This window comes from Pedobacter psychrotolerans, from assembly GCF_004340665.1.
GTDB classification, from domain to species: Bacteria; Bacteroidota; Bacteroidia; order Sphingobacteriales; family Sphingobacteriaceae; genus Pedobacter; species Pedobacter psychrotolerans.
The window spans coordinates 716,149-831,491 of the sequence record NZ_SLWO01000001.1 but is presented as its reverse complement, the minus strand read 5'-3'; the positions used below and the strand labels follow the sequence as shown (position 1 = coordinate 831,491).

Sequence of the window (115,343 nt, the reverse complement as noted above, 5' to 3'; positions counted from 1 at the left end):
TTTGATCACTTTTTCAAAGAGCCTTTCTTCACCTGTTTCCTGCAATTGAAAATCTGCATGACCAGAATTAGATGTTAAGGCCAATAAAATGACCCATTTATTTTTAAAGGTTAAAAATGGCAACACCGAGTCACTTCCCATATAGGGCGCAACCGTAACCGAATCAAAACTCATCTCTGAAGATTTTTCATTAAAGAAAGTTTCAGCATACATGGATGAAGTATTGCCGATATCACCACGTTTAGCATCAGCAATGCTGAAAATATCCTTGGGTATATATTTCCAGGTTTCTATTAAAGTTTCCCAACCTTTTTTACCATAACACTCATAAAAAGCAGTATTAGGTTTATAAGCTACACACAAATCTTTTGTTGCATCAATAATTTGTTTATTAAATTCCAAAATCGGATTTTCGTACTTTAATAAGTGCTGAGGAATTTTATCCAGAGAAGAATCCAGCCCAACACATAAAAAAGAACGTTTTTTCTGTATCTGCTCGAAAAGTTGTTGCTTGGTCATATATGTGCTTATTTGCTGCAAATATGATGTTTTTCAGGGTTTTTGAACGATTAAAAAATCTTCACATTTATTATTTTTATAAACATTTTAAACTTTTTCTTGTGGTTTACGTTTCAAATACATACAATTGCATCATAATTTCTCAACCGTTTATCTGAATATCCCAGAAAAATTTATCAAAACTTGATTTTTGTTACCATTTTTTGAAAACGATTTATCGTTTTTATTCAGCACGTAAACAATTATGAAACCATTTGAGGCTTCCACGTAATCACTCATTTTTGGTTTTATAGCCTAAAGAATTTATAAACAATGAAACAGTCTGGCTTTTAAACTAACATAAACTTTAGTCATGACAGATTTATAACCGGAAACATCCGTTATAAAAAAATGAAAAATTTCTTGAAACATATATATTCAGAATGTTTAGCAAAACAGAATTAAATGATAAGCTCACCCCCGAATTACGTGAGCTGGCAAAAACTTATGGCATCGAGGGTGCCGACTCTTTAAGAAAAATTGATCTTGTTGAGGTACTCCTACACCAACAAGAAATTATAAATGCGGCAAAAACAGGCGCAGATCCCTACAGCGAAACTGAAGTTGCAGAGGCTGTTGTAGCACCTGCACCTGCAACCAAAGCTAAAACGGCAAAAGCTGAAAAAGCACCAAAGGTTGCAGCAGCGGCTACCACAACTGATAAGCCAGTTAAAAAAAGAGCGAGATTAAGTAAAGATGAACCAGCTGCTCCTATCGAAAGAAAAAGAGATTCGGTTACTTTATTTGATGAACCACAACATCAGCAACAGCAATCAGAAAAACAACCCGATAGAATTGTAGAAACGGAAGAAAGTGTAAAACCCATTTCTGCTTTAATTGAGGAAAGTGCTGAAGTGTTACCAGCTCAAAAACAAAAGCAAGAGCCCCGGGAGAAACAAGAGAAACCACAGCGCGAAGATAACCGTCAGCAGAAACAACCTGGAGGCGGTAACCACCATAAAAATGAAAACAGTTATTCTAATTTAGATTTCGATAACGTCATCACAAATGAAGGTGTTTTAGAAATTATGCCTGATGGCTATGGTTTCCTTCGCTCTGCAGATTATAACTATTTAACCTCTCCTGATGATATTTATGTATCACAGTCACAAATCAAACTCTTCGGTTTAAAAACTGGCGATACGGTTAAAGGCAGTATCCGTCCGCCAAAAGAAGGCGAAAAATATTTCCCTTTGGTTCGTGTAGAAACCATCAATGGCAGAATTCCTGCTGAAGTACGAGATCGTGTACCTTTCGATTATTTAACACCATTATTTCCAACAGAAAAATTAAATTTATTTACGGACAACAGTAATTACTCTACCCGTATTATGGATTTATTTACACCTATTGGTAAAGGACAACGTGGTTTGATTGTAGCCCAACCTAAAACCGGTAAAACCAATTTACTGAAAGAAGTTGCAAATGCCATCGCTAAAAATCACCCAGAGGTTTATTTAATTATTCTTTTGATTGACGAACGTCCGGAAGAGGTAACTGATATGGCCCGCAGTGTGCGTGCTGAAGTAATTGCTTCTACTTTCGATGAGCCAGCTGAGCGCCATGTGAAAATTGCCAATATCGTATTAGAGAAATCTAAGCGTTTGGTAGAGAGTGGACATGATGTGGTAATTTTACTAGATTCCATTACCCGTTTGGCCAGAGCTTACAATACCACAGCTCCGGCTTCAGGTAAAATTTTATCTGGTGGTGTAGATGCCAATGCGTTACACAAACCAAAGCGTTTCTTTGGTGCGGCACGTAATATTGAAAATGGTGGCTCATTAACGATTTTAGCAACTGCATTAACAGATACTGGTTCTAAAATGGATGAAGTAATCTTCGAAGAATTTAAAGGTACAGGTAACATGGAGTTACAGTTAGACCGTAAATTATCGAACAAACGAATCTTCCCGGCAATTGATATTACGGCATCAAGTACCCGTCGTGATGATTTATTATTGGATAGAGATGTTCTACAACGTGTTTGGATTTTACGTAACCACCTGGCAGACATGAATAGCCAGGAAGCAATGGAATTTGTACAGGCACAAATAAAAGGCACAAAAAGCAACGAAGAATTTTTAATTTCGATGAACAGCTAAATAAGGCTGAAAGGTAAAAGGTGTAAGGCTTAAAGTTTCCTGCTTGGTTACTTTAAGTCTTACACCTTTATAGGATTTACAATTACATTTGTATCAACCTTACTACCTTAAAACCCTATACCTTAAACCTCATGAAAAGGCATATCCCTAATGCGATTACCTGTGCAAACCTTTTTTCTGGTTGTATTGGAATCGTTTTTGCATTTAAAGGTGATTTACAAATTGCTGCTTATTTCGTTATTCTTTCCGGAATTTTTGATTTTTTTGATGGAATGGTAGCCCGCTTGCTAAATGTAAAATCGGCTATTGGTAAAGATTTAGATTCCTTAGCAGATATGGTAAGCTTTGGCTTTTTACCAGGTGTAATCATGTTCAGCCTTTTAAAAGTTAGTGATTATACTTCAGCATACCTTCCCTATCTGGGCTTTTTGATCACTATTTTTTCTGCCTTAAGATTAGCAAAATTCAACAATGATCAAAGACAAACAGAGGATTTCATCGGACTGAATACTCCGATGAATACATTATTTATCTGCTCGTTGCCTTACATTTACAATGATTACCCTGCAATAATTGGCTCAACTATTCTTTTGGTAGCCATAACAGCAATTACCAGTTTCTTGTTAATTAGCGAGATCAAAATTTTCTCTTTAAAATTTAGTGATTTAAGTTGGGCAAAAAATAAAATCAAATTTATCTTCCTGATTTTGTCTGCGGCTTTAATAGCAGTTTTACAATTTGTAGCAATCCCATTTATATTGGTTCTGTATATTGCTTTATCAGTCTTGCACTTTAAACAGAGCGCACATCATACCACATCAGAATTAAATAGCTAAGGTTAATTTTTCTATTGATTGGTATCTTATCAACAGAAATAATAAATAAATAAACTCAATTGGTTTACGACCAATTAAGACGTGAATTGAATATCTTTTTTAGCCGAATCTAGCTGAATATAAATCTTTTGTACAATTACGTTAAGACGTGCAATATCTGCAGGTATTTGATCGATAACAAGATTGCGTGCATTCATCTCAATTTCCATCACCAATTCTTTTACATCATCACGACCGACATAACTAAAGGTTGGTTTCAGCTTATGCGCACAGTTGCCTACATCCTCCCAGTTTTTAAGTGCTAAAGCATTATCCAATTCTGCCAGGTAGATAGGTGTCTGTTCGATGAACGTATCAAAAATTTCAATTATAAAGTATGGATTATGACCAACCATGCTAATAAGGTATGATAAATCTAAGGGATGATTATCATTTATTTCTTGCATATCACAAAACTAACTATTTACAATTTCTTAATTTCTAAAACATCAGAAATATTTTCATAAATATTAAGAACAGTCTGACCTAATATAGGGTGTATAACATTTGGTGCAATTTCTGCCAGTGGTGCCATAACAAACTTGCGCACCTGCATGTGCGGATGGGGCACATGAAGTAAATTTTCCATATCGATAACTTCGTCACCAAAAAGAATCAGGTCGATATCAATCAGCCGCTCTCCCCATTTTTCCTTACGTACTCTTCCGAGAGATTGTTCAATGTCCAAAGCTTTTCTCAATACTTCAAGTGCTGTAAAATGAGTCTTAACCGAAACGGCCTGATTTAAAAAAGACGGCTGATCTTCTTTACCCCATGCTGCCGTTTCATAAATGGAAGAAACAGCTTCTATTTCTCCAATTTGAACCGCAATTAAGGAAATGGCCCGACTTAAATTATCTTCTCGATTTCCTAAATTTCCACCGAGTAACAAATAAGCAGTCGTATACTCTAAAGCCTTATTAAGCATCATCTATTTTTATATCTTTACGCCACAAAACTAACATTTAAATGAAAGATTTTTTCAAGTATCTCTTTGCCTCCATGCTGGGTTTTTTCCTTTCCGTGGTAATTATATTCATTATCGTAATTGTTATTATTTTCGGTGCCATTTCATCATTGGACGATGATAAATCTGTTACGGTATCTAATAATTCAGTCCTGTTTTTAAACCTAGATCAACCCATCACTGAGCGGACACCTAAAAATCCATTTGGTAATCTCCCAATAGTGGGTGGTAATGAGAAAGATGGAATTGGATTGAATGATCTGTTGAAATCAATAAAAAAGGCCAAAACAGACGATAACATTAAATGTATTTACCTGAATGTGAGCAGCCCCAATGCTGGTTTTGCTACGATGCGTGAGGTAAGGAATGCATTGATCGATTTTAAAAAATCGCATAAAAAAATCATATCATACAGTGAAGTATACACTCAAGGTGCTTATTACCTTGCATCGGCAGCGGATAAAATTTATTTAAATCCTGAAGGTGCATTAGAATTTAAAGGATTCAGCTCTGAACTTACCTTTTTTAAAGGGACTTTGGAAAAGGCTGGTGTAGAGATGCAGGTAATCAGAGTGGGGAACTATAAAAGTGCTGTTGAACCTTTTATTTTAGATAAAATGAGTGATTATAACCGTAAGCAGGTTACGGCTTATGTTGGTGGGTTATACAATACTTTTTTAACTGATATTGCTAAAAGCAGAAATATTGAACGGGATAGCTTGTTTTCTATCGCTGATCAATACAGAATTCAGCAACCTCAAGACGCCTTAAATTATAAGATGATTGATGGGCTGAAATATAAAGATCAGATTTTAGAAGAACTTAAAGGCATTTCTGGCAGAACCAAAGGCGAAAATATCCGCTCGGTTGAAATCAATGATTATGCAAAGAATAACAGCGATACGAATAGCAGCAAAAACAAAGTGGCCGTAATTTATGCCAATGGAGAAATCAGCGGTGGCGAAGGAAATGATAATCAAATTGGTTCTGAACGTATTTCCAGAGCGATTAGAAAGGCACGTTTAGATGATGATATCAAAGCTGTGGTCATCCGTGTAAATTCTCCCGGAGGAAGTGCTTTGGCTTCTGATGTAATCTGGAGAGAAATTGTACTGACTAAAAAAGAAAAACCTGTAATTGCCTCTTTTGGTGATGTGGCTGCTTCTGGAGGATACTATATTGGTTGTGCGGCTGACAGTATATTTGTTCAGCCCAATACCATAACTGGCTCAATTGGTGTTTTTGGAATCATTCCAAATTTTCAAAACCTGATGACCAACAAATTGGGGATAACTTTCGATGGCGTGAAAACCGGCCAATATGCAGACATCATGGCAACCAACAGGCCGATGACTGATGGTGAAAGATTTATTATTCAGAATGAATTAAACCGTGTTTATAGTGGCTTTGTAAGCAGGGTGGCAGATGGAAGAAAGAAAAGTAAGGCTTACATAGACAGCATTGGAGGTGGCCATGTTTGGATTGGCACAGATGCTGTTCAGATTGGTTTAGCAGATCGCATTGGAAGCTTTAATGATGCCATTAATGCTGCTGCGAAGAAAGCAAAAATAAAAGATTTTAAAGTGGTAGAATATCCTGATGTGATTGATCCGTTAAAATCCTTAATGGATGAAAGCACTGATAAAATCAAAACATATTATACTAAACAAGAGCTGGGTGATCATTATATGCTTTATCAGCAAATGAAAAAAGTAATGGCAAGTTCTGGTATTCAAGCCCGGATGCCATTTGAAGCGGTTATAAAATAATTTTTTAATACACTGATTGTTGAGTCTTCTTATTTGTTCGGAAGATCATGATTTATTAACTAAATGACTAACCTCCCCCTCCTAAATTAGGAGGGGAGTTCTCCTCACGGCGGTATAATGTACATTACTAATTAATATTCCGAACAAAAGTTGAATGATACAATCAGTATGATGTATTCCAAGCTAACGAAGTGAAGCAAAATTTAATTAGTTAGCTTACCCTCTTCCCTTTAGACAGCATGTTTAATGCATCTTTCAATGTTCCAGCTTGCTGTACTTCCCCTTCATTTACAAAGTAAATTTCATCTGCATTTTCAATGGTATTCAATCGGTGGGCAATAATGACTAAAGTCGTTTCTTTTGATAATTTATTTAAAATGCTGCTTAATAACTGTTCAGTAATGGTATCAATATTTGCAGTTGCCTCGTCTAAAATCAGTAATTCCGGATTTCGCAATACTGCCCGCATAAATGCAATCAACTGCTTCTGACCTAAACTAATGCTGTCTGACCCTGAAGTAATTTTAGTGCTGATGCCTTCATCAAAAATTGCCAGCAATGCGTTCAAATTCGCTTGTTCGATAATCTTTGTTAATTCATCGTCACTTACATCTTTATACTGGCTGTTTCCATAAAGGATATTATCTTTAACCGTCCCGGTAAACAAAAATGGTTCCTGTAAAATGAAGCCAATTTTCTGCGTACGCTCTTCCGCACTGAAAGACCGGATATCTTTCCCATTTAATAAAACAGTGCCTTTTGTAGCGTCATATAAACGGGAAATTAATGATGCTGTAGTCGTTTTTCCCCCACCAGTAGGCCCGATGAGTGCATAGGTTTTTCCCTTTTCGAACTTCAGGTTAATGTGATGCAGAATTTCTTTTGAATCATCATAAGAAAAGTGAACGTCTTTAAATTCAATCAGTGCATCAGAAGTAATGGTTTCATCATTTTTGATCACCTGAAGATTGGTCTCCAGTAATAAAATTTTAGAAATACGATCCCAGCTGGCCATTGCCACCTGAAAACTGGTCCATAATGCAGCCAATTGCCTCAATGGATTATAAAAATTGGTGCAATAGGATAGATAACTTACAAGAAAACCTAAAGAAAATTGACCTATAGAAATGAGGTGTATACCAAAAAGCAAAACGATTAATTGCGCAATACTGGAAAGCAAACCATAAACCGGAACAAAAATATTATTGGCTAAGCCTGCACCAATTGCCGTTCTATAGTTTTCTTGATTTGCCTCATCAAAACGTTTTCGGAAATAATCCCGACGGTTAAAAGCAATAATCACCTTAAAATTATTCAGGCTTTCCTGCACTTCAGCACTTAAGCCACCCACACTTTTCAGGTTTTTAGCATTTTTTCTTTTTATCCAGGGCGATAAGGCAATGGTAAAAATTACAATGGCAATTGCCGGTGAAAGGGCAGCAGCACCAAGTTCTATATTAATCGATAACAAGAATATACCGGCACCTATCATCGTTACGATACTTCCGATAAATTGCATCAGCGATTGAGAGAAAAACTGATTTAGCTTGTCCGTATCACTGTTTACCCTTGAAATTAAATCACCTGCTTTATTCTGATTGAAAAAGGAAACCGGTAATTCCTGCAGCTTATTAAAAATGGCATTTCTAAGGGTGTATAACATTCTCTGGCCCACACCTCCCATCAGTTTGGTTTGGATATATCCCGTAACCATCGCGATCAGGTACATTACTAAAAGAATTCCACCAAAAACCAACACACCATGAAACTGCTTGGTTCTGATATAAGTATCAATAGTATGTCCAACCAAAAGTGGCCCTAATAAAAGTAAGCCCGAGTTAACAAGAATAGCGATTAACGCCAGTATAAGATTCTTTCGCTCGGCAGAAATGAATTTCAGCAATCTTTTAAGCGCCTGGTAGGTAGATTGCTTTTCCTGCTCTTCATTGAGCTGGTTAAGATTGTAATTCATAATTGCTTGTGCTCTGTTGTGAATTGTAAATTTGAACATATTCAGGGCTATGCTGAATCAATTCCTGGTGTGTTCCCGTAGCAATCACCTCACCCTGCATCAGCAGAATGACCTGATCATAATTTTCAACGGCAGCAATTTTTTGCGTTACGGAGATTAAGGTTATACCAGGATAATGCTGTTGAATATTTTCAAGAATCCGCTTTTCCGTGTTGGAATCTACCCGTGCAGTAAAATCATCCAGCAATAAAATTTTAGGATTTATGGCCAATGCCCTGGCCAGCATAATGCGTTGTTTCTGCCCACCCGAAAGGCTGTTTCCTCTTTCCGAAACAATCGTATCTAGTTTTTCAGGTAATGCCTCAATAAAATCTTTCAATTCTGCTGTTTGAATGGCTTTCGCTAAAGATTCATCAGTTACCGTATTGCTGAAAGCGATATTTTCCCGGATGCTCATGTTAAAAATAATACTATCCTGAAAAACAAAGCCCACTTGCTGGTGAAAATTCTCCTGTTTATAGCTTTTAATTTCCTGGTGATCGAAAAGAATTTCACCTTCCCGGGGCTCGATCAATCCGGTCAGAATATATAGCAATTGTGTTTTTCCTGCTGCTGTCGGACCAATAATTGCTGTTCTTGATCCTGCCTTTGCAGTAAAAGAAACTTTCTTTAAAATGGGTTTCTGCCCGAAATTTAGTTCAATATTTCTGGCTTCAACATCACCAGTTAGTGCATCGGTCAAGGTGCCCGGGTGCTTAACTTCAGGTGCATTTAATACACTTTCAATTCTTTGGTAAGATGCAGTAGCCTGAGCAATGACATTACTCATAAATCCGATTACCAGAATTGGAAATATAATGAGCGCCAGATAACTGTTAAATGCGGCAAACTCACCCAGCGTCATCGTATCTGTGATCACAAAATGACCTCCCAGCACCAAAATGGTAAGGCCGGAAAGATTCGAAACAAAAACAATGATGGGAATTAGGCCCGCAAATAACCGGAGAATAGATAGACCAAGATCTCGGGCCTTGGAATTAGCATCCAGAAATTTCTGGTATTCGAGTTGTTGAGAATTGATTACCCTAATCAAGGCTGAACCTAAAATACTTTCGCTAATCACTTTATTTAACCAATCAATTACTTCGCGGCTTTTAATAAAGAGCACCCTTACTTTTTTCAACACCAGGAAAAAGGCAATGCCTATGATAGGCACAATGGCAATTACGCAAAGCGCAAGTTTCCAATTGATCATGAGGAGCAAAATGCTTGCCCCTACAATTAAAAAGATGGATGATGCAAGTGAAACGATAGCCTGAGACACAAACATTTTTATGGAATCGGCATCAGAAGTTAAGTTGGTGAGTAATTTAGACGGATTGGCATCAATGATATAAGCATGACTCTGACGAGATATCTGACTAGAAAGTTTTGATCTCAAATCTCTGGCTACCCGTTCTGAAGCATAAGTTTGAACAATACTCTGCAAATACGTGAAAATAAAAACCAATACGATGGCAATGGCAAACTGAAACAAAACCGAATCAAGATTAAACGTTTTGTTGGTATATGAATCGATACCATGGGCAATAATTTTTGGCAGCAATAAGTTAATGCCATTACTGAGCAAGGCAAATAGGATAAGCAGAAAAATTAAGCCTTTATATGATGCCAGTAAACTAAAAACGCTTGGTTTTTTAGCCTCTTTGGGTTTTGCCATGTGGTAAATTAAAATTGTGGATAGATCAAATTTAACCCATTTATTTGATAGTGCTGGCAATAAAAATATTAAAATAAAGATAAGCGAATGATTAATGACATGCTTAAGAAAATCTTAATTCCACCATTAATCATTCACTTCTCAAAATTTGTTAGCTTTCTTTTAGAACCATATCAATGGTAATCGCTGTAGCTACTATGGCTACTTTCTGATCGCTTTCTGCATAGCTTGGATCTATTGAAACATTGTATTTATCGGCTGTGGTAAAAACCTCTTTTAATGCGCCTGCCCATTTCTTACTGATTTTACCTACTTCCGCACCTGCTTTATTGGTAATATTGAAATTCCATGCTTTCCAATCGCCGGTTATTTTAGCAATCTCTTCTCCTGAAACAGGATTTGATATCGTAAATGTTGGTTTAAATAGTTTGAACTTTTGCTTGATAATGCCCACTTCAACACCCATTGGATCAGTTACGATAATTTTCGACATCCAAAATGTCCATCCCCTGGTAATAGTTGCCTGTAACTGGTCGTTCACATCAGTAATCTCTAATTTAAAAGGCATCATTCTTTTATCAACCAACAAACTTAGTGCCTTTTGCCAACCGCTGATACGTTGTTTGATGATACCGATCTGGTTACCCTGATCATTATAAACTTTATACTCATTCGCAAACTTTAGGAAGTTCACTTTTTCATCAATAAAATATACGTCGCTTAAAAAAAATGTAGGAATCTGCTTATTCATATGGTAGCTATTTTTAGATAATCGGCTAAATTATATAAAAAAATTAAAATCGGCTGTTGCTTTTAAAGATTACTATCTTTGCGCAAACCATTGAAGAAAATGGTTAACCCATTATGATTGAAATAGGAAAATATAACGAATTAAGAGTATTAAGCAAAACTGAAGCTGGTTTAAACTTAACTGATGGTGATAAGCTGGTTCTTTTACCCTACCAATATGTTACCAAAGGACTGGAAATTGGTGATAATGCCAACGTTTTTGTTTACATCCAAAAAGACGGTCGCTTAACCGGAACTACTCAAAAAGCTTATGCTGAAGTGGGTGATTTTGCTTTCTTAAAAGTTGTTTCTGATGGTGACGATGGTATTTTTATGGATTTGGGCATTGATAAAGATGTTTACGTACCTACAAAAGAACAGAAAAGGCCAATGCAAAAAGGCTATAAATATGTAGTGTATGTTTATCTGGATGAAAATAGCGATCGCTTACTGGCTTCATCTAAACTTTATGATTTTGTTGAAGATGAAAACTTCGATTTCGAAGAAGGTGACGAAGTGAGTTTATTAATTACAGAAGAAACAGATTTAGGCTTTAACGCCATCATCAATAATACTTATATTGGTTTACTTTATCATAACGAAGTTTTTGATAACATTCAAATTGGAGATCATCGTAAAGGCTGGATCAAAAAAATTCGTGTAGAAGGTAAAATAGATTTGACTTTACAACCCAGTGGTTATGGCCATATTTTAGATTCAAAAGACGTCATATTAAATGCGTTGAAAAAGAATGGTGGCGTAATTGAACTTGGTGATAAAAGCTCCCCGGAAGAAATTTACCATCAGTTCCAAATCAGCAAAAGTGCCTTTAAAAAGACTATTGGTTCCCTTTATAAAGAACGTTTAATCGTACTTTCTGATGATTCGATTCGGTTATTAACTGATGAAGAGGCAGAATAATAAGCAGATTTTGCCGCAGATTATGAATATTAGATAGATGCTGAAATGAATTCAAATTCAGCATGACGAATTGAGATAATAATCTGTGGCTAACCTTAATTCAAATTGAACTTCTCGTTTTGAATTTTAACCATATTGGAAGCAGAAATAATCGAAACAATCATCACTCCGATAAGAACAGCCAATATTCCTTGCAAAGTAGAATATATTTTAGTTCCGGAGACGAAGATTTTTGAATCCTTAATTAAGTCATTGCCAACATTTGATTGAATTTTAATCAGCGCAGAAAGTTTTACGAGTGTTTGGTTGGATACATTTTTTCCTACAGACTGATAAATTCTGAGTCCATCTTCTTCAGTCATTTTTAATACTTTTAATTCCAGTTGCTGTTGCTTACTTAAAGCCTTTTTTAGATCGTTCAGAAATACCTCTTCCTGCTTAACCAATAAGGTTAGTTCGTATTTTTTGATAACAGAATCAATTTTGAAGTTATACTGATCAATTTCTGCCTTACCAGCTAATGGCAAAGAATTGTTGATCAACGCATCGTTAAAAATCATATTTTTTTGATATAGATTTTCCGCAATGAAATACAAATCAGTCGCCGGAACCAACCGATCATTGTACATAGAGATAAATGATTCATTAATCTTTGCTACACTTTTATCTTCTAAAAACCGGATTAACAGCGTGCAGCACATGATGCAAAAGAGCAAAAAAGCAATCTTCAACTTATTTTTGAGGCTAAAAGCGAATTTCATAGTGTATTTTGATTAACTATTCAAGTTAAGGATTTAGGATGGTTTGGCCACAGATATTGCGGTAATATTTAAACTACCTAAAACATATCATAATATTTTAGCCTTTATCTCTTACATTTCTTATCTGGTAAATTTTAATCTGCTAATCTGAGGCTAAAATTACTTTAGGCTTTGTCACTAAATAAATTCCATGTTTCCGTGAGAAAGTTTATCTTTTTAAAAATAATCCTCCTGCGCGGTTTTTGCGAAAAGTTGAGGCGCAAAATTAACAAGATATAACTCCTTCTTAGCCCGCGTTACAGCCGTATACAACCAGCGTAGAAAATCAAGATCAATCATATCTTCAGTCAGGTAGCCTTGGTCGGCAAAAATCGCATCCCATTGACCACCTTGTGCTTTATGACAAGTTACCGCATAAGCAAATTTAATTTGCAGGGCATTGTAAAAAGGATCAGCTTTAATCGCTAGCATGCGCTGCCGCTTATTTGCAATGTGCCCATAATCTTCATTTAAACCATCAAAAAGCTTTTTATTTTGCTCGTAAGGCAAGTTTGCTGATTCGATATTTAAGGTATCCAGCATCACTTTACAGCTAATTTGTCCTGCTGCCTGAAAATCCATAAATTCTAAGGTGGCATCGGCAAATCGGAAACCATAGCGTTCTTCCTCTCCCCTCACCCGGATCACTTTAGCCATATCTCCATTGGCGATAAAAGCCGTTTCCTCGTTTTCCGGGAGCCAAAAATAGTTATTGCGAACCACCATAATCTGATCGCCACCTGTTAACTCCTCTTCTCGGTATAACAACCTCGCCCGGATTTGCTGGTTGTAAATATTTGCAGATTTGTTAGATCGGCAAACCACCAGCGTATTCTCCATTCCAAACTTGCGGTAGGCATATTCCAATCCCTCTACCAGCCTGGCACCCGCCATATTGTAAATATCCGTGTAATTTTTAGTAAGAAATTTTGGAAGGGGATTTTTGGGATTTTTTGAAATTTGGTTCCGCAGCATGGTCGCATTGGCCAAAATACCCGATTTCTTTCCCTGTCTTACAACTTCTTTTAATTCTACTCCAGTGATGGTTAATGCAAATTTATCCTTTAAATACTGTTCATTTAAGGCTGGGCTGTCTAAACTTCCCACCGGTGGCAATTGTGCTGTGTCACCAACAAAAAGCAATAAACAATTTTTAGTGTTATAGACAAATTCTAACAAATCCCTCAAAATAGAAGAACCTGTTTCATTAAATTCATCGGCAATCATGGATGCCTCATCAATAATAAAGAGGGTATTTTCGGAAAGGTTTGGAGCAATCTGAAACTGCATTTCCGGCGATGCCGCCGAGCGTTTCCGATAAATTCGTTTATGAATGGTTAAAGCCTTTCGTGAAGAATACTGGCTCATTACCTTTGCCGCACGACCTGTTGGTGCCAGCAATTCACTTTTTAAATTAAATTTAGCCAGCACCTTTACCAAAGCCGCAACCGATGTGGTTTTACCGGTACCGGCATAGCCTTTTAAAACGAAGCAACGATATTCATCTTCTTCCTGCAGAAACTTCGACATCCGTTCGCAAAAAAGCAATTGCTCTTTAGTGGGTACGTGTTCATAAGCTTGTGCAATGAGTTGACTTTTATCTAGGTACATTATTGTTGAATCGTTTTATTGGTAAATTGTTTTGAAAAGCGCTTGCTTTAATGATTTAGAAAGCAATTGTGCTGATCGGGTTCTATGGTCCGTCTTTCAGCTATATCCCCCATAAAACGGGGTATGCCACTACAATACGGTTTAAAAGGCAAAGATACTAGCTCTTTTTAATGTTAACCCTTACAAAATACATAAACGATTTAAATTTCCAGTGAGTCCTTCCAACACTAAAACCATCCAACAATTAAGCAATTTATTTTACAATAATAATGTTTCAATCCGGTGTGCCATGACCATTTTCTGCTGTTTGCTCCAGCTAAAAATCGTAAAATGACCATCCTGCGATGCTACCAATCCAATGGCATCGGGTTGATCATTCACAAACTGAGCCACCGAAAAATGTCTTGTACCACCAAGCTGACCTGGATACAGCAGTTTATCTTCTCCACCAACGATAGGCTCAGAAAAGGCAATTTGCTCTACTGTAGGTTTACCTTTTGCACGACCGATTTTAGCGCCAAAAGCAATTAGATCAAATTGATCATTAATAATGGTGGCGCCATCAACAGCGGTTAAGCCTGCTAAATGTTCTACTTCTCGCCTTAACGCACCCTGTGAGAAAATTTCAGTCTGGTTACCGCTTTGTTTAGCCAAATTTGACAGGCCACAGAAAGGAGGTTCAATTAAGTATTGAATAGGTTGAATGATTGAATCTTTCCATTTGGTATTTTCTTTTGGCACAATCAATAAAGCACCACCACGCCCGTGCCCACGCATGGAAACCGAAAACTGGATCAGGATGTTAATCGGATCATTCCAACTGGCCAATACAGTTAAATCCAATAAAGCTTTTAAAATCGGCGGACAATCACGATTTGTACAGGAAGTATCATCCACAATTCTGATTTGTTCCCCCTTTAAAACCGCCACATTGGTATATTTTCCAATGCCATAAATCCGACGGTGTTTAATTACAATTAATCCGGGTTCAGAAACATCCACTACGAAACAAAAGTTGGGAATATTTAAGGTTGTACCCCAGATGTATAACTCACCATTCTCTTCCCATACCCCTAAGTGAATACCAGAGCGTTCTATACCCGGTGCTATTTTAGTAAGTGTATTGGCGTTTAATGGTAATGGTTTTGCAAATTTTAAAGGTTTTGAAGTTTGAGAAGGCGGTAAAAAAGCAACGGATATACGAGGTGAGTGTCCTTCTTCTTTCCGCAGGCTGCTCCAAAAAGCCACGTCTATCAATGCCTCTATTGTTTTCCTGTCAGGCTGAGAAGCCAGATCAACCTCTCCCTGCGATGCGGCATTTTGATGCAAGCGAATAAAATGTTGCTCAATTTTAGCAGCAACCGTATTCGCGGCTTTATAAGTAGACGTATAACTCATGTTCCGAATTTAAGCCGAATATTTGAAATTTCTAATAAATGAAAGTTTGATTTTGGTCAAAAGATTTCTTGCTTTTTTTAGACGATGAATACTAAGTAATAAAAGTAAATGTAAGGGGTAAAATTGAAGTATCATTTTCAATTAATGAGGAGCATTTCATAAATTAAATAATTAACGGTTGTCGTTCGTTCCGCTCAACTGTTAGCACTTCGTGAAAAAACGCTCTGCACTTTGTAGTTAATCTTTAAAAAACACTATTTTTGCGATAATGAGGAATAACAGCCTATTATTGGTAGACCCGGATTTTAAAGCTGATGCATCAGTAAACTATCAGTTATTATTAAAAATAACAAACGATAGTTTTTCATATGCAGTGGTTGATCAGGACTCCAAGCAAGTTAAGGTAATATTTGATCAGCAAGGTTGTGAAGATTTGCCACATGTTTTAAAGGATGCTTTTAAAGCAGATCGTTATTTATCTCAATCGTATGAATCTGTAAAAGCTGCCATACATACCTCAAATTTTGTCTTTATTCCTAATGAATGGTTTAATGCTGATGATTTATCTATTTATACCAATTTTTTAAGTTCTGATGGAAAGATTTACAGCAAACACCATGAGCATCTTGGTTTTAATACTGTTTTCTCTTTTGAAGAAAAGATAGAACAAGAACTTCCAGAAAACGCTGTTGTTTATCCACATTCTTCACCTTTGCTTGCTTTGTTTAGACAATTGTCTGGTGATGCTTTATTAATCGACTTTACAGCATCTTCATTTAATGTTTTATTTGCAAAGGATAAGAAAATCAATTTCCAGAATCATTATTCAGCGGAAACTGCCGAAGAATTTAATTATTTCCTATTATTAATCATGGAACAGTTGGGCCTCACTGAATCTGTGCCAGTATATCTTCAGGGGATTATTAATGAAGATGATGACTATTACAATACACTGCTAAAATATTTTAATAACCTATACTTCTTCCTTCCTGCTGAAAAACAAAATTGTGAATTGCTGGCCGATATGCCTAAACACTATTTTAGCGGCTTACTTGCTCTAAGTTTATGCGAATAATTGGAGGTAAACTGAAAGGTATCCGTTTGCAGCCACCTGCAAATCTACCTGTCCGCCCCACTACGGATATGGCCAAAGAGGCACTTTTTAATATTTTAAATAACAGATTTGATTTTGATACCTGCACCGTGCTTGATTTATTCTGCGGAACAGGAAACCTGACTTTTGAATTTGCATCCCGAAATGCAGAAAAAATTTTAGCGGTAGATATGGACTACGGTTGTGTGAATTGGGTAAAAAGCGCTGCACAGAAATATGAATTTAATCAGGTGGAAGTGCGTAAGGGTGATGTTTTTAAAATACTGAAGCAAATGACAGGTGCTTACGATTTAATTTTTGCTGATCCACCTTATAATATGCCAAATATTCCACAACTTCCTATTCTGGTACAAGAACAGCAATTGCTTAAGCCTGACGGATTATTAGTGGTTGAGCATCAAAGTAACATGAAACTCAATAGCCAGCCCGGGTATACCGAAACGCGAAAATACGGAAACTCATCTTTTAGTTTTTTTGAATATGTTTAACCGCTGAGGCCACTAAGGGTTTTCGCAGAGCGCACCAAGTTTTAAATTATAAATAAACAGTCGTCATTTCGACCGCAGTGGAGAAATCTTTGTAAGTAGCACTTAATTAAGCTTAAAAGATTTCACCTTTCCGCTTAAAAATCTATATTTGAATGATGAAAATAGCGCTATTTCCTGGTTCATTTGATCCGATTACCATTGCACACGTAAACATTCTGCAACGTGCCACTCCCCTCTTTGATAAAATAGTAATCGGAATCGGATTAAACAGCTCCAAGCAAAATTTTCTCACCGCCGAACAACGGTTACAAATTTTAGAAACTGTCTTCGCAGATTATAAAAATATCGAAATACAAACCTATCAGGGATTAACTGTTGATTTTTGCAGAAAAATCAATGCCACTTATATGGTTCGTGGTATTCGTTCAGCATCAGATTTTGAATATGAAAGAGCCATTGCTCAGATTAATCAAACTATGATGCCAGAGGTAGAAACTATTTTACTTCTGAGCAAACCAGAATATTCAGCCATCAGCTCGACTATTGTTCGTGATATTTTAAGAAACCAGGGTGATGTAAGCCCTTTTGTACCGAAAGAAGCTTTAGGCTTTTTGTAGGCTTTTCTTTACTTAGAATCGTCTTCCTGAACTTATCTAAAGATCTTATCAAAAAAGATGCTGAACTAAAATTCAGCATGACGAGTGGGTTGAGGATTCTACTTAAAAAGACCGTCATTGCGAAGCAATCTGCAGCGCGGATTTTTGTGAAACAGATTGCTTTGTCGTACCTCCTCGCAATTACGATTCCGTTCGAGGGATCGTCTTCCTGAACTTGTTTCAGGATCTATATAAAAAGGTACTGGACTAAACTCTGCAGGACAATTCATCCCACTCTGCGGACATACCTCCTTAAAAAAGGATGCTGTTATCGATCGCCTTAAAAAATATCATTACAGTATTCCTCCGGCCCTCATTACATCCATAATCGACGGAAAAGTATTTTTAACCACAGGAGCCAGATGATTTTTATCCAGCCAAACGGCTTCATCAATACCCTCCTCCTTTTGTGGAATTAACTTTGGCTCCCCTTTAACCTTCATCTTATACCAGTTTGTTTTTTTAATGACCATTTTAGATCCATTTGGGTAAACATGGTACGTTTTGCAAAGCTTTTCCTCGCGTTTAAATATTTTAATCCCACATTCCTCTTCCACTTCCCTAACGGCTGCTTCCTTCATGCTTTCGCCTAATTCTAGCTTTCCTTTTGGTAAATCCCACTTTTTATTTCTGAAAATAAATAAGAAATTTCCATTAGCACTCTCTACCAAACCACCAGCGGCCTTAATGATCTCACAATTCTTTTTGAGCTTTTTAAATGTATCCTCCGGATTTTTAGTTAAAAACAAGTAACTTTTCTTTGAGCCATTCTTTAATTTTTTATAAAATGTTTGCAAATCAAAATCTTGAAATTCAAGTTGTTGAATCTTTTCCTTCTGATCTGGTAAAACATCTGATATAAACAAAGTGTTATCGTTAATATAAATTCTGTAATTTTGGGCCATGTATAATAAAAGTGATATTGAATTAAAGGTAGCGGAATTTTTATTACAAATAAAGGCAATTAAATTACAACCTAATAATCCTTTTACCTGGGCATCTGGTTGGAAGTCGCCGATTTATTGCGATAACCGCATTACCCTTTCCCATCCTCAGGTTAGAACATACATCCGTCAGAAACTAGCTCAAGCTATACAGGAAGAGTTTGGATCCGTTGATGTTATTGCAGGTGTTGCTACTGCCGGTATTCCACAAGGCGTATTGGTTGCACAGGAGCTTGGTCTTCCCTTTATTTATGTAAGAGCGAAAGCAAAGGAGCATGGAACCGGAAGTTTAATAGAAGGTGAAGTTGTAGATGGACAACGCGTAGTGGTCATTGAAGATTTAATCTCTACCGGAAAAAGCAGTTTACAAGCTGTTGAAGCATTGAGATCAGCTGGTTTATCAGTTGCCGGCTTAGCTGCAATCTTCACCTATGGATTTGAAAAAGCAGATGAAAACTTTACAGCTGCAAAATGCCGCTATCTTACCCTATCTAACTATGCCGCATTAATTGATTATGCTGCAGAGCACAGCATTATTGCAAAAAGCGATATGGAATTGTTAAGCAAGTGGCGCTTAAATCCGTCTGAATGGGGACAAACATTAAGTTAAGAATTTCCACCAACCAAATATAAAATAACCTTAAAAAAACACAATGACAATTATTGAAAGCACTGTAGATGTAAACAAACCTGTTGCCGAGGTTTATGCTTTTCTCTCTAATATGAATAACCATCAAAGATTGATGCCTGAGAATATTTACAACTGGGAATCAACAGAAGATGAGGCACGTTTTACCATTCAGAATATGGCCAAACTGGCTATTAAAATTTCCAATCGCGTAGAAAATCAAGAATTAACAGCTATCCCTACTGAAAAAGCACCTTTTGAAGTTGAATTAAAATGGACGGTAACGGATAATGGCGACGGAACAACAACTGCAAAACACATCATTACTGCAGATTTAAATATGATGATGAAAATGTTGGCTTCTGGCCCACTACAAAAATTAGTTGATCATCAAACAGAGCGATTAAAAGATATTTTAGGATAATTAATTGATCGTGCTGAATTTTTATTCAGCAGTTGCATTAACATATAGCGAGGATTTTTTCTTCGCTTTTTTTATGCATGAAATTTTCATTAATGTTGGTTAAACAGATCGGCATTTTAAAAAGTCTCACTGGTTTTACAATGAGGTTTAGGAATAAACACGACAAAAATTCAGCATAAAATGCTATAAATCAGAATTTTAGTCATAAAATTAAATAATAAAGCGACAAAATTTCCGATTCAGAAATCTAAATAGACATGGCATCTGTTTTGATCAAAAGGAAAGTATGAACTTCAACAATTTCACTATAAAAGCCCAGGAAGCGATTCAACAGGCTTCTGAAATAGCCCAAGGCAATCAGCAACAAGCTATTGAAACAGCACATCTTCTTAAAGGTCTGCTTACTGTTGATGAAAATGTAGTTTCTTACGTATTAAAGAAATTAAACGTAAATCTGAATTCCCTGAATCAGAATTTAGAAACTGAAATCGCCAAGTTTCCAAAAGTAAGCGGTAGTAACGTTTACCTGTCATCTAATACCAACAGCGTTTTACAAAAAGCACAAACATTTTTAAAGGAATTTAAAGATGAATTTGTATCGGTGGAACACCTTTTATTAGGGATTTTAGCCGTAAATGATAGCACTGCAAAACTTTTAAAGGAACAAGGTGTAAACGAAAAAGACCTTAAAAAAGCGATTGTTTCTTTGCGTGGAGATAACAGGGTAACTGATCAGAATGCAGAAGCCACTTATCAGGCCCTCAGCAAATATGCCCGCAACTTAAATGAATATGCGGAAAGTGGAAAGCTGGATCCCGTAATTGGTCGTGACGAAGAAATTCGTCGGGTCATTCAGATTTTATCCCGCAGAACGAAGAACAACCCTATTTTAATTGGAGAACCAGGTGTAGGTAAAACTGCTATCGCCGAAGGGATTGCCTTTAGAATTATTAAAGGTGATGTACCTGAAAACTTAAAAAGCAAAACCGTTTTCTCTTTGGATATGGGTGCTTTAATTGCCGGCGCAAAATATAAAGGCGAATTTGAGGAGCGTTTGAAAGCAGTTGTTAAAGAAGTTTCGCAAAGCGATGGAGACATTGTGCTCTTTATTGATGAGATCCACACGCTGGTTGGTGCCGGAGGTGGTGAAGGTGCGATGGATGCGGCCAATATCTTAAAACCTGCTTTAGCCCGAGGCGAATTAAGAGCCATTGGTGCGACCACTTTAGATGAGTATCAAAAATATTTAGAGAAAGATAAAGCACTTGAACGCCGTTTCCAAAAGGTAATGGTAGAAGAGCCAGATACGCAGGATGCCATTTCTATCCTTCGTGGATTGAAGGAGCGTTATGAAACACATCATAAAGTACGGATCAAAGACGAAGCCATTATTGCAGCGGTAGAAATGAGTCAACGTTATATTGCAGATCGTTTCTTGCCAGATAAAGCCATCGATTTAATGGATGAGGCAGCCTCTAAACTACGAATGGAAATGGATAGTGTTCCAGAAAATGTAGATGCCTTAGATCGGGAAATCATGCGTCTGGAAATTGAGCGTGAAGCCATCAAAAGGGAAAAAGATGACCGTAAAGTACAGGAGTTATCCGAAGAGATTGCCAACCTATCGGCAGAGCGTGATGAATTTAAAGCAAAATGGCAAGGTGAAAAAGACCTTGTTGATGCGGTAAATAATCAGCTGGAACAAATTGAGCATTATAAATTAGAGGCCGAGCAGGCTGAACGTGCCGGAGATTATGGAAAGGTTGCTGAGATCCGTTATGGAAAAATAAAAGAAGCTCAGGATCAGGTGGAGAAATTAAAGGCAGATCTCGAAAGCCAGCAAACAGACAGCAGAATGCTTAAAGAAGAAGTTACTGCTGATGACATTGCAGGTGTGGTTGGTCGTTGGACTGGTATTCCGGTTACTAAATTAATTGCTAGCGAGCGTGAGAAACTGCTTCATTTAGAAGATGAGTTACATCAGCGTGTTGCCGGACAAGATGAAGCCATTGAGGCGATTTCTGATGCGATCCGTCGCTCACGTGCCGGCTTACAGGATAAGCGTAAACCGATTGGCTCATTCATTTTCTTAGGAACTACAGGTGTGGGTAAAACTGAGCTGGCTAAAGCATTAGCAGAATTTTTATTTAATGATGAAAATGCAATGACCAGAATTGATATGAGTGAATATCAGGAACGCCATGCCGTTTCTCGCCTAATTGGAGCGCCTCCAGGATATGTGGGTTATGATGAAGGTGGTCAGCTTACCGAAGCTGTAAGACGCAAACCTTATTCGGTAGTACTATTGGATGAGATTGAAAAAGCACATCCTGATGTATTCAACATCTTGCTTCAGGTTTTGGATGATGGCCGCTTAACGGATAACAAAGGCAGGACGGTTAATTTTAAAAATACGATCATCATCATGACCTCAAACATTGGTGCACACTTAATTCAAGATAATTTTAAAGATTTAAGTGATGAGAACCGTGATGAAGTAATTGCAAAAACGAAAAACGAATTGTTTGAAGTATTGAAACAAACCATTCGTCCGGAGTTTTTAAACCGTATTGATGAATTGATTATGTTCACACCGCTGAACCGTAGTGAGATCAGAAATATTGTTGCCTTACAATTCAGACAGGTAAAACAAACGCTGGCCGAGATGGGAATTGAGATGGAAGCCAGTGATGAGGCCCTGGATTGGCTGGCACAGCTGGGTTACGATCCACAATTCGGTGCAAGACCACTTAAACGAGTTATTCAGAAAAGAATCTTAAATGAGTTGTCGAAAGAGATATTAGCAGGTAAAATAGACAAGGACAGCAAAATTAAGTTAGATATGTTCGATCATAACTTTGTGTTTCTGAATCAGAAAGAGGATTAATAAGTTAGGTTTATGTTGTGTTAAAGGGTCTGTCCATAATTTATGGACAGACCCTTTTGACATTATTTATTTTTGATTAAGCTTAATGCTGGCTATTCTAATCTAAACGCTTAAAGCTATTCGAACCGGAACTCTAATATATCTCCAGGTTGACAATCTAAAACTTTGCAGATGGATTCGAGCGTTTCCAAACGAATGGCTTTTGCTTTTCCGGTTTTAAGAATCGATAAATTAGACATGGTAATCCCAACCAACTCACTCAATTGCGTAAGCGACATTTTGCGACGTGCAAGCATTACATCTAGATTTATAATAATTGGCATGAATTATATGGTTAAGTCACTTTCCTTTTTAAGTTCAATTCCCTTTTTAAATACGAAAGCTATTGTTAACAGCGTTAAGCCAAAAATAAGTAGCCATATCTCAAAATCAACCTGTTTAATTAATTTACCAATTTGCATATGCTGAATGCCAGAATGACGGGTATAATCCATCGCGTTTAGCATAAATAGTAAAAATGGTAATGAGATACAATAAAACCCCATTCTAGTTAAACGTGTTATATTTTCATCATTGAACACACTATCTTGCTGCACAGAATCAATGAAGCGATAAAGATATACCAACACTCTTAATGTAAAGAAGGAGATGAATAACAATAAAATGCCATATATCCATCCCGGTTTGTTTCCGATTCCGCCAGCACTATAACCATCTCTAACCCCACGTACCCCATCATCAAGCGATAATAATAGTACGGCAACCAGGATAATTATATAACCCACCTTAATTAAGCGGATTTGATTTTTAATTTTCATGATGATACAATTTTATATTTTATGGTTAATACTATAGCTTAAATAGTGCGCATTTTGACGAATAATCTCTTTTCTAAATGCTTGCAATTACATGTAGGCGGCATACATAAAGATGCTGAAATTAACTGCATGACAAAATCCATCTTTAAATCATTATCATTTGGAATAGCCATATTGCTATTACAAGAAGAAATCTAATAACCGTCATTTTTGAGTTAATTTTGACACAAACATAAAAAATTAATTATTACAAATCAAAATATATTTATTGATTTACAATAAATATATTTTGACTAACAGATAAATTACCGAAATAAATAAGATGACAGGTAAAAACTTTATTGGAATGATTTTTGTTAGAAGTAATAGTATAAAAAACATGTGCAAACAGCAACACTTTCAGTATTTTATCCTTTCGGATTGCCGTACAATTTCGTAACTTTGCACACTTCAATATTTAAAGAGCACACAAAACGTATAAATGAGACAACTCAAGATAACGCAGTCAATTACCAACCGTGAAAGTCAATCACTTGATAAATACTTACATGAAATTGGTAAAGTAGATTTAATAACAGCAGAGGAAGAGGTAATTTTAGCAAGAAAGATTCGTGAAGGCGATCAGGCTGCATTAGAGCGATTAACTAAGACCAATTTACGTTTCGTGGTATCTGTTGCAAAACAATACCAAAACCAGGGTTTAACTTTGGGTGATTTAATTAACGAAGGAAATTTAGGTTTAATTAAAGCTGCAAAGCGTTTTGATGAAACCAAAGGTTTTAAGTTTATCTCATATGCCGTTTGGTGGATTCGTCAATCAATTTTGCAAGCAATCGCTGAGCAAAGTCGTATTGTACGTTTACCCCTAAACCAAGTTGGTTCACTTAGTAAAATCAGTAAAGCCTTCTCTAAATTAGAGCAGGAATATGAACGCGAGCCTTCTCCGGAAGAGTTAGCGGATATTTTAGAAACTACGGTTGACAAAATTTCTGATACTTTAAGTAACTCAGGTCGTCATGTCTCTATGGATGCTCCTTTTGTTCAGGGTGAAGAAAATACATTATTGGATGTATTGGAAAACCATGAGCCAAACACAGATAGTTCATTAATTAATGAATCACTTTCTGAAGAAATTAAACGCTCACTGTCTACTTTAACAGAAAGAGAACGTGAAATTATCGTTTTATTTTTTGGTCTAGGTTCTAACCATCCACTTTCATTAGAGGAGATTGGTGAGAAGTTTAACTTAACACGCGAGCGTGTTCGTCAGATTAAAGATAAAGCGCTTCAGCGCCTTCGTCATACTTCGAGAAGTAAAATATTAAAATCTTACTTAGGGTAATATTACTTTACCTTAAAGAATTAAAACGGATCGACAATTGTCGATCCTTTTTTGTTTACCAATATTTTAACTTTTCCAAAATTTTTGTTAGTTAAAAGCAATTAACTGAATAGATTGCTTCGTCGGCTGAAAAAGCCTTCTCGCAAAGACGCCAAACGTAAGACGCGTTTTATTGTTTTCGGTTGGTGAGACACCAAACCGATTGGTGGTAACTTTACTCTATAGATTGCTTCGTCGTTCCTCCTCGCAAAGACGACACACTAATCCTTGGTCGGTGGCGCACCGACCAAATACAACGCATAAAAAAAGACCAGTAACCCGATCTTATACTTATTCTATTTAGATTGCTATAATGCCTATTAAAACAACAAATGTTTTACCGTTTTTTCGATTGGTGAGACACCAAACCGATAGGTGGCAACTTTATTACATAGATTGCTTTATCGTTCCTCCTCGCAAAGACAACACACTAATCCTTAGCGGTGGCGCACCAATCTAAATACAATGCATAAAAAAAGACCTGTAACCCGATCTTATATCTATTAAATTCCACCTTGCGATTACCGCTACGAGGGGTTAATACCTAAAACAACAAATGTTTAACGGTTAAACCGTTATTGATTAATTGTTTAAGCGAATCAATACCAATTCTCAAATGGGTCTCCACATATTTTTCTGTTACTGAACTATCGCTTTCAGCTGTTTTAACACCCTCAGGAATCATAGGTTGATCTGAAACCAAAAGCAATGCGCCAGCTGGAATTTTATTGGCAAAAGCAGTGGTAAAAACCGTTGCAGTTTCCATATCTACCGCCATAGCGCGTAATGTTTTCAAATATTTTTTAAATTCTTTATCATGTTCCCAAACCCTGCGGTTAGTGGTGTAACAGGTTCCTGTCCAATAATCCCTTCCATGATCACGAATCGTGGTAGAAATAGCTTTCTGTAAGGCGAAGGCTGGTAATGCAGGCACTTCAGCAGGAAGATAATCATTCGAAGTTCCTTCCCCCCTAATTGCAGCGATTGGCAGAATTAAATCACCTAATTGATTTTTCTTTTTCAAACCACCACACTTACCCAGAAACAAAACAGCCTTCGGCATAATCGCAGTTAACAGATCCATCATGGTTGCGGCCAGCGGACTTCCCATTCCAAAATTGATAATGGTAATTCCATTTGCGGTAACACTCTGCATAGGCTTATCTAAGCCCATAATCGGTGCGTTGTCATTCCATTCAGAAAACATGCTTACATACTTACTAAAATTGGTCAGCAAGATATAATCACCGAACTGATCTAAAGGGCGACCCGTATAACGTGGCAACCAATTTTTAACAATTTCTTCTTTAGATTTTAGTCCGGATTTAACCGGGCTCTCTACTTCTTTTACTTTTTTTGATTTCTCTCCAATTGCCTCGTCTTTTTTTACGTCTTTTTCTTCATTCATAATCCTAAGTTTGGCGCCGAGCGCAGGGCGCTAAGCGTATTTACAAAAAATCCCCCCGATTTCGCGAGAGGATTTGATTTTTATGCGGCTTGCAACTTTTTAAAGTCAGCCTTTTCAAATTTTTCTATCGCATAATCGAGATTGATATGCAGCTCCTTGACATCCGTTTGTGTTGGTGTATCAAACATTGCATCTAACATAATGGCCTCACAAATCGATCTTAATCCACGTGCACCCAATTTGTATTCCATCGCTTTATCAACAATAAAATCAAGTACATCATTTTCAAACGCTAGATTTACATCCTCATAAGCGAATAACTTTACATACTGCTTAATTAATGAATTTTTTGGTGCTGTTAAAATATTACGCAATGATTCTTTATCCAAAGGATTTAAGTGAGAAAGAACCGGGATACGCCCAATCAGCTCCGGAATTAAACCAAACGATTTCAAATCCTGTGGTGTAATATACTTATAAAGATTTTTAAGATCTAAAACAGTCTCATCTTTCTTTACTTTGTATCCTACTGCCTGCGTACGCAAACGATTGGCAATCTTTCTTTCAATACCATCAAATGCCCCACCACAAATAAATAAAATGTTATTTGTATTTACAGGAATCATTTTTTGATCCGGGTGCTTACGTCCGCCCTGAGGTGGAACATTAACTACCGTACCTTCTAAAATCTTTAATAAAGCCTGCTGTACACCTTCTCCAGATACATCACGCGTGATAGATGGATTATCGCTTTTACGGGCAACCTTATCCACCTCATCAATGTAAACAATTCCACGTTCTGCCGCAGCAACATCATAATCAGCTGCCTGCAGTAAACGGGTTAAGATACTTTCAACATCCTCACCAACGTAACCAGCCTCTGTTAAAACAGTTGCATCACAAATACAGAAAGGTACATGTAAAATTTTAGCAATGGTTTTCGCCAAAAGTGTTTTACCCGTTCCTGTTTCGCCTACTAACATGATATTCGATTTTTCAATCTCAATCTCGTCTTCTTTATCAACTTTCTGATTTAAACGCTTGTAGTGGTTATAAACTGCAACTGACAGTACCTTTTTAGCATCATCCTGACCAATTACATATTGATCAAGATGTTGTTTAATTTCAAGAGGCTTTAATAAATTAATAGCCTCCTGAATATTTTTTGTCCCTTTGGTTCCTAATTCTTGTGCAAGCAATTGATTGGCTTGGGTAACACATTTATCACAGATAAATGCATCCATGCCTTCAATCAACATTAATGTTTCATGCTTGCCAGAATGGCAGAATGAACAACGGGATTCTTTATTTTGTTTCGCCATCTTTTTTCGAGTTTCTCGATAACACTTCATCAACCATACCAAATCCTTTTGCCTCGTCAGCTGTCATCCAGTAATCACGATCTGAAGCTTTCTCTACCCAGTCGTAAGTTTGACCAGAGTGCTCTGAAATAATATCGTATAATTCTTTCTTCAATTTCAACATTTCTCTCAAGTTGATCTCCATATCAGATGCTACGCCTTGTGCGCCGCCTGAAGGTTGGTGAATCATTACTCTTGAGTGTGGTAAAGCTGCACGCTTTCCTTTAGCACCGGCTACCAATAACACCGCTCCCATTGATGCTGCCATACCTGTACAGATGGTAGCTACGTCTGGTTGAATGTATTGCATGGTATCATAAATACCTAAACCTGCATAAACCGAACCTCCCGGAGAATTAATGTAAATCTGAATATCTCTGTCTGCATCTGTAGATTGTAAAAACAACAATTGCGCCTGTATGATATTCGCATTATGATCATGAATGGCATCACCTAAAAAGATAATACGATCCATCATTAACCTGGAGAATACATCCATCTGAGCAACATTTAGCTGACGTTCCTCAATGATATATGGTGTCATATTCTGAGGGTTCACATTAGCCTGTGCAATAAATTTATCTACGTGTAGACCGCCAATTCCATGATGTTTAACGGCAAATTTTCTGAATTCTTGTGAATCTATGTTCATAATCTTGTATTGCGTTTGGAGTTTGGCGTTAAGCGTTTGAATAACGAGGAGCCAAACTGGATTATTATTTTAATAAATATTTCCTGAAGTTGGTTAATTTCCGTGCCAATTTATCTAATTCTTCCAGATAATAAAGCAGTTCTGTGTCAGAAATATATTTTCTTCTTTCCAATACTACTAAAATATTCGCATTTTCAAAAGCAGATCGATGTGCAATATTCAGATAATGAGCAAATTCCTTGTTTGAAACAGATCCTGAACTCTCTGCAATGTTATTAGATATGCTAAGAGCAGCCCCATTGAGCTGCTCTGCAAATCTATATTTTTTATCTACTGACAATCGGTCAGCAATATCAAGAAGTTTATCAGTCAACTGGATTGATAACTGCCAAACTTCGAGCGATTGAAATTTAAATTGAGCCATTGCTAAATATAGGCAATTGAACAATCATTTAAACGCTTTACGCTCCCCGCCCAATACTCTATTTCTTATCCATCTCCAAAAACTTATCGTAATCTATATCTTTTTGTTCAAGAGTAACAATAGATTTGATTTGTTCGAAAGTTTTTAATGCTTTTACTTCTTCAAAAACACGATTAGCATTTTCTTTTTCTTGTAAGAATTGAACAGCATATTGAGCCAACTGATCTTCTGGAAGCGGAGCTGGGCTGTACATTCTGAATTGCGCATCTAATTTCGCTTTAGCTGCCTGAACAACATCTTCATATTTAATGTCGATGTTGTTATCTTTAATGATTTTATTTTCGATTAAAGTCCATTTAAGGTTTTTAGCAAAATCATCATAGCCTTCAGCTAATTCTTCATCCGTTAATTTTTCATTCGTAGCTTTTAACCAACGGCGCAAAAACTCATCAGGTAATTCGAATGTATGTTTTTTCAACAGGTCTTCATAAATATCGTTAGATAATTTACGTTCTGCATCCTGTTTAAACATGCCTTCTACTTCTTCTGTTATTTTCGCTTTGAAAGTAGCCTCGTCAGTTACTGAACCATCTGGGAAAATTTTATCATAGAACTCCTGATTTAAATCTGATTCTTCTAAACGGTTCACATTTTTAACAGTTAACTGAAAATCTGATTGTAAATCAGCAGCATCTTCTTCTGAAATATTAAGTGCCTTAGCAACACCAGCAACATCATCCAATGCTTTTGAAATATTAATGTTTACGACATCGTCTTTTTTCAGACCGATTAAAGTTTTAAGGATTTCGCTGTCTTTGATCAAATCTAAACGAAGCGTTGCACTGTTTGCAATTCCACCTTCGAAAACAGAACCATCTGCACCTAACTGAACCAATTCAGCATACAACACATCACCTTCGGCAGATACTTCAGGGTTTGTCATTTTGCCATAACTGCGACGAAGATTTTTAGCACGTTCTTCTAAAGTTTTCTCGTCAGCCTTAATCACATATTCAGTGTATTTATCTTTTGAGGAAACATTTACATCAAAAGCAGGTGCTAAACCCAACTCATAATCGAACTCAAATTCATCTGTATTATCCCATTTAAATTCACGCTCATTTTCTAACTGTGGTAATGGCTGACCTAAAATTTCAATTTTTTGTTCAGCAATGTAGTTAGACAAGGTATCATTTAACAGGTTATTTACTTCTTCTACCAGAATGCTCTTGCCATACATTTTCTTAATATGAGCAGGAGGAACCATTCCTTTACGAAAACCAGGTAATTGTGCTTTTTTAGCTTGGTCTTTAATCGCTTTTTCTACTTTAGCACTATAATCAGCAGGTGCGATTTTGATTTTTACAACAGCATTTAAGTTGCCGGTTTTTTCCTGTGTAATATTCATTTTTTTAAGATATGAGTATTGAGATGTGCAATTAGATTTGAGTATCAAGATATGAGATTTGAGACAAATGGCACATCTTTCTAATTTAACAGCACATCAATTTTTGTTAATCAATGTTTTTAAAAAAAACGAAGCCGTTTCGATTTAACTCAAAACGGCTTCATTTATAGTGCGGATGAAGGGACTCGAACCCCCACGCCGTGAAGCGCCAGATCCTAAGTCTGGTGCGGCTACCAATTACGCCACATCCGCAGTTAGGATTTTGTAAGGACTGCAAAGATAGAAACAAGATTGAATAATCAAAAGGTATGCACTAAAAATCATCAATTATTTTTATCAAAAAAAGCTAAGTCTTTAATTTAGAGCGAGAAAAATTTCATTTAAAAACTATTTAGAAAAGCAGTTTTAGCGCTGATCGGCTTCGGCAGTCCCGCTTTCTGCTTCAAGCCCGGTAGAAAAAACCGGGGCTTTTCGCGTCAATCGGGTTTAGTAAACAAAAAATCCTGCTCATGGCGGGTTACAAACAGGAAACCTTCCTGGCAAAGCCTTAAAACCAAAAGCAAGATTAATGATTTAGAATTTAATTAGCGTGACATCCAAAAATTCAGGTCCGCCTTCTAAAGGATAACCTTTAACTTTCTTTCCTTTAATCGTTACTTTTTTATTCATATACTGATCCAGGTTGATAGAACCGCTTTTTAAAGCATAGGTTTTATTTTCGGTTGTTAACAGGTGTGTACCATATTGAAAGGTAGTCATTCCGATTTTTTGAATCGTTCCGGTTGCCGTTGCACGGTTTGCGGTATTTGAATCTTTAAAGGAAGCGCAACCAGAAAAAACGGCTACAAATAACGATAATACAAGTATTTTTTTCATATCTGATATAACGAGGTAAGTTTAAATATTGCGACAATTAATTAAAATGCTATTGATAAATGATCAATAAAGTGCTTTCTGAAATTCAAAAAAATACTGCACCGCCTTAACCAGCCGGCTCCCGTACCAACTAAACATTTCGCCATCAACCAGCATAACTTTGGTATCTGGAAGAGCAGACTGAATTTCTTCAATGTGCTTTGAACCAAAAGGATAAGGCTCTGAGGAAAGTAAGATCAAATCACAGTTTAAAGTTTTCAGTTCCTCAAGTGTAATCTCAGGATAACGCTCCTCCTTAATCACATTTGTAATCCCGTTCATTGACATGATGTGATCAATAAATGTATTTTTGCCGGCAGCCATATAAGGCTTCCGCCAAATCAGATAGGCTACTTTTTTATCAATATGATGTTGCAATGCGAGTGTTTGCAAATCTCTGAAACCTGCAGAAATCAGGTGATTCAGATAATTGGCCTCCGGCTCCCGATCAACCAACTCCCCTATCTGAATAATGGTTTTCATAGCATCATCCAGCGTAAAAATATCACTCATCCACACCGGAAAAAATTCAGAAAGTTCTTCAACATCACTTTGCGAGTTCTCTTCCTTATTGCCAATAATTAAATCAGGCTTCAAATCCTTAATTAAATCTATATTGAGTTTTTTAGTTCCACCAACTTTGGTACGTTCAGCAAACTTTTCTATCGGATGAATACAAAACTTCGTCAAACCAATTATTTCTTGATCTAAGCCTAAATCGAAAAGCAGTTCTGTTTGTGAGGGTACAATAGAAATAATTCTTTTAGGCGGAAAATTAATGGTAATCTCCTTCCCCATCTGGTCTGTAAAAGATTTCTGCATAATGCAAAGGTAACTTAAGCAGGCGAAAAACATTAAGCTTCCATTTAGAGTTATCATTTAAGTCATTCCATCCATCGTTATGAAAAAACTTATTAAATCTATACTCATTATCAGCATCTTATTGAGCAATAAAATAATGGCTCAGGAATCTAAACTTACTGAAGTGGCTTCATTTGGAAAAAGCCAACCGATTGGTGTTAGTGTTTCGGCTAAAACCAATCGACTATTTGTGTCATTTCCAAAGCGTGAGCCTTATGTATACGGTTTAACAGAAATTGTTAACGGTCAAAGAACACCATATCCAGATAAGGAATGGAATAAAGTTGATACCATTAATACCGATAGTCATTTTGTAAACGTACAGGACTTATATGCGGATGAAAAGGGCTTTCTATGGGTGCTGGATTCTAAACCTGCAGGTGGCGCTTCGATTTTTGGAGGTGACCAAAAGCAGAAGAAAGAAGGTTACTTTAAGCTGTTACAGATTAACCTGTCAACGAACAAGGTGATAAATACTTATCATTTTAATGATTTGCCAAAGGATAAAAGTGCGCTGAATGATATGGTGATCGATCATGATAAACAGCTCGCTTATCTATCAGACCCGGGTTTGAGCGCAGTTATAGTGCTGGATTTAAAATCTGGAAAATCAAGAATGGTACTTCAGAAAGATCAAGCCACATTGGCCGATCCAGGCTTCATCCTCCATCTAGATCATCGTGATGTGGTAGACGATGCAGGTAAACCCTTTAGTTCAAATGTAAATGGAATAGCATTAACGCATGATAATCAATATTTTTATTTCAGGGCGATTAATCAAACCAAATTGTATCGAATTAAAACACAGTTTTTAACGAATGCTAAATTAAGTGAAACAGAAATTTCGCAGGCTGTAGAAATGGTGGCTGAAACCGGCGTTTGTCATGGCATGATTGCAGATAAGAAAGGAAACATTTACCTCAGTTCTTCTCCAGATTATTCGATTAAATATGTTAGTCCGGATGGAAAGCTTCATACTTTAGTAACTGACCCCAGATTAAGCTGGCCAGATTCTTTTGGCATAGGCAATGATGGATACTTGTACCTAAGTTGCTCACAATTAAACAGACAAGCGAAATACAATAGTGGTAAGGACAGAACAGACTATCCTTACCGGATTTACAAAGTAAAACTGCCTTAAACCGCAGTTAATGTTATATCATCTTTGACCACGCCATCGGCAATATTTAAAATACGACTTCCGTATTGTGCATTCTTTTCTGAGTGCGTTACCTGAATGATGGTAATGCCATCTTCTTTATTTAGCTTCTGAAAAAGTTGCATAATTTCTTCCGCCTGAGCAGATTGAAGATTCCCGGTTGGTTCATCAGCAAGAATTATAGAAGGCTGTGCAGCCAGTGCCCTGGCAATGCCCACCAATTGTTGCTGTCCGCCCGAAAGCTGATTGGGAAACAAATCTTTTTTCGCTACCATATTAAAACGATCTAATAAATCGGCAATTCTACTGGCTCTTTCTGCACCACCAACCTTTTTATAAAGCAAAGGCGCTTCAATGTTTTCATAAACCGTCATTTCGTCAATCAAGTGGTAAGCCTGAAACACAAAACCGATGTGGTTACGGTAAAGTTCAATGCGTTTCCGTTCATTTAAACGGGTTACATCTTCTTCCATAAACTCGTATGTTCCGTAGGTGGGTTCTTCCAGCATCCCCAAAATATTTAATAAGGTAGACTTACCTGCACCTGACGGCCCCATAATGGAAACAAATTCACCTTGCTTAATGGTGGTGGTTACATGGCGCAAAACGTAGTGTTTAATGCCTTTGCTGGAATAGTATTTTTCGATGTTTTTAAGTTCGATCATTTTTGGAGTATAAGTATTTAGTATCAGGTAGCGAGTATCAAGTATCAAGATCCTAGTTTTCACTTTAGTCTTTTAGCCTTGAGCTTTCAGCTTTATTCATATTTAAGTGCCTTAACAGGATTAGCTATCGCAGCCTTTCTCGCTTGAATGCTTACTGTTAAAACGGCTATAATCAAAGAGGTAATTGTTGCAATGATGAAGGGCAAAACTGGCATATCTATCCGATAAGCAAATCCATCAAGCCATTTTTTGATGAGAATATATGCGATAGGCCAGCTGATTAAATTTGCGGCAATAACTAAATGTAAAAAGGATTTATTAAGCAGATTAACGATTTGCATATTGGAAGCGCCAAGAACCTTTCTTACAGCCACTTCTTTTGTTCTTCGTTTGGCCACAAATGTGGATAAGGCAAACAAGCCAGATAGAGAAAGCGAAACAGAAATTACACTAAATATAACGATCATGTTCATGAAACGGCTATTATCTTCCAAACTATGAATAAATGCGTCATTCAAAGATTGATAATTCATGGGATAATTAGGATAATATTTTTTCCATACCCCTTCAATTTTTCCAATGATGGCTTGATAGTGACTGGAGTTAAATCTAACGAGCAAATTTCCATTTGCACTCATGCCCCCTAAATAGGTTACTTTATAAATGGTTGGAATGATGGATTTATCAAACGATTCTGCATGATAATCTTTAATTACGCCAATAATCTGAAAAACATTTTCGTAAGATCTGAATTGTTTACCTACTACAACACCACCTAACTGCTTCGCTGCAGATTCATTTAGCACGACCGTATTTACGGTGTCTTGTTTATAAAGTGGTGAAAAAAGCCGTCCTTGTAATGGTTTTATACCTAATGCAGGAAATGCTTCCATAGTTACGGTTACCATGTTTAAATTTAATTTTTTACCTTGAAAATTAATTTTATCTGCATAAGCAAATGCGTTTCCAATCACCTGAGTAGTAGCGCCAACATATTGCACCCCTGAAACTTTTCTGATATCATTTGCAATTTTTTCATCATAGTTAGCACTGATATTAATCACGCGACTCTTATCAAAACCCAAATCTTTTTGATTCATAAAGTTCACCTGCGTTTGCATCGCTCCTATTGCAATGATCAGCGTAACTGAGATCACGAATTGCAATACAATTAATGAATTACGCAATACCAGACCTTTATTACTGTTAGAAAAAGTTCCTTTTAATACAGTGGCAGGTTTGTAGTTTGATAATACCTTTGCCGGATAAAAACCAGCCAGCAGGGTGATGATTAAGAATAACCCAAATAACTGTAAGAGGATAAAAAACAATTTATGGTTTGACCAAAAGCTAATATTCAACCCCAACTGTTGATTAAAAGCCGGTAAAAATAATTCTATGAGTACGCCGCAAATCAATAAAGCAAATAAACTTTGCAATCCTGTTTCCATTAAAAATTGTCTCACAAGTAACCCTTTACTAGAGCCGAGCACCTTCTTAACACCAACTTCCTTAGCTCTTTGAAATGACTGTGCAGTAGCTAAATTAATAAAGTTAATAATGGATATTAAGAGTAAAAAAGTAACTATTAATGAAACAGGCTTGATCTTTTTTATCCAACCAGCTACAAAGGGAGGATTTTGATGAGCTTCGTCAATAGGCAATAACTTACAATTTGGTACATTGCCTGATTTTAAATAATCTGCATAAGAGGATTGGCTATTGGTGAATGTAGTTTTGAGGTTATTGATATACACTTTTTGAACATTTGCGTTTAGCTGATTCAGATCAGCATTCCTTAATAGCCTGGCGTAAATTTCTACATATTTATGCATTGTTGGATTTTGATTATGTTTATCAAACTCGCCTGTATGAATAATACCCGAAAAACTAACACTTTGTGGCGTATTGGGCTCGGTAACAATGCCTGTAACTGTAAAATCTGTAATGTCATCCCCCTCCCACCTTACTATGCTTATGGTTTTACCAATAATATCTTCAGTACCAAAAAGCTTTAATGCCAAATCCTTTTTCAGCACAATGCTATTAGGTTTGCTCAGTGCTGTTGCCTCATTGCCTTTTAAAAAACTATACGGCATCACTTTAAAAAAAGCTGAATCTGCATTACGGATCCCTTTAATCATTACTGACTTGCGATCCTTAACCGTCAAGGCATAATTTTGATACCAATCATTTTCAACTTTTGTAACAGCAGTAATTTGCGGAATATTTTGATTTAGTAATGCTGCAATTCTACTTTCATTTGAAGTCTGCCAATATTGCTTATTATCTGGTGCACTATAAGAATGAAATTCCCTAACCTGATAAACATTTTTTAATTCCGGTGACCATGTATCATAACTCTCCTCGTAGTTAACATATAGCAATAGCAACACAAAAGCAGTTAACCCTATGGCTAAACCAGTAATATTAATAGAGGCGTAAAACTTATTCTTCCAAAGGTTTCGCCAGGCTATTTTTAGATTGAGTTTGAACATTTTCGTAGTATCAGGTATTTAGTATCAGGTAGCGAGTATCTAGTATCAAGATCCAAGTTTTCACTTTAGTCCTTTAGCCTTGAGCTTTCAGCTCTATTCATATTTCAACGCATCAATGGTATTGGCTTTGGCAGCACGATAAGATCTGATGCTGACGGTAATCAAAGTAATGGCTAATGAAGATATCATCGCAATTACAAATGGCCAGATACTGAGTTCAATCCGATATTCAAAACCCGACAGCCATTGTTTAATAAAAATGTAAGCTATAGGCCAGGCAACCATATTGGCGATCAGCACCATCCATAAAAACGAACTGTTTAGCATATGAACTAGTTCCAGATTAGAGGCACCCAAAACTTTACGAATAGCAATTTCTTTGGTTCTTTGCGTGGCAACGAAAGAAATTAAACCAAATAAACCAATAAAGGAGATAAGGATCACTACAGCTGCAAAAACCTTAAAAAGCGTCCCCATTACCTGTTCGGTACGGTAATAGTTTTTTACCTGATCATCTATGAAATTAATCTTATAAACATCATCAGGAAAGGTGCTATTAAATGTTTTTTCAATCGTTTTTAAGGTTTGAAGCATATCTTTTGAAGATACTTTAATGGCTAACCTGTGGTAATTATTTTTGCTGGAAAATAAAACAATTGGTGAAATGGCTTCGCGTAAGGAAACATTATTAAAATCCTTTACCACCCCTACTACAGGTGCAATGTGCCCAGAGAGATTAATTAGCTTGCCCAATGCTTCTTCTGGTTTGCGCACATTTAGCTTTTTAAGGAGTGTCTCATTGATCATATAAGCATTTGCTGTATCGCTTTTTGGCAATAGTTTGCCTGCGATAAGCTTTAAACCAAAAGTTTTAACGTAATCTTCATCAACCATTTTTAGGTTTACCTGAAAATCAGCATCTTTTGAACTGTTGTATGAAAAATTCGTTTCACTATTATTTCGTGAGGATGGGGCCTCATTACAATAGCTAATCTTACTGATACCAGGAGTTTTTAAAATGATATTCTTAAAAGTGTTATACTTCATTTTACTTAAACTATCTGTAGGCATACTTAATAAGGCAATAGCGCTGGTATCAAAACCTAAAGATTTATTTCGGATATAGCTCATCTGCTTAATTACAACCAGGGTGCCAATGATTAAAATTGCAGTGATGGCAAATTGAACGACCACCAGTGTTTTACGTAAGCCAACACCACCAGCATTGGCTAAAACCTTATTTTTAATGGCCAGGGCCGGACTAAAGCCAGACATAATCAAAGCTGGATAAAATCCAGCCAGGAGACTAACTGTAACCAATAAACCCAACAAAAAGATAAAAATAATAGGGTGACCAAAAAGGCTAAAAGAAATATTTGCTCCAAATAAACGCTCCATACCTGGAAGTGACAATTCGGTTAAAACACAGGCAAATAATAATGCAATAAAAGTAATTAAAGTAGTTTCACTCAAAAACTGCCAAACCAGTTGTTTACGCCTGCTACCCATTACTTTACGTACCCCAACTTCTTTTGATCGACTAACAGCTTGTGCAGTAGCCAGATTAATAAAATTGATGCAAGCGGTTAACAATAAAAACAAACCAATTACACTTATACCAACCAATTGTTTGTAAGGTGTTGTGCTTCCAGCAAAACTGCCATAGTTAACATTGTGATGAATATCGTTTAGTGGTTGAAAAGAATGACTTTCTTTTCCTGGGCCTTTATCAGTATAATATTTTTCTATAAATTGTGCCAAAGGCTGTGCTAACTGATCAATTGATGCCCCTTCTTTCAGCAAAACATAACACTCTGAACCTGATGAAACGGCTCCCCAGGCTTTACTATTTCTGTCATGGTAGCTGGAATAGCTAAAAACAATGGTCAGTGGAAAACTGCTGTTTTGTGGATTGTCCTTAATTATCCCTGCTACCTTAAAATTGGTTTTGCCATCAAGGCTGATGCTGTTGCCAATTGCCTTACGCCAATCGCCAAAATAGGTAGTGGCTGTTTTTTCAGATAATACCACTTGATTAGGCGCAGTTAAAGACTGAGTAGGGTTACCAGAAAGCCACTTATAATCGAATATTTCGAAAAATGCAGGTTCTGCATAATATACATCTTCATCTGTTTTTATTTCTGGCTTGCCAGCTTGCGAACGCACCTTTATTATGCCTCCACCTTGTTGTATTGCCGCAACTCGATCAAATTGTGAAAAATCATTCCTCATGGCTGGTGCCAATGGTAGCGGAACGCCCTGTGAGTAAAACTCATTTCCATCGTTGTATTTCCACTGCGATACTACCCGGTAGATTCTATCGCCATTAGAATAATCTTTATCAAAGCTCAATTGGTACCTCACAAAAATAAAAATGAGGATACAACTGGCTAATCCAACTGATAATCCGAAAATATTGATAGCGGTGTATCCCTTATATTTCCAAAGGTTCCGCAAGGCGATTTTTAGGTTTAATTTGAACATTTTCGTAGTATCAAGTATTTAGTATCAAGTAGCGAGTATCAGGTATCAAGCCCCTGGTCTTCGCTTTAGTCTTTTAGCTTTATTCGTATTTAAGTACATCTACTGCGTTGGCTTTGGCTACTTTAAAAGTTTGCAAACTGACGGTTAAAACAGCAATAATTATAGATGTTAAAAGAGCAATTACAAAAGGCCATGGATTGATCGTGATTTTATAATCATACTTTTCTAGCCATTTACTTACTAAAATATAAGCTGCCGGAATGGCGATGATGTTGGAAATGAGAACCAACTTCATAAAATCTTTATTCAGCAGCACCAAAATATCCGATAAATTAGCACCTAAAACTTTACGAATACTGATTTCTTTGCTTCGTTGCTCTGCCATATAAAGTGCTAATCCAAGTAAACCTAGACAAGAGATGAAGATGGCAAAACCACCAAAAATATTGGATAATACACTAAGCAATTTTTCACTTTGCAGCTTTTCTTTCATCCCATCATTAACATAGGTGATTTGAGGGGGATAGGCCGGATTAAATTGCTCACCGATTTTCTTTATTGCCCGAATGGAACTACTTAGCGATTGATTTGGGTTTAGTCGCAGTAATAAAACGGAACTTTTTTTAACATTATAATAAAAAATAGTTGGCTTAACCACCTTTCCCAAACTTTCATTAAAATAATCTTGCATTACGCCAACCACTGTTAATGGTGGGTTATCACCCCAATTAAGAATTGTACCAATGGGGTTCTTTAAGTTCATCCGCTTTACTGCAGTTTGATTTAACAATACGGAGGTAATAGTATCTGCAGGGAATTTAGCTGACAAATCTCTCCCTGCAATAACTTTTGTTCCAATGGTTTTTGTATAATCAAAGCCTGTACTTCTATAATTTATAATAGCTTTATCTTCGGCGGCTTTACCTGGCCAACTTAAATTGCCTGTGATTGAGCCTCCTCCTGTGAAATTACCTGCAAACTCGGTTGAAGATATTACTGCACCATTTTTAATCAGATTATTTTTAAAAGCTTCCATTCTGGAATGATTCTTCAAATCTCCTTCAATATCCAATTGAACCATATTGTTTTGATCGAAACCCAAAGGTTTATTTTTGAGATATTGGATTTGACTATACACTACAATTGCCGAAATAATCATGCAAATGGAAAGGCTAAACTGCAAAATTACCAATACCCGCCTAATACTGAGTGAACCTGAACTTCCTTTAAAACCTTTTAGCACTTTTATTGGAATAAACGAGGACAGATAAAATGCCGGGTAACTTCCTGCTAAAAAACCTGTTAGGAGTGCCATGCTGACTAAAACAATCCAAAATGCAAAGGAACTGTAGTCTATAAAAATCTTAATATCAAGCAGGTTATTAAAATATGGCAGAAAAACTTCTAACAAAACAAATGCAATCAGCACTGCCACAAAAGAGAGAATAATAGATTCTAAAAGAAACTGGCCAATAAGTGTACTTCTTGCTGATCCCAATGCTTTTCTAACGCCAACTTCTCTGGCTCGTTTTTCAGACCTTGCCGTAGATAAATTCATGTAATTGATACATGCAATAAGCAAAACGCAAAGACCGAGAATTGCAAATAATCTTACCTCATCAATTTTTCCGCCAACAACTTCACCATTTTTAAATTCATCCCACAAATGTGATTTACTAAAAGGAAAAAGAAATGGTTCGTATACATAAGCCTTCATTGGTGGATTTTTATTTACGATAAAATTCTTTAATCTTGCATTAACATCTTTAAGTACAACATTATCCTTCAGCTGGAATATTGTAGCACAATCTATACTTCCCCAACCTGTTGCCGGAATTTCAGGTTCTATGTGTTCTAAAAAAGCCCAGGGATGCAAAACATCAAATTGTATGGTTTGATTTTTTGGAAGATCTTCTACTACGGCAGATACTTTAAGTGTTCTCTGATTATCCCATTTAATACTTTGCCCTACAACATTTTCACTTCCAAACAGCTTTTTGGCAGTGATTGAGGTAATGATTACTGAACTCGGCTCATCAAGCGCTGTTGCCGAATTACCATAAAGAAATTTATAATTAAGGATTTTTATGAAGGATTTATCTACAAAACTTGAATGAAGTTTAAATTTATTTTCCTTATTGCTATAAAGTTGCTGCCCATTATTGGTGGATAATCTTGCGGCATCTTGTATGCCCGGAATTTCTTCTAAAGCCGATTTGGCTAATTTATAAGGAACAGCACCTGTGGTGGCCAATTCTCCATTAACTTTCAACTTTAACTTGGCAAAATATATTTTATCCAGATTTTTAAATTGCTTATCGTAGCTCCATTCATAGTTGACATATAATAAAAGCATCAAACAGCAAGCCATGCCAATGGCAAGTCCACCAATATTTATTAAAGTGAATCCCTTGTTTTTCCAAAGGTTTCTGATGGCGATTTTTAAATTGAGTTTGAACATATTTTTAAGGTTGAGGGCTAGTAGGTTAAAGGCTGAAGGTTTGGACGCTTAAGCTTTCCACCCTTAAACCATCTACCTTCCCGCCATTATTCATATTTAAGGGCATCAACAGGATTAGCTTTTACTGCTTTTTTCGCCTGAATGCTCACCGTTAAAACGGTTAATAAAATCGTAATTAATGCACTACTGATAAATGGTAAAACTGGCAAATCAATTCGATAAGCAAAGGTTTCGAGCCATTTTTTAGTTAGGATATATGCCACGGGCCACGAAATGACATTTGCCGCGAGTACCATCATAAAGAATGAACTGTTTATCAATTTAAAGATTTGAATATCACTTGCACCTAAAATTTTGCGAACAGCTATTTCTTTTATCCGACCATTGGTGATGTATTTTGCGAAGGCAAACAAACCTAGAATGGCGATAAAAATAGTTAACAAAGCCGCCGCAAAAAATGCAGATTGTAATTGCTCTTGTTTTTTAAAGAGTTTACCGTATAAATCATCCAAAAATTCATATCTGAAATCTTCACCATCTTTTGGATTTATTTGAGACCATTTTGCTTTCAAAGCAGCCAGGGCATCCGCCATTTTGCTTTCCTCAATTTTGAGCATAATTTGTGTTTTAGCATTGCCACAAGGATTTTTAATGGTATAAATTGTAGGCAGAATGGTGCTTTCAAATCCTTGGGCTTTAAAATCTTTGGCAATACCAACAATTTTATAATCGGTCTCACAACCTCGAATTGTTTTACCTATAGGATTTTTCATGCCGTATTTGGCAACGGCACTTTCATTAATCACCGCAGCATTTGCGGTATCTGTGCTGAATTTTGGCGAGAAAAATCGACCGTCTTTTAGCTTAATATTTAAGGTTTCGAAATAATCAAAATCCACATCAACAAAATCAAGGCTTTTCTGCTGACCTTCAAAGGTATAGCCATTTGCTCCATTTCCAGAACCATCGGGCACATCAGTAGCTACTGTTGCCGATTTTACTCCAGGAATTTTAAGAAGTTTTTCTCTAATGGTTTTAAATTTGGCAGGATCATTAAAATAAGAGATATTCTTGACATAAACGACTTGATTGGCCGTAAATCCTAAATCTTCACTTCGCATATATTTCAATTGTGAGTTGATGATGAACAAACCAATAATGAAAATTACGGCGATACTGAACTGAAAAACTAATAATCCGTTTCGTAACCAGGAACTTTGTTTACTGGTGGAAAAATTCCCCTTCAAAACCAATGCTGGCTTGAACCCAGATAGGACTAAAGCAGGATAAATCCCGGCGATGATGGTGATGAGGCATAAAACCAAAGGCAATTGCCAGAATAAATTATTATCAGCATGCCATAGCGTTAAGTTTACCTGAAACAAATTATTAAAATATGGCAATGCCGATTCGGCGAAAACCATTGCCATAACCGTTGCAACCAAACACTGAATGAATATTTCAGTTAAAAATTGAGTCGTTAGCTGAAGGCGATAAGCGCCCATCACCTTTTTAATCCCTACTTCTTTGGCTCTTTTAGTGGCCTGAGCAATACTGAGGTTAGTAAAATTGATACAGGCAATTACCAGAATTAAGAAACCTAAAACCGAGAGCGAAATTAATATTTTGTATGGTGTGTCATTACCTGCTTTCGGCTTTAAATGCTGATTTGCTAAAGGATCTAAAAATATAGATACCCCTTTTATTTCATTGATTGTCTTTAAATCTGTTTCGCCCTTTAATAATTCAGCTCTGTATAAATTGGTAATTTTCTCCTGAAGGTTTGCAACATCCGTCCCTGGTTTTACCTGGATGAAAGTGTTGTAATTATTATAACCGTAGGTTTCTCCTTTTCCAATTTCGTTGCCTATAGATACACCGTCGAAGCTAAAATTTGAATGTTCATTATTAATGATCGCACCTGCAATTGTTCCAGTTATCCCTGAACTGGCAGATCCATAGCTAACCATTTCGGGTTTATTATCTTTCTTATCTGGAAACAGCGTTTTGATGTTCTCAACATTTAGATAAGTTAATCTTTCCACATCACCTGAGGGCTTGATCAGCCCACCTATAGGATTGATGTCTAGAATTTTTGCGGCATTGTAATCAGCCTGCAAAATATTTTTCGTAAAAATTGCTTTTTTACCATTTTTAATAGCCAACTCCCATGATCGGTTTATCTTTGTTATCCCCGCATTTTCTACCTCAGGAAAATTTTGCTTAATCACTTTTGCTAGTGGCGGAGAGGTATAATTGGTTTTAAAATCAGGCTCTATCCTTCCAACCACATAAATATTCTCGTAGTTAGGATTTGTCTGATCAAAACTGGTTTCAAAAGTAAAATACATGGCTACTAAAATGAAAGCAGCCAGGGCAATAGCCAAACCACCAATATTAATGGCCGTTATCCCCAGGTTTCTCCAAAGGTTTCGTAAAGCGATTTTTAAGTTGAGTTTGAACATATTTTTAAGGTTGAGGGTTGGAAGGTTAAAGGCGGGAAGACTTTGGGTGCTTACCCCCCTACCTTCAAACCTTCTGTCTTCCTTTATCTATTCATATTTTAAAGCATCAACAGGATTAGCTTGCGCAACTTTTATCGATTGTATGCTCACGGTTAGTACTGCAATAACTACCGATATCCCTACAGCTGCAACAAAGGGCAATGCAGATATGGAAACCCGGTATTCAAAGCTTGAAAGCCACTTATTGACGATGATATAGGCTAATGGAAAAGCAATCACATTAGCTATGGCTACCAGTTTGATAAAATCTTTATTGAGCAACGTGAGAATATTACCTGTACTGGCACCCAAAACTTTACGAATACTGATTTCCTTTTTGCGTTGCTCTGCCATGAAAAGGGCTAGACCCAATAATCCCAGGCAGGAAATGAAAATTGCAAAGCCACCAAACCAATTAGAGAGCGTACCTAAGCGTTTTTCAGATTGGAATTTTTCTTCGAAAGAATCACTGACAAACTTTCTATCTACGGGATAATCTGGATTTATAATTTTCACAAGTGCATCTATTTGTGCAAGCGAAGTACTGATGTTTTGTGTCTCATTTAATCGAATTAAAATTACACCTCCTTCATCATGATAGATTTTATTAAAAATCATCGGTGCTACTTTTTGGTAGGGAGATTCTGCAACAAAATCTTTCATTACGCCAATAATAGTAGCTTTAGAATCTCCATAATCAATTACAGTACCCAGCGGATTTTTCAGTCCCATTATTTTAACAGCAGCTTCATTTACCAAAACCTTATTAGAATCACCTGGAAATTCGACAGCAAACTCTCTTCCTTTAATCATTTCAGTACCCGTAGTTGCTATAAAATCGTAACCAATCCCTCTTTGATTAAATAATACCTTTTCATTAGGATTTTTACCCTGCCAGCTTATATCTGATGTATTATTCCCACCTTCATCAATATTCATACTGAGCAAAGAAACATTTTGGGCGGCACCTGATTTGATTAACTCCGTTTTTAATAAATCGATTTTTTTAGTACTCGTCAAGGCACCTATAGCTGCCATTTGTATTAAATTTCCCTGGTTATAGCCTATTGGTTTATTTTTAATGTAGTTTAATTGCTGATAGATAACTGCGGTGCAAACAATTAAACTTGCCGCAAACACGAATTGAGAGATAACCAATACTTTTCTTACGGATATAGCTGATCCATCTCTAAGATTAAAGCCCTTAAGCACTTTTACTGGTTCAAAAGATGACAAGTAAAACGCAGGATAACTACCGGCTAATAAGCCAGTAAATAAAATTAATCCAATTAAAGTTACCCAATACCTCCAGTCGTTGTATTGAATAATCAGACTAATATCTAATAATGTGTTAAAGTAAGGCAGACTAATTTCAACTAAGGTGAAGGCAACGACAGTTCCAATTAAAGACAGTAAAGTACTTTCGAGTATAAACTGACTTATTAAAGATTTCCTGCTGGATCCAATCGCTTTGCGAACGCCAACTTCTTTGGCTCTTTTTTCTGATCGTGCAGTAGAAAGGTTCATAAAGTTAACACAAGCAATAAGGAGGATACAAATGGCCAGTATCAAGAAAATCTTCAGTTGATCTATTTTTCCACCAATAGTTACCCCGTTTTCGAATTCGTTATATAAATGCCATTTTGATAAAGGATGCAAAAACAATTCGTTGGTATTTACTTCATTATCATGACTTTTATAAATATTTTTAATTTTAGCATTTACCCCATCCAATAAACTACTATTTTGAAGTTGAACCAGGGTTAAACAGAAATTACTCCCCCATCCCTGCTTAGCTATCCATTCATGTTTTTTTTCATTTAATTTCCAGGGCATTAAATAATCGAATTTTATACTGCTATTCACTGGCAGATCAGCAATTACCGCTTCCACTTTTAATCCATCTTTATTATCCAGCTTTACTATTTTACCTAGAGGATTTTCGCCTGCAAATAATTTTTCTGCCAATGATTGAGTTAAAATAACGCTATTAATATCTTTAAGTGGCGTTACCGCATTACCACTTATAAATTTATAATCCAGTATATCAAGAAAAGATGGATCAGCAAACAAGCCCCTATTTTTGATTTTTTTATCATTATAGCTGATTAATTGCTCAAATGGATAAGAAGATCTCGCCGCATTTACAATACCTGCATATTTTTCTTTAAGTTCTGGTGCCAGTAAACTTGGAGTCCAAGCCCAGCTGTGTACTTTTCCATTGGCCGTCATATTGGTATGGGCAATATAAGTGGTGTTGTAATTCTTAAATTGCCTATCAAACCCAAATTCGTAGGATACATACAATAATAGAAGCATACAACTAGCTAAACCTATAGCCAAGCCACCAATATTTATTAAAGAGAAGCCTTTGTTCTTCCAAAGGTTTCGCAAAGCGATTTTCAGGTTTAATTTGAACATATTTTTAAGGTTGAGGGTTGGAAGGTTAAAGGCGGGAAGGCTTTGGGTGCTGAACCCTCAACCTTCAAACCTTCTACCTTCCTTCCTTTATTTATTCATATTTCAAAGCATCAACAGGATTGGCCTTTGCCACTTTTACCGATTGAATGCTGACGGTTAAAACAGCAATTAAAACAGATATTGTAATGGCAAGTGCAAATGGCCAAAATGATATATCAACACGGTATTCGAATGCAGAAAGCCATTTATTAATGACCAGATAAGCCAGTGGAAAGGCAACCACATTCGCAATAGCAACGAGTTTGATAAAATCCTTATTTAACAGCGCGAGGATATTGGCCGTACTCGCACCTAGAACCTTACGGATGCTGATTTCTTTTTTGCGTTGCTCGGCCATGAAAAGCGCTAATCCTAATAAACCCAAACAAGAAATGAAGATGGCAAAACAACCAAACCAATTGGAGAGTGTACCCAGTATCTTTTCATCCTGAAATTTTACTTCAAAAGATTCATTGACAAATTTTCGGCTAACCGGATAATTGGGTTCTATTTCTTTCACCAGCGCATCAATTTTATTTAGCGATGAACTGATATTCTGACCAGGATTTAAACGCACAAGAATGACGCTAATATCTTCGTTATGCGCCAAACGAAAAATCATTGGTGCCACCTTCTGATAAGCGCTTTCTACCACAAAATCTTTTACTACACCTACATTCGTATATTTTGTGTCCCAAAAAGTGATAACTGAACCTATGGGATTTTTTAAACCCATCATTTTTACGGCCGATTCATTGAGCATCACATTGCTGCTGTCGTTCGGATGTTGTTCCGAAAATTCGCGACCACTAAGCATGTCCGTACCGATGGTTTTTATAAAATCATAGCCAATGGATCTGTGGTTAAAAGAAACCTCTTCATTTGGATTTTTTCCTGGCCATTGGATATTAATGGTGTTATTGCCTCCTTCCGTAACATCCATACTAAAAAATGTAACATCACTCGTAGCGCCAGATTTTAGTAATTGTGTTTTAAGTAACTCCAGATTTTTATTTTCATACATTTTACCTTGCACGGCGATCTGGATGAGGTTAGATTGATCATAACCAATCGGTTTATTCTTAATGTAATTTAGTTGCTGATAAATTACCGCTGTACACACAATTAAGCAGGCAGCAAAAACAAATTGTCCTACCACTAAAACTTTCCTCACCGATACTGAAGAATCAGTTTTGAGTTTTAAACCTTTTAAGACTTTAATGGGTTCAAAAGAAGATAGATAAAGTGCCGGATAACTACCCGCTATAAATCCAGTGAAAATCATTAAAATAAAAAGCGCAGCCCAAAATCTGAAATTGCTATAATCAATTTCCAATTTAATATTTAATAAATTATTAAAATATGGAATGCTCACTTCAACTAAAATGAAGGCTATAACCGTAGCAACAACTGTGATTAAGATAGACTCTAAAAAAAACTGGTTGATTAAAGATTGTCTTGAAGAACCAATAGCTTTACGAACCCCAACCTCTTTTGCTCTTCGCTCGGAACGGGCAGTAGATAGATTCATAAAGTTTACGCAAGCGATCATTAAAATACAAAATGCCAACAACAAAAATATTTTAAGCTGATCTATTTTTCCACCTACAGATTTTCCATTTACAAAGTCACCATATAAGTGCCATTTGGATAAAGGATGTAATAATGCAACTGCCAGGTTTTCTTTTTGATTGCGTTTGTAAATATCATGTATATAAGCATTTGCCGCGGTAAAAAATTTATTATCCTGCAATTGAACCAGCGTTAGGCACATATTATTACCCCAGTTATTTTCCTTTGCCCAAGTTTCTCTTTTCAAAAATAAATCCCATGGCATGATACATTCAAAAATTATACTGCTATTGGCCGGGATATCTTCTATAATGGCCTCAACTTTTAAAACCTCCTGATTCTCCAACTTAACCGTTTTGTTAATTGGGTCTTCATCTCCAAATAACTTCTTTGCAAATGATTTTGTCAGAATTATAGTATTTAAATTCTCCAAAACCTTTACAGGGTTTCCCTTAAGGAATTTATAATTCAATATTTTAAGGAAAGAAGGATCAGCAAAAACAACCTTGCTAATCAATTTATTGTTACCAACGGTAATTAGATTAGCTCGTGGATAGGTAGAATGTGATGCATATTTAACTCCTGGTAATTTTGCCTGCACTTCACCCGCCATAACATTGGGGGTCCATGCCCAACTAAAAGTTTTACCATTAGCCTCCATATTTTGATAAACCACGTAAGTTTTATCGTTGCTGGTAAATTGCTTGTCGTAACTCCATTCGTAAGCTACATACAAAAGCAAAACCATGCAACTGGCTAAACCAATGGCTAAGCCACCAATATTAATCAAAGAAAATCCTTTATTTTTCCAAAGGTTTCGCAAAGCGATTTTTAAATTGAGTTTGAACATATTTTTAAGGTTGAAGGTTGAAAGGTTAAAGGCGGAAAGGTTTTGGGTGCTTAACCCTGTTCCTTCAAACCTTCTGCCTCCCAGCCTTTATTTTACTAAGTGGCCAATCCTGCGCTTTAGTCTTTCCGCTTTCTCAGCGCCTTATCCGAATCTTCCCATCCAGAAAGATTCGGTTGGCTATCATTAACTAAACTAAAACTATTTTAAAGGTTGAAGGAGGGAAGGTTTAGGGTAGAAAGGTTTAGTCGTTTAACCTTCAATCTCAAAACCTTCAGCCTTCCCGCCTATATCAATTCCTCGTTTCTGCTTTTATTTATCTTTTCAGAAATCACGTGACCATCTTTCAAGTTGATAATTCGATTGGAAAAACTGGCATCATGACTGGAGTGTGTTACCATTACAATGGTGGTTCCGGTTTCATTAAGTTCGCAAAGCAACTCCATTACCTCATTACCATGCGAACTATCAAGATTACCAGTAGGCTCATCGGCTAAAACCAATTTTGGCTTGGTGACCAATGCCCTGGCTACTGCTACACGTTGTTGCTGTCCACCCGAAAGTTGCTGTGGAAAGTGACCACTCCGGTTTACAATGTTCATCCTTTCAATGATTTCATTTACCAGTTGCTTCCGTTCGCCTGCCGGAATTTTATTGTAGATTAAAGGCAGCTCAATGTTTTCAAAAACGGTTAACTCATCGATTAAGTTAAAGTTCTGAAAAACAAAGCCCATATTTCGTTTGCGGAAATTGGAACGTTCTCTGTCGTTTAGTGTTAGAAGCTCAGTATCAATAAATTTGTAACTGCCACTTTCAGGCTTATCCAATAAACCCATCACATTTAATAAGGTAGATTTCCCACAGCCCGATGGACCCATGATGGAAACAAATTCGCCTTCTCTTACATGAAGATTAATTCCATTAAGTGCCGTGGTTTCTACTTCTTCAGTTTTGTAGACTTTTTCCAGATTTTCTATTTTAATCATCGCTTTTAAGTATCAAAGTATGTAGTATCAGGTATCAAGACCTGATTATATCTTTATATTATTTTTACTATTCATATTACCCAACTCTTCACCTAACCACCTGACCCATCTAACCCACTTATCACCCACCTACTTCCCAATCTCCACCTGATCATACTGGTTAAACTGGTCGTAGGATGAGGTAATCACTTCATCGCCCTTGGCCAAACCATCAAGAATTTCATAATACAGGTAATTTTTCCGACCAATTTTAACATTTTTCTTAATGGCTTTGCCATTGCTTACCACAAACACCCACGAGCCTCCCGTACTTTGGAAAAACTGACCTTGTGCCAGCAATAATGATTTACTGTTATCAGATAAGGTTAATTTTGTTTGAAGCGATAAACCCCTACGCAAACCTTCTGGTGCAGCACCTTTAAAAACCATTTCTACCTGAAACTGACCCGCAGTAACCTCTGGAATAACTTTGCTTACCGTTAAATTATAATTTTTGCCATTAAATTCGCAGCTGGCCGTTTGCCCTTCTTTCACCCGATTGATGTAATATTCATCCACACCAGCTTGCAATTTATATCCTTGAAGTACATCAATTTTTCCAATCATTTCATTAGAGTTATAAGATTTTCCTGTAACCGGATCATAAGACGATAATTTTCCGGAAACGGGTGCTTTGATGGTCATGTTCTCAATATTCTTGCGGATCATTTCCAAACTCTCATTCATTTGGCTCATTGACTGGTCTATTTGTGCCAGCTGCATTTTTCTACTCTGATTTTCTTGCTTAATGGCTTGTCTAACGATTTTCAGTTTACCCTGATAATATTCGTAATCCTGACTTGACTTATTAAACTCCTGAAGTGTAATTACCTTCTTTAAATATAAGGAACTGTCTAATCTATATTGGCGGGTAGCCGTACGTAAGTTATTTTCTACATCCAAAACATCCTGATTTAAGATGCGTTGATTTTGCTCCAGATCCAACCTTGATTTACGCAACTGATTAATTTGTTCTGTTGCAGCAGTTTGTTGTGAAGTGTAACCCAACATCGCATTCGAGTTTGCAATGCGTAATAATGGCGTTCCTTTTACTACAGATGCTCCATTCTCAGTAAAGATTTCAGCAACAGTTCCTCCTTCAGATGAACTTACAATAACAGAAGTTAATGGAACAACGCTGGCATTGAGGAGAACAACATCTTCAAAATCACCATATTCAACTTTGCTAATCGTTAATTTATCGGCATCTGCACTGTAAGTTTTCTTTAGTGATAGAGTATAGCCATAAATTATAACCGCTACCAAAGCAACTGCCCCACCTATCATGATTAAGGTTTTAGTACTAAATCTTTTCTTCTCTATTTTTTTGTCCATTGTTCGGTTTCACTGTTTGGTTTGCCTAATATCCAAGCTTATGCCAATTAGCATAACAATACTTAAAACACTATTAAACAGCACCTTAATTTTTTTATCTATTTTCAGCTGTTCATTATCGAACAGCTATTGTGCGGGACCGAACAGTTTAATTAATTTTGATAGGTGTTAGGAAACTGATGTTATGATAGTCATTTAGAAAAAAGGAGTAATAGAAAAAACCTCTCCCCTTCATCCCCTCTCCTTAAAGAGAGGGGGTTGGGAGCAAAAAGACAAAGTTTCATATACAGGGTTTAAATTACCCACCTTTATTTCTCTTTCTTTAAGGAGAGGGTCAGCACAAAAAACAACCACCAATTCCTTTAACAGGGAGAGGTTATTTATCAACATACAATAAACATAGGGTTTAAACCACCAACCTTTATTTCCCTCTCTTTAAGGAGAGGGACAGTACAAAAAAACAAACCACCATTTCCTTTAACAGGGAGAGGTTAGTTATCAACATAAAATAAACATAGGGTTTAAACCACCCACCTTTATTTCCCTCTCTTTAAGGAGAGGGACAGTACAAAAAAACAAACCACCATTTCCTTTAACAGGGAGAGGTTAGTTTATCAACATACAATAAACACCGGGTTTAAACCACCCACTTTTATTTCCCTCTCTTTAAGGAGAGGGACAGCACAAAAAAACAAACAACCACTTTCTTTGATAGGGAGAGGTTATTAAAGAATAGTTTTAAAAATGGCAAATTACGAAGATGAACTTTTCAAAGGAGCAAATCATAAACTGTTTGAATTTTCAAAAGTATTACGAAAAACTGCAACTGAGACAGAAGATATTTTGTGGCAGTCTTTAAGAAAAAAACAACTTAATGGTTTTAAATTTAGGAGACAACATCCGCTGGATAAATATATCGCTGATTTCTATTGTCACGAAGCTAAACTCGTAGTTGAAGTTGATGGAGAAATTCATAATACGGAAGAAAATAAGGAATACGATAAGAGTAGAAGCTATGAATTTAAAGAACTTGGAATAACAGTAATTAGATTTACAAATGAAGAAGTAATCGAAAATATGAAGATGGTTTTAGAGGTGATTAGAAGGCATTTGGAATAATAGAGAAAACCTCTTCCCTTCATCCCCTCTCCTGAAAGAGAGGGGGCTAGGAGCAAAAAAACAAAGTTTCAAACATCGGGTTTAAACTACCCACCTTTATTTCCATCTCTTTAAGAAGAGGGAAAGCACAAAAAACAACCACCAATTCCTTTAACAGGGAGAGGTTTATTTAGCAACATACAATAAACATAGGGTTTAAACCACCCACTTGTATTTCCCTCTCTTTAAGGAGAGGGACAGCACAAAAAAACAACCACCATTTCCTTTAACAGGGAGAGGTATTATGAAATACAACCATGTTAGAAGCCGCAGTTTTAATCATTGATGACGATGACGACATCCTTTTAAGTGCCCGCCTTTTCCTTAAGCAGCAGGTAAAGCAAGTCATCACTTGCAAATCGCCAAAAGAAATTAATGTTCTATTAAGTAGAAATGAAGTTGACATCATTCTATTGGACATGAATTATCAAAAAGGTGCAAGTGACGGCCGGGAAGGTTTATATTGGCTGGAGCATATTTTATCAATTGATAAAGACTATGTGGTGATCTTAATGACCGCCTTTGGAAATGTAGAACTCGCAGTAAAAGCCATCAAAAAAGGGGCAACAGATTTTATCCTTAAACCCTGGGAAAACGAAAAACTTTTTGCCACTATCTCTGCAGCTTCTAAATTACGTGAATCAAACAGGAAAGTAAAAAAACTCGAGAAAATTCATTCCTCGCTACAAAAAGATATGACCCGTGGCTTTGAGAATATAGTCGGTAAGGCAGATGGAATTAAGCAGCTTCAAAATACCTTAATAAAAGTTGCTCCAACAGATGCCAATGTTTTAATTTTAGGTGAAAATGGAACCGGGAAACAAGTTTTTGCATACGAAATTCATGGAAATTCTTTACGAAAAAACCAGGTTTTCATGCATGTAGATTTAGGATCACTCAATGAGAATTTATTTGAGAGTGAACTTTTCGGTTACGCTAAAGGTGCCTTTACTGATGCAAAGGAAGATAAACCAGGACGTTTTGAATTGGCAGATGGCGGAACTATCTTTTTAGATGAGATCGGAAATTTAACCCTACCCTTGCAAGCTAAACTTTTAAGTGTACTACAAAACAGAACAGTTATTCGTTTAGGAGAAAGCAAGGAACGCAAAGTAAACGTTCGTTTAATTACAGCAACCAACATGCCTCTGAATGAGATGGTCGCTAAAAATACATTCAGACAAGATTTACTGTTCCGGATCAATACGGTTGAACTGTTATTACCACCTTTACGGCAACGCGGTACAGATATTCTACTCTTAGCCGCTCATTTTATGCAGGTATTCAGTTCGAAATATCACAAAGAAAGTCGAAGTTTAAGCAACAAAGCTGAAGACATCCTTTTAAATTATAAATGGCCTGGAAATGTACGGGAGCTTCAACATGTGTTAGAGCGGGCAGTCATTATGAGTGATGGAAAAGAAATTACAGAAGAAGATTTACAGCTTAGCCCGCAACGGTTTACACAAACCAATACCCTCCCGGATGAGATGGCACTCGGTGATATGGAAAAAATGATGGTACAGAAAGCAATAGATAAACATAAAGGAAATATATCAAAAGCAGCCGCAGAACTGGGCCTAACCAGGGCAGCTTTATACAGAAGAATTGAGAAATTTGGGATTTGAGCCGAAAGCAAAAAGCTTAAAGAATAAAGGAGTATTACCTTTGGCCTTTCGCTTTGTTCTTTTAGCTTTAGTCTTTTAGCCTACAAAACATGTTTTACAAACGCTTTACTTTTCGTTTAATATTTCGGCTGCTAGTCATTAACCTGCTGGCTTATCTGCTATTTTACCTGATTAAAAACACACAACTCTGGTTTACCATTATTGGAGTGGGCTTGATTTTGCTGGGTACGATCATTTCTTTATACCATTATATTAACGAAATCCGCTCCGATATCAAACGGTTTATATTGGCTGTAAAAACCCGAGATCATACGCTAAATTTTAAAAACAAAACAACTAAAGGAAGTTTCCCCGAATTGTATGAATCATTTGGCGAGATTCTTCAGGTTCATAAACAAATTCGCTTAGAGCAAGAAGCCATGTTTCAGCTCATTAAAACCATTCTTGAACAAGTGCCTGTTGGTGTAATCGTAATAAACAATTCAACTGCACAAAACCAGTATCAGGAAATTGCCTTCTTTAATCAGGCAGCATCTAATCTTTTAGGCGTACCAGCTTACAAATACTGGCACCGTGTAAAACAACACCTACCCGCTTTTGCACATGAAATTGATCAGATACAAAATGGTGGCAAACGATTTCTGGAAATTAAGGTACAAGAGAAATTTATCCAGCTTTCCACTGAAGTCATTCCACTTAACCTTTACGGAAAGAATTACACCATCATCAGTTTTCAAAATATAAAAGATGAAATTGAACAAAAGGAAACAGAAGCCTGGAATAGGTTAATTGGCGTAATTTCACATGAAATTTTAAATTCCATTACACCAATCAGCTCACTGTCTGACACCATTAACAGCATGGTGACTCATAAGGAAAGTTTGGACAAGGATGAAATGGAAGATTTAAAAATGGCACTCCAAACCATTAAGCGTCGTTCTGCCGGACTGCTTGATTTCGTTAAAGATTACCGTCTCATTGCCGAGCTGCCAACACCAAACCTTGAAACGCACACCATTGGTGAAATCTTAAAACACATTATGGTTTTAATGCAGCCATTTGCAAAGGTTAAGAATGTAGTTCTGGAGGTAGAACAAACCAGTTCAAAAATTAGCGTTCAGCTAGATTTAAAACTAATTGAACAAGTGTTGATTAACCTCATCACAAACAGTATTTATGCTGTAGAAGGATCAGATATGCCTCACATTACTGTAAGGCACCGACTGGAAAACACCAAACTTTATATAGATGTTACCGATAATGGCAAGGGAATTGAACCTGCGGATTTGGAAAAGATATTTGTTCCTTTCTACACCACCAGGAAAAATGGTTCTGGAATTGGTTTAACCATTAGCCGTAATATTATGAAAATGCACCGCGGAAGTATAGAAGTGATATCTATCCCGCTGGAGCAAACTACTTTTTCATTGCTATTTAATTATGTTTAAAACACATTGATCCAATCCAAAAAACAACTTTAAAACCCAAATCATACAAACACATAAGTTGTAAAAATTTATCGATACCCGATTTTTATAAAATCATTTGAATGTTTTTTTAAACCAAAAATTCAAACAAAATCAATTCTATGTGCTTTTATTTATGTGGATACATCAAATACAAGCATGAAAACAGTTATAATATCGAACAGACTACCCGTTAAAATCATAGAAGAAAATAACGAGTACACCTTTATCCCAAGTGAAGGCGGACTCGCAACAGGCCTCGGAGACGTTTATAAAACAGGTAATTCCATCTGGATCGGATGGCCAGGAATCGAAGTGCCAGAAGAAAGACAACAAGAAGTAATTGATAAACTCTCCGCCCTCAACCTCTACCCTGTATTCCTTACTCAGGAAGAAATTAATTTATATTATGAAGGATTTTCTAACGAAGTTTTATGGCCTGTTTTTCATTATCTCGTTACCTACGCCCACTATGAGCAAAGCTATTGGGATTGCTACAAAGCTGTAAATCACAAATTTGCTAAAGCAGCATTAAAAGTACTTTCTGATCAAGATAAAATATGGATTCAGGATTATCAACTCCTATTATTATCAGGAATCCTACGGGATCAATTGCCAAAATCTACCATAGGTTTCTTTCAGCACATTCCCTTTCCATCTTATGAAATATTTAGGTTAATCCCCTGGAGGGAAGAATTACTGAACGGAATGTTAGGTGCCGACTTAATTGGGTTCCATACCTATGATGATGTACGCCACTTTTTAAGTACAGCTACGCGATTACTTCCTGTTAATTCATCAGCCAATGTTTTAAACAGTAATGAAAGACAAATTGTTGTTGAAGCCTTTCCTATGGGAATTGATTTTGATAAGTTTTCCAATCTAACTGCTTATGATGAAGTTAAAAAGGAAATAGAATACTTCCGTAAAGGGAAAGAAGATATGAAAGTAATTCTTTCTATTGATCGGCTGGATTATAGTAAAGGTATCCTGGAGCGCCTAAAAGCATTAGAATTATTGCTCCAGGCCCATCCGGAATATATTGGAAAAATTGAGTTATATATGATTGTTGTTCCTTCAAGAGACACTGTTCCTCAATACAGGGACTTAAAGGAACAAATTGACCAGTTTGTTGGTAATTTAAATGCCCGTTATCGTTCCATTAACTGGATTCCGGTAAATTACTTTTACCGCTCCTTCCCTATCGAAGTTTTATCGGCACTTTACGCCACCGCAGATATCTGTTTGGTTACCCCTATGCGTGATGGTATGAATTTGGTAAGTAAAGAATATGTGGCCAGTAGAAATAACAACAACGGCGTACTTATATTAAGCGAAATGGCGGGGGCATCTAAAGAATTAACAGATGCAGTAATTGTAAATCCAAATAATATCGGAGACATCATGGATGCCATCGTACTGGCCCTCAAAATGCCGCAAGAGGAACAAGAAAGCCGTATGAAGGCCATGCGGAATATCGTAGAAAAATTCAATGTGAAACATTGGGTTAATAATTTTATTTTAAGACTAGACGAAGTGAAAGATTCTCAAAATTCATTGCTAACAAAACATGCGGTAACTTCCATCAAAGAAGTAATTGCCGAAAAATATGATCAGACTACAGATAGGGTATTATTCCTCGATTATGATGGCACCCTCGTAGATTTTGCCGGAAATATTGATGATGCATCGCCAGATGAGGAACTTTATAATTTGATTACTAAGCTTACTGCAGATTCCGCTAACAAAGTGGTCATTATCAGTGGGAGAAGAAATGAAACATTAGAGAAATGGTTTGGCCACTTAAAAGTAGATTTAATAGCTGAACATGGCGCATGGCAAAAAGCTTATGGTGATAAATGGAATTGCCTTCCACTTTTAACAGATCAATGGAAACAGGAAATGAAATCAATTTTGGAAACCTATACAGATAGAACGCCCGGGTCTTTCATCGAAGAAAAGAGTTATTCCTTGGTTTGGCATTATCGTAAAGCAGAAGAAGGATTAGGCGATTTAAGGGCAAATGAAATCGTGAGTCATTTGAAAATTCTGGCAGCAGATAAAGGCCTGCAGCTGATGCCTGGTAATAAGGTAATCGAATTTAAAAATATGGAAGTTAATAAAGGGAAAGCCGCATTAAACTGGCTATATGGTAAAAACCCAGATTTTATCCTGGCTCTTGGTGATGACCATACCGACGAAGATATTTTCAAAGCCCTTCCAAATGATGCCTTTACCATTAAGGTTGGAAATAATATTTCTGAAGCGAAGTATTATTTAAACGATTTTAAAGAAGTGAGAAAATTACTTTGGGGTTTGGTTAAGGATGAGGTTACATAAAATCGTTAATTTATATTAAGATTTGTCAAGTGAATTCGTCATTGTGAGGAGGAACGACAGCCTGCCCCGACCTTTCGGGGAAGCAATCTATTTTTATAGGTCTCTTTAATAGAGATTGCTTCAGCAGATGAAGAATCTGCTGAAGCAATGACGATTTTTTAACGGGATAAACTAACCGATTCGTCATGCTGAATTCAGTTCAGCACCTATCTTGTTAGATCCTGAATCAAGTTCAGGAGGACGATTCGTCAAGTAAATTCGTCATTGCGAGGAGGAACGACAAAGCAATCTATTTTTATAGGTCTCTTTAATAGAGATTGCTTCAGCAGATGAAGGATCTGCTTCTCAAAGACGATTTTTTAATGGTATGTACTAATAGATTCGTCATGCTGACCTGTAGCGCAGCGGAAAGCTACGCAGTAAATTTAGTTCAGCATCTATTTAGGTAAGACCTTGAATTAAGTTCAGGAGGACGATTCGTCAAGTGAATTCGTCATTGCGAGGAGGAACGACAGCCTGCCCCGACCTTTCGGGGAAGCAATCTATTTTTATAGGTCTCTTTTATAGAGATTGCTTCAGCAGATGAAGGATCTGCTTCGCAAAGACTATTTTCATAGATGTACTAATCAATTCGTTATGCTGACCTGTAGCGCAGCGGAAAGCTACGCAGTAAATTTAGTTCAGCACCTAATTTAAAAATCCCAACCGTGGTTCATCTAATGATGAATACGGTTGGGATTACTTGTTTACAAAAATATTGGCCGATCCAATTTAACTGCAATGCGATGTGCGGCATTCATTAAGCCAACGTGACTATAAGCTTGTGGAAAATTCCCCCACTGACTACCCGTCTTAGCATCAACATCTTCGCTGAAAAGCAATAAATGATTGCAATACTTAATGATATTTTCAAATTCCTTAATGGCCTCATCAACCCTGCCTACACAAGCTAGTGCTTCCACATACCAAAAGGCACAGATCAGGAAAGTAGTTTTAGGCTTCCCGAAATCATCAGCATGCAAATACCTGTAGAACAATCCGTCTTCTGTTTTCAGTTCCTTTTCTAAAGCAATCAAATGATCTTTAGCTCGATCAGAAGCAGGATCAAGATAGTTCATCATAATGAGCTGTAAGGTACTGGCATCTAAATACGGACTTCCAACTGCATTAGTATAAACCTTACGTTCAGGATCATAACAAGCCTCAATATGAGCCGAAGCTTTATCAATCAAAACCTGTGCTCTTTCTTCAAAGTCCTGATTACCAATTGTTTTGGCCATTTTTAAAGCGGCCTGTGCGCCAGCCCATTGGAACAGATTACTGTAGCAATGTACATTGGCAATATTTCTGAATTCCCAGATTCCCGCATCCTTCTCATCAATGGTTCTTTCGATTTTAGAAAGTACACTTTCAATCCATTTAACAGAATCACTGCGTTCTGAAAATACAAAACGATGATCGGTATAAAGTGGCAACATCGAAGTTAGAACCTGTCCGTAAATGTCATTCTGAATATGTTCGTAGGCTTGGTTGCCAATCCTGATGGGTTGTTCACCTTTGTAACCTTCTAAATGGTCCAATGTAGTTTCAATAATTTCTCTTTCACCTGCTATACCGTATAAAGGCTGATAACGCTCATCTTCATTATGAGAAATATCAGACAGGTAATTAAAATACTTCTCCATCTCTTCAAAATGACCAATATGGTTTAAAGAAGTAAGCACATAGTGAGAATCCCTTAACCAGCAATAACGATAATCCCAGTTGCGTGTACTCCCCGGAGATTCAGGCAAACTTGTGGTACTTGCAGCAATAATTGCCCCGGTATCCTCATACTGATGAATTTTCAAAACCAGTGCAGAACGGATCACAAGCGGCTGATAAAAACCAGCAATGGTAGAATGCTTAATCCATAACCTCCAGTAACCGATGGTTTCCCGAAGAAAGTTCTCAGCAGTGCTCACAATTGGTGCTTCCAGATTTTGACCATAAGTCATGATGAGGTATTTAGTATCATTAAGCACAAATGCCTTTTCATCAAGAATATAAGTTAAAGAAACATTCGTACTTAACCGGATATTCTCCTCGCAGCCTGAATAATCGATATGATTACTTCCACGACTGGCAGTCATTCTTCCCTTACCATAGTCGTAAACCGGCTGACATTTAATGGTCACCCTTGGATTCCCTTCCAGCGGTTCAATTTTTCGAATGAACATGAGTGGTTTAAAATACCTTTCATGGAGTCGAAAGCGAGGCGCAAAATCTGTTATGCGATATTTCCCGTCTTCAGCGGTGATTTCTGTTCTTAATACATTCGTATTTTCGATATAATATTGTGTTGAGTTATACTCCCCCTGTGGCAAAATTGAAAATTCCCCGCCTTTGTTTTTATCTAATAAACTTCCAAATACAAAAGGGCTATCAAAACGAGGCCAGCAAAGCCAAGATATATCAGTGTTTTTATTCACATGTGCTATAAACGCACAATTTCCTATTATTCCGGTTTGATAAAGATGCTGTTCAGCCATAAGCTATTTTTAGTGTTTATCAACAAACAAGCTTATGCTTAAAATGTTGGCAGGAATGTGAAATACCTATTTTCAATAACAATGATGCGCAATTTAGTTAAAGTTATATCTACCTATCAATATTTTCTACTTTTAAAGATTTTCACACAAACAACTGGCTCACAACAGTTAAATTAAAGTCACTTCTAAAAGTAAAGATTTCGACTCAAATAAATTTTCTAATATTTCCAAATCGAAAAACAATTACTAACTTAACACAGTTATCTACACCAAATATTTGATGGAAATTATACATATAAGCGCCGAGTGTTACCCTGCTGCTAAAGTTGGCGGATTGGCTGATGTAGTGGGGGCTTTACCAAAGTATCAGAATAAAATAGGCCACATTGCCAAGGTGGTTGTTCCCGCATACGATACAAAATTTATCCGGGAGAGTGAGTTTGAAGTGGCTTATGATGCCTGGTCTAACTATGGCAATAACCATTTTCAATATCGAATTTTAAAAGAAAAATCCAACAAATTAGGCTTTGATTTATACCTGGTTCATATTCAAGGGCTAACCGACAGACCAAATGTTTATGGGTATGCAGATGATACGGAGCGTTTTGTTGCTTTCCAGATTGCAACATTGGATTGGATTGCACAGTGGGAACATCGCCCCGATGTGATTCACTGTCATGATCACCACACCGGATTGGTTCCGTTTATGGTAACAAATTGCCTTAAATACCAATCTATAAGTAAAATACCGACAGTTTTAACCATTCATAATGCACAATATCAAGGTCAGTTTGGTTGGGATAAACTCTATTATCTGCCTGCTTTCGATTTATGGAAAGGTGGATTATTGGGGTGGAAAGATTCTATTAATCCTTTAGCTTCTGCAATAAAATGTGCCTGGCGGGTAACAACGGTTTCACCTAGTTATCTAGAAGAAATGATGGGTAATGCACGTGGGCTGGAAAGTTTATTAAGGCAGGAACGCTGGAAGTCTGTTGGAATACTAAATGGGATAGACAGTGAAGTCTGGAATCCTGAAACAGACCCAATGCTTGGAAAAGGTTACAATTTAAAAACAGTAGAAAGTGGAAAAGCAGCAAACAAAAAAGCGCTATGCGATGTTTTTCAACTAGATTCTTCCAAACCACTTTTCACTTTTATTGGAAGATTAGTAGATGAAAAGGGTGCTGATTTACTTCCGGATATTTTTTATTCTGCTTTATATCAGCATGGTGACAATATTAACATTTTGATTTTAGGCTCTGGCGATAGTTGGGTGGAAGGAAGGTTAAATCAAATTAAAGATTATTACAGTAGAAATTACAATGCATATATCGGTTATAATGAACAGGTTTCACACGAAATATATGCAGGCGCAGATTTTCTATTAATGCCATCAAGGGTAGAACCCTGTGGTTTAAATCAACTTTATGCCTTGAGATATGGGACAGTTCCTATTGTACGCAGAGTTGGTGGATTGAAAGATACAGTTATTGATATTGGTGATGGAGGTTTCGGAATTTGTCATGACCAAACTAGCGTATGGGATGTAACCCACGCTATTAATCGTGCTGTTGAATTATACAATGATAAAAAAGCTTTTAAAGCTGTTCGAAAAACCATGATGAAAATTGATCATTCATGGGATAAGGCAGCAACCAATTATATAGAATTATACCAAATATTAAAACAAGCTTAAACATGACTGATAAAGTTTTAGGCGTTATCCTTGGCGGTGGCCAGGGCTCTAGACTATCGCCACTTACACAAACACGTTCTAAACCTGCAGTTCCAATTGCTGGTAAATATCGTTTGGTAGACATTCCTATTTCCAACTGCTTGAATTCAGGAATTCACCGCATGTTTGTACTTACACAGTTTAACTCAGCATCGTTAAATAAACACATTAAAAACACCTATCACTTTAGCCACTTTAGTACGGCATTTGTTGATATTCTTGCAGCTGAGCAAACGGTTCAAAATGCTGGCTGGTTCCAGGGTACTGCAGATGCGGTGCGTCAATGTATGCACCATATTGTTTCACATGAGTTTGATTATATCCTGATACTTTCTGGCGATCAATTATACCAGATGGATTTCAAGGATATGATTGAAAAACACATTGAAGCAAATGCAGAAATTACGATTGCTACTATTCCCGTAACCGCTAAAGATGCTACAGATTTTGGTATCTTAAAAGCAGATGAGGAAAACATGATTACTTCCTTTACCGAGAAACCTAAAGTGGGTTTAGATGCATGGGTTTCAGATACAGGTGCAGAAATGCAGGCTGAAGGTCGTAATTTTCTAGCCTCAATGGGGATTTATGTATTCAACAGGGACTATTTAATTAATATCCTGAATGAAAATGAAGAGGAGAAAGATTTTGGTAAAGAAATTTTGCCAAGGGCAATTAACGAGAGTCGGGTTTTAAGTTATCAGTACGAAGGTTACTGGACTGACATCGGTAATATTTCCTCATTCTTTGAGGCGAATTTAGGTTTAACAGATGAGATCCCTAAATTCAATATGTTTGATAGCAACCATACTATCTTTACAAGGGCAAGAATGTTGCCACCTTCTAAAATATCTGGTACAACACTAGAGAAAGCTATTATTGCCGAAGGTTGTATCGTTCAGGCCAGTAGAATTGAACATGCAGTGTTAGGGATCAGAGCCAGGATTGGAAAAGACACAGTTGTTACCAATACATATGTAATGGGCAGCGATCGATATCAAACATTGGAAGAAATTCAGATGGAAACAGATATGGGGAATTCGCTTATTGGTATTGGTGACAGATGTTACATCAACAATGCCATCATTGATAAAAACTGTCGTATTGGCAATGATGTTAAACTTAATGGAGGAGCGCATTTAGAAGATTGTGATCACGAATTATATGCTGTTAAAGATGGTATTGTAGTGGTAAAAAAAGGCGCAGTATTACCAAGCGGAACTATTATTTAAATTAAAATACGATTATAGTAGAAAGACCAGTTTGGATATCCATATTGGTCTTTTTTTATGATCCATATTAAATGGATAAGATTTATTTAGAATTGTAACTCCATAAAAAAACCGCAGTGCTTTCGCATGCGGTTTCATAACAAATCAAATAATTGGTTATAGTTGATATTAGTATTCTTCAGCAATGATTTCGTAAAAATCTCTAATGGGTTGAAACTGGGGATGTAAAGAAACCACATCACCAAATACTAAAAGTGCCGGTGCCTGAATTCTTTTATCCTCAACAACTTCAGCAATCGTATCTACAATTCCGATTGCAATCTTTTCGTCTTTTGAAGATCCATTTTGAATGACTGCTACAGGCAATAAACCTTTATTTTCACGCTGAAAAATAGCCGTAATTTCTTTTACTTTTTCAATTCCATTTAAGACGACAATAGTTGCTTTGGTTTTTGCCGCAACGTATAAGTCTTCAGAAATCTCTCCTTTTGAATTTGTTCCGGTTACCGCCCAAAAACTCTCGCTTAAATCTTTATAGATCATTGGGATCTTTTGCAAACTTGGCGCACCAGTTGCACTAGAAATCCCTGGAATAATTTCAGTTGGAATGCTGTAGGATTCGGCTGCATCTATTTCTTCATAACCCTTAGCAAAAAAGAATGGATCACCACTTTTCAAACGAACCACATGACCATAATTTAGCGCATAGTCAATGATTAATTTATTTACAGCATCCTGTGAAAAATCTTCATCATCAGTACGCTTACCTACATACACTTTCGGAATACCTTCTGGTGCATAACATAATAAAGCTTCGTTCACATTTGCATCATATAAAACAACATCTGCTGTCTTTAATGCTTTAACGCCTTTTAAACTGAACAAATCCGGGTCGCCAGGACCTGCACCTACCAGTGTAATTTTCGGTTCAATGTTCGCTTTTTCAACTTTATTTAAAATCATGACAGAAAAGATTAGCTCGTGATCATTTATTAATTAATCAAATATACAAAGTCTATAGAAATTGTAGTAATTTATTTTAAAATATTTTTTGTTTAGTATTTTGTATAAGCGTTTTTCGTTATTTGTTTTTCATTTACGCTGGTCAGGATTTATAATCCTGACTGATCTTACTAAGGATTTTTAATCCTTAAATCAAACTTAATATTCGGTGCGAGTTAATTCAAATTCATAAACTGTCAAAATTAAGCTGTTGAATCTTTATGGTGGATTAAAAATCCACAGTTATAGAAGTCCGGAAAAGATTTCCGGACTAACAAAATTACGTTGGTCTGGATTTGTAATCCAGACTAATCTTACTAAGGATTTTTAATCCTTAAACATCGTATTATTTACAAGGAACCTCTATAAAAGTAAATTTCCCTGCGTCATAATTAATCGGTTTTCCTTTAACAAAATATGATCTGCCAAGTGTGGTTTCAATCTGCGCTACGCCCATAATCAGTTTTCCTTCTTTTTTCAAAAAAGCCAGCGGATTAGTATATGCTCTACTGGTATCGTTGCCGGTATTGAATCGATAATCAACTAAAAGCGTATCCCCATGAAACTTACCATTAATCTCACCTTTATTTTGTGGCTTATCTGCATATTTCACCAATAATGAACCTGTAACTTTTCCAGAAGACAATGTTTTCAAAATCATGGCTGCGCTATCCTTTTCAAATGACGATGCATAACAGGTTTCACTCATAACAGAATCCTTTTTTGCTGAATCAGCTTTCTTTTCAGATTGGTTACAGGCAAAAGTAAATGGAACAGCAGCAAAGGCAATGTATAGAAGATTTCTTTTCATAATTATAAATTTAAAGTTTCAGATGAAAATATACTAATTAGATGAAAAATATTAAACGTTTCCACAAGCAAAAAAATTACTTTAATAAAAAAGGCAGGGCAATCAAACTGATCCCCTGCCTAAAGTATCCCAAATATAGAACTAATATTATTTAATGATTACAGTCAAAGCTATTCTACAGCTGCCCTAAACATTAATGCACCCACTGTTAAATTCGTACGACTATCAACTAAAATGGCCGAGCCATTGGCACGATTATCATCATATAAATCAAAAGCTAAAGCATCAGCTGTTTTTAAAATCACCCTTCCGATATCATTCAGTTTGAACTCATCTGCTGGGTGTTTCTCTAAAGTATTAATATCCACCTTATGCAAAATTTCACTGACTTTACATTTCGTTACCTTGCTGTTATGCTGAATTAAGTACATAATCGAAGTATCTAATGCACGACCATCCATCCAACATAAATCGGCCTCTATTAATTTAGAATCCTGTGGCAAAGCCGATGCGTTTACAATGGTATCTCCACGACTGATATCTACATCGTCTTTCAAATGAATAGTAACGGACTGTCCAGCATGAGCGGCAGTTGGTGCCTGATCAAAAAATTCTATCTTTTCGATGGTAGAACTTGCTCCTGAAGGCAAAATAGTAACCTTATCGTTTAAGCTAAATGTTCCGCTTAAAACCTGTCCGGCATAGCCACGATAATCATGCAATTCTTCAGTTTGAGGGCGAATAACCCATTGAACAGGCATCCGAGCCAACTGAGATTTATCTAAATTATCCGTATCAACCTTTTCTAAAAAATGCAATAAACTTTCACCTTCGTACCAGTCCATATGCTCTGAATTTTGAACAATATTATCGCCCTTTAAAGCAGAAACCGGGATGTAATTAACATCAACAAGCTTTAGTTGCTGCGCCAGAACTTGGTATTTATTGATGATTGAATTGTAAACAGACTCATCATAACCAACCATATCCATTTTGTTAATACAAACCACAATATGTTTAATGCCTAATAAGGAAACCAGGTATGAATGACGGATGGTTTGTTCAACAACTCCATTCCGGGCATCGATTAAAATGATTGCCAGATTAGCTGTAGATGCACCAGTAACCATATTTCTAGTGTACTGAATGTGTCCCGGCGTATCGGCGATGATAAACTTACGCTTATCGGTTTGAAAATATTTATAGGCTACATCAATGGTAATTCCCTGCTCACGCTCGGCCCTTAAACCATCTGTTAAAATGGCTAAATCTATTGTTCCATCATCGTTTTTACGGTTAGAACTTTGTAAGGCTTCCAACTGATCAGCTAAAATGGAATCTGTATCATATAACAAACGGCCAATTAAGGTACTTTTACCGTCATCAACACTGCCTGCTGTAAAAAATTTTAATATGTTCATGTTTGTTTTATTATTAAGATAAAAGTATCAGGTATCAAGACAAATTGCAGTCTATCAATTTAATACTCATACTTAGTTTATTTAAGGGTTAATTTTTTTAGCTTGCACCCAGTCTTGATACTTGATACTCGCTACTTGATACTTGATACTTGATACTTGATACTCCCTTAAAAATACCCACCCTTTTTCCTATCTTCCATTGCAGCTTCAGAAACCTTATCATCCAATCTTGCACCACGCTCAGAGATTTTTGATGCACTAATTTCGTCAATAATATCATCAATCAAAGTCGCTTCTGATTCAACTGCGGCCGTACAAGACATATCGCCCACTGTCCGGAAACGCACTTGTTTGCGAAACACCAGATCATCATCATCCATATTTAAGAATGGAGATGCCGCCATTAACTGACCATTTCTGGTGATCACTTCACGCTCATGTGAAAAATAAATGCTTGGCAATTCAATTTTTTCTCTTCGGATATAATTCCATACATCTAATTCTGTCCAGTTACTGATGGGAAAAACTCTGACGTTTTCACCTTTATGAATTTTGCCATTGTAAATATTCCAAAGCTCCGGGCGCTGACGCTTTGGGTCCCACTGTCCAAATTCATCACGAACGGAGAAAATACGCTCTTTCGCCCTTGCTTTTTCTTCATCTCTACGGGCACCACCAATACAGGCATCAAACTGATGTTCTGCAATAGTATCTAATAAAGTAACTGTTTGTAAAGCATTTCTACTGGCATTCTTACCAGTTTGCTCAATCACCTTACCTTGGTTTATTGATTCCTGAACTGAACCTACAATTAATCGTTCACCAATTCTTTCGATCATTTTATCCCGGTAAGTGATGGTTTCTTCAAAATTATGACCGGTATCAATATGAACCAATGGGAATGGGAATTTTCCCGGACGAAAGGCTTTCTCCGCTAAACGAACTAAAGTTATTGAATCTTTTCCACCTGAAAATAGCAAAGCTGGCTTTTCAAATTGCCCGGCCACTTCACGTAAAATGTGAATCGCCTCAGCCTCCAGTTCGTCTAAATAATCAAAATTATATGTGCTCATTTAAAATTGTTGTATTGTTTTATTGTTGAAGGTTGGAATGTTCCGCTATTCAACTATTTATGTTTGTTGTTATTCTCTATTTACGTTAAGATTGCTTCGACTCACTCTATCCAGACTCGCAATGACGATTTGTTGAGAGGCATTCTTATTATCTTTTATACACCTCGTCATTGCGAGAAGGCTTTTTCAGCCAATGCAGCAATCTATTCCACCCTCTCCATGAGTGCTTATTTCTTTCACAACAGATTGCTTCGGCTCACTCTTGTCTAGCTTCGTAATAACGAACTTATTGGTTTCTAACCCTTTTCAACTCAACTTCCCAACTCATCAACTTCCCAACTCCGCGCCTTTAGCCTCAGTAGCATGCAATCCACACTCCTTTTTACTCTGGTCTTCCCACCACCATCTGCCTGCTCTAAAATCCTCGCCCGGCTGAACAGCTCTTGTGCATGGGGCGCAGCCGATGCTTGGAAAACCTTTATCATGCAAGGTATTATAAACAATATTATTTTCCTTAATGTAACTTTTCACATCATCCAGGGTCCAGTCAAAAATAGGGTGAAATTTAATCAATTGATTTCCTTCATCCCATTCTAAATCATGCATATCTTCACGATTAGGACTCTGCTCAGCCCTGATTCCAGTCACCCAGATATCATTCCCTTTTAACGCTCTCTTTAAAGGTTCAATTTTACGAATATAACAGCACTCTTTTCTATTGTCTACCGAGTCGTAAAAGCTATTTGGCCCTTTCAAATTCACCATCTCCTGCAACAATTCATTTTTTGGATAGTAAGCATGGATAGGTTTGTTATATATCTCCAATGTACGGTTCCAAACATAATAAGTTTCAGGAAAAAGACGGCCCGTTTCCAATGTAAACACTTTAATTGGAATATGATTTGAAAAAATGAGATGTGTAATGGCCTGATCCTCCCAACCGAAACTGGTCGAAAAAATAATCCTGCCAGCATATCTGTCAGCCAAATATTTCAATCTATCTATTGTACTTAAACCAGAAAGTTCCTGGTTAATCTCCGCTAAATTCCCCATCACTAAATTAATTTTAAAATAAACATAATCACACTGCGTAAGCTCACGATCATTACAATAATTCCAACTGCGACCATAATGGTTTTGGCTGAAATTTTATTAGAAACCTTTGCCGCAATTGGCGATGCAATTGCACTACCAATAATCAAACCGACAACAGCTTCCCAGTGTTTGCCACCCAACATCGTAAAAAATGTTAGCGAACTTAAAGTCGCAATAAAAAACCTGCTGATTTTTACTGTACCTAATGAAAATAGTGGGTGACGGCCACCTGCTATTAAGCTAGATAATACAATAGAACCCCATCCACCACCAAATGCGGCATCAATAAATCCACCTACAAAACCTAAAAGGCCTATTTTCTTGATTTTTTCATCCGCCTTTTTTCTCTTGATGTTAAAAGCCTTCATCAGAATGACACCGCCCAAAAACAAAGTATAAACAGCAACTACAGGCTTAACATAAGCAGCATAATGTTCTAAAGACGATAAGATATATGCCCCTAAAACTGCTCCTATAATTGCGGGTATAATTAAAATTTTAAACAGTTTCCAGTTCACGTTACCCATTCTGTAATGCATCCAGCCAGCAATACCATTGCTCATTACTTCTGAAATATGAATAGCCATACTTGCTGATGCAGGAGGTAAACCCATTGCCAGTGAAAAAGATGCTGTGGTAACGCCATAAGACATTCCGATAGCTCCATCTATGAGTGCAAATAAAAATCCAGCGCCCAAAAACCAATAAAACAATGGATCTATATGAATTAAAAACGACTGAAATTCGGGCTCAGTATTCCACAAAGAAATACCAATAGCGCCGATAAGCAAGATCGAAGCAATCCAGATTAACCATTTTATATTGCGCTCTGCAAAACTCTTTTTTGGATAAATTAAACTTTTGGTAACCTTATTCAGCTTTTTAACTTTTGCAGAAAAATCGCCGGTTAAGGTTTGGCGAAGTGCACTCATGTTTTGTAAAGTCTCATCCAGCTCTGCCGGAATACCCTCATTCAAAATTTGCTTTAATCGCTTGGCGATGGTTGGAGACTTTCCATTGGTTGAAATGGCAATTTTTAAATCGCCTTTTTGTACAATAGAACCCAGATAGAAATCACAGAGTTCTGGTTTATCTGCAACATTGATCAGCAAGCCTTTATCATGCGTAACAACTCTGATTTCCTCATTCAGGATATAGTTGTTGGTAGCCGCAAAAACTATATCAATATCTTCCAGATCGGAAACGTCAAAGCTTTTTTGTTTTATCTTAATATTAGGATAGCTGGCTACCAATGCATTAACTTCGTCAGAAACCATTTCTGCAACAATTGTGATTTTTGCCAGATGACTGTTATTCACAATTGCCGTTAACTTTTCAAGACCTATATTTCCTGCACCAATCAGTAAAGTATGCAACTTGTTCAGCTTTACAAAAACCGGAAAAAGCTGATTGCCTTTTTCTTCTTCTGAAAAAGACGCTGCACAATCATCTGAAGGGTTAGGCAATATTTGCATATTGTTTCACTAGGTTTTTAAATGATGGATGTAAAGAAACTACTTCACCAAAAATTAAAAGTGCAGGTGCTTTTATATTTTCCTGTTGAACAAGACTTTCAATCGTTTCTACTACACCTAAAATTAATTTTTCATCTGCTGATGAGCCATTTTGAATCACTGCCGCCGGTAAAGCGCTGCGACCCGCTGACTTAAAAATCTCAACAATTTTAGCTAATTTTTTTAAGCCCATCAATACTAAAACGGTAGCATTTGATTCTGCAGCCTGATAAATATCTTTAGAAACCTCACCTGACGTGGTTGTGCCTGTGATTACCCAGAAGCTTTCGCTTAGGCCACGGTGCGTAACAGGGATTTGTTGTAAGCCGGGAACACCAATTGAACTGGAAATACCAGGAATTACATCAACAGGAATGCTATAAGATGCTGCATAATCCAACTCCTCATATCCCCTGCCAAAAACAAATGGATCGCCACCTTTTAAGCGTACCACATGGCCATAATTTAAGGCATAATCAATCATCAGCTTATTAATAGTTTCCTGCGGATAAGAATGCTCACCAGAACGTTTCCCTACATACACTTTGATGGCTTCTGCTGGTGCATGTTCTAATAATGCCTCATTGGTTAACGCATCATATAGTACTACATCTGCAGCCTGTAATGCCTTAACACCTTTTAAAGTTAACAAATCCGGATCTCCGGGACCTGCACCTAAAAGTGTAATTCTTGATTCTCTATTTTGATTAACCATATTTTTTTATTGCTGAATTTTTGAATGATTGATTTAGTGAATGTATTTCTAGCGATTGTATTATATACATATTCACTAATTCTTTAATTCCTTCATTCTATCATTTCACTTCTACTGCCCTTTTTTCTTTAATCTGATTTAGAAATGCATCTGCTTCATTAAAATATTTTTGTGCAAATGCAGCAGTAGGCTCATTTTTATTAATTTGAAGTACCAAATCTGAAAAGTTTGTTGGCAAATTAAATTCACCTGTTTCAACATAATGATTATCAAATTCTCTGATTACTCCAACTTGTGTACTGCTGTTTACGCCTTTATCTAAAAGCAATGATTTTGCTGCACTTACAAATGTGCTGTAAGTATGGTAAATGGCGTCGGCATAAGCCCCTTTTTCTAAATTCTGTTTTGCCCATTCAAATTTTTCATCAGCTTCTAAAAGTAAAGTTGCTACCAAATCAATCACCACTCCCGCACATTCACCTACGCCAATTGCGGTAACAAATTGCTCTACATGTCCCCAATCTACAAACTCCTCTTGTTGAAGATTTGTTAAATCTGCCAAAGGCTTTAACAGCTGATAAAAATGGTCTTTTCCTTTGCGATCATAATATTGATGGAAGTTCTCGTCCTCCAGGTTATTGGCTTTAAAATCATTTAAAATGAAATGCAAAACACTTGTTGCCCTTTTCGAAGGCACTTTAATTACGCGTTCTGCTACTCTACCTACACCATTACCTACTGTACCTCCTCCCAACATCACCTGAACGGCTGGAACCACCTTGCCTTCTGCTTTCACCGAACTTCCGTGGAAACCAATTTCTGCTAAACCATGCTGACCGCAAGAGTTCATACAGCCGCTGATTTTGATTTTGATATTTTTCTCGTATATAAATTCAGGAAAATCAGTATAAATCACATCTTCCAAAACTTCCGCTAAAGTCATTGAATTGGAAATTCCTAAATTACAGGTATCCGTTCCTGGGCAAGTGGTAATATCTGCCAGACTATCAAAACCTGCTGTAGTGAAACCAATTTTATTTAGCGCCGCATATAATGATGGCAAAGCTTCTTTTCGTACGAATTTTAACAATAAGCCCTGATTTTGAGTGATTCTGATTTCATCTGCCACATAAGGTTTAATGGCATTTACAAATGCTCTTGCCTTATCCGTCTTAATATCGCCTACCTGAACCTTCACATAAACCGAATAAAAACCCTCTTGCTTTTGATCAACAACATTTGTAGCTAACCAATGCTTGTAATGTGTTTCATTTAATATTTCCACTTCATCATAGTGCTGTTCCAAAGGCATTGCAGGCTGGGGCACCGCATCTTTGTCTATAGTATAGGTTTTTACTTTATTGGCAATGCGTTCTTCGGCGACTAAACGTAAAACTTCTTCTAAACCCAATTTTTGCACTAAATACTTTAATCGGGCTTTATTTCTATTGCTCCGTTCGCCATAGCGATCAAATACCCTTAATACCGATTCTGTAAAAGGAATCAACTGATCTTCAGGTAAAAATTCATGAATTGGGCTGGCTAAAAATGGCTGTGCGCCTAAACCACCTGCAAATAAAACCTTAAAGCCCCGCTCCCCATTTTCATTGATTTTTGGAATAAATCCTAAATCATGGATGTAGCTAAAAGCGGTATCCTTATCGCTCGATGAGAAAGAAATTTTAATCTTCCTACCCATCTCCTGGCAAATCGGATTGCGTAAAAAGTATTTGAAAACCGCATGAGCATAAGGCGATACATCAAAAGGTTCATCTTTATCTATTCCCGAATTGGGAGATGCCGTTACATTGCGAACGGTGTTTCCACAAGCTTCACGAAGTGTAATATCATCTTGTTCCAGTTTCGCCCAAAGTTCTGGCGTTCGGTCTAAGCTTACATAATGCAATTGAATGTCCTGACGGGTGGTCAGGTGTAAATTCCCACTTCCGTACTCATCTGCAATATCCGAGATACGCAATAGTTGTTTAAAAGTTACCTTTCCAAATGGCAATTTAATGCGAATCATTTGTACGCCAGGCTGTCTTTGTCCGTAAACTCCACGGGCTAAGCGTAAACTTCTGAATTTTTCATCGTGAATGGTCCCATCGCGAAAAGCTTTAATCTTATTCTCTAAATCAATGATGTCTTGCTCGACTATATTGTTTTCGAGTTCTGTTCTGAAACTTTGCATATGTGTTGTTAGCTTTATTCAAAAAATGCTTCTCTTTTTACTGAGAAGCATCCAATATTTTATACCTATAAATTATTTAAATACCTCTTCTACTTTGTTTTACAACAATAGCACATCAATTTGGCTCCGGTATTTTTAACTATAGATTTGAAGTTCATTTTTCAAATATATAAAGTATATAGGAATAGTAGTAATTTTTCTCAAAAAAGTTTGTAGATATATCAAATAGTTCAGCTCCAACTAGATAAGCTACATTTGATGAATAACGTTTTTTATTCATCCTACTGAGCTTATCTGAACCTTATATTACTTTAATGGTAAATAATGATAAGACTTAAATTAGATTTACCATATAAGGAACGTAAGAAAAATAGAAGTGACTATACCGCTCTTACTATATGATTCTATATCAATAAAGATAATTTTAATTTAATAAAACTTTATTCCTTATACATTCGAGCTTATCTGAAACTTATATTACTTTAATGATAAAAAAATAAGGCTCAATTTAGATTTACCATATAAGGAACATAAGAAAATAGAAGTGACTATACCGCTCTTAAAATATGATTCTATAAGAATAAAAGCCATTGTAAATCTAATAACCTTTATTACTAATACTTGAGCGCTTATCTGAAACTTATATTACTTAAATGGTAAATAATGATAAGACTTAATTAGATTTACCATATAAGGCATGTAATAAAATAGAAATGACTATACCACTCTTCACAACATGATTCTATACGAATAAAAGCCATTTTAAATCTAATAACCTTTATTACTGATACCTGAGAGCTTATCTGAAACTTATATTACTTAAATGGTAAAAAATAAGGCTCAATTTAGATTTACCATATAAGGCACATAAGGAAATAGAAGCGCAAGATTCTAATGATTAGTTAATTAGATAGATAACAAAGCATAATTTTACTCCGTTATAAAGGCTTAAATCCTATAAACTATCGATTCCCAATTTCAAAGTATCTTCGCGACCAATCACATCGGCAATGCTGGTTTCACTAAGTACTTTTAGTGTGGCATCTCTTACATCGATAAATGCACTTCTGATACCACAGGTTTTTTCATCTTCACATTCATCACATTTATGATAAAAATTTAAGCTGGCACAAGGCACCATTGCTATTGGCCCATCGGTAACACGCATTACATGCACCAAAAGAATTTCCTCAGGTTTTTTATTCAGACTATAACCGCCACCTGCTCCTTTCTTACTGTATAAGAAACCTGCATTGCGTAGATCTAATAAAATTTGCTCTAAGAATTTTTTAGGAATATGCTCCTCTTCTGCAATCTTAGAGATCTGCATCGGTGGTCTTTCTACATTTTTACCAAGTGCAACAAGTGCTTTGATGGCGTATTTGGTTTTTTTGGATAGCATATATCTTACAAAGCTACTAAATTATGTATAATTATAAAATAAGCTATAATGGCTGTCTTATTTTAGGAGATAACTCCGAATTTCAGTCTGAAAGTAAATTAGTTTAAGTGATTTTGACCTTTAATCAAAGTTGAGTAAAAATGATCTCTCCAAGAAACTCAAATCTAAAGTTGCAGGTTTTAAATTTAACTTTGCCGCTTGTTTATTTAAAATGAAAAGAAGATCTGGTTTGTTGCCAATATTAATAGTGGCTTTAATTTTTTTTATCCTTAACGCTTATGTACTTTCAGGAATTAAGGTAGTTATCCATCAAGAATGGTTAGCGCCGGCCTTTTGGGTATTTATTGTTGGTATAACCGTTGCATTGGTTTTAGCCATTACCAAAATGCGTAAAGGTATTAATCAATTTTTCACTATTGTAACCCATGCATTCTTAATTATGCTGGCTGCCGAAACGGTATTTGCCATCTTTTTATTCATTGGTGATCTTTATAGGGTAGCGAGTTCTATTACTACCAACTTTCAGCCACAGGGTTATCATATGGACGAAAGAAGTTATTATTGGGTAGATGTGGCTTTAATGATGTTTGGCTTAACCGTATTACTTTTTGCATTTGGAATAAGAAACGGAAAATATGCCTATCGGGTCATTAAACACACTTTGTATTTTGATGATTTACCTCAAAGTTTTGATGGCTTCACGCTCACTCAAATTTCTGATATTCATGCAGGAAGTTTTACTAAACCCAAAGAAGTGCAAAAAGGCATCGACCTTATTAATGCACAGAAAAGTGATTTATTTGTATTCACTGGTGACTTGGTTAATAATGCTGCATCTGAAATTGTTCCATACATTCCCCTATTTTCACAGATTAAAGTACCATTTGGGCAGTTCTCCGTTTTAGGAAACCATGACTATGGAGATTATATCAAATGGCCAACGGAGGCAGATAAAATCAAAAATTTAAATCAGCTAAAAGCTTATCATCAGGAGTTAGGTTTTAAACTTCTTTTGGATGAGCATGTAGTGTTGGAGAAGAATGGAGAAAAAATTATTCTGGCAGGCATTGAAAATTGGGGTGTTGGTTTTGGTGAGCGAGGTGATTTAAACAGAGCACTTCAACATACTGCAGTGAACGATTTTAAAATTCTGCTTTCGCATGATCCTTCACACTGGGATGCGCAGGTTAAAAATCATCCTTCAAAAATTCAGCTTTCACTGGCTGGCCATACCCACGGAATGCAGTTTGGCATTGAGGCATTTGGCATTAAATGGAGTCCGGTAAAATATAGATACAAACACTGGGCAGGTATTAAAACAGAAAACAACCGATATTTAAACGTAAACAGGGGCTTCGGATTTCTAGGCTTTTCCGGCAGAATTGGTATCTGGCCGGAAATTACCGTAATTGAATTAAAAAGAAAATAAACTTATCTTGCCTTTTAATTTGATTCCCCATGAAAACCAGCTTGATTCTTTTCCTTGCCTTTTTATTTGTAGAAACGCCAACCATCGATAAAGATAAAAATAGGTGGAAACCTTATTACACCGATTTAGCTCCAGCCAAGACTGCCGATAGTTGGTTCTTACCTTTTAAAAGCATTGACAGAAAGAAAATAGCAAACATTAAAATCATCAGTATTTTTGGCGACCATCGCGATAGCTATTATAAAGGCCATATTCATACCGCTATTGATATCAATCCATCTATATCAAAAACTAAGCTGATAGAAGTATACGCCATGGCGAATGGGGTGGTTTGTTCCATCCATTTGGGCGAAAATCAAAAAACTGTTGTGGTAAAGCATCGGCTGAAGAATGGCACAATAATGTTTACCAGCTACAAGCACCTTAGTGAGGTTTATGTGAGCAATGGTCAAACGGTAAATCAGGATACTAAACTCGCACGCTTATTTACGAAGGAAGAAAGTAAAAAATATGGTGGCGATTATCACCACCTGCACCTCGAGATTAGAAAAAAATTTGATGATTACGGCTGCGCCAGTTGGTTAACCATGAATAAGACTCAGCTTGATGACCGCTTCTATAATCCGCAGGCATTTTTAAGAACTTATCTCAAGTAGATAAAATGATCTGCTACTTTTTAAATAGGGAAATCAGTTTTTTCACGCCTTCCGCTACACCAACAGCCAATAGTCCTGCCACTAATCCGATAGCAAACTCTTTGATTGTTGACATTAAATTGGGCAGGAAATGATGTAAAAAATCAATGTTATGAACAAAAATACCGCCAGAAACCAATATCAAGGCTACAGTTCCTGCAATGCTAAGTATCTTGATAATGACAGGTAAAGATTTGATCAATAAATTGCCCAGCGCCGAAAAGAATCCTTTATTATTGGCATGTTTGACCAACTTATATCCTGCGTCGTCCATTCGTACGATTAGTGCAACAATACCATAAACGCCCACGGTAGCTAAGATTGCCACAACTGAAACAGTAAGAATTTGGAGGGTGATACTCTTATCCAACACAGTGCCCAGCGCAATGATTACAATTTCAACTGATAGAATAAAATCTGTGGTTACTGCCGATTTTATTTTTGCTTTTTCTGCTGCTTTATCATCCTGTACAACATCTTTGGCAACTTTTCCATGTGCATGGCGATGAAAGAAATACTCTATTATTTTTTCAACACCTTCATAGGCAAGGTAAAACCCACCCAAGATTAAAATATACTTGATGGCGATGGGAAAGAAAAAATTTAACAGTAGCGCAATCGGAACAATAATGATCTTATTGATTAATGATCCCTTGGTTATAGACCAAAGCACTGGCAACTCACGGGATGACAAAAAGCCTGTGGCTTTTTCTGCATTCACCGCCAGGTCATCGCCCAAAATACCAGCAGTTTTTCTGGTGGCAATTTTAGCGGTAACCGCAACATCATCCATTAAAGCAGCTATATCATCTAAAATCGCAAAAAAACCTGAGGCCATATGATCTAATTATTTAAGGTATGCAAAATATACATTCATTTTATAATACCACGAAAACATAAAGAGATAATTGGCATAATTGTTTTAAATTTTGTTCCTGGCAGCATATTTAACATACTAGAAGATCCTGAAAGTGATTTTGCAAGACTTTTTAGTTTTTCATCTTAATGGAATCTAAACAATATGATTTAAACTAAACTTTGCCTGTTTCATACTGTTGTATTTATATAAAAAGGATGATCATGGAAAACGAAAAAAATAAAACAGAAGAATCGAAAGAAAAAAAAGTTGGTGTAATTCCGGTTGATGATCTTAAAGGCAGCGATGCCGATGGTGCCTATACTGGTGATGAAGAAAGTCCGGAAGAATTGGCAAAACAACAACTTGGGACTGATGCGGAAACAGATGATAAAACTGGGAAGGACAAATAATGAATCAGTTTAATAAATTGTTCAATAGAATGCCATCAGGTTCCTGTAAAAATAATGCTTAACATATGAACAAGGTAACAAATTTAATAGCAGGCTTTGCCGGAGCAGTTGCGCTGAATATTTTACATGAAAGCTTGAAAAATAAAAGTTCAAATGTGCCCCGTGTTGATCGCTTAGGCGAAGAAGCACTTGGCCATGCATTAGACTTTTTCGGTATAGGCGGCAAGCGGGGAAAAGCTTTATATGGCCCAACGCTTGCCGGAGATTTAATTAGTAATACCATTTATTATAGCCTGATAGGCAATGGCAATGTTAAAAACGTTTTTACAAGAAGCATTGTATCTGGATTAGCGGCTGGCATGGGTGCTGTTACGCTTCCAAAGTCAATGGGATTAAATCCTGAACCTGTTGCGAAAAATAATCAGGTAAAAGTGCTTACTGTAGCATATTATCTGGTGGGCGCACTGGTTACCGCCACGATGGTAAAAGCCTTTAGAAAATAGAACCATTTGGCCTTTATATTTTAAACCAACTAAATGGTTTAGTTAAAAGCAGTAGCTAAATTATATCAGAAATAGAAACAGTCTATTTCTGATATTTAATTGTTGTTAATTTTCATGTAATACTACGCGGGTTCCATTATTCCCTTTACAAGTAACTTCCATTGTGGATAAGACAAACCTAATTTAGCTGCACCACCTACCAATAAGTTTCTGGCATTATCTAACATATTCTCGGTATCAGTATTTGCTATTTCATTTCTTCCGTGTTCTTCTGCCTGAACAATCATTTGCAGCCTGCGAACAATAAATGTTGAGGTAGCCTCTGCTTTTAAAAAATGTGCGGGTGAGGTGTTTTCAGCCATCGGCTTTACACTAGGGCGAACCTTAATAGCAAGTAACTCTTCTTCAGCATCCTGATGTTGGATAATTTCCTCGATTCTTACCCAGTCAAAACCATCACCCGATTGAGTTCCTGGGCCAGGGATATCAATTCGGATATAATCGCCTTGCATACCTTCACGGTGTACTTCATTTCCATGTTCATCAAAAAGTTGGAAACTGGACAAACCCGATATTTCGCCCCATAGATTAATATTCAATAAACGGCGACAGGCTACTCCAAAAAAAGCAGTTGCATCATTTATTGTTTCAAAATTGCGGCTTTCCTCCACATCAATTTTACTTCCCTCCTGCTGATCGGGAATGCGATCATAGCGCTCTTTTGCTTTCATATTAATTTTTTTTACGTGTTACCATTAATAAAACAACCCTCAGGAATTAAAAGTTTAGCATTTCCAAAACAGTTTGCTTATTTCAACATGAGCCTTTAACTCATGAATATTAAACCAATGAACTTAAAGCAAAGAAGATTAAAATAGCCAAAACCTTATTCCAATAGACAGGGTTCTATTCACACATCATACTATATATAAACACTATGGCAACGACAAAAACAACTGCTAAAAAAGCAACCACCAGTAAAACAGCACCAACCAGTAAAGCATCAACCAGTAAAGCATCAACCAGTAAAAAGGCAACTACTAAAACTAAAACTGGCAAAATGGAAGATTCAGAATTTCATGAATTTTTTGTTGATGAATTGAAAGATATCTATTGGGCAGAAAAACATTTAGTAAAGGCACTTCCAAAGATGAAAAAGGCAGCAACCAGTGAAGAACTTATTGCCGCATTTGAAAAACATACAGAAGAAACACAGCAACATATCCAAACGCTTGAACAGGTTTTCGAACTATTGGGTGAGAAAGCCGCAGCAAAAAAATGCGAGGCAATGGCCGGACTTTTAGAAGAAGCTGAAGGCATCATTTCTGAAACAGATAAAGGCACCATGGTTCGTGATGCAGGTTTAATTTTAGCGGCACAAAAAGTAGAACATTATGAAATTGCTACCTATGGAACACTTAAGGTTTTCGCCGAAAACATGGGTCATCAGGATGTAGCAGATTTATTAAGCCAAACATTGGAAAATGAAAAAGCAACTGATGTAGCACTAACTGAAATTGCAGTAAGTTCTATCAATGCTGAGGCAGCGGCAGAATAATAAAAGCTTTTAATAAATTATCAGAAACGGCATTTCAAAAAGAAATGCCGTTTTTTATTGAATCAGAATTTAATTAGCAGTTTATTTTCCTGCTATTTTAACAAGGGCAATTAAAGCCAGTGAAGCAGCAATACCAGCAATGTATTTTCGGTGCGCTTTGGGTTTACCCGGAATCCCCCAACCACCATGAACCGCGTTACCATAAGGAACAGGTGTAAAGATATTTCCATTCGTGGTTGGAATGGGATCTGCTCTTTTAAGATAGCCTTTAATCACTATACCTGCAATCATTTGTGTGAGCGTAGGAAAAAGCCCTGCCGAAAGGCGCAGTAGCACCGAAACACTTCCCACCATTTTTTCTCTTCTGGGATGGTCAGCAAGACTAACAATGGCCTGTGCCAGGCGTTCCGGATCATAAACCGGTGGAGCAGGCTTCAGATATTTACCTGTATAATTTGCAGCATGTTGAATTCCGGGACTATCTAGAAAAGCTGGAAAGGCATCACAAACATGAATGTTAGGATAAGCAGACAATTCTGCCTTTAACGCTTGCCCAAATCCCCTTAAACCAAATTTACTAGCCGAATAGGCGGCTCCCATCGGCACAGCCAAAAATCCTCCTATTGAAATATTATTAATCAGAATACCTCTACCCTGCTTTTTAAAATAAGGCAAAACGGCATGTGCGCCATGCATGTAACCCAAAAGATTGGTTTTCAACACTTGTTCAGAAACTTCCATTGGAGTCTCGTCAAAGGCACCTACAGCTAATACCCCAGCATTGTTTACCCAAACATCTATACCGCTTCCAAATTCATCAGCAGCAGCAGCCAGGTTGAGTATGGCATGATAATCAGATACATCCACTTCCAGGCACTTCACCTCTGCCCCAAAGGCCTCACATTCTTCAGCTACTTCTTTTAATATGTTAAGGTTTCGTGAAGCAAGTATTAATCGCTCTTCCTTACGGGCAAATTCTAGTGCTATTGCCCTACCGGCTCCACTTGAAGCACCTGTTATCACAATGGTTCGTTTTTTAATCTCCATATAGAAATAACCTGCTTTAGAAAGGGATTGTTTTTGAAACCTTTCTTCATCAATCTAATTTTGCTTATAGCAGACTAATCGTCACCATTAAATCAATGATACCATAAATTATATTCCATCACGGAATTATCTTTTTAGCCCTTAACTCATCAAACAAGCTGTAAAACATTTGTTCCGTATCCATAAACTCATGAAAACCCAAGAGCCTTGCCTTGTTCCCGTCTGAGAAAAAATCATAATCCCATGAAAATACAAAATCGCTAAATGCCCATGATGATACCTGTTCATAGAGATGCTTTTCTAGGCCATATTGCTCCTGAATTTTTGCCCATAGCGGTGCCTTATCTGCCATAACAGTTTGCAGGGGCATGGTTAAAGGCGGGGCAACTTCCATTTCAAAATAATGGGCAATTTTCGGCCATAAATCATTCCAGCGGAAAAGATCGCCATTGGTAATATTAAATGCCTGATTGGCGCACTGTGGATTTGTTGCTGCCCAAATGGTTGCTTTAGCCAGCAGGCCGGCATCTGTAATATCCATTAATTTATCGTAGACACCTGGTTTACCCGGAAAGCGAAGCGGAAGGCCAAGGGTTTTAGAAATGGATGCATAAACGGCAATTGTCAATATTAAATTCATAGGATTACCTATGGCCGTGCCCCCTACAACAGAAGGTCGCAAGGCAGACCATGTCCAGCTTTTACCAATTTGCTGCTTCTCTAAAAACATTTGCTGATCTACGTTAAATTCTGGAGGCATGTGTCCGCCATCCGTTTCTTTCGCAGGTGTTTTAAAAGGACCTAAATGCGCACCATAAACTTTGTACCCCTGCATCAGGCTGATGTGGACTAAACCTGTTGCCACTTTTTCGATGGTGGTTACCACATTGGTTAACATGGCCAGATTGGGCGCTACCAATTCGGCCCATGTGTCTTCGTGCTGATATGCTGCATAAAAGATATGGGTAATGGCTGTTAAACCTTTTAGCTTTTCTTTACAATCTTCTGCATCTAAAAGATTTACGGATAGATAAGTGGTTTTAGCATTATTTTCCCCTCCTCGTCTGGATAGTCCGATGATTTCCCAATCTTCCAGACTTTCCAGATGTGCAATCAGATTACTGCCGATTACACCATTTGCACCCACTATGAGTGCTGTATTTTTCTGTTTCATATTAACTTAATAAGTGCGCTTATGCTCACACATCAAAGTTCCACCGAAATATTTTTCATTTTTGGTATAATTCTATGATAAATTTGTATCAATCTATGATTAAACGATACAAACAGTTTGAGCCCCTTAAAATTTCTGATTTTGAAGTTGAGGAATGGACGCATCCGCCTCACCAGCACAATCATTATGAATTAATTTACATTAAGCATGGATCGGGCTGCCATTTTATTAATTCTGTTCAGGTAGATTACAAGGGTGGTGAGGTTTTTCTAATCGGTCCCGAGGAGGCGCATTACTTTGTAGTTGAGAAAAAAACACGCTTTATCTACCTGAAATTTATCGATCCTTATCTTTATCAGGATGGAAATTTTGATCATCCAGGCATCCGTCATTTAGAATACCTGATAAAAAGCCGGGAGACACATTTATCTGCTTTTGTTTTTGACCAGCAAGATCAGTTAAGCATCAGTATGCTTTTTGATGTCATCATATCATTAAAAGAAGATTTGCTGAGGAATGAGCAACTGATCTGGATGCAGGCACTTTCCATTGCGCATATTTTACAACGAAATATGCCAGAGATTAAATCGAATGCACACCGGAGTGCAGATCTTCAGGCTGTATTTTGTTACATCCATAAATACATTTATCAGCCAGAAAAGCTTAAGGCTGCTGTAATGGCCGTGCAATTTAACCGTACAAAAGATTATATCGGTCCATATTTTAAGAAGCAAACTGGCTCTACTCTTCGTGAATACATTAAAACCTACCGAAACCAGTTAATTAAACAGCGCTTAGCGAGCGGAAGGTTTGGATTAAAGCAAATTGCCCAGGAATTTGGTCTTACCGATGAAAGCCATTTGAGTAAGTTAATGAAACTGTAGCTGGAATTTTATTTAGCGAAAAATTTTTCCTGTAAATATTTTTTTGTTTACAGAGAATTTGTTTACAAAAAGTGAAACATTTTTCCTGTAAACTTTTTTTTGTTTACAGAGAATTTGTTTCGCATTAAGATATTTCAGCATTAATCTGTTTTTTCAAACAGGGCACGGGTACAGGAGTGATGAATATTTTTTTGAATAGCCGGTTACTTTCTTGATGAGAGATTTTTTTTAATTCGACTAAGTGTTTCGGGCGCAATACCCAGGTAAGATGCAATCAGGTTTTGAGAAAGGCGCTCTGAAATTTTTGAATTCGATTCCATCAGTTCCAGATATTTTTCTTCGGCCGTATGCGTTACAGAACTCATCAAACGGCGCTCTTTCGTAACGATGCTATTTTGGTAAAGAATTCGAAAATAACGATCCATCACAGGCACGGCTAATGTAAGTGCTTCGTAATCTGCTTTGGAAATTAAAAGCAGTTCACAATCTTCAATGGCATCGATGTTAAACTCTGCTGGCTCTTCTGATAAAAAGCTATTAAAATCAGAAATCCACCAGCCCTCCCAACCAAAAAAGTTGATATGTTCGTTTCCCTTCCCATCAACATTATAGGTTCTTAACAAACCTTTAACCACAAACGCAAAGTATTTACAAACTTCACCTTCTTGTAAATGATATTGGCGTTTTCTTAGTTTTTTAGGCACAAAAAAACGAGATATAGCCAATTTATCGGCCTCTGTGAGCGAGACTTTTTCCTGAATATGGTTAAAGAGTATATTAAACATAAGTGATGATGTGGTAGAATGACAAAGGTAATTGTAAACCCTCAACAATATGCTACGTTATTATACTGAAAATAGATTTGATCCAAATCAATTTTACTTTTTGATACAGGTCATCATCATTCCAGCAGCATTGCTTTAAATTTGTATAGCATAAATGAGGCCTGAAGAATAGCTCGGTCACATAATATTTAAATAAAAAATCATGGAAAATATAGCTTTAGTAGTCGGTGCAAGTGGCATAACAGGAAGTAACCTTGCTGAAAAACTTCTCACAAAAGGTTGGGAAACTTATGGATTGGCCCGTAACCCAAATACCGAAATTAAAAATCTGAAGCCTGTGGCAGCAGACCTATTGGATATTGATAATCTTAAATTAGCGCTTGCTGACATAAGCCCAACACATGTTTACATTACCACCTGGATGCGGAATGACACCGAAGCTGAAAATATTCGGGTGAATGGATTAATGGTGCGCAACATTCTGGATGTTTTATCAGAAAAAAAATCAGTAAAACATGTAGCGTTGGTTACCGGTTTAAAGCATTATTTAGGTCCGTTTGAAGCTTATGCATCAGAAGGTTTTTTACCTGAAACACCTTTACGTGAAGAGCATCCGAGGTTAGATATAGAGAATTTTTATTATGCGCAAGAAGATGAGGTTTATGCCGCTGCTGAAAGAGATGGCTTTACCTGGAGCATTCACAGGCCACATACTGTTATTGGACAAGCTGTAGGAAATGCCATGAATATGGGTACAACTTTAGCTGTTTACGCCAGTATTTGTAAAGAAACAGGACGTAAATTTACCTGGCCAGGTTCGGCTGCACAATGGAACGGCTTATCGGATGTAACAGATGCCCGCATATTGGCCGAGCAATTAATCTGGGCATCAACTACAGAGGCTGCGAAAAATGAAGCATTTAATATTGTAAACGGAGATGTTTTTAGATGGAGTAGACTATGGAACAAAATAGCAGATTATTTTGGTGTAGAAGCCATCGGATTTAATGATGACATCCATCCACTGGAAAAAGAAATGGCCAATGATGGCGAAAAATGGCAAGAAATTGCTCTAAAATACGGACTTAAAGAAGTTTCGCTGAGCAGATTAGCGAGTGCGTGGCATACAGATCTTGATCTGGGCAGACCAATTGAGGTGATGACCAACATGGCAAAAAGCAGAAAATTAGGCTTTACCGTTTTTCAGGATACGGAGGAAACCTTTTATGAACTTTTTGATCAGCTTCGTGCAGCGAAGTTAATTCCTTAGTGATAAGTTATCACTTCAATATGTTCAAAGTTACCAACTCTTCAGGCAGGTTGCTTATTGAGTTGGTAGCTTTATATGAATATGAGAACTCTATCGCTTTTTACAAAGCTGTTCTGAATGAAGTGACTGCCCCATAGGATGTGCCAGCCGAATTTGTTGCATAAGCACGAACGTAGTAAGTTGTGCCACTTGCTAATCCGGTAACTGTGTATTTATATATTATTTATTAAATTTTATTTAAAGCCCCTTAATAAGTATCAATGGTAAGTGGCCCATTGCAGAGAGATTTGCTAAAAGGATCGCTGGCAGATCTTGTAGCTATCTGTTTAACCTCATAGTAATATTGGATTCCATTAGCTATCACCTTGCCGCCCGATCCGGATAGGCCATACTGCCCTGGTTGTGGAATAAATATAGATTCCCAACGGCTCCATTCTCCACCGTTTTCTTGGGTTGTTCGGAAGAAAAGTCTAACACTATCTGATCTTACTGTAACGCTAACTCCAGTCAATTTTTCTTCGCAGCTTTCACGCTTTGGAAGATTTTGCTCAGCTTTCTGCTGAATTTTCTTAATAAGCAGCTTTGATCGTTTTTTAGGTTGAATCTGAGTTTTAGCAGCAACACTCAACTGACTTGAATCTACCAACTGATTGTTATTTTCTTCTTTAGCTGAAAGTTCCTCTGGTCTGGGGCTAATCTGTCCATATGGTCCGGATGCAAGTAAAAGTCCCACGATTAGAAGCGCTACCGGAATACCTGCAAAAAGACTAATCTTTTTATCTAGCTTAAACTTTTTTGTAGCCACAACAATTCCAACCACAGCGCCCATCAGCAATCCAAAACAGCTCCATATAAATACCGGAGAATTTGCGCCCGATAGCCTAAAAGCATGATCTATTAATACAAACGCATTATAAGTTACCGCACCGAAGAAATTATGGAAAATAAGTAAGAGCATACCTGCAATTATATATTTCCATGCATGTTTGTCTTTTTTACTTTCGGGTATAATAAATGGTCTTACTGGAGGTTTCATATTTGCTCTATTTTTTTAATTCTCGGCCAGGCCAGTAATGGAACCAAAATGGCTATAATAAATATTAAGATGTAAACCAGGTGATTGGAAGGAACCTGCGCACTGATGTTATCCCAGACCAGCTGTGGCTTAAGCCAGCCATTTCCGCTATAAGCCCCGGCAATCAGTAATCTGATGATGCAAAAAAAAGCTGCACCCAAACCGCCATATCTTAACAGGCAAAGCATAAATGCCCGCATCGGAAATACGGTTTTAAGGGCAATCGGAATATGGATGGATTGGTAGTCAGTCTGGATTTTAAGCGAAAGCATATATAGATGATCTTTGATCAGCTTTGAAGGATCTACATTTAAATGGAAGGTAACAGACTCCTTTCCTTCCAGATCAGACAAAGTCAAATTTTTGGGAGAAATCCAGACTCCGGGAACATCACGATCAAAGCTGACTGTTGCACGTACAAATCCTTTGTTGTTCAGGCGGACGACAATCGGGTGAAAAAGTGGCTTATTCTGAATATTAAGAAATGAAAGTTCTTCTACAGCAGCTGATAAATCCGGAACCTCCATTTCTGGTGCAAACACTTCCAATAGCTTTTGCACCAGATTTCGGGAGAGGTCTTCACTCTTCTTTTCAACTGCCCGGAGTTCTGCTGCGTACTTTTGAAATTTAGAAATAATTTCACCCATTCCCCTTCTTTCGAGCCAGATTGATAAAAAACCATGATCAAAAGTAGCCAAGAGTGGTAACCAAAAGCTGGCATCTTTTCTAGCCTTTGTTACTAAATCTCCTGGCTGTAAGAAGAGTTCGTTTTCTACATAAAAAGGATAATCCGGCTCAATTGTATATACAAAATAAAGAAAATCTTGAAAGGACTCGCCCGCAGGTAATAGGGTAATAAGATCATTAAAGCGGCGATGGATCCAGATTTGCAGGTGCCCCGCAGCAAACTTATTGTAAATCTCACTGAAAAAGTCGTGGCCCATCCAACCATGATCCAGAAGTTCTTTTACGTTAGAAAAAGTCTCCTCTCCTACTTTAAATGGAAGTTCTGCATTTAACTGGTAACATATTTTGAGAAAACGCTTTTCGCTATTCCGCTCGCTGCTATGAAGCTCCATCATCTCCATAGCTAGGTCAACATTCTGATGGCTGAGGTAAGTTACATTCTCTTTCAGAAACACCACATCTTCCAGGTATTTCAAGGCTTTAACCTGGTTTTTATAAAGTACTTCGCCAAGCTTTTCCAAGCTTCTTACTTCAATCCCAAAAATATGAATCGGTCTTACCACTCGGTCCCTTCCCTGCCGTTCATCCCTTAAAGCATCCCAGTTAACGCTCAGATGAATTTCCTGTAACAGTGCACTAAACTGACGGTTATCCAAACCGAGCGTTTGTGCCTGCTTTTTTAAATGGGTTTGGTCGGAATCAGTCAGGATGCCGATTTTTTCAACCAACAAATTCCTGATGGTCTTTTTAAATGCGCTAAGTTCTTCCATTTTAACTTATCTGAATGAAATTTTAGCCTGCTCTTTAATTTCCCACTTTCCACCGGATAAGGTTAATGAACCTGGTGATTCGTTAATGATAGTACCAGAGGGCAGTGTATCGTAATGACAGGTAGGTTCCAAAAAATAATCAGCATTGCTTAATGCATATTTTTGTGCTGCCAGGTTGGCGCTTACTTTAAAACTCGCCTTATTGGGTGAAAGGATGGTAATCTCGAAAATGGTATCATTCCCTTCATTACTTAACAGTTCGGCAGCAGAAAAACCATCGACCAGATCCGCATAACGGCTATAAAAAGTTTCCTGGATTTTTTGCGGTGCTTCTGGTTTATCCCAAACCACTGTGTTATTGGCTACTTCTTCCTCCGCTGTTTGTTTTAATAATGCTGCACTTAATTCTTGTTGTAATAAAGCTAGCGCAGATTTGTCTTCTTCTCTTAAAGCGTTGATCTCTCGCATGTCATTTCTCAGGTTTTCAATTTCATGTCTGAGCTGATCTCTTTCTTCTCTGATGCGTTTAAGATCTTTTAAAAGTTTGCCACTTTTTTTTTGATCATTATTGTTTTTGAATAGCATGATTGCCAATAGAAGAACAATTACCCCCAACGCTCCATAGAGCATATTTGCACTATAAAACCATGAGCTATTTGCAGAAGGGGTTTTTGCATCGGTTGCACTTTCAGTAAGGGGCTGTGCCTGTAATTGATATACTGACATCAAGAAAAAGCCTACAAGAAATACTATTTTTTTACACATAAGTTAAGATGGATTGGATTGCGTGATGGATTTAGACAAACGGTAAAGGGTATCTTTAAATGCATAGAAAAATAGCGATTCGGGAAGCGGTTGCTCATGATCCAGCTTATGCAGGTCTTTAAGTACCTTCCTGTAACTGTCGTAAACTAATCCTTCGCCATCAAACACACCACCATTCCACTTCAATTCATTATAAACTGTTTTGGCATTTGTGATCTTGAAATCGCTCAGGAAGTCTATAATTTTTTTATCGGCCAGCGTGCGTTCTATAAATTCATTTACATTTTTCAACACGCCAATATTGACTGCATTATCCAATTCCAGGGTATCACTGATGGTGGCAGCATTGCTATCTACACTGCCTGTTTGCAAATCTCCAGACAGTACAAATTCCTGATATTTCTTTCGTGGATCACTGTCTGTTGCAGAAAAATCTGCATCTCTGGAGATTTCTACAAACTGATCCTGAAGATCAGCGCCAAAGTATTCTATCGTACCGTTGGCTGTAATTACCTTAGGATCTTCATTTACATGAACCTGAAATGAAGCCGGTATGCTCTGGTTGCTGTAAGCTTCAAATAGCAGTTTGGTGAAATTGTTAAGTTCCTTCTCACTTCCATTACAGAGTAATTTAAGGTATTGGCTACCTTTACCCGTGAACGATAAATACTGTGGCAAAGGATATTTTTTAACATCAATGATCTGGCAAATGTGGTATATAATGGCGCTATAATGTAAATACAACACAATAGATAAATTCGGATTACCATTAGTGATGGATTCGCTAAAACCAAAACTTTTATCATACCTGAAAAGCAAGCTAATCAGATCATCAGAACTCAAATTGTTATCTCTTTGTGCATTTAGAAGATATTTATTATCCTTGGTTTCAATATTATTTTCTTTTTGAAAGGTTTGATAATTACGGATAAAGCCATTATCCTTAAGGTTTCCCTTGTAGCCACTTCCCCAAATATCATTTCCGGCAAAGCGAAAAGAGCTGGCTAAATATTTGTCGTATCGCTTAGCGGTAGATTCCATAAACATCATGATATCTGTCGTACCTCCACCAATATCTACGTTCACTACATTTGCGCCATCCTGAATACCACTACCATTTTTAGTCAGAAAGAAGTAGGGCGCTACCGATTCTTTAATGGGCTCTTCTATCGTAGCAATCTTTTTCTGATCAGCATTTGGGAATACAGATAGGTAAGCTTCTTTTATAATTTTGGTGAGTTCGGTACGGGTTTTCCTGTCCATTGAGGATGGAATAGACCAAAGTACATCGAGCTGTTCGGGTTTGCAGAAATTTAGAATGGCTTTTGTTCTGATGTGTAGCATAAGCTGCTTCAGAAACAAACTTACCCTGGATTTATTGGCTATAATCTTACTTACTTCCAGATTATTTTCCAGAAGCCACTTTAGATTGGTTGTGTATACGGCACTATTGTTTGTATTTTCTTCCCGCTCAATATTAAACCCTATATTAATGTGACCGAAAAGCGCCGCAGCTTGTTTATCCATATTATTGAAGGTGGAAACTTCACATGTAGCCGTTTTAAAAGGGAAAGAAACGGTTGAATGTCCTTTTGATTTGATCACCCTTGGCATAAACTCCCTATTCACTGTTAGTTGGAGTGCAGCAAGTTGCCCAAAGTTATCGTACCGGGTTCCTAAATCTGCAGATGCCAAAGGCTCATTAAGCATGACCATTTGTTGATCGGCCTCATCGATTTCAAAAGGTAAAGGTAGTGGTGAACTTTTTTCCTTAAAGGCGATGTGTGTATTGGAAGTGCCAAAATCGATCGCAAAAGTAATGGCCTTATTGAGGTTAAGTTTGTTAAATACTCTTCCTTCAAAGTTTGGAATAATGATTCCAGTAACATCAAGCCCATTATCCTGATAACGCAGCTCCATGTAATCAAAAGATTCTTTTAACTTATAAAACCTCGATTCTGTTAATGCAGCTCCATCTATATCAGCAGCAGTAGTGCGTTCAATTACGGTGGCTTTTAGCAGCTCGGGCTGACTATTATCGGCGTACACCAGATGATCGTAGTTGTAGAAATTTAAGGATTCAAGTTGAAGTTCATCATTCTTTTCGGCCAGAAGTATAGTGAAGTCGTTCAGGTAGTTATAGGCCGGATCTTTTTCACTGATTTTATAGAATGGGAAGATTCCAATATCAGCCTTGCACATTTTAATCTGATTCCCTGAATAGGTTCGGGTGAAAGTAATTTCCCTAACGCCTTTCTTATTTTTAATCGGCACTTTTAAGGTAACCACTACCTGGCCCGGGCTGGCTTTAATCTCCAGGTTACGTTTTAAATCTTCAAAATCGAAGAAATTAAAATATTCCTTTTTAATCGGTAGCAGAAATTTGAAATCACCCCCAACGCCAGTAAAAAACTTATTCCGGTTAATTTTAAAAGGCATTTCCATTAAATAATCCTCCAAAAAATCTCCAGTGGTTAAGAACGGATAAGTAACGGTAAGTGAATCGCCTTGTGGCAATCTGCGTTCAAATAGTGGGGTATGTTGCTGCAGGAAATAATTAATTCTGGTCGTTGCATCCCAGGCGGCACGCTCTTCCATGTAATCGCCAGGAAAGTTCATGCCCTCTACCAATACCAGTGGTGCTTCTACATGGATCTGGTTTCCATCTTTATCTCGTTGCAGAGCATATTTTTGGTTAGAAGCCTGAATCACGAAATCGCTTACGTTTTTAATTTTTCTGCGCTTTACTTCTTCACTCTGATGGTAGAAAAAAATATCGTTTACTTTTAGCAGTTTGGACCCGATTTCGGTTTTAAATGGAGAATATTCATCTCCCAGCTTTTTCGTTCCGTTTGGCGCCCAATCTGAAAATTGATGTGTAAAATCAGGGAAATAACGTTCAACGGTTTTGTTAATGTATTGTCTGAGGCCTGCACAATGGGCAAACCCTGCCGGATTGCTCAATAATAATTTATAAAGATACTCTACAAAAGAACTGTCGCGTTCAAAAAGTGCACGGTGCTTGTCTCCAAAGAAGGGAACGCCATCACTTCCTTTTGGTACATTGGCAATTTGTTTATCGGCGATGTAACGGTCCCAGTTAGGCGAGGTAAAAAATAAGGTTAACGGAGAAGTTCCACCCATTAACCTGTTTTCGTAATAGATGAGGTAAATGCTTTCCGTTCCCGAAAAGCCAGAGGGTGTAGCTTGTGCATCAAATATCAGTGAAAAGGCTTTACCTAATAGCTGATGAGGATGATCTGCAGGTTTGCTTCGCAGGCGGTTCAGACTTTCCTGCACCCGCCATTCTTTAAACCATATTTTTTTGCCTGTGCCAATATCAGATGAATTGGTATTGAAAAGCAATTGGATCATGTCCAAACAATCTGAAACCAATTGATGATACACGGAAGAGCCATCAAGTCCATTCCTTTGGCTATCGGATGAAACCATTTGAAAAGCCGTATCAAATAACTCCATTCTGGCCATTGGTGATGGAATAGAAGTTCCGATTTTGGATGCACCGCGTTTAGACTGTGTATCGCTTATTTCAAAATTATCAACCCTGATCAACCCTGTTGGCGACCAGCATTTAATTTCGTTGGCATTATAGCCACTGTATTTTCTAAATGTATATGGCATATCTTTTTATTCAGTCATGGTTGGTAAGGCACCTAAAACGCTGTAGCATTCTGCAGCGATCTGGTTTAATAATTGTAGAAATCGTCGTTCTTTTTCAGGGTCAGGAATAGTTTTTCTAAGTTCATCCTCCATTCTGCCCATTTTTTCACTGATGAATGATTGACTTAAGCCAGGATTACGCGTAATCCCTAAAATCTTTTTAACCGTAATTGGCTTCCCGGTTATAAATCCATTCAGGGTTTCATCAAGTTGTACAGGTTGAAAACTGCGTTCGTTTAATGCCATTTCGTTCAGCCACCCTTTAAAATGAGTACCCAAAAAGGAAGAAAGGGTTTGATAAAATAAGTCGGTATGAATATGATCTTTCAACAAATCTTTATAAAATACTTCATCTTGTAGTTGAGGAATGCTATCCAGATAAATTTTCATGGCATAGGCAAAATGTGCTAAAGGCTTCATTACCTGTTGTCCAGACCAGTTATAGAAATGCCTGAAATCAACAGCAGCACTATCCTGAATAATACCATAATCAAAATATTTGGTTACACCATTCAGTGCAAGTGTTTCATCTGGTTTGTTGATGAAATCAATGATGGCCGTTGCCCCAATCATCTCTACCAAATGTGCCGGATCAAGCTGTTGATCTCCACCTGCATGATATTCATATTGTTTCGTAGGCTTATCCCATACGTGATATAATGCATTAAGCTGCCCGGCCATGTGTTTGGCATAATAACTTAAGGCAGCCTCTGTTTTGGCATCAAAGCTTTCCGAGCTGATTTTCCCATCGCCACCTGCCTTTTTCTTCGCTTCAATTTTATAATAAGGCATTACGGTTAGGGCACCTAGTTTAATATTCCGAAGCCGGTCATCACCTTTAATTAACTTGATCAGTTGTGGGAAACCTGAAGATCCCGTACCTCCAAATATGGAACTGACGATAAAAATGCGATCCTGAGGATTAATGCTTTTCGCCACAAACTGATATTCTTTAAGGGAGGATAATCCATTGAAAACCACACATCCAATATTTGGATTTCCTTTAAAGCCTTCATCAAGGCGGAGGTTAAGTTCTGTATTTTCATAACGTGGATGATCAGATGGGGTATCATCATAAAGTGCCCGCAGCATATCCATGGTTACATCACTCACCAGTTCTTCATGAGGATCAACATATTTGATGAACGAAGTTTCCAGGTTATCAAATTTCAGCTGAAAGGAATCATCAATCTTTTCTGCTCCTTCGGTTTGTAATGAACTTAATGTATTTAAATTGGTATTGAAAAAGCCATTAGAAAGGTCTGATCCATCTGCACTGCGTTGTGGAGAATATGCTGTTTTACGAATTAACTTATAAGCTTCCAATGCTTTCAGCGTTCTGGTGGTATCTGCATTTTTAGCATCTACGTCTATAATCACCGGGATTACCTTATTCGTATCGTTAAGCTTGGAACCTGCTGCCAAAAGCATGGTGAGTGCCCGAACTACCCTTGCACCAGTACCACCTATTCCGAATATAAATGTGTTTCTTATCATATCTAAAAATTAAAAGGGTGTTCTTTTGGAAAAAACAGATATTGGCTTAATGACTATGGATAGCATGATGAATATAATTACAGCGAGTACAGCGTTCATTAAGCAAAAGCGATACATGTAACTGTCTATTTCGCCGATAATATCTTTGGCAGAAATGAATGCAATAGCAAAGGATGCGCACATGGTCAGGATTAGGGTAAATATCCAGTGCCCGAGTTTGTGAAAAATAGGTTTCCATCGGCCTAAGAATAAATAAAAAATGAGTACCACGGCTGAAACGATTATCAATGTAATCTGCCCAACGGTTTGGTACACTTCTTCATCATATTCCGGAACTGCAGGGTTAGCACCTGCAATGAGCTCATAAAGCCCTGAGAAAATAGTTAAAATCATTGCTATTATTGGTTAATTTGAAATTTTAGATCAACAAGGTTTTTACCTTCGTTATTATATGCCTCCATTACACCATTGACGAGGTGTTCGAAGGCAAATGTTTTTTTGCCTAATTTTTTCACGTCCTTATCGTTCATGGTTGACCAAGCCTGGTACCAGGAATCATATTTTAGGGGTACACGCAGATTAAGTGTTGCCTGATCCAAACGAAGCTGTGTGATTTTCACTTTTATCACGTGACTTGCCCTTTCATAATGAGCGATTTGATTTTTGTTTTTTAAAGTAAGAGATGGCAAACGCTCTGAAATATCAACATTGGCGCTACAGCCACTGGCTTCAACTTTTAAATGTTCGCGGAGATAACTTAACTTTTTAGCATATGGTGGCAGTGAATTTAAATCTACCACGGCAGAAAATTCGATGGCTTGATTTTTTTCCGCTTCTACGTTTTCTATTCCTGCATCACTTACTTTTCCGGCATTGATGAGTTTATAATCACCTTTCATGCCCAGTTGAGTTAGAATATGATAGTTTTCTATTTTTTTATCCAGCAATCCAAAATGAATTTCCTGTTCAGGCTTAAAATTCGGAATCTTCGCAAGTTTTGCATCAAACACAGGTAAGACGTCATTTTTGGCAATTACCCACACATAGAAAGGTCTAACTGTACCTTTAAGCACCACCTTAACATTCTGATAGTCATAATATTTTCCAAAAAATGCAGAGCTAAAGGCATATAAACTGGCAGCTTGTTTTCGGGCCTTTAAATCAATGAATGTTGAATAAATATTATTTTTTAGTGTTCCTGATGCTGCTTGTCTATTCACTTCTGCATTGGCTTTTACCGCTGCGTTTGGAAAAGATAAAATACAATCGGAAACAAAAATGGAGATATCGCCATCTTTAGTAGCCTTTGCAATATCATTGAAAATGTGGTGCAACTCTGAACTGTTACTGAGTGCAATTTTAGTAGTTGCAATGTCGCTGCTAAATCTCGTCGCTTCAAATGGGTAATTTCTGATGCTGTCTGAAATGAAGTGAATCTTCACCGGAGAGATTTCCTTATCGATCTTCACGGCTAAATCAGAAACAATTTGCTTAAATTCTGCAGATCCCGTAAAGTATCCACCCATACTGGCAGAGGTTTCGAGGTAGAGATTTACCAGGCCGATTTTTGGTGGCAATGGGCAACCTACAGGCTTAGGGCCTTTTACGTCTTTACATTTGTCTTTTTCATCAAGCACGTTATCTCCATCCGAATCTTTATCGCTCTTGCAGCCTGTAAAGAAAGTAAGGGATAGCAAGACTATGAGCAATGCTCCAATAGCCCAAAATTGAGAACCTTTTGTTTTCATTTTCTTAATAAATGTGTATCATAAAAGAATATGTTATTGTTAATTGATCATGCATTTTCATAAGCGATTTGATATCTCTTTGAAATAAAATTTATGCATTGCAGAATGAATTTTACAGATTTAAAGTACTCCTCTATTGATACTGATCCAGCGTTTGGTGCAGTTGCCCCCTGTACTGGTAAATTTCATCAGGAGAAGTAATCAGAAATTTTTCTCCGGCATCTTTACCATTAGCAAAAGTTTCCAAATATTTATTGGCTGTATTAAAGTAAAACCTGCAGATTGGCTTTCTGTTGTTATCATCCAGCAATACACCAAAGTAAGATTGTGTATCCCTGGCGGCAATTCTTGAAGATGGGATGCGCTCCCGAAGAATGGCTTTTACAATTTGAAATGCCTCTATTTCTTCTTCAGTGGTAATAATTTTATTGTCTGTTGTTTCGTTAATTGGCGTTACCTTAGCTTCTTCCGTCTTATCGATGGTTTCATTAATGCTCAATGCAGATTTTAACCTGGAACTGATGGATTCATTGATGGAAAGTACAAGTGCTTTTTTAGCATACTCTTTAAAAGTGACCATTCTGCTCGCCGTGAGTGGCTTATCGAAGAATCTGTTTACTAATAATTTCACAAATTCATCAGAAGGGTGTTCGATTTCATTTTCAAATTCCTTACGGATGGATTTAATATATTTAAGACTTTCGGCTGAATCCAGAATGCTTTCCAGGCTATATTCAGTTTTGGTAAAACCTTCTAAAATTTTAATGGAGCTCTCTTTCAGGTCTTCAATATCAATGGTGAAAAATGGTTTCTCATCCATAATATTGGGTTTCTCCAAATCCATGTAGAAGTTATAAATGGTGCCATTGGTTAACACGCCGAACCTCGCTTTTGAAACATGGTAGTATCGATGGAGTTGTGAATTATGAGCGTCGGCCTTTTCTTTCCAATGCTTACATTCAAAGATGAGGATAGGCTCTCCTTTTTTCTTGATGACGTAGTCGATTTTCTCGCCTTTCTTAGTACCAATATCACAGATGTGTTCTGGTATCACCTCAGTCGGATTGAAGATATCATAGCCCAAAATCTGAATGAAGGGCATTACAAATGCATTTTTGGTTGCTTCTTCGGTATTAATCTGGTCTTTCAACCCATTTACACGCTGGTGTAATTGTTCGAGCTTTAATTTCAGTTCCATTCTGTAGGGATAAGTCTGTTTATAACAATTGGTGATTATCCAAAAGTAGATAGCAGTCGCAGCCTTTCCTTACGGGAAACCGTAAAGCAAACCTATAAGGTTTAAATGATACGATTAATAAAACTTCGTTAGTAAGGGGGAAATTTAACTTACAAAGTTTCAAAGGCCTGAGGGTGGCAAAACTTCGTCAGTTTTTAAACCAAATCTATAAGATAAAGGGTAACACTAAACTTTGATATTAAAATACGATATCAAAGTTTAGTGTATGATGAATAATCAGATAATCGAATCTTTCTATTTGCATTTGATGAATTATAATTTGGCGATGTAATTGTTCAAATTCTATCTTAAACCTGGCTGGCTCCTCAATATATTGTATATCTTCTCCTTTCAAACACAATCTTTCATTCACCATAAAAATCGAAATTTTTCCTCTCGTTCTGTTTCTTTGGGTGGTTGAAAAGTGCAATAATAGTACGGTAATTGGAATTAATGCAAAGGCATCAATATTCATATTTTCTATGCCTTTTTCAATTCTTAAATGAAGTAGAGCTTGTTTAGGAAACATGATCTGATCCATTTTAATCAGGTTTTTGACTTGTATTAAGTCCTTCTCCAATTTAGATCCCTTTTCGGCATCCGTATCCATATAATACCGGACTAAGTTTGTAGAATAAAGGGATAGTAAAGCAAGATTATCATCCTGATTGACAAGTTTTAAATAAACAAAATTTAAACAGCTAAATAAGTGGTGCATATTCAAATGCGTGTAAAGTAAATCTGTCCGGCATTTATACAACGTGCTATCACTTTCAGAATTTAATATCTGGTGATTGAAATAGGAAGCTAATAATCGTTCTTTTTGATCTCTTTCTTTAATAAAGCTGATTAAATAACAATAGCCAAGTGCACATAAGATGAAAAACACACTCCGATAAATATATCCTGATAATATTTTAAGACTGAGTAAATTTGAATTCCTATCTGCTGCGTTTAATGAATAGATGCCATAATCAAGTAGAACTTTCACAAGGATGTAAATGACTAAGCTAAGTATAACACCGATGGGAATCCGCCACCAATCATGCTGATCGGAGCGCCACGCCCAATTTGAAATCATCCCAGCGAAAGCATAGAAAAAAACAATATTGGTAACAGCATGAACAACCAAAGCAATTAAATCCGGAGTATTGAGCTCCATTCCCACAAGTAATATGTTTTCATAAAGCATAAAAACCAGCCAACATAACACATGAATGCGATAGCGTTTTACATTTATAAATATTGGTCTCATTGCCTTCATATTCATTTTAGTATGGTCAATATGCCATCTGGTCATTATTAATCTTTTTTAGCTCCCAATCCCACTAGGTTAGTGAAGGAAATTAGCAATACCGTTTCCATCCTAACCATTTAAATATTATCATCATGAAAAAAGCAATGCCTATTTTAAAATCAAAGACAGTTTTTGTCTTTAAATCAAAGAAAAGAGATGTCTGTAAATTATCTACCGACACTGGTATTACAACGAGTGTATTAACAACCACCTGATCACCAATGGTTTGATCTTCAAAGACTGGTTACGGCCGGTTTTTGAGGATCCTCTGCTGGATATAATTAAAAAAAGCAGTTCGATACTGCGGACTAATAGGGGCCATGTAATCTTTATGCAGATAAACCAGATTTGCTAATACTTTATTTATCGCATTTAAATTGATAATGTGAGACTTATGTATTCTCATAAATCGCTGATCATTTTTAAGATCAGCGATTACCTTGCTAATTCCTGCATTTGCAATATAGTCTCCGGTCTCTGTGAAAATGTGGACCTGATTTTTCTCTGCACTAAATAAAATAATACTTGCTATTTCTATTCTTAAATACTGTCCTTTCACACCATCCAATATGTATATCCCGTCATCAGCCACATTACCTATCGGCTTTGCATTTTTAGATTGATGAAGTTTAAGCTGATTAATCTGACTAATCACGTCGATCAAATTAATTTTCGTAATGGGTTTTATAAGATACTGCAACGCATTAACTTCAAATGCTTTTAATGAATATTCCTGAAATGCAGTAACAAAGACAACAAAATTTACTTTTCCTTGAATGCGTTTCGCCAGTTCCAAACCTGAAAGTAGTGGCATATTAATGTCCAGAAAAGCAATTTCGATCACCTCATTTTGATCAAGAATCTCAGCCAAGGCAAGCAATGGATCTGTAAAACTCTTTTGAAGGATAAGTCCTTCATGATCACTGATAAGTGTAGATAATGCATTGATCGCTTCATGATCATCATCAATAATAATGCACTGTAATATTCCATCCATGAATAAATAAAATTGAAGGCGTGAGGGATGTTAATAAAACAGGGAGAACCATCCAAACTTCACTATCTTTTCTTTTACAGAATGAAGGCAGTGATGGGTGGATAAATTTAAAAATTAAACCATAGTTTCCAAAAAATGTGCTTTGAAGATGCTTTTAATTCAATTGAAAAAGCTAAAATTTCACTATTCCGAACTAAAAAACACCAGATAAATTCATCTTTTGTACGTTAAATATTATTGTTTAAAGATACAATATGACTGTTGGTATATACAAAGGCGTAATCGATCAGACACGCCAATAATTTAAGTTAGAAAACAACGATTTTAGTTTAGGCAACCGAAAATGATATGGATTGCCATTTTACCGGGAAAGAAAAACCCCAAATAAATAGAAAGGAGGAGATAAAAAATTTAGAAAAAACAAGATGAAACATGACGAGGTCAATGTACATCACACAAAAATTAAAACTTCAAACTAAAATTAAACATTACCATGAATTTAAAAAAAATGAGTTTAGGCCTTGTAGCCCTTGTAGGGTTCGGCCTTTTAATCACAATGAATGCTTTTACCTCAATCTCTAAACAAAATTTTACCTATTGGCAATATGAGTCGGGAAGAATAAGCGACATCCGCGAAGGTGCCAGCTATAGCCCGATTGCGGCACCAAGTGTAGCACCTTGTGAAAATGGTACTGATCTTCCATGCGTATTGAAGGTTGATGCAAGTATAGATACTCAGGATAAGCTCAATACTTACCTTCATGATACAGCGACTTTTCCTACCGCTAGTGACATTACCAATACGGCCATGTACAAAAAAGAAGCGGAATAAGTTCAAGCTAAGTTGTTAATTTAAAATGCCATCCAAATTTTGATTGCCTAATCGGGCTATTCATCATCTTGGATGGCTTTTTTAAGAACAGTTTTTTGTTAATTTTATTTCGGGTTTTGCTGCATACCTGTTAAAGCAATCACATCTTCAGGAATAGGCAAGGCATACCGCAAACTATTCGGCGCTAAAGTGGTCTGCTCCCCATTTACGGTTCGGCTCAATACAATTCCATCGCCCTCTACATTCCAACGCTTAATATCTCCCCATCTTAAGGTTCTGAATACCAGTTCCTTTCTGCGTTCAACCTTAATTAGCGCCAGTAATGCTGCCTGGGTTAAGCCTACATAAGGAGAAAAAGTGTTCTTTTTATACCGATTTATTAATAAGAAATTTATATCTGCCAGTGCTTCGCTGATTCTGTTTAATCTGGTCAGGCATTCTGCCCGAGTTAACAATAGCTCATCAGTTGCCACACCATTAAAAATGGAAGGTCCGCCGGCGTAATAGCCTTTAAAAATATAGGCTGTACCACTTGCCCTGAAAAATACTGTTTTCCGGAGGTCATTATTGCCGTAAAGATTATAAAGTTCAGGACTAATCAATGCCCTGGCCTGACTTCCTGTGGCGGTGGCTACGGCCCGGCTATCAAAAAGAACTTCTGCATTTTGTTGGGCTATCGGAAAGTTTGCTGATGCATTAAGGGTATTAAAATCCATTAATGTTTTTTGAATCTGCAAGGCACTATCGGCGTATAGACCAGCTTGTACATAATTTCTCATTTGCAAATATGTTCGGCTTAATAAACCATAAGCAGCTGCTTTTGATGGCCTGATGACTGAAACATCTTTAACCGGCAAATCTGCAATGGTGGCTTTAAGATCATTCAAAACCTGATCATAGCTTTCTGCCAGACTGGCCCTAACAGATGTTTTGTTAAAATCAGCATCAAGTCGCAACGGAATCCCTAAATCAGCAGCTGCTGAACCCTGATCATAAGCTTTCGTCCAGATGCTAATCACATTGAGGAAAGCCTTTGACCGATGAAAGCGAGATTGTGCAATAATATTTTTCAGCTTGGCATCAAGCGTAATATGGCCATTTTTCTGCGCAACAGCATCCAGTATAGAGTTACAGATATACACCACTTCATATGAAGATGCCCATTGGGGCGAGAGAGGTGCAAAATTATTATCCGGCTTCCAGAGGTAAAGGTTTCGGTCTTGCTCTGTACGGGCATTAAATACATCATTGGTTACATAATAATCATCTGTACATGAATTCGCAACACCCGGATCATTGAAGTTGATTTTTAGATAATTATCCAGAAGTGCCTGCATATCTTCTGTTGTTTCAATGGTAGATAGTTGCTGATCAGGCTTTTCATCCAGGTATTTTTTACACCCCTGAAAGCTGATGAGGCTGAGGAGAAGCATTGCTGGGTATAGTACTGTTTTTTGATATCTTTTCATGGTTTCATTTTTAGAGGTTAATCCTGCATCCGGCAGATAAGGTTTTGGTAGGGAGTAGCGTAGTCGGACTGGCATAGTCCGGATCAATTCCTTTATTATTGGCCCTCCAAAGGATGCCTAGGTTGGTGGTGTTGAGGTAAATTTCGGCTGAGCGAATGGTTTTTCCAAACCAGTGATCGGGTAATTTGTAACCGAGATTAGCATATTGGAAGCGGATGTGATCGCCACGCTCTACCAAAACTTCAGAGCCTGCATAAAAAACATCTCGGGCAGAATTATTGGGGTAAATAAAGGCGGGTACGCTGGTATTTAATTCATCACCTGCTTTCTGCCAGCGCAAGCTATAATCGCTATGGCCAATTCCACTGCTTACTAATCTGCTGTAACTAATGCTCTGCCTCCTGAAATAATAGCCGAGTTTAAAGCTGATACTCATCTGCAGGCTGAAGCCTTTATAACTGAAACGGTTTTGCAAATTCCCGAAAGCTGTTGGCAATGCAGAGCCGAATAATTTCAACTCATCTAATGAAGTACCCGTTTGCGTAATGCTGGTATAATCTTTACTAACTGATCCTTTCAGGTAAGCTATGGGGTCTCCAGTGGCATCAAGCCCCGAGCTTTTAAATGCATAAATGCTATAAACCGGGCTACCTACAATGCCACTAATGTTAGCTGTACTACCGCCTACCCAATCATAAGAATTAGTGGTGAGCAGGTAATAATCGGTTACTTTGGTTTGGTTGGTGCTAAAGTTTAAAGTACTCTGCCATTTAAATCTGCCCTGGGTATTGAGACTATTTAATTGAACATCAATTCCTTTTCCTTGCATAGCGGCCACATTTTTAGTGATGAAGTTGCCTACGCCAGTAGTATAATCTATGGGATAAACGCCCAGCAAATCTTTACCACGTTTAATGTATCCATCAATACTACCAGATAAACGGCCGTTTAAAGCATTAAAATCTATCCCCAGGTTAGTGTTTTGCACGGTTTCCCATTTCAAATCGGGGTTGGCTTTTTTATCAATGGCGGCATATGGCGATTGTGTAAACACCGATGTCCCTCCATATTGTATCGTAGTAAGTCCAGCCTGGTTTGGATCGGCATTGCCACTAAAGCCATAACTAAGTCGTAATTTCAAAAAATCAACAGATTTAATATGGTAGAAGCTGGCTTTAGAAATAATCCAGCCAATACCTGCAGACCATAAGGGTTTCCATTTATCATTGGTATTCACACCGAAAAAATTTGTAGCATCCCGGCGTGCGCTCCCGTACAAAAGATATTGTTCCTGGTAATCATAGCTTACGTTTCCATATACACTTAAATAGCGGTTTTGTGTTTCACTGAGGCCTTGCCGATCGGGGATGTATGCACTGCTCCCGGTAACATAGTTGGGGAAAGCGGTGGTGTAATCTACTGGTGTAATGCTTAAAGTATTGGCATTAAAACCATAGCTTCTAAAATTATTGCCACTGCCCTGTTGTTCCCTCCGTTCGGCACCCGCCATTACATCAATACCATGCGCAGCAATTCTTTTGGTGTAATTTAATTGGGCCCTTAAATCTTGCGCCCTTAATAGCGAAGCAGAACGATCATCAATCGCTCCAAGCGGAATCTTATAAATTGGCGTACCATTATTGTTTAATTGCGTAAAGCTATTAATCAGATTCCGTGTGGTATAGCTGCCCATTTCTTGTAAAAGATTGCTACTGCCAGATTGCCTTTGCAGGCGGTAAAGTAAGGTAGCCGATAAGCCATTCCATTTATAATTTAAACCTGTATTAATGTTTAAATCATCTTGATGGCCTTTGGTACGTTGATATTCATCATTGTTAAGTGGATAATAATGCCAATCCAATAACTTAGATGCAGATAAACTATTAATATAATTCATACTGTAATCTTTTGCTATGGGCAGGGCATTGCCATTTTCATCAGCAAAGCTGGCATAAGGATACAAGCTGCCACTGGCCGAGGTAATGCTTCCATAACCCGTTTTGCCTGTGGTGCTATTGCTGCCTGTGTACAGCAAACCGACATCAAACTTTAGGTTTTTTAATAAATCAAGGTTCAAAGCATAACGCAGACTTAGTCGATTACTGAGGGCGTTTAATTCGGATCGGCTGTCGTCATAACCTGCTGAAGCGGTCCACCCGAAACCCTTTCCACCAGCTGCAGCTTGCACATAATATTGCTGCGCATAACCGTTCTGGTAGAAATATTTTGAAAAATCATCCCTTACATCCTTATTGCGGTAACTGGCTATACGGGCATCCTTCTCTGCCTGGCTAAAGGCATTATTGTACATCAGTTCTACCACTGGGGTAAGTACAGGTTTATTTAAGTTGTTATAATCGGTTTGGTAAAAGCCTTTTTTAAAAAGGTTTAGTTCCACATCAATAAAATCGCTGCTGCTCATTTGCGGTAACCGATACAAATCTGGTTCTTGATTAAATGTATGGTTTAGGTTGGCGCTAATGCTAAGTGGCTGGTTGTATTTCCCTTTCTTGGTTTGGATAACAATTACCCCATTCCCGGCGCGGCTTCCCCAAATGGAAGTTGCGGCGGCATCTTTCAGAATACTAATGCTTTCTACATCATTTGGATTAAGGTTATCAAGGCTCCCTTCATATGGAAAGTTATCCAAAATAACCAGCACATTCCCCGGTCCACTAAAAGTACTTACACCCCGTATGTTAATGCGCTCGCGGCTAAAACTCTCCCGATCTATGCTTAGCCCATTACCCACAGCTTCTAATCTATTCATAATGCTACTGCCCACTTGTTCGGCCAGTACCTTGCCGCTAATTTGCTGGTAAGCACCTGTTAATTTTTCTTTTCCTAATTTTTGATAGCCGGTATTTACAGTTACCTCATCTAATTGATTGATAGCTGGTTTTAACTTAAAAATAAGCAATTGTCCAGTAAAATTAATGAGGGTATCTAAGGTGCTGTAATTTAACAAGCTGATTTTAAACTGATGCGGGCCGTTGCTTAAAATGAGAGAAAACTGCCCATTGCGGTCGCTTTGGTAATTTAATTTTCCATGGTCAATGTTAATAATGGCATTTGCCAATGCGCCAGCATCAGCCTCACTAACAATTTTTCCTGTAAATGATTTTTGAGCCAAGGCGGGTATGATGCTGCCGAGCAAAATCATGAGCACGCTAATATAATATTTCATAGTTTGTTTGGTTTAAAATGTAGTTTTCAGCTAGTTTGATTTAGTTCCTTCTTTTAACCGCTGCTGGCGATCAAGAATAGAATTGAGGTTACTTTTATGCATAAATTCACTTCCACTTGCGGCTAGAAAGTATCCTCCGGCTATCCATATATAATGCGGTACTGTGGTATGTACAAAATATTTGCTCAGCGTAGTATCTGCTACCACAGTCATCAGCTGATCGTTAAAGCGCTTCATGGTTAGCGCAATCTTTTCTGGTGTATCGCGGGTGCTCTTGGCATCTACCAAAAGCACCACAGCCTGCCCTTCGTATTCTTTTTGCAGGCTATCAATGTATTTAAACTTGTGGGTACAGCTGCTACACCAGGTTGCCCAGAAATCAAGAATAAGCAATTGGTTTTTATAGGATGAAAGACTTTGCCTGGTGGTTTTGCCTTTTGCATAAATCATGTGTTCCTGCGTCCAGAAGCTTTCAGGCAATTTACTGCCAACTTCCTGTGGCATGGCCTCCTTTGCTATGTTTTGGGCCTGCGCAGGCATAACACAGCTACATAATAAGAGAAGAAGTAATACCGAGATTTCTTTACTTCGTTTAAGCCACTCCAGTTTAATTTCAGCAAAGGATAGTTCGGCCAGTAAACTGAGCTCACGCGATTGCTTAGAGCGCTTTTGCCCTTTGCCAATTCTTTCTTTAAAAATTGGTGGATTTTGGTGTCTGGCAATTTGATGGGCTATGGTATCTGCAGCAATGCGCTTTATACTGTCTGTTCTGAAATTTTTTAGGCATAGGAATGCCCTTACGACTTTTGCCGTTATTTTTTTAATCATATGTTTTCGTTTTTAATGCTGCGCCATCCCTGCCTTATTTTGCGCTATGCTGCCAACTGTATTTATTTACAGCACAAAACAGGATGCCACCAGAGATATTGAATGAATGTATTTGTATTTATGGCTTCATTTATATGGTTAAAGATGATGTTAACCGCATGTTGCATGCAACACAATTATGCAATCCTTTTTATTTCGTGATTAATAACCTAAAAAGTGTCATCCTGCAATTAGCGCAGAACAACAACATTTTTAGGGTTCGCCTTATTTTAAAGGCACGCACAATTTAATATGGGATGTTGCATACCTATTTCTTACCCGCTAAATAACCAATTGATTATCTGCCTGGCGCTATCGGATCTTTAGCTGATTACCTTTTCTTAGCCATTTACCTTAAAATTAAAACAAAACCTGGCTGCTTAACCCTCTATTATACCTCTAAAATAAGAGTGTAAAAGCAGCACAGGAATTGTACTCCAAACTAAACAGGATTTTTAGGTTTTAAAGGCAGCAAATAATTAAATGGGCACTTTTGGGGATGATTAACATAAATGGGATGTTTAGCAATGCATATGAACGCAAAAACAAATGCCGCCCTGGGATGAGGCGAGGAATTAAATTGCAGCTGTTTTACCTTTTGGTTCATACTTATATTGATCAAATACAAGTCTTGCCATTTACAGCTTTCACAATACATGTGAGGCTGCAAACCATCACTACCTTAAAGTTCTCACGCCTTACGTTGAAATGGAATTACAGCAGCCCCACATCTATTTCGATGTACAAATATATACAACTACACATAGATATGGGTATTAAACTGCTGCCCTGCTTCAACGGCGTGAGATTTGTAGTTGCAAGACTTTTATTAATACCTAATTATAATACACGAATATAGCAATTCCTGTATGTTATTCCAAATTTGGAATAACAAATAATTAAATATTAAGGTCTTTTTGTTAATAATGGCTGAACAGTATATTGACAACGAGATTTTAGTACTTATCAGAGCTAGACTGTGGGCGATTTCGAAAGAGAAAAAAATTACTTTAGAAGATATTCAAGATAGAACCGGATTTAGCTATAGTCAGGTTTACCGAATTGTACGTGGAGACAATAACATTTCTGTAAGCGGATTATTTGCCGTGTGCAGAGCATTAGAAGTTCAACCGAATGAGGTAGTTAATTTCGAAATTAAAATTCCAAAATATCCAGATGTAAGGAAACTGCGCAAAGGATAGATTCAAATATAAACCTTATAGGTTTGTTTACTACTGATCATGTTGCCAGCAAAAACCTGTTCCATTCCCACTTCTTTTACAACGGCTTCTTTTTTTAGTTAGTGCTTTGCACTGCCCTATATAATTGGCTGTTTTAGTTTTGCTGGTGCCGCTTCCAGCAAATGTATTAATTGTCCGTACGGTTTTAGTCGTACTAGAACATACGCCACAAGTACCACCTGCGCCACAACGTTTACAAGCACTGCAATTAGAGCAGGCTTTACAGGGATTATAACCATAACAGGTAGAAACCGTTGGTTTTATAATGCTTTTGGGTGGTGCGGTATGAAATAGTGTTAAGCTTAACACCATAAGGATGATTAATTTCAAAATAGAGCGCGATGGGGATGTAATTGATTTATAATCTGATAAGTTAGCTGCAATTTTCTAAACCCGCAATACCAATAAATGTGTATTGTTTATATAACCTTGTAAGGTTTGGTTAGCATAAAATTACAGCTGCCTAATGGTTTTATTTTACGGTTTTCCATAGCGCAGGTTTTACCAATTGGGCTATCGTATCATTTAAACCTTATAGGTTTTTAAAACCTATAAAGTTTGATTGTAAAATTTAGACCTTGGGTATTTCGATAAAAAAGTAACGCCCCTTTCGTACCGAACGTTGCAGTTAAGTTCGCTTAAGTGCTCAGCAAGAAAAAACAATCCATTGGCAGAGTTCATGGTTCACTTAAAACGTTGTTATCCCTCAGGCCGCTTAGGCTAGTATACCATTAATAAAATAACCTATCTCTATCAACTCAAATCCAGGTATTAACCACATTAATAGGGCTAGATACCCCATAGCGTATAGGTTTAGTGGCCGGAAAACACATCACCTTAAAATAAAACGATAAGTCTCATTACTTACAATACGCATCAACCAGCTCCTTAAAACAGCATTTGTGCACTTCAGCACATTAATAGCCATAAATAGAGTGGCCGTTAAGGTAAAAAGTCTTCGCCATAGGTAGAGGGGATATATACCCGAACTTCATGATTGGGCTGAAATTGTTAAACTGTTCTTGATTTAAGATGGTTCAATAAACAGCCATCACCAACTGTAGATGCACACCACTAACAATCACCTCGTAAGCCCTAAATACATGCAACCTTTTAATGTACAAATCAAAAGAAACGGAACAGAAGAGCTTTATACCGTACTCCCTCGTGAGCACCATTTTGAAATAATGGTTAACGATAAAATTGTTGGTACAATTTGCCATTTAGAGGGGCATTGGGTTGAGGTTCCTGCCAATCAAATTGAATCAGGCCAATTGCCTGTTGCACCCATGCAGGCTGGCGATAATTTAAATCTCCAGATACCAATTGATTTACTTGGGCAAGAAATTGAACGCATCTGGGCGGGTATGCCCGAACCAGAAGATGGAGATAAACCATACGTTTAAACACATCTATCACATACCCTGCGCCTAATTACAGTTAAAGCAGATCACATTCCACTTAAGCACTATTAACAAAACAAATAATTAACAAAACTATGTTTCATCATTCAAAAGACTTACAATTTAATGCACGAGTTTCTAAGCCAGACCCTGCATTTGCCAACATTTTATTAGAACAATTTGGTGGAGAAAATGGCGAACTAGCCGCTGCCATGCAATATTTCACACAGGCCTTTGGTGCTAAACAGCCTCATCCAGATAAATATGATATGCTGATGGATATTGCAACCGAAGAATTTTCTCACCTTGAAATTGTGGGCGCAACCATCCAAATGCTATTAAAAGGCGTAAATGGCGAATTAAAAAACGCAGCTGATGCATCAGAAATTATGCAGGTGCTGGATGGAAAAGCCGCAAAAGAAAACATCATTCATGCTGCGCTTAATGCAAACCCTCAGTTTCCCATAATTACAGGTGGCGGACCAACATTGCGAAATAGTCAGGGTATTCCATGGTGTGCATCCTATATTCACTCCAATGGCGATTTAACAGTAGATTTAAGGAGCAACCTGGCGTCAGAATCCAGAGCAAAACTGGTTTACGAACATTTAATGAAATTTACCGATGATCCTTATGTAAAAGAAACGCTATCATTTTTAATGACCCGGGAGGTTGCCCATTACAAAATGTTTGAAGCCGCATTGGAAACCATTCAACCCAATTTCCCTCCAGGTGTATTACAGGCAGATCCAAGATTTACACAGCAGTATTTTAACTTGTCTCCACTTGAAGGAACCCGAGGACCTTGGAATGAAGGCAATATGCCAGGCATGCAGCAAGAATGGGAATATATTGCTCAGCCTGATGTATATGTTGCAGAAACACAAGGATTAAATAACCTTGAAGCGGATATGACAACAGATTTGGAACATACTGCAGAAGCCAATAAATTAATGAGCGAGATGCGCAGTACAGAAATTAAAGTTTCTGAACCAGATGGTGTAGCCCAATGGAGCAATTACTCAACTAAAAGTTAGTTTAAAAAAATCTTTATTCCATAGTCGTAGATGATCAAAAACTCCGGTGGAAGTGATTCCATCTGGAGTTTTTTGATTCTAACAAAGAATAATACATCTATTAGAACAGTAAATATACGCTGGCAAACCACTAAGCCTCTTGGCAATACCATTTGTTAAGCCTGTTATCTACAATATGTTGAATAAACCTACCGAGGCGGCCAAATTACCAGTTTTAACCCACCCAATTTAATTACTTAAAGTTAGAACCATTTTTCACGATCATGTTAATAGAAACTACTTTAACAATAAATGTACCCTCATGGGCATTCTGGAAAGCATTAATTACAAAAGAATTTGTTGATGACAGAGGTGGTTATTTTCAATGTGATTGGGCACCAAATAGCCCAATTAATTGGATAACAGATAAATGTGATGATCAATTTTGTGGCAAAGTACTTCAAGTACAGAAATTAAGTTACCTCAGTTATATAAAATATCAATCAGCAGTCCATCACCAGGTACACGCCTTGGTAAGTTACCAGATTTGGTGCAGTAACACACAAATTTCAGTAAAGGTTAGGGAAGATTTAATGCAAAATGCAAGTCGTGCAGAAATTGCCCAACATGTCAAATGGCTCAATCAACATTTAAGAAAACTAGCAGTAATATCAACAAAAATCAAGCATAATGCCTGATACCCTTAGGCTTCCTAAAACAAAAATAAAGATCATTAAAAAATCAGCTCCGCTATGAATGTTAAAGATACCATGTTGATTACCCTGCCTTCTGGAAAAAAAGTAATTATATTGCTTGCTATAGATAAAGAAGCCGTAGAAGAACTTTATCAATACCTTAAAATTGATGCATTTCAGTTTAAAAAGTCAATTGCTGAAAATGATAGTGATGTCTCCTATATTTCTGCAGGTTATAAGAATGATAGTGGAGAAATATTTTGGGAAGATGATCTTATCCCCATACCAAGGTGGTATGAAAACAACTAAAGCGCAGAACGATACCTGGCAAATAATACCGGTTGTTTTAATACCTGAAGTGATGATCATGCACCACACTTTAAAGTTTAACTTTTGTAAAATTTAGACTAAAAACTATCAATAGAGTAAAAAAAGGCTGTTTTTGCGTTAAATACGGCACTAAACAAGTATTTCGCCTTATGGTAAAATAATTAACTTGCACTATCTAAATAAGGCCTTTTATTCTTCATATTTTATCTATTATTGGTTAGAGGATATAAAGATAAGTCGGTTTAGAATGAAATTCTTGGCAGAAAGGTCAGGAAATTATTATAACAAAACTAAAATCATTTACCACATCAATAATGTTAAAAATTATACTGGCCGAAGACCATGTTATTGTTAGGAATGGCATTAAGCTGTTGTTAGAATATCAGTCAATGGTTGAAGTGATAGGAGAAACCAGCAGCGGACAAGGTGTATTAGACCTGATTGACTCTGGCGTGATTCCAGATATTGTACTTACTGATATTAACATGCCAGATCTGGATGGGATTGGACTAATCAAAGCTTTGAAAATCCAGCACCCAAAGGTCAAAGTAATTATCTTATCAATGATTGATAGCGAAAAATATGTTGCCCAGGCCTTTCTGGAAGGCAGCCATGGTTATCTGCTAAAAAACGTAACAGAAGATGAGCTCATGTTTGCGTTAAAAACAGTTTCCAATAACACCAAATACCTTTGTGTAGAACTCGCACAAAAATTATTAGATAAGCTTATAGGCACCATATCCGCCCAAAGCGAACAAGTAAGCCACCATGTAGATTTAACCATGAGGGAAATTGAAGTATTACATTTGCTTGCAGAAGGTTATACCAACCAGGAAATGGCCGATAAATTATTCTTAAGCAAGCGCACCATAGAAGGCCACAGGCAAACGCTTATTGATAAAACCGGATCTAAAAACACTGCTGCTTTAATTAGGTTTGCAGTATCTAACGGCTATTTAAATTAAAAGGCAAAAAGCCGGCAACCTTTTTAATGATTTAACAGAACTGATACCATGAGTGGTAGCCTGCTATTCCGCTTTATAAAATGTTTATCACATTTTCAACCTTTGATATAGTCAGCGCGGTATACAATAAAAAATGTGCGTTCAATACACTGATTCCTATTATATTAACATTTCCAGCAGCTAAATCGTTTAATTAAATTCATCATCTAGATTTAAAGAAAACTTTATACAACCAATAGTGTTAAAGAATCATAGAACCATCATTCTAAATAGGGTAACATGAGGACTTTAAAAACAGTTAAAATAGACTTCAGATTTCAAAACTGGGGAAAAACAGAGCGAATTGTATGTGAACAGGATCAATATGACAGTCATTCTTTTTCATTATTAAAACAGGGGCAAAATGTAGGTACTATTGTTAAAAAAGGTCAATTATGGATATCAAGCAACAATAATATTTTTCTTCCTGAAGACATCGCTAAAATTGGTGCCCATATTGATGATTACCTTAAAGGCCAGCATCTTTTTATTGGTTCTTCACATTAAAAACCAAATTAATCAGTCTACAGCATCACTCACCATTATGGCTCCAGCACTCAGCCTTCTAATTATTTTACCTTAAGTAATTCAATCAACCCAAACCGGGTTAATAAGTGCAGAAGCTAATATTACTGTCTTTATCTTTCTCCCTTTGTATAGAATAGAATGGATATGCTAATGCGCTATAGTTATAGTATGTTGAATACCCTATTTAAGCTGGATAAATACCTAAGTTGCTGAAGTGACTATTCTACCGTAAAGAAAAGCCCTATTTTTATAATACTAAATTATTTGATATGGCTAAAATTCTTGTATTGGAAAACGACTTTAGCAATGCTGAAGTCATCCAGTTAATATTAGAAGATCAACATTACGAAGTGGCCTGTATCCATGAAGCAGAGATATTACAAGATACCATCAAAACTTTTGACCCTGACCTCATCCTGATGGATATTATCCTGGATACCTATGATGGTAGGGATATTTGTAATGCTTTAAAAGAAAACAGACTTACAAGTCATATTCCAATCATGCTCATGACTGCCATGTTAGAAAGCCAGGTATATGCCAGGGAAAATAAAGCTGATGCCGTTCTGTTTAAACCATTTGAATACACCAGGTTAAATCAAGAAGTTGCCAACCTGATAGCTGTTTAATGTAATACTATCGCTCATCAATTCATATAGCCATAAATTAAAACTGGCTTATATAAAGTTAGTTCAATAAGATCATTACCCATTAATCAAGCAAACGATACATAACAAACGAGATATATACACTTATTTTTTAGCTGCTCTTGGAGCTTATACCATTATATATTTTCAATAATTTAAAAATTCACCCATACATTAATTATATATATGCGATCAGGATTTATTATTTCAATAAGCAAAACAGCAGGAATTGGATTAATCAGAGATTCTAATAATCAAAAAATTAGATTTCATGTAGAAGACACTAATGGTGTTCCTAACAAGGGAGACTTGGTTACCTTTGAAATCTCCTTTAAAAACTGGTCTTTAGCAGCTACAAATGTTATGGTTTTGCATCCACCCAAAGAATCTGCACAAGATGCACTCATATAATTCAAACTATTTAAGTGCAATAAAATTGATGTATTGATTAAATATTATCATCATCAGATAGCTCAATCCGTATTTTTCCCATTTTAGGAAAACAAATAATTGCTGTAAGCGTATATATGATAATTGCATCTACATTATCCGGCCTGTGTTAAAGGTTTTGATAGTAAATTCAGTAGACTTACATATTTGCATCAAATGAAAAAACCTCAAAACGGAGTTAACCAGCAGCCAGATCTTGCAACGAAGTCGTTAGATAACATTAGAATACTCGTTGTAGATGACCATGAAATTGTGCGTAAGGGATTACATGCCCTTCTTTCAGAACAACCTGATATGGAAGTAGTTTCAGTCGCATCAAACGGAGAAGAAGCCATGCAAATGCTAGAAGATGGCTTGCAAACTGACGTTTTACTTGCTGATTTGCATATGCCCGGAATGAATGGACTACAGCTAACCCAAAGTGCACTGGCATTATCAAATAAAATACGCGTATTTATCCTTACGTTAACAGATACCCACAATTTTGATCAGACAGCGAAAGAAGCAGGTGTTAGCGGCTATATATCAAAAACCGAAGATTTTAATGCGCTAATAGCGATGATCCGTTCTCATTGATATTAAAATTTTAGATCGCTTTTTGAGGAATGACAATAGATATTTGAGTTCCTTTACCCAAAGTAGAAGAGATATTAAATGTACCACCTAACAGGTTAACCTTATAACGAATGGTTTGCAGGCCAATGCCCACAGGTTCCGTATCAATGGTTTCAAATCCTTTGCCATTATCCTCCACCTCAACATGTATTTCATCACCATGTTCTTTTATGCTAACTCGTCCGAAACTTGCCTGGGCATGTTTGATAATGTTCATCATGAGTTCCTGAACCATTCGGTATATCGCCGTTTCAATAACCGGATTAATCCGTTCTTCCAACCCTTTCACCGTACAATAAAACTTAACGGTATTACTTAATTGACGGCAGATATCTTCAACCGCCGATTTCAAACCCCTGTCTTCAAGAAGTGTAGGTATCAGATCATGTGAAATTCTCCGACATTCAATAATTGAATCATTCAATAGATTCATAGAGTATCGGAGCGCATCTTCATTGCCATGCTGTTCATGTTCTCCATTAAATTTAATTTTATTTAAACTCAGCTTAACACCAAACAGTACCTGCCCTAAACCATGATGTAAACTTTCTGCAATCCTCCTCCGCTCCTCTTCCTGAGCGTTCAAAACCATTTCTGCAAGATGATGCCTTTGTTGCTGCTGCGTGACGAGGTTCCTCAATCGCTCCAACTCTTTTCTTTCAGATACATCTTCAATAATGGTATACCCCAACATCTTGTCCTCATCTTCGATGAGTATAGTAGTCACATGTACCCATACCGATGTATTATCCTTTTTAATTAAGCAGGTATCAATACTAAAAGAAGACATATCTGTGGTCCACAATGTATGCTGAAGCTTTTTCCAGTCGGCTTTAAATTTTCCTATCGATAAATCTGTGATCTTTTTACCCAGCATTTCTTCCTGCGTATAGCCCAGAATATTGAGCAAAGCCTGATTCACCTTAGTGATCCGCAAATCTGCATCAATGATTTTTTTCCCTAGACTAGATTGCTCAAAGATGGTTCGAAACCGATTTTGACTGCGCTGGTATTCCTCCTGGAGACGATCTTTTTCCTCCTGATTAATTGCCGTCTGTTCAATCAGTTCCTTTAGTGAGGTAATTTCGTCCTGTAATTGCTGGACTGTATTCTGCATGTGAATTAAATAGGATAATAACTCGCAAGATACAACATCTTTCTCTGCTTTGAGAAAGCCCTGTCAGTCAAAAACATGATTCATAAAGCAAAAAACGTATATATACGGTGATTAAACCGGTAATGAAAACATGCCGATTATTGAATATGATCACTTCTAAAACAGTTGAGCATAAATTGGTCCGTAACCTAAAAACTATACCTATCGTAATACCAACATCAAGCCAGATAAAGATAACAGCATTTTATTCAAAAAAAAACACCCATTCCAATATATGAAATGGGTGAAGGTAATTCATGTGTTTAATTTTTAAGGAGTTGAACCCGTAGGTGCGTTGGCTGTAGAATCACTGGTAGCACTTCCCGTTGTACTGCCACCCGTTGTAGTACCGTCGCTTGCAGAAGTACCATTTGTTTGAGAACTATCAAAACTATTGGTATCGGTTACATTGGTATCCAATTGTTGTTCCGTTCCTTCTGATTGATTTTCTGACTGATTCCCGCCACATGCGGCCAAACCTAATGATATGGCCAATGCTGTTACTAATAATTTCGCTTTCATAGTTTTACAATTTATCTGTTCATTTTAAATATTTCCTTAAACCCAATCGGGCTTAATGAATGCCATTAAAAATGCTTAATGACATTACACCTTTAATCAATGTTTCTGTTAAGAGATCTTTCGCATTGTTTAAGGTTTCAACATTATTGCAAAGCCCTAAGTTTTTGCTGATCGAGAAACGGGGGTTTATCCTTTATCGTTTAGGGTAGTTTAAATGATCAAAGCGCGAAACAACGCAATTACATGCACCATGAGTAGTAATAATCAGTTAAAACTTCTTAAATGCTGTACCTATTCGCTAACATAATCTCCCCTTCAAAGGCCAGTTACAACAGCAGATTTAATTGGAGATGAACAGTAAATGCATTTGATTAAGTGGAAAACCAGATAGGGATTTTTGTTGCTTCCATATCTACTTTCGAATAGTTGGGGTTGGAGATAAAGCACTAAACATTCACAATGTTAATTAGGCAAAAAGCAGAGGTTCAGAGATGGAAATATTGAGCAAAGAAATAATGGATGAAGCGCAGAAGCACTTTCAAATTTATTTAGAAATGAGAGGTTAATTTTGCTTAAAGAAATTGCAACGCAAATTTAGATTCGAGTGTATGCAGATAAAATGGAATCGTAAGAGTTAGGAATACTAATTTAATTATCGGATAAATATCTACAACTCGCAATATTCATCCGATAATTTATTCATTAACCCTGTTATTTTGGAGCATCTTGATTAGCCGTATTTGGCATGTTACCCGCTTCTCCGGGATTTCCTTTTTCAGGATCTGCCCTGGCCTCTTCTGATCCAAAATCACCTTCCCCTACTTCACGGCTT

At 37.0% G+C, this 115,343-nt stretch carries 96 protein-coding genes and 1 tRNA gene (2 of these 97 only partly in view); 36 read left to right on the top strand and 61 right to left on the bottom strand.

Going from position 1 to position 115,343, the window contains the following annotated elements; all coding sequences use genetic code 11:
• Positions 1 to 519: the 5' portion of an orotidine-5'-phosphate decarboxylase gene (gene pyrF / locus EV200_RS03595; RefSeq protein ID WP_132529427.1), read on the bottom strand. It extends 312 nt beyond the left edge of the window; only the first 519 of its 831 coding nucleotides appear in the window; the start codon lies at positions 517 to 519; its stop codon lies beyond the left edge, outside the window.
• Between the two features lie 422 nt (positions 520 to 941).
• On the opposite strand from pyrF, the gene rho reads away from it, so the two are divergent.
• Together rho and pssA are read left to right on the top strand one after the other, a co-directional pair.
• Positions 942 to 2,663, top strand: coding sequence for a transcription termination factor Rho (gene rho / locus EV200_RS03590; protein ID WP_132529426.1), 1,722 nt, complete (start codon positions 942 to 944; stop codon positions 2,661 to 2,663).
• A gap of 131 nt (positions 2,664 to 2,794) precedes the next feature.
• Positions 2,795 to 3,499, top strand: coding sequence for a CDP-diacylglycerol--serine O-phosphatidyltransferase (pssA, locus tag EV200_RS03585; protein ID WP_132529425.1), 705 nt, complete (start codon positions 2,795 to 2,797; stop codon positions 3,497 to 3,499).
• A gap of 74 nt (positions 3,500 to 3,573) precedes the next feature.
• Here pssA and EV200_RS03580 read toward each other — a convergent pair whose 3' ends face one another.
• On the bottom strand, positions 3,574 to 3,945 hold the full coding sequence (locus tag EV200_RS03580; RefSeq protein WP_132529424.1) for an Hpt domain-containing protein: 372 nt from the start codon (positions 3,943 to 3,945) through the stop codon (positions 3,574 to 3,576).
• Positions 3,946 to 3,962: 17 nt separating this feature from the next.
• Positions 3,963 to 4,469: a 2-amino-4-hydroxy-6-hydroxymethyldihydropteridine diphosphokinase gene (gene folK, locus EV200_RS03575; RefSeq protein WP_132529423.1), complete on the bottom strand. Its 507-nt coding sequence runs from the start codon at positions 4,467 to 4,469 to the stop codon at positions 3,963 to 3,965.
• A 38-nt stretch (positions 4,470 to 4,507) separates the two neighbouring features.
• On the opposite strand from folK, the gene sppA reads away from it, so the two are divergent.
• Positions 4,508 to 6,274, top strand: coding sequence for a signal peptide peptidase SppA (sppA, locus tag EV200_RS03570; protein WP_132529422.1), 1,767 nt, complete (start codon positions 4,508 to 4,510; stop codon positions 6,272 to 6,274).
• A gap of 211 nt (positions 6,275 to 6,485) precedes the next feature.
• Here sppA and EV200_RS03565 read toward each other — a convergent pair whose 3' ends face one another.
• The 3 genes from EV200_RS03565 to EV200_RS03555 all read right to left on the bottom strand — a co-directional run bounded on the left by EV200_RS03565 (position 6,486) and on the right by EV200_RS03555 (position 10,717).
• A complete protein-coding gene (locus EV200_RS03565) occupies positions 6,486 to 8,246 on the bottom strand; it encodes an ABC transporter ATP-binding protein (RefSeq protein ID WP_132529421.1) in 1,761 nt (586 codons plus the stop codon).
• Complete coding sequence (locus EV200_RS03560; RefSeq protein ID WP_132529420.1) at positions 8,230 to 9,966, bottom strand: ABC transporter ATP-binding protein; 1,737 nt, start codon at positions 9,964 to 9,966, stop codon at positions 8,230 to 8,232. The genes EV200_RS03565 and EV200_RS03560 overlap by 17 nt, the downstream gene beginning before the upstream one ends.
• A gap of 151 nt (positions 9,967 to 10,117) precedes the next feature.
• Positions 10,118 to 10,717, bottom strand: coding sequence for an LURP-one-related/scramblase family protein (locus EV200_RS03555; protein ID WP_132529419.1), 600 nt, complete (start codon positions 10,715 to 10,717; stop codon positions 10,118 to 10,120).
• 113 nt (positions 10,718 to 10,830) lie between these two features.
• On the opposite strand from EV200_RS03555, the gene EV200_RS03550 reads away from it, so the two are divergent.
• Positions 10,831 to 11,676 carry a CvfB family protein gene (locus EV200_RS03550; protein ID WP_132529418.1) on the top strand — a complete coding sequence of 282 codons (846 nt, stop codon included), beginning with the start codon at positions 10,831 to 10,833 and terminating at the stop codon, positions 11,674 to 11,676.
• A gap of 95 nt (positions 11,677 to 11,771) precedes the next feature.
• Here the strand turns inward: EV200_RS03550 and EV200_RS03545 are convergent, their stop codons facing one another.
• From EV200_RS03545 to EV200_RS03535, 3 genes are all read right to left on the bottom strand, one after another.
• Positions 11,772 to 12,437, bottom strand: coding sequence for an MCP four helix bundle domain-containing protein (locus EV200_RS03545; RefSeq protein ID WP_132529417.1), 666 nt, complete (start codon positions 12,435 to 12,437; stop codon positions 11,772 to 11,774).
• Between the two features lie 216 nt (positions 12,438 to 12,653).
• Positions 12,654 to 14,087 carry an ATP-dependent DNA helicase gene (locus EV200_RS03540; protein ID WP_132529416.1) on the bottom strand — a complete coding sequence of 478 codons (1,434 nt, stop codon included), beginning with the start codon at positions 14,085 to 14,087 and terminating at the stop codon, positions 12,654 to 12,656.
• A 258-nt stretch (positions 14,088 to 14,345) separates the two neighbouring features.
• Positions 14,346 to 15,485: a putative sensor domain DACNV-containing protein gene (locus tag EV200_RS03535; RefSeq protein WP_132529415.1), complete on the bottom strand. Its 1,140-nt coding sequence runs from the start codon at positions 15,483 to 15,485 to the stop codon at positions 14,346 to 14,348.
• A gap of 268 nt (positions 15,486 to 15,753) precedes the next feature.
• Here EV200_RS03535 and EV200_RS03530 point away from each other — a divergent pair, with 268 nt between their 5' ends.
• The 3 genes from EV200_RS03530 (at position 15,754) to coaD (ending at position 17,704) form a co-directional block, all read left to right on the top strand.
• On the top strand, positions 15,754 to 16,560 hold the full coding sequence (locus tag EV200_RS03530; RefSeq protein ID WP_132529414.1) for a DUF3822 family protein: 807 nt from the start codon (positions 15,754 to 15,756) through the stop codon (positions 16,558 to 16,560).
• Positions 16,551 to 17,087, top strand: a complete 537-nt coding sequence (rsmD, locus tag EV200_RS03525) for a 16S rRNA (guanine(966)-N(2))-methyltransferase RsmD (RefSeq protein WP_132529413.1) — start codon at positions 16,551 to 16,553, stop codon at positions 17,085 to 17,087. Before EV200_RS03530 ends, rsmD begins: the two co-directional genes overlap by 10 nt.
• Before the next feature lie 155 nt (positions 17,088 to 17,242).
• The gene (gene coaD / locus EV200_RS03520) at positions 17,243 to 17,704 is read left to right on the top strand and encodes a pantetheine-phosphate adenylyltransferase (RefSeq protein WP_132529519.1); all 462 of its coding nucleotides are present in this window, start codon (positions 17,243 to 17,245) and stop codon (positions 17,702 to 17,704) included.
• Positions 17,705 to 18,036: 332 nt separating this feature from the next.
• On the opposite strand, the gene EV200_RS03515 is transcribed toward coaD, so the two are convergent.
• Positions 18,037 to 18,648: an NUDIX domain-containing protein gene (locus EV200_RS03515; protein ID WP_132529412.1), complete on the bottom strand. Its 612-nt coding sequence runs from the start codon at positions 18,646 to 18,648 to the stop codon at positions 18,037 to 18,039.
• Between EV200_RS03515 and pyrE the strand changes: the two genes are divergently transcribed.
• The 3 genes from pyrE (at position 18,647) to clpB (ending at position 22,626) form a co-directional block, all read left to right on the top strand.
• Positions 18,647 to 19,297 carry an orotate phosphoribosyltransferase gene (gene pyrE, locus EV200_RS03510; RefSeq protein WP_132529411.1) on the top strand — a complete coding sequence of 217 codons (651 nt, stop codon included), beginning with the start codon at positions 18,647 to 18,649 and terminating at the stop codon, positions 19,295 to 19,297. The genes EV200_RS03515 and pyrE overlap by 2 nt on opposite strands.
• Before the next feature lie 43 nt (positions 19,298 to 19,340).
• A complete protein-coding gene (locus tag EV200_RS03505) occupies positions 19,341 to 19,739 on the top strand; it encodes an SRPBCC family protein (RefSeq protein ID WP_132529410.1) in 399 nt (132 codons plus the stop codon).
• A 286-nt stretch (positions 19,740 to 20,025) separates the two neighbouring features.
• Complete coding sequence (gene clpB, locus EV200_RS03500) at positions 20,026 to 22,626, top strand: ATP-dependent chaperone ClpB (protein ID WP_132529409.1); 2,601 nt, start codon at positions 20,026 to 20,028, stop codon at positions 22,624 to 22,626.
• Between the two features lie 116 nt (positions 22,627 to 22,742).
• Here the strand turns inward: clpB and EV200_RS03495 are convergent, their stop codons facing one another.
• Together EV200_RS03495 and EV200_RS03490 are read right to left on the bottom strand one after the other, a co-directional pair.
• Entirely contained in the window at positions 22,743 to 22,949 is a 207-nt protein-coding gene (locus EV200_RS03495) for a helix-turn-helix domain-containing protein (RefSeq protein WP_132529408.1), read from the bottom strand.
• 3 nt (positions 22,950 to 22,952) lie between these two features.
• A complete protein-coding gene (locus EV200_RS03490; RefSeq protein WP_132529407.1) occupies positions 22,953 to 23,444 on the bottom strand; it encodes a DUF2975 domain-containing protein in 492 nt (163 codons plus the stop codon).
• A 481-nt stretch (positions 23,445 to 23,925) separates the two neighbouring features.
• Between EV200_RS03490 and EV200_RS03485 the strand changes: the two genes are divergently transcribed.
• Positions 23,926 to 24,786 carry a sigma-70 family RNA polymerase sigma factor gene (locus tag EV200_RS03485; protein ID WP_010601359.1) on the top strand — a complete coding sequence of 287 codons (861 nt, stop codon included), beginning with the start codon at positions 23,926 to 23,928 and terminating at the stop codon, positions 24,784 to 24,786.
• 583 nt (positions 24,787 to 25,369) lie between these two features.
• Here EV200_RS03485 and EV200_RS03480 read toward each other — a convergent pair.
• The 8 genes from EV200_RS03480 to EV200_RS03445 form a co-directional block, all read right to left on the bottom strand.
• Entirely contained in the window at positions 25,370 to 26,233 is an 864-nt protein-coding gene (locus EV200_RS03480) for an AMP nucleosidase (protein ID WP_029283765.1), read from the bottom strand.
• Positions 26,234 to 26,313: 80 nt separating this feature from the next.
• Positions 26,314 to 27,555, bottom strand: a complete 1,242-nt coding sequence (clpX, locus tag EV200_RS03475) for an ATP-dependent Clp protease ATP-binding subunit ClpX (protein ID WP_132529406.1) — start codon at positions 27,553 to 27,555, stop codon at positions 26,314 to 26,316.
• Entirely contained in the window at positions 27,539 to 28,246 is a 708-nt protein-coding gene (gene clpP / locus EV200_RS03470; protein ID WP_132529405.1) for an ATP-dependent Clp endopeptidase proteolytic subunit ClpP, read from the bottom strand. The genes clpX and clpP overlap by 17 nt, the downstream gene beginning before the upstream one ends.
• A 64-nt stretch (positions 28,247 to 28,310) precedes the next feature.
• The gene (locus EV200_RS03465) at positions 28,311 to 28,670 is read right to left on the bottom strand and encodes a four helix bundle protein (RefSeq protein ID WP_132529404.1); all 360 of its coding nucleotides are present in this window, start codon (positions 28,668 to 28,670) and stop codon (positions 28,311 to 28,313) included.
• A gap of 58 nt (positions 28,671 to 28,728) precedes the next feature.
• Positions 28,729 to 30,078 carry a trigger factor gene (gene tig, locus EV200_RS03460; protein ID WP_132529403.1) on the bottom strand — a complete coding sequence of 450 codons (1,350 nt, stop codon included), beginning with the start codon at positions 30,076 to 30,078 and terminating at the stop codon, positions 28,729 to 28,731.
• Between the two features lie 170 nt (positions 30,079 to 30,248).
• Positions 30,249 to 30,330, bottom strand: a tRNA-Leu gene (locus tag EV200_RS03455).
• 321 nt (positions 30,331 to 30,651) lie between these two features.
• A complete protein-coding gene (locus EV200_RS03450) occupies positions 30,652 to 30,954 on the bottom strand; it encodes a hypothetical protein (protein WP_132529402.1) in 303 nt (100 codons plus the stop codon).
• 63 nt (positions 30,955 to 31,017) lie between these two features.
• Positions 31,018 to 31,848, bottom strand: coding sequence for an ABC transporter substrate-binding protein (locus EV200_RS03445; RefSeq protein WP_244312943.1), 831 nt, complete (start codon positions 31,846 to 31,848; stop codon positions 31,018 to 31,020).
• Positions 31,849 to 31,894: 46 nt separating this feature from the next.
• Between EV200_RS03445 and EV200_RS03440 the strand changes: the two genes are divergently transcribed.
• The gene (locus EV200_RS03440) at positions 31,895 to 32,995 is read left to right on the top strand and encodes an L-dopachrome tautomerase-related protein (RefSeq protein WP_132529400.1); all 1,101 of its coding nucleotides are present in this window, start codon (positions 31,895 to 31,897) and stop codon (positions 32,993 to 32,995) included.
• Here the strand turns inward: EV200_RS03440 and EV200_RS03435 are convergent.
• The 9 genes from EV200_RS03435 to EV200_RS03395 form a co-directional block, all read right to left on the bottom strand.
• Positions 32,992 to 33,678, bottom strand: coding sequence for an ABC transporter ATP-binding protein (locus EV200_RS03435; protein WP_132529399.1), 687 nt, complete (start codon positions 33,676 to 33,678; stop codon positions 32,992 to 32,994). The two genes, EV200_RS03440 and EV200_RS03435, sit on opposite strands and share 4 nt — an antisense overlap.
• Positions 33,679 to 33,770: 92 nt before the next feature.
• Positions 33,771 to 36,176, bottom strand: coding sequence for an ABC transporter permease (locus EV200_RS03430; protein ID WP_132529398.1), 2,406 nt, complete (start codon positions 36,174 to 36,176; stop codon positions 33,771 to 33,773).
• 93 nt (positions 36,177 to 36,269) lie between these two features.
• On the bottom strand, positions 36,270 to 38,660 hold the full coding sequence (locus EV200_RS03425) for an ABC transporter permease (protein ID WP_132529397.1): 2,391 nt from the start codon (positions 38,658 to 38,660) through the stop codon (positions 36,270 to 36,272).
• A gap of 79 nt (positions 38,661 to 38,739) precedes the next feature.
• Complete coding sequence (locus EV200_RS03420) at positions 38,740 to 41,121, bottom strand: ABC transporter permease (protein WP_132529396.1); 2,382 nt, start codon at positions 41,119 to 41,121, stop codon at positions 38,740 to 38,742.
• A gap of 86 nt (positions 41,122 to 41,207) precedes the next feature.
• Positions 41,208 to 43,586, bottom strand: coding sequence for an ABC transporter permease (locus tag EV200_RS03415; protein WP_132529395.1), 2,379 nt, complete (start codon positions 43,584 to 43,586; stop codon positions 41,208 to 41,210).
• A gap of 87 nt (positions 43,587 to 43,673) precedes the next feature.
• On the bottom strand, positions 43,674 to 46,046 hold the full coding sequence (locus EV200_RS03410) for an ABC transporter permease (RefSeq protein WP_132529394.1): 2,373 nt from the start codon (positions 46,044 to 46,046) through the stop codon (positions 43,674 to 43,676).
• A 91-nt stretch (positions 46,047 to 46,137) separates the two neighbouring features.
• Positions 46,138 to 48,507 carry an ABC transporter permease gene (locus EV200_RS03405; protein ID WP_132529393.1) on the bottom strand — a complete coding sequence of 790 codons (2,370 nt, stop codon included), beginning with the start codon at positions 48,505 to 48,507 and terminating at the stop codon, positions 46,138 to 46,140.
• Positions 48,508 to 48,791: 284 nt separating this feature from the next.
• Positions 48,792 to 49,490, bottom strand: a complete 699-nt coding sequence (locus tag EV200_RS03400) for an ABC transporter ATP-binding protein (protein ID WP_132529392.1) — start codon at positions 49,488 to 49,490, stop codon at positions 48,792 to 48,794.
• A gap of 129 nt (positions 49,491 to 49,619) precedes the next feature.
• A complete protein-coding gene (locus EV200_RS03395) occupies positions 49,620 to 50,864 on the bottom strand; it encodes an efflux RND transporter periplasmic adaptor subunit (protein ID WP_132529391.1) in 1,245 nt (414 codons plus the stop codon).
• A gap of 744 nt (positions 50,865 to 51,608) precedes the next feature.
• On the opposite strand from EV200_RS03395, the gene EV200_RS03390 reads away from it, so the two are divergent.
• From EV200_RS03390 to EV200_RS03375, 4 genes are all read left to right on the top strand, one after another.
• Positions 51,609 to 51,983, top strand: coding sequence for an endonuclease domain-containing protein (locus EV200_RS03390; protein WP_132529390.1), 375 nt, complete (start codon positions 51,609 to 51,611; stop codon positions 51,981 to 51,983).
• A 296-nt stretch (positions 51,984 to 52,279) separates the two neighbouring features.
• The gene (locus EV200_RS03385; protein WP_132529389.1) at positions 52,280 to 53,650 is read left to right on the top strand and encodes a sigma-54-dependent transcriptional regulator; all 1,371 of its coding nucleotides are present in this window, start codon (positions 52,280 to 52,282) and stop codon (positions 53,648 to 53,650) included.
• A gap of 89 nt (positions 53,651 to 53,739) precedes the next feature.
• Positions 53,740 to 55,098: a sensor histidine kinase gene (locus EV200_RS03380; RefSeq protein ID WP_132529388.1), complete on the top strand. Its 1,359-nt coding sequence runs from the start codon at positions 53,740 to 53,742 to the stop codon at positions 55,096 to 55,098.
• 177 nt (positions 55,099 to 55,275) lie between these two features.
• Positions 55,276 to 57,456: a bifunctional alpha,alpha-trehalose-phosphate synthase (UDP-forming)/trehalose-phosphatase gene (locus tag EV200_RS03375; RefSeq protein WP_132529387.1), complete on the top strand. Its 2,181-nt coding sequence runs from the start codon at positions 55,276 to 55,278 to the stop codon at positions 57,454 to 57,456.
• Between the two features lie 746 nt (positions 57,457 to 58,202).
• Here the strand turns inward: EV200_RS03375 and EV200_RS03370 are convergent.
• Entirely contained in the window at positions 58,203 to 59,987 is a 1,785-nt protein-coding gene (locus EV200_RS03370) for a glycoside hydrolase family 15 protein (RefSeq protein WP_132529386.1), read from the bottom strand.
• Positions 59,988 to 60,267: 280 nt separating this feature from the next.
• On the opposite strand from EV200_RS03370, the gene EV200_RS03365 reads away from it, so the two are divergent.
• On the top strand, positions 60,268 to 61,686 hold the full coding sequence (locus EV200_RS03365) for a glycogen synthase (protein WP_132529385.1): 1,419 nt from the start codon (positions 60,268 to 60,270) through the stop codon (positions 61,684 to 61,686).
• Between the two features lie 2 nt (positions 61,687 to 61,688).
• Positions 61,689 to 62,957 carry a glucose-1-phosphate adenylyltransferase gene (locus EV200_RS03360; RefSeq protein ID WP_132529384.1) on the top strand — a complete coding sequence of 423 codons (1,269 nt, stop codon included), beginning with the start codon at positions 61,689 to 61,691 and terminating at the stop codon, positions 62,955 to 62,957.
• A 168-nt stretch (positions 62,958 to 63,125) separates the two neighbouring features.
• Here the strand turns inward: EV200_RS03360 and cobA (EV200_RS03355) are convergent, their stop codons facing one another.
• The 9 genes from cobA (EV200_RS03355) to EV200_RS03315 form a co-directional block, all read right to left on the bottom strand.
• Entirely contained in the window at positions 63,126 to 63,920 is a 795-nt protein-coding gene (gene cobA / locus EV200_RS03355) for a uroporphyrinogen-III C-methyltransferase (protein ID WP_132529383.1), read from the bottom strand.
• Positions 63,921 to 64,305: 385 nt separating this feature from the next.
• Positions 64,306 to 64,770, bottom strand: coding sequence for a hypothetical protein (locus EV200_RS03350; protein WP_132529382.1), 465 nt, complete (start codon positions 64,768 to 64,770; stop codon positions 64,306 to 64,308).
• Positions 64,771 to 64,940: 170 nt separating this feature from the next.
• The gene (locus tag EV200_RS03345) at positions 64,941 to 66,191 is read right to left on the bottom strand and encodes a sulfate adenylyltransferase subunit 1 (RefSeq protein WP_132529381.1); all 1,251 of its coding nucleotides are present in this window, start codon (positions 66,189 to 66,191) and stop codon (positions 64,941 to 64,943) included.
• Between the two features lie 167 nt (positions 66,192 to 66,358).
• Positions 66,359 to 67,264, bottom strand: coding sequence for a sulfate adenylyltransferase subunit CysD (cysD, locus tag EV200_RS03340; RefSeq protein WP_132529380.1), 906 nt, complete (start codon positions 67,262 to 67,264; stop codon positions 66,359 to 66,361).
• Between the two features lie 327 nt (positions 67,265 to 67,591).
• Positions 67,592 to 68,317 (bottom strand): phosphoadenylyl-sulfate reductase, encoded by a 726-nt coding sequence (locus tag EV200_RS03335; protein WP_132529518.1) that lies wholly within the window; start codon positions 68,315 to 68,317, stop codon positions 67,592 to 67,594.
• A gap of 2 nt (positions 68,318 to 68,319) precedes the next feature.
• Entirely contained in the window at positions 68,320 to 69,834 is a 1,515-nt protein-coding gene (locus tag EV200_RS03330) for a TSUP family transporter (protein WP_132529379.1), read from the bottom strand.
• Positions 69,818 to 70,588, bottom strand: coding sequence for a uroporphyrinogen-III C-methyltransferase (cobA, locus tag EV200_RS03325; RefSeq protein ID WP_132529378.1), 771 nt, complete (start codon positions 70,586 to 70,588; stop codon positions 69,818 to 69,820). The genes EV200_RS03330 and cobA (EV200_RS03325) overlap by 17 nt, the downstream gene beginning before the upstream one ends.
• 100 nt (positions 70,589 to 70,688) lie before the next feature.
• Positions 70,689 to 72,779: a HEPN domain-containing protein gene (locus EV200_RS03320; protein ID WP_132529377.1), complete on the bottom strand. Its 2,091-nt coding sequence runs from the start codon at positions 72,777 to 72,779 to the stop codon at positions 70,689 to 70,691.
• Between the two features lie 955 nt (positions 72,780 to 73,734).
• On the bottom strand, positions 73,735 to 74,181 hold the full coding sequence (locus tag EV200_RS03315) for an RrF2 family transcriptional regulator (protein ID WP_029283702.1): 447 nt from the start codon (positions 74,179 to 74,181) through the stop codon (positions 73,735 to 73,737).
• A gap of 211 nt (positions 74,182 to 74,392) precedes the next feature.
• Between EV200_RS03315 and EV200_RS03310 the strand changes: the two genes are divergently transcribed.
• Both EV200_RS03310 and EV200_RS03305 read left to right on the top strand, forming a co-directional pair.
• Complete coding sequence (locus EV200_RS03310) at positions 74,393 to 75,610, top strand: metallophosphoesterase (RefSeq protein WP_132529376.1); 1,218 nt, start codon at positions 74,393 to 74,395, stop codon at positions 75,608 to 75,610.
• 29 nt (positions 75,611 to 75,639) lie between these two features.
• Positions 75,640 to 76,266: a M23 family metallopeptidase gene (locus EV200_RS03305; protein WP_132529375.1), complete on the top strand. Its 627-nt coding sequence runs from the start codon at positions 75,640 to 75,642 to the stop codon at positions 76,264 to 76,266.
• A 13-nt stretch (positions 76,267 to 76,279) separates the two neighbouring features.
• Here EV200_RS03305 and EV200_RS03300 read toward each other — a convergent pair whose 3' ends face one another.
• Positions 76,280 to 77,143: a DUF808 domain-containing protein gene (locus tag EV200_RS03300; RefSeq protein ID WP_132529374.1), complete on the bottom strand. Its 864-nt coding sequence runs from the start codon at positions 77,141 to 77,143 to the stop codon at positions 76,280 to 76,282.
• A 242-nt stretch (positions 77,144 to 77,385) separates the two neighbouring features.
• On the opposite strand from EV200_RS03300, the gene EV200_RS03295 reads away from it, so the two are divergent.
• On the top strand, positions 77,386 to 77,574 hold the full coding sequence (locus EV200_RS03295) for a hypothetical protein (RefSeq protein ID WP_132529373.1): 189 nt from the start codon (positions 77,386 to 77,388) through the stop codon (positions 77,572 to 77,574).
• 65 nt (positions 77,575 to 77,639) lie between these two features.
• Positions 77,640 to 78,077, top strand: coding sequence for a hypothetical protein (locus tag EV200_RS03290; RefSeq protein ID WP_132529372.1), 438 nt, complete (start codon positions 77,640 to 77,642; stop codon positions 78,075 to 78,077).
• Positions 78,078 to 78,199: 122 nt separating this feature from the next.
• Here the strand turns inward: EV200_RS03290 and EV200_RS03285 are convergent, their stop codons facing one another.
• Positions 78,200 to 78,808, bottom strand: a complete 609-nt coding sequence (locus tag EV200_RS03285; protein ID WP_132529371.1) for a hypothetical protein — start codon at positions 78,806 to 78,808, stop codon at positions 78,200 to 78,202.
• Between the two features lie 206 nt (positions 78,809 to 79,014).
• Between EV200_RS03285 and EV200_RS03280 the strand changes: the two genes are divergently transcribed.
• On the top strand, positions 79,015 to 79,635 hold the full coding sequence (locus tag EV200_RS03280) for a YciE/YciF ferroxidase family protein (RefSeq protein WP_132529370.1): 621 nt from the start codon (positions 79,015 to 79,017) through the stop codon (positions 79,633 to 79,635).
• A gap of 81 nt (positions 79,636 to 79,716) precedes the next feature.
• Here EV200_RS03280 and EV200_RS03275 read toward each other — a convergent pair whose 3' ends face one another.
• A complete protein-coding gene (locus EV200_RS03275; RefSeq protein WP_132529369.1) occupies positions 79,717 to 80,682 on the bottom strand; it encodes an SDR family oxidoreductase in 966 nt (321 codons plus the stop codon).
• Positions 80,683 to 80,800: 118 nt separating this feature from the next.
• Positions 80,801 to 81,856 (bottom strand): SDR family oxidoreductase, encoded by a 1,056-nt coding sequence (locus tag EV200_RS03270; RefSeq protein WP_132529368.1) that lies wholly within the window; start codon positions 81,854 to 81,856, stop codon positions 80,801 to 80,803.
• Between the two features lie 95 nt (positions 81,857 to 81,951).
• Between EV200_RS03270 and EV200_RS03265 the strand changes: the two genes are divergently transcribed.
• Complete coding sequence (locus EV200_RS03265; RefSeq protein WP_165877845.1) at positions 81,952 to 82,740, top strand: AraC family transcriptional regulator; 789 nt, start codon at positions 81,952 to 81,954, stop codon at positions 82,738 to 82,740.
• A 203-nt stretch (positions 82,741 to 82,943) separates the two neighbouring features.
• Here the strand turns inward: EV200_RS03265 and EV200_RS03260 are convergent, their stop codons facing one another.
• Positions 82,944 to 83,525 (bottom strand): Crp/Fnr family transcriptional regulator, encoded by a 582-nt coding sequence (locus EV200_RS03260; protein WP_132529366.1) that lies wholly within the window; start codon positions 83,523 to 83,525, stop codon positions 82,944 to 82,946.
• A gap of 202 nt (positions 83,526 to 83,727) precedes the next feature.
• On the opposite strand from EV200_RS03260, the gene EV200_RS03255 reads away from it, so the two are divergent.
• Positions 83,728 to 84,795, top strand: coding sequence for an SDR family oxidoreductase (locus tag EV200_RS03255; RefSeq protein ID WP_132529365.1), 1,068 nt, complete (start codon positions 83,728 to 83,730; stop codon positions 84,793 to 84,795).
• A gap of 247 nt (positions 84,796 to 85,042) precedes the next feature.
• On the opposite strand, the gene EV200_RS03250 is transcribed toward EV200_RS03255, so the two are convergent.
• From EV200_RS03250 to EV200_RS03205, 10 genes are all read right to left on the bottom strand, one after another.
• Positions 85,043 to 85,831 carry a hypothetical protein gene (locus EV200_RS03250; protein WP_132529364.1) on the bottom strand — a complete coding sequence of 263 codons (789 nt, stop codon included), beginning with the start codon at positions 85,829 to 85,831 and terminating at the stop codon, positions 85,043 to 85,045.
• Positions 85,828 to 87,327, bottom strand: coding sequence for a hypothetical protein (locus EV200_RS03245; RefSeq protein ID WP_132529363.1), 1,500 nt, complete (start codon positions 87,325 to 87,327; stop codon positions 85,828 to 85,830). Before EV200_RS03245 ends, EV200_RS03250 begins: the two co-directional genes overlap by 4 nt.
• A gap of 6 nt (positions 87,328 to 87,333) precedes the next feature.
• The gene (locus tag EV200_RS03240; protein ID WP_132529362.1) at positions 87,334 to 88,053 is read right to left on the bottom strand and encodes a hypothetical protein; all 720 of its coding nucleotides are present in this window, start codon (positions 88,051 to 88,053) and stop codon (positions 87,334 to 87,336) included.
• 42 nt (positions 88,054 to 88,095) lie between these two features.
• Positions 88,096 to 91,734 (bottom strand): acetate and sugar kinases/Hsc70/actin family protein, encoded by a 3,639-nt coding sequence (locus EV200_RS03235; protein ID WP_132529361.1) that lies wholly within the window; start codon positions 91,732 to 91,734, stop codon positions 88,096 to 88,098.
• A 6-nt stretch (positions 91,735 to 91,740) separates the two neighbouring features.
• Complete coding sequence (locus EV200_RS03230; RefSeq protein ID WP_132529360.1) at positions 91,741 to 93,270, bottom strand: FtsZ/tubulin family protein; 1,530 nt, start codon at positions 93,268 to 93,270, stop codon at positions 91,741 to 91,743.
• A gap of 9 nt (positions 93,271 to 93,279) precedes the next feature.
• Positions 93,280 to 93,663, bottom strand: a complete 384-nt coding sequence (locus tag EV200_RS03225) for a hypothetical protein (protein WP_132529359.1) — start codon at positions 93,661 to 93,663, stop codon at positions 93,280 to 93,282.
• A 5-nt stretch (positions 93,664 to 93,668) separates the two neighbouring features.
• Positions 93,669 to 95,018: a hypothetical protein gene (locus EV200_RS03220; RefSeq protein WP_132529358.1), complete on the bottom strand. Its 1,350-nt coding sequence runs from the start codon at positions 95,016 to 95,018 to the stop codon at positions 93,669 to 93,671.
• A gap of 133 nt (positions 95,019 to 95,151) precedes the next feature.
• Entirely contained in the window at positions 95,152 to 96,216 is a 1,065-nt protein-coding gene (locus EV200_RS03215; protein ID WP_132529357.1) for a type I restriction endonuclease, read from the bottom strand.
• Between the two features lie 238 nt (positions 96,217 to 96,454).
• The gene (locus EV200_RS03210; protein ID WP_132529356.1) at positions 96,455 to 97,510 is read right to left on the bottom strand and encodes a hypothetical protein; all 1,056 of its coding nucleotides are present in this window, start codon (positions 97,508 to 97,510) and stop codon (positions 96,455 to 96,457) included.
• Positions 97,511 to 97,796: 286 nt separating this feature from the next.
• Complete coding sequence (locus EV200_RS03205; RefSeq protein WP_132529355.1) at positions 97,797 to 98,549, bottom strand: LytR/AlgR family response regulator transcription factor; 753 nt, start codon at positions 98,547 to 98,549, stop codon at positions 97,797 to 97,799.
• A gap of 493 nt (positions 98,550 to 99,042) precedes the next feature.
• Between EV200_RS03205 and EV200_RS03200 the strand changes: the two genes are divergently transcribed.
• Positions 99,043 to 99,381, top strand: coding sequence for a hypothetical protein (locus tag EV200_RS03200; RefSeq protein ID WP_132529354.1), 339 nt, complete (start codon positions 99,043 to 99,045; stop codon positions 99,379 to 99,381).
• 104 nt (positions 99,382 to 99,485) lie between these two features.
• On the opposite strand, the gene EV200_RS03195 is transcribed toward EV200_RS03200, so the two are convergent.
• The 3 genes from EV200_RS03195 to EV200_RS03185 are packed head-to-tail and all read right to left on the bottom strand — an operon-like array spanning position 99,486 to position 104,865.
• On the bottom strand, positions 99,486 to 100,850 hold the full coding sequence (locus EV200_RS03195; RefSeq protein WP_165877844.1) for a RagB/SusD family nutrient uptake outer membrane protein: 1,365 nt from the start codon (positions 100,848 to 100,850) through the stop codon (positions 99,486 to 99,488).
• A gap of 10 nt (positions 100,851 to 100,860) precedes the next feature.
• Positions 100,861 to 104,037, bottom strand: coding sequence for a SusC/RagA family TonB-linked outer membrane protein (locus EV200_RS03190; RefSeq protein WP_132529352.1), 3,177 nt, complete (start codon positions 104,035 to 104,037; stop codon positions 100,861 to 100,863).
• 30 nt (positions 104,038 to 104,067) lie between these two features.
• Positions 104,068 to 104,865 carry a TlpA family protein disulfide reductase gene (locus tag EV200_RS03185; protein ID WP_132529351.1) on the bottom strand — a complete coding sequence of 266 codons (798 nt, stop codon included), beginning with the start codon at positions 104,863 to 104,865 and terminating at the stop codon, positions 104,068 to 104,070.
• A 965-nt stretch (positions 104,866 to 105,830) separates the two neighbouring features.
• Here EV200_RS03185 and EV200_RS03180 point away from each other — a divergent pair.
• Entirely contained in the window at positions 105,831 to 106,106 is a 276-nt protein-coding gene (locus EV200_RS03180) for a helix-turn-helix domain-containing protein (RefSeq protein ID WP_132529350.1), read from the top strand.
• Between the two features lie 30 nt (positions 106,107 to 106,136).
• Here EV200_RS03180 and EV200_RS03175 read toward each other — a convergent pair whose 3' ends face one another.
• Positions 106,137 to 106,457: a hypothetical protein gene (locus EV200_RS03175; RefSeq protein WP_132529349.1), complete on the bottom strand. Its 321-nt coding sequence runs from the start codon at positions 106,455 to 106,457 to the stop codon at positions 106,137 to 106,139.
• 791 nt (positions 106,458 to 107,248) lie between these two features.
• Here EV200_RS03175 and EV200_RS03170 point away from each other — a divergent pair.
• The 9 genes from EV200_RS03170 to EV200_RS03130 all read left to right on the top strand — a co-directional run bounded on the left by EV200_RS03170 (position 107,249) and on the right by EV200_RS03130 (position 112,794).
• Positions 107,249 to 107,551 (top strand): hypothetical protein, encoded by a 303-nt coding sequence (locus tag EV200_RS03170; RefSeq protein WP_132529348.1) that lies wholly within the window; start codon positions 107,249 to 107,251, stop codon positions 107,549 to 107,551.
• Positions 107,552 to 107,643: 92 nt separating this feature from the next.
• On the top strand, positions 107,644 to 108,585 hold the full coding sequence (locus EV200_RS03165; protein ID WP_132529347.1) for a manganese catalase family protein: 942 nt from the start codon (positions 107,644 to 107,646) through the stop codon (positions 108,583 to 108,585).
• 263 nt (positions 108,586 to 108,848) lie between these two features.
• Entirely contained in the window at positions 108,849 to 109,262 is a 414-nt protein-coding gene (locus EV200_RS03160; protein WP_132529346.1) for a hypothetical protein, read from the top strand.
• Positions 109,263 to 109,316: 54 nt separating this feature from the next.
• Entirely contained in the window at positions 109,317 to 109,568 is a 252-nt protein-coding gene (locus tag EV200_RS03155) for a hypothetical protein (protein ID WP_132529345.1), read from the top strand.
• 335 nt (positions 109,569 to 109,903) lie between these two features.
• Positions 109,904 to 110,554, top strand: coding sequence for a response regulator (locus tag EV200_RS03150; RefSeq protein WP_132529344.1), 651 nt, complete (start codon positions 109,904 to 109,906; stop codon positions 110,552 to 110,554).
• A gap of 279 nt (positions 110,555 to 110,833) precedes the next feature.
• On the top strand, positions 110,834 to 111,100 hold the full coding sequence (locus tag EV200_RS03145) for a hypothetical protein (RefSeq protein WP_132529343.1): 267 nt from the start codon (positions 110,834 to 110,836) through the stop codon (positions 111,098 to 111,100).
• A 290-nt stretch (positions 111,101 to 111,390) separates the two neighbouring features.
• Positions 111,391 to 111,750, top strand: a complete 360-nt coding sequence (locus tag EV200_RS03140; RefSeq protein ID WP_132529342.1) for a response regulator — start codon at positions 111,391 to 111,393, stop codon at positions 111,748 to 111,750.
• 204 nt (positions 111,751 to 111,954) lie between these two features.
• Entirely contained in the window at positions 111,955 to 112,179 is a 225-nt protein-coding gene (locus EV200_RS03135) for a hypothetical protein (protein ID WP_132529341.1), read from the top strand.
• 195 nt (positions 112,180 to 112,374) lie between these two features.
• Positions 112,375 to 112,794: a response regulator gene (locus tag EV200_RS03130; RefSeq protein WP_132529340.1), complete on the top strand. Its 420-nt coding sequence runs from the start codon at positions 112,375 to 112,377 to the stop codon at positions 112,792 to 112,794.
• A gap of 10 nt (positions 112,795 to 112,804) precedes the next feature.
• Here EV200_RS03130 and EV200_RS03125 read toward each other — a convergent pair whose 3' ends face one another.
• From EV200_RS03125 to EV200_RS03115, 3 genes are all read right to left on the bottom strand, one after another.
• Positions 112,805 to 113,950: a PAS domain-containing sensor histidine kinase gene (locus EV200_RS03125; protein WP_132529339.1), complete on the bottom strand. Its 1,146-nt coding sequence runs from the start codon at positions 113,948 to 113,950 to the stop codon at positions 112,805 to 112,807.
• A gap of 309 nt (positions 113,951 to 114,259) precedes the next feature.
• Positions 114,260 to 114,511, bottom strand: a complete 252-nt coding sequence (locus EV200_RS03120) for a hypothetical protein (protein WP_132529338.1) — start codon at positions 114,509 to 114,511, stop codon at positions 114,260 to 114,262.
• Between the two features lie 711 nt (positions 114,512 to 115,222).
• Positions 115,223 to 115,343: the final stretch of a hypothetical protein gene (locus tag EV200_RS03115; protein ID WP_132529337.1), read on the bottom strand. 152 nt of this gene lie beyond the right edge of the window; the window shows 121 of its 273 coding nt (coding positions 153–273); its start codon lies off the right edge, out of view — the gene reads right to left on this strand; it ends in the stop codon at positions 115,223 to 115,225.

Bases quoted from the DNA above. Each gene is read 5' to 3' on its own strand.
- coaD (WP_132529519.1), top strand. From the start codon at position 17,243: ATGAAAATAGCGCTATTTCCTGGTTCATTTGATCCGATTACCATTGCA.
- EV200_RS03160 (WP_132529346.1), top strand. From the start codon at position 108,849: ATGTTAATAGAAACTACTTTAACAATAAATGTACCCTCATGGGCATTC.
- EV200_RS03430 (WP_132529398.1), bottom strand. From the start codon at position 36,176: ATGTTCAAACTCAATCTAAAAATAGCCTGGCGAAACCTTTGGAAGAAT.
- EV200_RS03435 (WP_132529399.1), bottom strand. From the start codon at position 33,678: ATGATCGAACTTAAAAACATCGAAAAATACTATTCCAGCAAAGGCATT.
- EV200_RS03485 (WP_010601359.1), top strand. From the start codon at position 23,926: ATGAGACAACTCAAGATAACGCAGTCAATTACCAACCGTGAAAGTCAA.
- EV200_RS03490 (WP_132529407.1), bottom strand. From the start codon at position 23,444: ATGAAAATTAAAAATCAAATCCGCTTAATTAAGGTGGGTTATATAATT.
- EV200_RS03245 (WP_132529363.1), bottom strand. From the start codon at position 87,327: ATGGAAGAACTTAGCGCATTTAAAAAGACCATCAGGAATTTGTTGGTT.
- EV200_RS03165 (WP_132529347.1), top strand. From the start codon at position 107,644: ATGTTTCATCATTCAAAAGACTTACAATTTAATGCACGAGTTTCTAAG.
- EV200_RS03385 (WP_132529389.1), top strand. From the start codon at position 52,280: ATGTTAGAAGCCGCAGTTTTAATCATTGATGACGATGACGACATCCTT.
- EV200_RS03535 (WP_132529415.1), bottom strand. From the start codon at position 15,485: ATGAGTTATACGTCTACTTATAAAGCCGCGAATACGGTTGCTGCTAAA.
- EV200_RS03125 (WP_132529339.1), bottom strand. From the start codon at position 113,950: ATGCAGAATACAGTCCAGCAATTACAGGACGAAATTACCTCACTAAAG.
- rsmD (WP_132529413.1), top strand. From the start codon at position 16,551: ATGCGAATAATTGGAGGTAAACTGAAAGGTATCCGTTTGCAGCCACCT.
- EV200_RS03290 (WP_132529372.1), top strand. From the start codon at position 77,640: ATGAACAAGGTAACAAATTTAATAGCAGGCTTTGCCGGAGCAGTTGCG.
- EV200_RS03135 (WP_132529341.1), top strand. From the start codon at position 111,955: ATGCGATCAGGATTTATTATTTCAATAAGCAAAACAGCAGGAATTGGA.
- EV200_RS03250 (WP_132529364.1), bottom strand. From the start codon at position 85,831: ATGAAACCTCCAGTAAGACCATTTATTATACCCGAAAGTAAAAAAGAC.
- EV200_RS03130 (WP_132529340.1), top strand. From the start codon at position 112,375: ATGAAAAAACCTCAAAACGGAGTTAACCAGCAGCCAGATCTTGCAACG.
- EV200_RS03335 (WP_132529518.1), bottom strand. From the start codon at position 68,317: ATGGGGAATTTAGCGGAGATTAACCAGGAACTTTCTGGTTTAAGTACA.
- cobA (WP_132529383.1), bottom strand. From the start codon at position 63,920: ATGATTTTAAATAAAGTTGAAAAAGCGAACATTGAACCGAAAATTACA.
- EV200_RS03295 (WP_132529373.1), top strand. From the start codon at position 77,386: ATGGAAAACGAAAAAAATAAAACAGAAGAATCGAAAGAAAAAAAAGTT.
- EV200_RS03415 (WP_132529395.1), bottom strand. From the start codon at position 43,586: ATGTTCAAACTCAACTTAAAAATCGCTTTACGAAACCTTTGGAGAAAC.
- EV200_RS03150 (WP_132529344.1), top strand. From the start codon at position 109,904: ATGTTAAAAATTATACTGGCCGAAGACCATGTTATTGTTAGGAATGGC.
- EV200_RS03345 (WP_132529381.1), bottom strand. From the start codon at position 66,191: ATGAACATATTAAAATTTTTTACAGCAGGCAGTGTTGATGACGGTAAA.
- EV200_RS03180 (WP_132529350.1), top strand. From the start codon at position 105,831: ATGGCTGAACAGTATATTGACAACGAGATTTTAGTACTTATCAGAGCT.
- EV200_RS03200 (WP_132529354.1), top strand. From the start codon at position 99,043: ATGAATTTAAAAAAAATGAGTTTAGGCCTTGTAGCCCTTGTAGGGTTC.
- EV200_RS03240 (WP_132529362.1), bottom strand. From the start codon at position 88,053: ATGTCAGTATATCAATTACAGGCACAGCCCCTTACTGAAAGTGCAACC.
- EV200_RS03215 (WP_132529357.1), bottom strand. From the start codon at position 96,216: ATGGAACTGAAATTAAAGCTCGAACAATTACACCAGCGTGTAAATGGG.
- EV200_RS03395 (WP_132529391.1), bottom strand. From the start codon at position 50,864: ATGGACAAAAAAATAGAGAAGAAAAGATTTAGTACTAAAACCTTAATC.
- EV200_RS03260 (WP_132529366.1), bottom strand. From the start codon at position 83,525: ATGTTTAATATACTCTTTAACCATATTCAGGAAAAAGTCTCGCTCACA.
- EV200_RS03310 (WP_132529376.1), top strand. From the start codon at position 74,393: ATGAAAAGAAGATCTGGTTTGTTGCCAATATTAATAGTGGCTTTAATT.
- EV200_RS03480 (WP_029283765.1), bottom strand. From the start codon at position 26,233: ATGAATGAAGAAAAAGACGTAAAAAAAGACGAGGCAATTGGAGAGAAA.
- EV200_RS03375 (WP_132529387.1), top strand. From the start codon at position 55,276: ATGAAAACAGTTATAATATCGAACAGACTACCCGTTAAAATCATAGAA.
- EV200_RS03465 (WP_132529404.1), bottom strand. From the start codon at position 28,670: ATGGCTCAATTTAAATTTCAATCGCTCGAAGTTTGGCAGTTATCAATC.
- rho (WP_132529426.1), top strand. From the start codon at position 942: ATGTTTAGCAAAACAGAATTAAATGATAAGCTCACCCCCGAATTACGT.
- clpP (WP_132529405.1), bottom strand. From the start codon at position 28,246: ATGAACATAGATTCACAAGAATTCAGAAAATTTGCCGTTAAACATCAT.
- EV200_RS03285 (WP_132529371.1), bottom strand. From the start codon at position 78,808: ATGAAAGCAAAAGAGCGCTATGATCGCATTCCCGATCAGCAGGAGGGA.
- EV200_RS03555 (WP_132529419.1), bottom strand. From the start codon at position 10,717: ATGAATAAGCAGATTCCTACATTTTTTTTAAGCGACGTATATTTTATT.
- EV200_RS03425 (WP_132529397.1), bottom strand. From the start codon at position 38,660: ATGTTCAAATTAAACCTAAAAATCGCCTTGCGGAACCTTTGGAAATAT.
- EV200_RS03175 (WP_132529349.1), bottom strand. From the start codon at position 106,457: ATGGTGTTAAGCTTAACACTATTTCATACCGCACCACCCAAAAGCATT.
- EV200_RS03155 (WP_132529345.1), top strand. From the start codon at position 109,317: ATGAATGTTAAAGATACCATGTTGATTACCCTGCCTTCTGGAAAAAAA.
- EV200_RS03300 (WP_132529374.1), bottom strand. From the start codon at position 77,143: ATGGCCTCAGGTTTTTTTGCGATTTTAGATGATATAGCTGCTTTAATG.
- EV200_RS03225 (WP_132529359.1), bottom strand. From the start codon at position 93,663: ATGATTTTAACTATTTTCTCAGGGCTTTATGAGCTCATTGCAGGTGCT.
- EV200_RS03315 (WP_029283702.1), bottom strand. From the start codon at position 74,181: ATGCTATCCAAAAAAACCAAATACGCCATCAAAGCACTTGTTGCACTT.
- EV200_RS03270 (WP_132529368.1), bottom strand. From the start codon at position 81,856: ATGAAACAGAAAAATACAGCACTCATAGTGGGTGCAAATGGTGTAATC.
- cysD (WP_132529380.1), bottom strand. From the start codon at position 67,264: ATGAGCACATATAATTTTGATTATTTAGACGAACTGGAGGCTGAGGCG.
- EV200_RS03440 (WP_132529400.1), top strand. From the start codon at position 31,895: ATGAAAAAACTTATTAAATCTATACTCATTATCAGCATCTTATTGAGC.
- pyrE (WP_132529411.1), top strand. From the start codon at position 18,647: ATGTATAATAAAAGTGATATTGAATTAAAGGTAGCGGAATTTTTATTA.
- EV200_RS03145 (WP_132529343.1), top strand. From the start codon at position 110,834: ATGAGGACTTTAAAAACAGTTAAAATAGACTTCAGATTTCAAAACTGG.
- EV200_RS03235 (WP_132529361.1), bottom strand. From the start codon at position 91,734: ATGCCATATACATTTAGAAAATACAGTGGCTATAATGCCAACGAAATT.
- EV200_RS03195 (WP_165877844.1), bottom strand. From the start codon at position 100,850: ATGAAAAGATATCAAAAAACAGTACTATACCCAGCAATGCTTCTCCTC.
- EV200_RS03550 (WP_132529418.1), top strand. From the start codon at position 10,831: ATGATTGAAATAGGAAAATATAACGAATTAAGAGTATTAAGCAAAACT.
- EV200_RS03545 (WP_132529417.1), bottom strand. From the start codon at position 12,437: ATGAAATTCGCTTTTAGCCTCAAAAATAAGTTGAAGATTGCTTTTTTG.
- EV200_RS03265 (WP_165877845.1), top strand. From the start codon at position 81,952: ATGATTAAACGATACAAACAGTTTGAGCCCCTTAAAATTTCTGATTTT.
- EV200_RS03210 (WP_132529356.1), bottom strand. From the start codon at position 97,510: ATGAGACCAATATTTATAAATGTAAAACGCTATCGCATTCATGTGTTA.
- EV200_RS03305 (WP_132529375.1), top strand. From the start codon at position 75,640: ATGAAAACCAGCTTGATTCTTTTCCTTGCCTTTTTATTTGTAGAAACG.
- EV200_RS03410 (WP_132529394.1), bottom strand. From the start codon at position 46,046: ATGTTCAAATTAAACCTGAAAATCGCTTTGCGAAACCTTTGGAAGAAC.
- EV200_RS03515 (WP_132529412.1), bottom strand. From the start codon at position 18,648: ATGGCCCAAAATTACAGAATTTATATTAACGATAACACTTTGTTTATA.
- EV200_RS03560 (WP_132529420.1), bottom strand. From the start codon at position 9,966: ATGGCAAAACCCAAAGAGGCTAAAAAACCAAGCGTTTTTAGTTTACTG.
- EV200_RS03255 (WP_132529365.1), top strand. From the start codon at position 83,728: ATGGAAAATATAGCTTTAGTAGTCGGTGCAAGTGGCATAACAGGAAGT.
- EV200_RS03530 (WP_132529414.1), top strand. From the start codon at position 15,754: ATGAGGAATAACAGCCTATTATTGGTAGACCCGGATTTTAAAGCTGAT.
- EV200_RS03450 (WP_132529402.1), bottom strand. From the start codon at position 30,954: ATGAAAAAAATACTTGTATTATCGTTATTTGTAGCCGTTTTTTCTGGT.
- EV200_RS03370 (WP_132529386.1), bottom strand. From the start codon at position 59,987: ATGGCTGAACAGCATCTTTATCAAACCGGAATAATAGGAAATTGTGCG.
- clpB (WP_132529409.1), top strand. From the start codon at position 20,026: ATGAACTTCAACAATTTCACTATAAAAGCCCAGGAAGCGATTCAACAG.
- EV200_RS03580 (WP_132529424.1), bottom strand. From the start codon at position 3,945: ATGCAAGAAATAAATGATAATCATCCCTTAGATTTATCATACCTTATT.
- EV200_RS03505 (WP_132529410.1), top strand. From the start codon at position 19,341: ATGACAATTATTGAAAGCACTGTAGATGTAAACAAACCTGTTGCCGAG.
- folK (WP_132529423.1), bottom strand. From the start codon at position 4,469: ATGATGCTTAATAAGGCTTTAGAGTATACGACTGCTTATTTGTTACTC.
- EV200_RS03380 (WP_132529388.1), top strand. From the start codon at position 53,740: ATGTTTTACAAACGCTTTACTTTTCGTTTAATATTTCGGCTGCTAGTC.
- sppA (WP_132529422.1), top strand. From the start codon at position 4,508: ATGAAAGATTTTTTCAAGTATCTCTTTGCCTCCATGCTGGGTTTTTTC.
- cobA (WP_132529378.1), bottom strand. From the start codon at position 70,588: ATGGTTAATCAAAATAGAGAATCAAGAATTACACTTTTAGGTGCAGGT.
- clpX (WP_132529406.1), bottom strand. From the start codon at position 27,555: ATGGCGAAACAAAATAAAGAATCCCGTTGTTCATTCTGCCATTCTGGC.
- EV200_RS03365 (WP_132529385.1), top strand. From the start codon at position 60,268: ATGGAAATTATACATATAAGCGCCGAGTGTTACCCTGCTGCTAAAGTT.
- EV200_RS03420 (WP_132529396.1), bottom strand. From the start codon at position 41,121: ATGTTCAAACTCAATTTAAAAATCGCCATCAGAAACCTTTGGAAAAAC.
- EV200_RS03495 (WP_132529408.1), bottom strand. From the start codon at position 22,949: ATGCCAATTATTATAAATCTAGATGTAATGCTTGCACGTCGCAAAATG.
- EV200_RS03565 (WP_132529421.1), bottom strand. From the start codon at position 8,246: ATGAATTACAATCTTAACCAGCTCAATGAAGAGCAGGAAAAGCAATCT.
- EV200_RS03190 (WP_132529352.1), bottom strand. From the start codon at position 104,037: ATGAAATATTATATTAGCGTGCTCATGATTTTGCTCGGCAGCATCATA.
- EV200_RS03540 (WP_132529416.1), bottom strand. From the start codon at position 14,087: ATGTACCTAGATAAAAGTCAACTCATTGCACAAGCTTATGAACACGTA.
- EV200_RS03330 (WP_132529379.1), bottom strand. From the start codon at position 69,834: ATGCAAATATTGCCTAACCCTTCAGATGATTGTGCAGCGTCTTTTTCA.
- EV200_RS03275 (WP_132529369.1), bottom strand. From the start codon at position 80,682: ATGGAGATTAAAAAACGAACCATTGTGATAACAGGTGCTTCAAGTGGA.
- pssA (WP_132529425.1), top strand. From the start codon at position 2,795: ATGAAAAGGCATATCCCTAATGCGATTACCTGTGCAAACCTTTTTTCT.
- tig (WP_132529403.1), bottom strand. From the start codon at position 30,078: ATGAATATTACACAGGAAAAAACCGGCAACTTAAATGCTGTTGTAAAA.
- EV200_RS03205 (WP_132529355.1), bottom strand. From the start codon at position 98,549: ATGGATGGAATATTACAGTGCATTATTATTGATGATGATCATGAAGCG.
- EV200_RS03390 (WP_132529390.1), top strand. From the start codon at position 51,609: ATGGCAAATTACGAAGATGAACTTTTCAAAGGAGCAAATCATAAACTG.
- EV200_RS03220 (WP_132529358.1), bottom strand. From the start codon at position 95,018: ATGAAAACAAAAGGTTCTCAATTTTGGGCTATTGGAGCATTGCTCATA.
- EV200_RS03185 (WP_132529351.1), bottom strand. From the start codon at position 104,865: ATGATTAAAAAAATAACGGCAAAAGTCGTAAGGGCATTCCTATGCCTA.
- EV200_RS03320 (WP_132529377.1), bottom strand. From the start codon at position 72,779: ATGCAAAGTTTCAGAACAGAACTCGAAAACAATATAGTCGAGCAAGAC.
- EV200_RS03350 (WP_132529382.1), bottom strand. From the start codon at position 64,770: ATGAAAAGAAATCTTCTATACATTGCCTTTGCTGCTGTTCCATTTACT.
- EV200_RS03400 (WP_132529392.1), bottom strand. From the start codon at position 49,490: ATGATTAAAATAGAAAATCTGGAAAAAGTCTACAAAACTGAAGAAGTA.
- EV200_RS03405 (WP_132529393.1), bottom strand. From the start codon at position 48,507: ATGTTCAAACTCAATTTAAAAATCGCTTTGCGAAACCTTTGGAAAAAT.
- EV200_RS03230 (WP_132529360.1), bottom strand. From the start codon at position 93,270: ATGATAAGAAACACATTTATATTCGGAATAGGTGGTACTGGTGCAAGG.
- EV200_RS03280 (WP_132529370.1), top strand. From the start codon at position 79,015: ATGGCAACGACAAAAACAACTGCTAAAAAAGCAACCACCAGTAAAACA.
- EV200_RS03120 (WP_132529338.1), bottom strand. From the start codon at position 114,511: ATGAAAGCGAAATTATTAGTAACAGCATTGGCCATATCATTAGGTTTG.
- EV200_RS03140 (WP_132529342.1), top strand. From the start codon at position 111,391: ATGGCTAAAATTCTTGTATTGGAAAACGACTTTAGCAATGCTGAAGTC.
- EV200_RS03170 (WP_132529348.1), top strand. From the start codon at position 107,249: ATGCAACCTTTTAATGTACAAATCAAAAGAAACGGAACAGAAGAGCTT.
- EV200_RS03360 (WP_132529384.1), top strand. From the start codon at position 61,689: ATGACTGATAAAGTTTTAGGCGTTATCCTTGGCGGTGGCCAGGGCTCT.
- EV200_RS03445 (WP_244312943.1), bottom strand. From the start codon at position 31,848: ATGTTTTTCGCCTGCTTAAGTTACCTTTGCATTATGCAGAAATCTTTT.